At 66.5% G+C, this 107,366-nt stretch carries 123 protein-coding genes, 4 tRNA genes and 1 riboswitch (2 of these 128 only partly in view); of the genes, 91 read left to right on the forward strand and 36 right to left on the reverse strand.

Translation table 11 applies throughout. From position 1 onward, the window contains the following. On the forward strand, positions 1-235 hold the end of the coding sequence (locus tag JL11_RS09385) for a sensor histidine kinase (RefSeq protein WP_054765441.1). The gene continues 1,433 nt to the left of window position 1, outside the view; only the last 235 of its 1,668 coding nucleotides appear in the window; its start codon lies off the left edge, out of view; it ends in the stop codon at positions 233-235. A gap of 215 nt (positions 236-450) precedes the next feature. Here the strand turns inward: JL11_RS09385 and JL11_RS09390 are convergent, their stop codons facing one another. Further along, positions 451-762: a hypothetical protein gene (locus JL11_RS09390; RefSeq protein ID WP_152949935.1), complete on the reverse strand. Its 312-nt coding sequence runs from the start codon at positions 760-762 to the stop codon at positions 451-453. Here JL11_RS09390 and JL11_RS09395 point away from each other — a divergent pair. Beyond that, positions 752-1,087, forward strand: a complete 336-nt coding sequence (locus JL11_RS09395; protein ID WP_152949937.1) for a hypothetical protein — start codon at positions 752-754, stop codon at positions 1,085-1,087. The two genes, JL11_RS09390 and JL11_RS09395, sit on opposite strands and share 11 nt — an antisense overlap. 10 nt (positions 1,088-1,097) lie before the next feature. Here JL11_RS09395 and JL11_RS09400 read toward each other — a convergent pair whose 3' ends face one another. The 4 genes from JL11_RS09400 to JL11_RS09415 form a co-directional block, all read right to left on the reverse strand. Then, positions 1,098-1,439 carry a VOC family protein gene (locus JL11_RS09400; RefSeq protein ID WP_054765444.1) on the reverse strand — a complete coding sequence of 114 codons (342 nt, stop codon included), beginning with the start codon at positions 1,437-1,439 and terminating at the stop codon, positions 1,098-1,100. 188 nt (positions 1,440-1,627) lie between these two features. Continuing rightward, positions 1,628-2,044 (reverse strand): GNAT family acetyltransferase, encoded by a 417-nt coding sequence (locus JL11_RS09405; protein WP_054765445.1) that lies wholly within the window; start codon positions 2,042-2,044, stop codon positions 1,628-1,630. Beyond that, entirely contained in the window at positions 2,041-3,126 is a 1,086-nt protein-coding gene (gene aroC / locus JL11_RS09410) for a chorismate synthase (RefSeq protein ID WP_054765446.1), read from the reverse strand. The genes JL11_RS09405 and aroC overlap by 4 nt, the downstream gene beginning before the upstream one ends. A 70-nt stretch (positions 3,127-3,196) precedes the next feature. Then, complete coding sequence (locus JL11_RS09415; protein WP_054765447.1) at positions 3,197-3,928, reverse strand: DnaJ C-terminal domain-containing protein; 732 nt, start codon at positions 3,926-3,928, stop codon at positions 3,197-3,199. 119 nt (positions 3,929-4,047) lie between these two features. On the opposite strand from JL11_RS09415, the gene pdxH reads away from it, so the two are divergent. Together pdxH and JL11_RS09425 are read left to right on the forward strand one after the other, a co-directional pair. Continuing rightward, positions 4,048-4,722: a pyridoxamine 5'-phosphate oxidase gene (pdxH, locus tag JL11_RS09420; protein WP_054765448.1), complete on the forward strand. Its 675-nt coding sequence runs from the start codon at positions 4,048-4,050 to the stop codon at positions 4,720-4,722. A gap of 87 nt (positions 4,723-4,809) precedes the next feature. Beyond that, positions 4,810-6,405, forward strand: a complete 1,596-nt coding sequence (locus JL11_RS09425) for a carboxylesterase/lipase family protein (protein ID WP_054765449.1) — start codon at positions 4,810-4,812, stop codon at positions 6,403-6,405. Between the two features lie 9 nt (positions 6,406-6,414). On the opposite strand, the gene JL11_RS09430 is transcribed toward JL11_RS09425, so the two are convergent. Continuing rightward, positions 6,415-7,485 (reverse strand): L,D-transpeptidase family protein, encoded by a 1,071-nt coding sequence (locus tag JL11_RS09430; RefSeq protein WP_054765450.1) that lies wholly within the window; start codon positions 7,483-7,485, stop codon positions 6,415-6,417. A 38-nt stretch (positions 7,486-7,523) separates the two neighbouring features. Then, entirely contained in the window at positions 7,524-7,685 is a 162-nt protein-coding gene (locus tag JL11_RS17710; protein ID WP_191555498.1) for a hypothetical protein, read from the reverse strand. 180 nt (positions 7,686-7,865) lie between these two features. Between JL11_RS17710 and JL11_RS09435 the strand changes: the two genes are divergently transcribed. The 3 genes from JL11_RS09435 to JL11_RS09445 all read left to right on the forward strand — a co-directional run bounded on the left by JL11_RS09435 (position 7,866) and on the right by JL11_RS09445 (position 10,929). Continuing rightward, positions 7,866-9,026 (forward strand): GNAT family N-acetyltransferase, encoded by a 1,161-nt coding sequence (locus JL11_RS09435; RefSeq protein ID WP_054765451.1) that lies wholly within the window; start codon positions 7,866-7,868, stop codon positions 9,024-9,026. 19 nt (positions 9,027-9,045) lie between these two features. Continuing rightward, positions 9,046-9,954 carry a hypothetical protein gene (locus tag JL11_RS09440; protein WP_054765452.1) on the forward strand — a complete coding sequence of 303 codons (909 nt, stop codon included), beginning with the start codon at positions 9,046-9,048 and terminating at the stop codon, positions 9,952-9,954. A gap of 99 nt (positions 9,955-10,053) precedes the next feature. Beyond that, entirely contained in the window at positions 10,054-10,929 is an 876-nt protein-coding gene (locus JL11_RS09445; protein WP_054765453.1) for a GIN domain-containing protein, read from the forward strand. 130 nt (positions 10,930-11,059) lie between these two features. Here JL11_RS09445 and JL11_RS09450 read toward each other — a convergent pair whose 3' ends face one another. Then, positions 11,060-11,812: a porin gene (locus JL11_RS09450; protein ID WP_054765454.1), complete on the reverse strand. Its 753-nt coding sequence runs from the start codon at positions 11,810-11,812 to the stop codon at positions 11,060-11,062. Between the two features lie 251 nt (positions 11,813-12,063). After that, a riboswitch (cobalamin riboswitch) is annotated at positions 12,064-12,264 on the forward strand. Positions 12,265-12,374: 110 nt separating this feature from the next. Between JL11_RS09450 and metE the strand changes: the two genes are divergently transcribed. From metE to JL11_RS09600, 30 genes are all read left to right on the forward strand, one after another. Next, a complete protein-coding gene (gene metE, locus JL11_RS09455) occupies positions 12,375-14,717 on the forward strand; it encodes a 5-methyltetrahydropteroyltriglutamate--homocysteine S-methyltransferase (protein ID WP_054765455.1) in 2,343 nt (780 codons plus the stop codon). Between the two features lie 346 nt (positions 14,718-15,063). Then, on the forward strand, positions 15,064-15,369 hold the full coding sequence (rpsJ, locus tag JL11_RS09460; RefSeq protein WP_003164367.1) for a 30S ribosomal protein S10: 306 nt from the start codon (positions 15,064-15,066) through the stop codon (positions 15,367-15,369). Between the two features lie 20 nt (positions 15,370-15,389). Beyond that, complete coding sequence (rplC, locus tag JL11_RS09465) at positions 15,390-16,142, forward strand: 50S ribosomal protein L3 (RefSeq protein ID WP_054765456.1); 753 nt, start codon at positions 15,390-15,392, stop codon at positions 16,140-16,142. Further along, entirely contained in the window at positions 16,142-16,780 is a 639-nt protein-coding gene (gene rplD / locus JL11_RS09470; RefSeq protein WP_054765457.1) for a 50S ribosomal protein L4, read from the forward strand. The genes rplC and rplD overlap by 1 nt, the downstream gene beginning before the upstream one ends. After that, positions 16,780-17,082, forward strand: coding sequence for a 50S ribosomal protein L23 (locus JL11_RS09475; RefSeq protein ID WP_054765458.1), 303 nt, complete (start codon positions 16,780-16,782; stop codon positions 17,080-17,082). The genes rplD and JL11_RS09475 overlap by 1 nt, the downstream gene beginning before the upstream one ends. A gap of 4 nt (positions 17,083-17,086) precedes the next feature. After that, the gene (gene rplB, locus JL11_RS09480) at positions 17,087-17,923 is read left to right on the forward strand and encodes a 50S ribosomal protein L2 (protein ID WP_054765459.1); all 837 of its coding nucleotides are present in this window, start codon (positions 17,087-17,089) and stop codon (positions 17,921-17,923) included. Between the two features lie 2 nt (positions 17,924-17,925). Next, positions 17,926-18,204, forward strand: a complete 279-nt coding sequence (rpsS, locus tag JL11_RS09485) for a 30S ribosomal protein S19 (protein WP_007442184.1) — start codon at positions 17,926-17,928, stop codon at positions 18,202-18,204. A 3-nt stretch (positions 18,205-18,207) separates the two neighbouring features. Further along, positions 18,208-18,588, forward strand: a complete 381-nt coding sequence (rplV, locus tag JL11_RS09490; RefSeq protein WP_054765460.1) for a 50S ribosomal protein L22 — start codon at positions 18,208-18,210, stop codon at positions 18,586-18,588. Beyond that, the gene (gene rpsC / locus JL11_RS09495) at positions 18,588-19,343 is read left to right on the forward strand and encodes a 30S ribosomal protein S3 (RefSeq protein WP_054765461.1); all 756 of its coding nucleotides are present in this window, start codon (positions 18,588-18,590) and stop codon (positions 19,341-19,343) included. Before rplV ends, rpsC begins: the two co-directional genes overlap by 1 nt. Before the next feature lie 3 nt (positions 19,344-19,346). Next, the gene (rplP, locus tag JL11_RS09500) at positions 19,347-19,787 is read left to right on the forward strand and encodes a 50S ribosomal protein L16 (RefSeq protein WP_054765462.1); all 441 of its coding nucleotides are present in this window, start codon (positions 19,347-19,349) and stop codon (positions 19,785-19,787) included. Beyond that, positions 19,787-19,984: a 50S ribosomal protein L29 gene (gene rpmC, locus JL11_RS09505; RefSeq protein WP_054765463.1), complete on the forward strand. Its 198-nt coding sequence runs from the start codon at positions 19,787-19,789 to the stop codon at positions 19,982-19,984. Before rplP ends, rpmC begins: the two co-directional genes overlap by 1 nt. 10 nt (positions 19,985-19,994) lie before the next feature. Next, positions 19,995-20,237, forward strand: a complete 243-nt coding sequence (gene rpsQ, locus JL11_RS09510) for a 30S ribosomal protein S17 (protein WP_054765464.1) — start codon at positions 19,995-19,997, stop codon at positions 20,235-20,237. 18 nt (positions 20,238-20,255) lie between these two features. Next, entirely contained in the window at positions 20,256-20,624 is a 369-nt protein-coding gene (rplN, locus tag JL11_RS09515; RefSeq protein ID WP_003164378.1) for a 50S ribosomal protein L14, read from the forward strand. Between the two features lie 2 nt (positions 20,625-20,626). Then, positions 20,627-20,935: a 50S ribosomal protein L24 gene (gene rplX / locus JL11_RS09520; RefSeq protein ID WP_054765465.1), complete on the forward strand. Its 309-nt coding sequence runs from the start codon at positions 20,627-20,629 to the stop codon at positions 20,933-20,935. Next, on the forward strand, positions 20,935-21,495 hold the full coding sequence (rplE, locus tag JL11_RS09525) for a 50S ribosomal protein L5 (protein ID WP_054765466.1): 561 nt from the start codon (positions 20,935-20,937) through the stop codon (positions 21,493-21,495). The genes rplX and rplE overlap by 1 nt, the downstream gene beginning before the upstream one ends. Positions 21,496-21,514: 19 nt before the next feature. Continuing rightward, a complete protein-coding gene (gene rpsN / locus JL11_RS09530; protein ID WP_054765467.1) occupies positions 21,515-21,820 on the forward strand; it encodes a 30S ribosomal protein S14 in 306 nt (101 codons plus the stop codon). Positions 21,821-21,835: 15 nt separating this feature from the next. Then, on the forward strand, positions 21,836-22,234 hold the full coding sequence (gene rpsH, locus JL11_RS09535) for a 30S ribosomal protein S8 (protein ID WP_054765468.1): 399 nt from the start codon (positions 21,836-21,838) through the stop codon (positions 22,232-22,234). 1 nt (position 22,235) lies between these two features. Then, positions 22,236-22,769: a 50S ribosomal protein L6 gene (rplF, locus tag JL11_RS09540; RefSeq protein ID WP_054765469.1), complete on the forward strand. Its 534-nt coding sequence runs from the start codon at positions 22,236-22,238 to the stop codon at positions 22,767-22,769. Between the two features lie 3 nt (positions 22,770-22,772). Continuing rightward, entirely contained in the window at positions 22,773-23,129 is a 357-nt protein-coding gene (rplR, locus tag JL11_RS09545) for a 50S ribosomal protein L18 (RefSeq protein ID WP_054765470.1), read from the forward strand. Between the two features lie 12 nt (positions 23,130-23,141). Further along, entirely contained in the window at positions 23,142-23,744 is a 603-nt protein-coding gene (gene rpsE / locus JL11_RS09550) for a 30S ribosomal protein S5 (protein WP_054765471.1), read from the forward strand. Between the two features lie 3 nt (positions 23,745-23,747). Then, positions 23,748-23,936, forward strand: a complete 189-nt coding sequence (gene rpmD, locus JL11_RS09555) for a 50S ribosomal protein L30 (RefSeq protein WP_054765472.1) — start codon at positions 23,748-23,750, stop codon at positions 23,934-23,936. Between the two features lie 173 nt (positions 23,937-24,109). Further along, on the forward strand, positions 24,110-24,703 hold the full coding sequence (rplO, locus tag JL11_RS09560) for a 50S ribosomal protein L15 (protein ID WP_054765473.1): 594 nt from the start codon (positions 24,110-24,112) through the stop codon (positions 24,701-24,703). A 130-nt stretch (positions 24,704-24,833) separates the two neighbouring features. Further along, positions 24,834-26,213, forward strand: coding sequence for a preprotein translocase subunit SecY (gene secY, locus JL11_RS09565; protein WP_054765474.1), 1,380 nt, complete (start codon positions 24,834-24,836; stop codon positions 26,211-26,213). A 33-nt stretch (positions 26,214-26,246) separates the two neighbouring features. Next, on the forward strand, positions 26,247-26,807 hold the full coding sequence (locus tag JL11_RS09570; protein ID WP_054766908.1) for an adenylate kinase: 561 nt from the start codon (positions 26,247-26,249) through the stop codon (positions 26,805-26,807). Between the two features lie 30 nt (positions 26,808-26,837). After that, positions 26,838-27,578: an energy transducer TonB gene (locus JL11_RS09575; protein WP_054765475.1), complete on the forward strand. Its 741-nt coding sequence runs from the start codon at positions 26,838-26,840 to the stop codon at positions 27,576-27,578. A gap of 276 nt (positions 27,579-27,854) precedes the next feature. Then, entirely contained in the window at positions 27,855-28,223 is a 369-nt protein-coding gene (gene rpsM / locus JL11_RS09580; protein WP_054766909.1) for a 30S ribosomal protein S13, read from the forward strand. Between the two features lie 14 nt (positions 28,224-28,237). Beyond that, positions 28,238-28,627, forward strand: a complete 390-nt coding sequence (gene rpsK / locus JL11_RS09585) for a 30S ribosomal protein S11 (RefSeq protein WP_054765476.1) — start codon at positions 28,238-28,240, stop codon at positions 28,625-28,627. Between the two features lie 91 nt (positions 28,628-28,718). Next, entirely contained in the window at positions 28,719-29,738 is a 1,020-nt protein-coding gene (locus JL11_RS09590; RefSeq protein ID WP_054765477.1) for a DNA-directed RNA polymerase subunit alpha, read from the forward strand. Positions 29,739-29,845: 107 nt separating this feature from the next. Next, complete coding sequence (rplQ, locus tag JL11_RS09595; protein ID WP_054765478.1) at positions 29,846-30,265, forward strand: 50S ribosomal protein L17; 420 nt, start codon at positions 29,846-29,848, stop codon at positions 30,263-30,265. 94 nt (positions 30,266-30,359) lie between these two features. Continuing rightward, positions 30,360-30,818 (forward strand): GNAT family N-acetyltransferase, encoded by a 459-nt coding sequence (locus JL11_RS09600; RefSeq protein WP_054765479.1) that lies wholly within the window; start codon positions 30,360-30,362, stop codon positions 30,816-30,818. Positions 30,819-30,850: 32 nt separating this feature from the next. Here the strand turns inward: JL11_RS09600 and JL11_RS09605 are convergent, their stop codons facing one another. Both JL11_RS09605 and JL11_RS09610 read right to left on the reverse strand, forming a co-directional pair. Then, positions 30,851-31,708, reverse strand: a complete 858-nt coding sequence (locus JL11_RS09605; RefSeq protein WP_054765480.1) for a hypothetical protein — start codon at positions 31,706-31,708, stop codon at positions 30,851-30,853. Continuing rightward, positions 31,698-32,624, reverse strand: a complete 927-nt coding sequence (locus JL11_RS09610; protein ID WP_054765481.1) for an ABC transporter ATP-binding protein — start codon at positions 32,622-32,624, stop codon at positions 31,698-31,700. The genes JL11_RS09605 and JL11_RS09610 overlap by 11 nt, the downstream gene beginning before the upstream one ends. A gap of 163 nt (positions 32,625-32,787) precedes the next feature. On the opposite strand from JL11_RS09610, the gene JL11_RS09615 reads away from it, so the two are divergent. Then, positions 32,788-33,822, forward strand: coding sequence for an NAD(P)/FAD-dependent oxidoreductase (locus JL11_RS09615; protein ID WP_082382667.1), 1,035 nt, complete (start codon positions 32,788-32,790; stop codon positions 33,820-33,822). Here JL11_RS09615 and JL11_RS09620 read toward each other — a convergent pair. After that, entirely contained in the window at positions 33,819-34,553 is a 735-nt protein-coding gene (locus tag JL11_RS09620) for a TonB family protein (protein WP_054765483.1), read from the reverse strand. The two genes, JL11_RS09615 and JL11_RS09620, sit on opposite strands and share 4 nt — an antisense overlap. Before the next feature lie 180 nt (positions 34,554-34,733). Here JL11_RS09620 and JL11_RS09625 point away from each other — a divergent pair, with 180 nt between their 5' ends. Next, on the forward strand, positions 34,734-35,531 hold the full coding sequence (locus JL11_RS09625; RefSeq protein WP_054766910.1) for a transglycosylase SLT domain-containing protein: 798 nt from the start codon (positions 34,734-34,736) through the stop codon (positions 35,529-35,531). Between the two features lie 110 nt (positions 35,532-35,641). Next, on the forward strand, positions 35,642-36,784 hold the full coding sequence (locus JL11_RS09630) for a DUF2336 domain-containing protein (protein WP_054765484.1): 1,143 nt from the start codon (positions 35,642-35,644) through the stop codon (positions 36,782-36,784). A gap of 46 nt (positions 36,785-36,830) precedes the next feature. Here the strand turns inward: JL11_RS09630 and JL11_RS09635 are convergent, their stop codons facing one another. From JL11_RS09635 to JL11_RS09645, 3 genes are all read right to left on the reverse strand, one after another. Beyond that, on the reverse strand, positions 36,831-37,307 hold the full coding sequence (locus JL11_RS09635) for a hypothetical protein (protein ID WP_054765485.1): 477 nt from the start codon (positions 37,305-37,307) through the stop codon (positions 36,831-36,833). Between the two features lie 64 nt (positions 37,308-37,371). Continuing rightward, a complete protein-coding gene (locus JL11_RS09640) occupies positions 37,372-38,151 on the reverse strand; it encodes an NAD kinase (RefSeq protein ID WP_054765486.1) in 780 nt (259 codons plus the stop codon). A 32-nt stretch (positions 38,152-38,183) separates the two neighbouring features. Further along, entirely contained in the window at positions 38,184-39,308 is a 1,125-nt protein-coding gene (locus JL11_RS09645; protein WP_231681249.1) for a DUF2336 domain-containing protein, read from the reverse strand. Positions 39,309-39,495: 187 nt separating this feature from the next. Here JL11_RS09645 and JL11_RS09650 point away from each other — a divergent pair, with 187 nt between their 5' ends. The 4 genes from JL11_RS09650 to JL11_RS09665 all read left to right on the forward strand — a co-directional run bounded on the left by JL11_RS09650 (position 39,496) and on the right by JL11_RS09665 (position 45,437). Continuing rightward, a complete protein-coding gene (locus tag JL11_RS09650; protein ID WP_054765488.1) occupies positions 39,496-40,260 on the forward strand; it encodes a class II aldolase/adducin family protein in 765 nt (254 codons plus the stop codon). Positions 40,261-40,298: 38 nt separating this feature from the next. Continuing rightward, positions 40,299-41,021, forward strand: coding sequence for a hypothetical protein (locus JL11_RS09655; protein ID WP_231681251.1), 723 nt, complete (start codon positions 40,299-40,301; stop codon positions 41,019-41,021). Between the two features lie 109 nt (positions 41,022-41,130). After that, a complete protein-coding gene (locus JL11_RS09660) occupies positions 41,131-42,231 on the forward strand; it encodes an efflux RND transporter periplasmic adaptor subunit (protein WP_054766912.1) in 1,101 nt (366 codons plus the stop codon). Further along, positions 42,231-45,437: an efflux RND transporter permease subunit gene (locus JL11_RS09665; RefSeq protein ID WP_054766913.1), complete on the forward strand. Its 3,207-nt coding sequence runs from the start codon at positions 42,231-42,233 to the stop codon at positions 45,435-45,437. Before JL11_RS09660 ends, JL11_RS09665 begins: the two co-directional genes overlap by 1 nt. A 4-nt stretch (positions 45,438-45,441) precedes the next feature. Here JL11_RS09665 and JL11_RS09670 read toward each other — a convergent pair whose 3' ends face one another. Continuing rightward, on the reverse strand, positions 45,442-45,945 hold the full coding sequence (locus tag JL11_RS09670; RefSeq protein WP_054765489.1) for a c-type cytochrome: 504 nt from the start codon (positions 45,943-45,945) through the stop codon (positions 45,442-45,444). A 165-nt stretch (positions 45,946-46,110) separates the two neighbouring features. Here JL11_RS09670 and JL11_RS09675 point away from each other — a divergent pair, with 165 nt between their 5' ends. Genes JL11_RS09675 through JL11_RS09685 form a run of 3 tightly spaced genes read left to right on the forward strand, consistent with a single transcriptional unit; the run spans position 46,111 to position 49,058 of the window. Further along, positions 46,111-46,377 carry a FeoA family protein gene (locus JL11_RS09675; protein WP_054766914.1) on the forward strand — a complete coding sequence of 89 codons (267 nt, stop codon included), beginning with the start codon at positions 46,111-46,113 and terminating at the stop codon, positions 46,375-46,377. Further along, on the forward strand, positions 46,377-48,260 hold the full coding sequence (gene feoB, locus JL11_RS09680) for a ferrous iron transporter B (RefSeq protein WP_054765490.1): 1,884 nt from the start codon (positions 46,377-46,379) through the stop codon (positions 48,258-48,260). The genes JL11_RS09675 and feoB overlap by 1 nt, the downstream gene beginning before the upstream one ends. Positions 48,261-48,293: 33 nt before the next feature. Continuing rightward, positions 48,294-49,058 (forward strand): prepilin peptidase, encoded by a 765-nt coding sequence (locus tag JL11_RS09685; protein WP_054765491.1) that lies wholly within the window; start codon positions 48,294-48,296, stop codon positions 49,056-49,058. Here JL11_RS09685 and JL11_RS09690 read toward each other — a convergent pair. The 3 genes from JL11_RS09690 to JL11_RS09700 form a co-directional block, all read right to left on the reverse strand. Beyond that, a complete protein-coding gene (locus JL11_RS09690; RefSeq protein WP_054765492.1) occupies positions 49,055-49,681 on the reverse strand; it encodes a TetR/AcrR family transcriptional regulator in 627 nt (208 codons plus the stop codon). The genes JL11_RS09685 and JL11_RS09690 overlap by 4 nt on opposite strands. Before the next feature lie 139 nt (positions 49,682-49,820). Next, positions 49,821-50,039, reverse strand: coding sequence for a hypothetical protein (locus tag JL11_RS09695; protein ID WP_054765493.1), 219 nt, complete (start codon positions 50,037-50,039; stop codon positions 49,821-49,823). A 141-nt stretch (positions 50,040-50,180) separates the two neighbouring features. Further along, positions 50,181-50,423, reverse strand: coding sequence for a DUF378 domain-containing protein (locus JL11_RS09700; RefSeq protein WP_054765494.1), 243 nt, complete (start codon positions 50,421-50,423; stop codon positions 50,181-50,183). 203 nt (positions 50,424-50,626) lie between these two features. Here JL11_RS09700 and JL11_RS18090 point away from each other — a divergent pair, with 203 nt between their 5' ends. Beyond that, positions 50,627-50,755 (forward strand): hypothetical protein, encoded by a 129-nt coding sequence (locus tag JL11_RS18090; RefSeq protein WP_257720131.1) that lies wholly within the window; start codon positions 50,627-50,629, stop codon positions 50,753-50,755. Here the strand turns inward: JL11_RS18090 and JL11_RS09705 are convergent. Continuing rightward, a complete protein-coding gene (locus tag JL11_RS09705) occupies positions 50,752-51,000 on the reverse strand; it encodes a DUF6894 family protein (RefSeq protein WP_054765495.1) in 249 nt (82 codons plus the stop codon). The two genes, JL11_RS18090 and JL11_RS09705, sit on opposite strands and share 4 nt — an antisense overlap. Before the next feature lie 53 nt (positions 51,001-51,053). On the opposite strand from JL11_RS09705, the gene JL11_RS09710 reads away from it, so the two are divergent. Further along, positions 51,054-51,773: a Crp/Fnr family transcriptional regulator gene (locus JL11_RS09710; RefSeq protein ID WP_054765496.1), complete on the forward strand. Its 720-nt coding sequence runs from the start codon at positions 51,054-51,056 to the stop codon at positions 51,771-51,773. 3 nt (positions 51,774-51,776) lie between these two features. Here JL11_RS09710 and JL11_RS09715 read toward each other — a convergent pair whose 3' ends face one another. Beyond that, positions 51,777-52,583 (reverse strand): SDR family NAD(P)-dependent oxidoreductase, encoded by an 807-nt coding sequence (locus JL11_RS09715; RefSeq protein WP_054765497.1) that lies wholly within the window; start codon positions 52,581-52,583, stop codon positions 51,777-51,779. Between the two features lie 122 nt (positions 52,584-52,705). Between JL11_RS09715 and JL11_RS09720 the strand changes: the two genes are divergently transcribed. Both JL11_RS09720 and JL11_RS09725 read left to right on the forward strand, forming a co-directional pair. Further along, positions 52,706-53,275 carry an SRPBCC family protein gene (locus JL11_RS09720; protein ID WP_054765498.1) on the forward strand — a complete coding sequence of 190 codons (570 nt, stop codon included), beginning with the start codon at positions 52,706-52,708 and terminating at the stop codon, positions 53,273-53,275. 28 nt (positions 53,276-53,303) lie between these two features. After that, complete coding sequence (locus JL11_RS09725; RefSeq protein WP_054765499.1) at positions 53,304-54,479, forward strand: zinc-dependent alcohol dehydrogenase; 1,176 nt, start codon at positions 53,304-53,306, stop codon at positions 54,477-54,479. Positions 54,480-54,483: 4 nt separating this feature from the next. Here the strand turns inward: JL11_RS09725 and JL11_RS09730 are convergent, their stop codons facing one another. Then, positions 54,484-55,176, reverse strand: a complete 693-nt coding sequence (locus JL11_RS09730; RefSeq protein ID WP_082382669.1) for a Crp/Fnr family transcriptional regulator — start codon at positions 55,174-55,176, stop codon at positions 54,484-54,486. A gap of 287 nt (positions 55,177-55,463) precedes the next feature. On the opposite strand from JL11_RS09730, the gene JL11_RS09735 reads away from it, so the two are divergent. From JL11_RS09735 to JL11_RS09770, 7 genes are all read left to right on the forward strand, one after another. Beyond that, entirely contained in the window at positions 55,464-55,721 is a 258-nt protein-coding gene (locus JL11_RS09735; RefSeq protein ID WP_224762172.1) for a hypothetical protein, read from the forward strand. Between the two features lie 194 nt (positions 55,722-55,915). After that, complete coding sequence (locus JL11_RS17235; RefSeq protein WP_082382670.1) at positions 55,916-56,578, forward strand: helix-turn-helix domain-containing protein; 663 nt, start codon at positions 55,916-55,918, stop codon at positions 56,576-56,578. 63 nt (positions 56,579-56,641) lie between these two features. Next, complete coding sequence (locus JL11_RS09745; protein ID WP_054765502.1) at positions 56,642-56,983, forward strand: hypothetical protein; 342 nt, start codon at positions 56,642-56,644, stop codon at positions 56,981-56,983. Positions 56,984-57,031: 48 nt separating this feature from the next. Continuing rightward, positions 57,032-57,478, forward strand: coding sequence for a hypothetical protein (locus tag JL11_RS17505; protein ID WP_054765503.1), 447 nt, complete (start codon positions 57,032-57,034; stop codon positions 57,476-57,478). Further along, a complete protein-coding gene (locus tag JL11_RS09755) occupies positions 57,444-57,701 on the forward strand; it encodes a helix-turn-helix domain-containing protein (protein WP_054765504.1) in 258 nt (85 codons plus the stop codon). Before JL11_RS17505 ends, JL11_RS09755 begins: the two co-directional genes overlap by 35 nt. A gap of 202 nt (positions 57,702-57,903) precedes the next feature. Then, on the forward strand, positions 57,904-59,502 hold the full coding sequence (locus tag JL11_RS09760) for an integrase arm-type DNA-binding domain-containing protein (protein WP_197273294.1): 1,599 nt from the start codon (positions 57,904-57,906) through the stop codon (positions 59,500-59,502). A 208-nt stretch (positions 59,503-59,710) separates the two neighbouring features. Beyond that, positions 59,711-60,900, forward strand: a protein-coding gene (locus JL11_RS09770; protein ID WP_165906610.1) for an IS3 family transposase whose coding sequence is annotated in 2 segments (ribosomal slippage) — positions 59,711-59,963 and positions 59,963-60,900 — 1,191 coding nt in all. Because the reading frame shifts where the segments join, the coding sequence is not laid out codon by codon here. A gap of 54 nt (positions 60,901-60,954) precedes the next feature. On the opposite strand, the gene JL11_RS17965 is transcribed toward JL11_RS09770, so the two are convergent. The 5 genes from JL11_RS17965 to JL11_RS09790 all read right to left on the reverse strand — a co-directional run bounded on the left by JL11_RS17965 (position 60,955) and on the right by JL11_RS09790 (position 66,062). Beyond that, positions 60,955-61,209 (reverse strand): helix-turn-helix transcriptional regulator, encoded by a 255-nt coding sequence (locus tag JL11_RS17965; RefSeq protein WP_082382672.1) that lies wholly within the window; start codon positions 61,207-61,209, stop codon positions 60,955-60,957. A 203-nt stretch (positions 61,210-61,412) separates the two neighbouring features. Next, entirely contained in the window at positions 61,413-63,491 is a 2,079-nt protein-coding gene (locus JL11_RS09775; protein ID WP_054765505.1) for a TonB-dependent siderophore receptor, read from the reverse strand. A gap of 123 nt (positions 63,492-63,614) precedes the next feature. Further along, a complete protein-coding gene (locus JL11_RS09780) occupies positions 63,615-65,135 on the reverse strand; it encodes a PepSY-associated TM helix domain-containing protein (RefSeq protein WP_054765506.1) in 1,521 nt (506 codons plus the stop codon). A 1-nt stretch (position 65,136) separates the two neighbouring features. Next, positions 65,137-65,697 carry a hypothetical protein gene (locus JL11_RS09785; RefSeq protein ID WP_054765507.1) on the reverse strand — a complete coding sequence of 187 codons (561 nt, stop codon included), beginning with the start codon at positions 65,695-65,697 and terminating at the stop codon, positions 65,137-65,139. A gap of 289 nt (positions 65,698-65,986) precedes the next feature. Then, a tRNA-Lys gene (locus tag JL11_RS09790) sits at positions 65,987-66,062 on the reverse strand. A 156-nt stretch (positions 66,063-66,218) separates the two neighbouring features. Between JL11_RS09790 and JL11_RS09795 the strand changes: the two genes are divergently transcribed. Both JL11_RS09795 and JL11_RS09800 read left to right on the forward strand, forming a co-directional pair. Beyond that, the gene (locus JL11_RS09795) at positions 66,219-67,631 is read left to right on the forward strand and encodes an amino acid permease (protein ID WP_054766916.1); all 1,413 of its coding nucleotides are present in this window, start codon (positions 66,219-66,221) and stop codon (positions 67,629-67,631) included. Continuing rightward, positions 67,631-67,984 carry an Hpt domain-containing protein gene (locus JL11_RS09800; protein WP_054765508.1) on the forward strand — a complete coding sequence of 118 codons (354 nt, stop codon included), beginning with the start codon at positions 67,631-67,633 and terminating at the stop codon, positions 67,982-67,984. Before JL11_RS09795 ends, JL11_RS09800 begins: the two co-directional genes overlap by 1 nt. Here the strand turns inward: JL11_RS09800 and JL11_RS09805 are convergent. Then, positions 67,981-68,313 (reverse strand): chorismate mutase, encoded by a 333-nt coding sequence (locus JL11_RS09805; protein ID WP_054765509.1) that lies wholly within the window; start codon positions 68,311-68,313, stop codon positions 67,981-67,983. The genes JL11_RS09800 and JL11_RS09805 overlap by 4 nt on opposite strands. Before the next feature lie 149 nt (positions 68,314-68,462). Then, on the reverse strand, positions 68,463-69,278 hold the full coding sequence (locus tag JL11_RS09810) for a ferredoxin--NADP reductase (protein ID WP_054765510.1): 816 nt from the start codon (positions 69,276-69,278) through the stop codon (positions 68,463-68,465). Positions 69,279-69,387: 109 nt separating this feature from the next. Here JL11_RS09810 and JL11_RS09815 point away from each other — a divergent pair, with 109 nt between their 5' ends. From JL11_RS09815 to egtB, 6 genes are all read left to right on the forward strand, one after another. Beyond that, complete coding sequence (locus JL11_RS09815) at positions 69,388-71,634, forward strand: S9 family peptidase (RefSeq protein ID WP_054765511.1); 2,247 nt, start codon at positions 69,388-69,390, stop codon at positions 71,632-71,634. A 25-nt stretch (positions 71,635-71,659) separates the two neighbouring features. Continuing rightward, positions 71,660-73,303, forward strand: a complete 1,644-nt coding sequence (locus JL11_RS09820) for an amidase (protein ID WP_054765512.1) — start codon at positions 71,660-71,662, stop codon at positions 73,301-73,303. 47 nt (positions 73,304-73,350) lie between these two features. Beyond that, on the forward strand, positions 73,351-73,629 hold the full coding sequence (locus tag JL11_RS09825) for a SemiSWEET family sugar transporter (protein ID WP_054766917.1): 279 nt from the start codon (positions 73,351-73,353) through the stop codon (positions 73,627-73,629). A 274-nt stretch (positions 73,630-73,903) separates the two neighbouring features. Next, positions 73,904-74,209 (forward strand): SCP2 sterol-binding domain-containing protein, encoded by a 306-nt coding sequence (locus tag JL11_RS09830; RefSeq protein ID WP_054765513.1) that lies wholly within the window; start codon positions 73,904-73,906, stop codon positions 74,207-74,209. A gap of 106 nt (positions 74,210-74,315) precedes the next feature. Then, on the forward strand, positions 74,316-75,542 hold the full coding sequence (locus tag JL11_RS09835; protein ID WP_054765514.1) for an acyl-CoA dehydrogenase family protein: 1,227 nt from the start codon (positions 74,316-74,318) through the stop codon (positions 75,540-75,542). A gap of 114 nt (positions 75,543-75,656) precedes the next feature. Then, on the forward strand, positions 75,657-77,816 hold the full coding sequence (egtB, locus tag JL11_RS09840) for an ergothioneine biosynthesis protein EgtB (RefSeq protein ID WP_054765515.1): 2,160 nt from the start codon (positions 75,657-75,659) through the stop codon (positions 77,814-77,816). Between the two features lie 220 nt (positions 77,817-78,036). On the opposite strand, the gene JL11_RS09845 is transcribed toward egtB, so the two are convergent. Both JL11_RS09845 and JL11_RS17715 read right to left on the reverse strand, forming a co-directional pair. Next, positions 78,037-78,258, reverse strand: coding sequence for a general stress protein (locus JL11_RS09845; RefSeq protein WP_054765516.1), 222 nt, complete (start codon positions 78,256-78,258; stop codon positions 78,037-78,039). A 117-nt stretch (positions 78,259-78,375) separates the two neighbouring features. After that, a complete protein-coding gene (locus tag JL11_RS17715; protein WP_182713809.1) occupies positions 78,376-78,540 on the reverse strand; it encodes a hypothetical protein in 165 nt (54 codons plus the stop codon). A 121-nt stretch (positions 78,541-78,661) separates the two neighbouring features. Between JL11_RS17715 and JL11_RS09850 the strand changes: the two genes are divergently transcribed. After that, entirely contained in the window at positions 78,662-78,955 is a 294-nt protein-coding gene (locus JL11_RS09850; protein ID WP_231681254.1) for a hypothetical protein, read from the forward strand. A gap of 1 nt (position 78,956) precedes the next feature. Here JL11_RS09850 and JL11_RS09855 read toward each other — a convergent pair whose 3' ends face one another. After that, the gene (locus JL11_RS09855; RefSeq protein ID WP_054765518.1) at positions 78,957-79,658 is read right to left on the reverse strand and encodes an MBL fold metallo-hydrolase; all 702 of its coding nucleotides are present in this window, start codon (positions 79,656-79,658) and stop codon (positions 78,957-78,959) included. Positions 79,659-79,850: 192 nt separating this feature from the next. Here JL11_RS09855 and tig point away from each other — a divergent pair, with 192 nt between their 5' ends. From tig to JL11_RS09870, 3 genes are all read left to right on the forward strand, one after another. Then, entirely contained in the window at positions 79,851-81,194 is a 1,344-nt protein-coding gene (gene tig / locus JL11_RS09860) for a trigger factor (RefSeq protein ID WP_082382673.1), read from the forward strand. A gap of 160 nt (positions 81,195-81,354) precedes the next feature. Next, positions 81,355-82,002: an ATP-dependent Clp protease proteolytic subunit gene (locus JL11_RS09865; RefSeq protein WP_054765520.1), complete on the forward strand. Its 648-nt coding sequence runs from the start codon at positions 81,355-81,357 to the stop codon at positions 82,000-82,002. 73 nt (positions 82,003-82,075) lie between these two features. Next, positions 82,076-82,396, forward strand: a complete 321-nt coding sequence (locus JL11_RS09870) for a hypothetical protein (protein WP_054765521.1) — start codon at positions 82,076-82,078, stop codon at positions 82,394-82,396. Between the two features lie 6 nt (positions 82,397-82,402). Here JL11_RS09870 and JL11_RS09875 read toward each other — a convergent pair whose 3' ends face one another. Further along, the gene (locus JL11_RS09875) at positions 82,403-83,053 is read right to left on the reverse strand and encodes an HAD-IB family hydrolase (protein WP_054765522.1); all 651 of its coding nucleotides are present in this window, start codon (positions 83,051-83,053) and stop codon (positions 82,403-82,405) included. 194 nt (positions 83,054-83,247) lie between these two features. Between JL11_RS09875 and clpX the strand changes: the two genes are divergently transcribed. The 4 genes from clpX to JL11_RS09895 all read left to right on the forward strand — a co-directional run bounded on the left by clpX (position 83,248) and on the right by JL11_RS09895 (position 88,007). Beyond that, positions 83,248-84,516 carry an ATP-dependent Clp protease ATP-binding subunit ClpX gene (clpX, locus tag JL11_RS09880; protein WP_054765523.1) on the forward strand — a complete coding sequence of 423 codons (1,269 nt, stop codon included), beginning with the start codon at positions 83,248-83,250 and terminating at the stop codon, positions 84,514-84,516. A gap of 600 nt (positions 84,517-85,116) precedes the next feature. Beyond that, on the forward strand, positions 85,117-87,513 hold the full coding sequence (lon, locus tag JL11_RS09885) for an endopeptidase La (protein ID WP_054765524.1): 2,397 nt from the start codon (positions 85,117-85,119) through the stop codon (positions 87,511-87,513). Positions 87,514-87,621: 108 nt separating this feature from the next. Further along, the gene (locus JL11_RS09890; RefSeq protein ID WP_054766918.1) at positions 87,622-87,897 is read left to right on the forward strand and encodes an HU family DNA-binding protein; all 276 of its coding nucleotides are present in this window, start codon (positions 87,622-87,624) and stop codon (positions 87,895-87,897) included. Between the two features lie 34 nt (positions 87,898-87,931). Then, a tRNA-Val gene (locus tag JL11_RS09895) sits at positions 87,932-88,007 on the forward strand. A gap of 57 nt (positions 88,008-88,064) precedes the next feature. On the opposite strand, the gene JL11_RS09900 is transcribed toward JL11_RS09895, so the two are convergent. Next, the gene (locus JL11_RS09900; RefSeq protein ID WP_054765525.1) at positions 88,065-91,364 is read right to left on the reverse strand and encodes an autotransporter domain-containing protein; all 3,300 of its coding nucleotides are present in this window, start codon (positions 91,362-91,364) and stop codon (positions 88,065-88,067) included. A 326-nt stretch (positions 91,365-91,690) separates the two neighbouring features. On the opposite strand from JL11_RS09900, the gene JL11_RS09905 reads away from it, so the two are divergent. Continuing rightward, positions 91,691-92,941: a glycosyltransferase gene (locus JL11_RS09905; protein WP_082382674.1), complete on the forward strand. Its 1,251-nt coding sequence runs from the start codon at positions 91,691-91,693 to the stop codon at positions 92,939-92,941. Between the two features lie 146 nt (positions 92,942-93,087). Here JL11_RS09905 and JL11_RS09910 read toward each other — a convergent pair. The 3 genes from JL11_RS09910 to JL11_RS09920 form a co-directional block, all read right to left on the reverse strand. Then, positions 93,088-93,164: transfer RNA gene (locus tag JL11_RS09910), tRNA-Asp, on the reverse strand. Positions 93,165-93,246: 82 nt separating this feature from the next. Continuing rightward, a tRNA-Asp gene (locus JL11_RS09915) sits at positions 93,247-93,323 on the reverse strand. 95 nt (positions 93,324-93,418) lie between these two features. Beyond that, positions 93,419-95,050 carry an AbgT family transporter gene (locus tag JL11_RS09920; RefSeq protein ID WP_054765526.1) on the reverse strand — a complete coding sequence of 544 codons (1,632 nt, stop codon included), beginning with the start codon at positions 95,048-95,050 and terminating at the stop codon, positions 93,419-93,421. A 204-nt stretch (positions 95,051-95,254) separates the two neighbouring features. On the opposite strand from JL11_RS09920, the gene JL11_RS09925 reads away from it, so the two are divergent. The 16 genes from JL11_RS09925 to nuoL form a co-directional block, all read left to right on the forward strand. Further along, positions 95,255-95,632, forward strand: a complete 378-nt coding sequence (locus JL11_RS09925; RefSeq protein WP_054765527.1) for an NADH-quinone oxidoreductase subunit A — start codon at positions 95,255-95,257, stop codon at positions 95,630-95,632. Continuing rightward, a complete protein-coding gene (locus tag JL11_RS09930; protein WP_152950061.1) occupies positions 95,602-96,213 on the forward strand; it encodes a NuoB/complex I 20 kDa subunit family protein in 612 nt (203 codons plus the stop codon). Before JL11_RS09925 ends, JL11_RS09930 begins: the two co-directional genes overlap by 31 nt. Next, entirely contained in the window at positions 96,210-96,854 is a 645-nt protein-coding gene (locus tag JL11_RS09935; protein ID WP_054765529.1) for an NADH-quinone oxidoreductase subunit C, read from the forward strand. The genes JL11_RS09930 and JL11_RS09935 overlap by 4 nt, the downstream gene beginning before the upstream one ends. A gap of 65 nt (positions 96,855-96,919) precedes the next feature. Beyond that, positions 96,920-98,134: an NADH-quinone oxidoreductase subunit D gene (locus JL11_RS09940; protein WP_054766920.1), complete on the forward strand. Its 1,215-nt coding sequence runs from the start codon at positions 96,920-96,922 to the stop codon at positions 98,132-98,134. Continuing rightward, complete coding sequence (nuoE, locus tag JL11_RS09945; protein WP_054765530.1) at positions 98,131-98,808, forward strand: NADH-quinone oxidoreductase subunit NuoE; 678 nt, start codon at positions 98,131-98,133, stop codon at positions 98,806-98,808. The genes JL11_RS09940 and nuoE overlap by 4 nt, the downstream gene beginning before the upstream one ends. Continuing rightward, on the forward strand, positions 98,808-99,089 hold the full coding sequence (locus tag JL11_RS09950; RefSeq protein WP_054765531.1) for a hypothetical protein: 282 nt from the start codon (positions 98,808-98,810) through the stop codon (positions 99,087-99,089). Before nuoE ends, JL11_RS09950 begins: the two co-directional genes overlap by 1 nt. Positions 99,090-99,482: 393 nt before the next feature. After that, positions 99,483-100,796: an NADH-quinone oxidoreductase subunit NuoF gene (nuoF, locus tag JL11_RS09955; protein WP_054765532.1), complete on the forward strand. Its 1,314-nt coding sequence runs from the start codon at positions 99,483-99,485 to the stop codon at positions 100,794-100,796. A gap of 2 nt (positions 100,797-100,798) precedes the next feature. Then, positions 100,799-101,290 carry a hypothetical protein gene (locus JL11_RS09960; RefSeq protein ID WP_054765533.1) on the forward strand — a complete coding sequence of 164 codons (492 nt, stop codon included), beginning with the start codon at positions 100,799-100,801 and terminating at the stop codon, positions 101,288-101,290. Next, complete coding sequence (gene nuoG, locus JL11_RS09965) at positions 101,290-103,335, forward strand: NADH-quinone oxidoreductase subunit NuoG (RefSeq protein WP_054765534.1); 2,046 nt, start codon at positions 101,290-101,292, stop codon at positions 103,333-103,335. Before JL11_RS09960 ends, nuoG begins: the two co-directional genes overlap by 1 nt. A 3-nt stretch (positions 103,336-103,338) precedes the next feature. After that, on the forward strand, positions 103,339-104,418 hold the full coding sequence (nuoH, locus tag JL11_RS09970) for an NADH-quinone oxidoreductase subunit NuoH (protein ID WP_054765535.1): 1,080 nt from the start codon (positions 103,339-103,341) through the stop codon (positions 104,416-104,418). After that, positions 104,419-104,652 carry a hypothetical protein gene (locus JL11_RS09975; RefSeq protein WP_054765536.1) on the forward strand — a complete coding sequence of 78 codons (234 nt, stop codon included), beginning with the start codon at positions 104,419-104,421 and terminating at the stop codon, positions 104,650-104,652. Beyond that, positions 104,649-104,882, forward strand: a complete 234-nt coding sequence (locus JL11_RS09980) for a hypothetical protein (protein ID WP_054765537.1) — start codon at positions 104,649-104,651, stop codon at positions 104,880-104,882. The genes JL11_RS09975 and JL11_RS09980 overlap by 4 nt, the downstream gene beginning before the upstream one ends. Further along, a complete protein-coding gene (nuoI, locus tag JL11_RS09985; RefSeq protein ID WP_054765538.1) occupies positions 104,882-105,373 on the forward strand; it encodes an NADH-quinone oxidoreductase subunit NuoI in 492 nt (163 codons plus the stop codon). Before JL11_RS09980 ends, nuoI begins: the two co-directional genes overlap by 1 nt. A 71-nt stretch (positions 105,374-105,444) precedes the next feature. Next, complete coding sequence (locus JL11_RS09990) at positions 105,445-106,071, forward strand: NADH-quinone oxidoreductase subunit J (RefSeq protein WP_054765539.1); 627 nt, start codon at positions 105,445-105,447, stop codon at positions 106,069-106,071. Beyond that, entirely contained in the window at positions 106,071-106,379 is a 309-nt protein-coding gene (gene nuoK, locus JL11_RS09995; protein WP_054765540.1) for an NADH-quinone oxidoreductase subunit NuoK, read from the forward strand. The genes JL11_RS09990 and nuoK overlap by 1 nt, the downstream gene beginning before the upstream one ends. Positions 106,380-106,381: 2 nt before the next feature. Beyond that, positions 106,382-107,366, forward strand: partial view of an NADH-quinone oxidoreductase subunit L gene (gene nuoL / locus JL11_RS10000; RefSeq protein ID WP_054765541.1) — the 5' portion only. 1,118 nt of this gene lie beyond the right edge of the window; 985 of the gene's 2,103 nt are visible here — the first part of the coding sequence; its start codon is at positions 106,382-106,384; its stop codon lies off the right edge, out of view.

Genomic DNA, 107,366 nt, shown 5'->3' on the forward strand with positions numbered 1-107,366 from the left:
GGAGGATTGCGTTCGCATCGAGGTGTCCGACTTCGGCCCCGGCCTGTCCGAGGAGAAGCAGGCGCAGCTGTTTGAGCCCTTCAACCGTCTGGGGCTGGAACGATCCAGCGTGGAAGGCCACGGCGTCGGCCTGGCCCTGGCCAAGCGGCTGGTTGAGCTTCAAGGCGGCGCCATAGGCGTGGTGTCGGCGCCGGGCGAGGGCGCGACCTTCTGGATCGAGCTGCCGCGCGCCTGACGGGGCCTTGCGGTTCAGCCTGCGGCGCGTAAAGGTCGCGCCATGTTCGCTCTCGCTCTCGCCGCCACGCTTCTGTCCGGTCAAGAAGCGTCGTCCGCACCGCGCTCGCCGTCGGATCTGACGCGGGATTTGAACAGCGGTCCGCCCTTCAAACCGACGACCGCATCTCAACCCCAGCCGCCGGCGACCTCTTCTCAAACCGGGGCGGCGCCGATTCAGTCGGGGGCGTCGTCTGTGACGCGCGACCTCAACAGCCTGTCGGCGGGGCGTGCGCCGGCCGCCGCGCCCGCGCCCGCGACGCCCTCCGCAACGTCCGCTGCGATCGGGGCCGAGCCCTCGGCTGCGGCGCCGACCTCTCCGGCGGTGCGACCGGCGATCACGCCGCCACCACGGCCGACGCCCGCGACGACGCCCGCCGTCACGTCGCCGGCCGCGCCGACCTCTTCGGCGACCAGCGCTGCGCCGTCGGCGAACCCTGTCGGCTTGTCAGGCCTGGACGCCGCCGCTATCGCCGCCTTGCCCTTCACCCTTGAGCTGCCGCAGAGCCTGATCCTGACCCGCGCCCCGGCGGGCGCCGACGCCGCCGTCTATTCGGTTCGGGCCGCCGGGGGGCTTCCCCTCGTCATGATCTATGTGGGTCCGGCGTCGCAATTCCCCATTTACGACGGCGAGGTGGTGCGGGCCGGAGGGCGCGCCTCGGTCGTGGTCAGCGAAGGCGGGCGACGTCAGGCGCTGGAGCACCTGTTCCAGCGGCCGTCCGCGCCCCAGGAAATCCATATCTGGGTGGCGAGTGTGGACGACGCCGCCCGCGACTTGGCCGAGAGGATTGCGCAGTCGGTGGACGCCCGCTGACGTCCTGGGGTCAGTTTTCCGACCAGACCGCCATCTCCGTCCCGGCAGGATCGGCGAAGTGGAAGCGACGACCGCCCGGAAAGGCGTAGATTGGCTTCAGGATCACGCCGCCGGCCGTCTCGACCTTGGCCTGCATGGCCTCCAGGTCGTCCGCGTAAAGAACGGGTAGAGGCGTCCTGGTTCGTTCCGCCTCGTCGGCGTCGAAACCGCCGTCCAGCCCCTGGTCGAAGGCAGCGTAGGTCGGGCCGTAATCGACAAAGGTCCAGCCGAAGGCCTGACTGTAGAATCCCTTGGTCCTGGGCAGGTCTGCAGCGGGCAGTTCGAGGTAGTCCAGCTTTCCGTCTTCACGCACGGTTGATCTCCTGTAGTGCGGCGCCACCGACGAACCCGTCTTGCACACCGCTCAGATGCGCGCAAACCTGCAAACGGTTCGCAGTTGCAGGAGTCGGCGATGATCGTGATGACGACGGGTCTAACCGGCCTGATGGCGCTCATGCGGCAGGACGAGAAGCCGAAGGACAGAGCGAACGGCGACGCCTGTCAGCCGTCCAGCCTGCGGCCGAGTACGATCACCTCCTGCCGCTCCAGGCCCAGTCGCTGATAAAAGCCCATAGCCGCTTCGTTATCGCTGCGGACCATGAGCTGAAGTTTGGGGGCGCCTCTAACCATCAGCCAGTCTTCCGCCGCCGCCATCAGGCTGCGCCCCAAGCCGGTGCGGCGACGCCCAGGATCAACCGCCAAATAATAGACCCAGCCGCGATGGCCGTCGAAGCCCACCATGATGGTCCCGCCTATTCCCGCGTCGTCCGCCGCGACCAGAACGGCGGAGGTCGCGCCGCCCTTCGCCAGAGTCAGGTCCGCAACCGGGTCGTTCCATGGGCGCGTGAGGCCGCAGGCTGTCCAAAGTGCGATGACCGCCTCGTCTTCCCCTTTGCGGATGGGTCGGATGTCCGTCATCCGACCTGGGCGCGGTGCCGCAGGAGGGCGTCGGCCAGGACGCAAGCGGCCATGGCCTCGACCACCGGCACGGCGCGCAGGGCGACGCACGGGTCGTGCCGGCCCTTGGTGCGCAGGTCGGCCTCCTCGCCGTCACGGGTGATGGTCTGGCGCGGCGTCAGGATCGAGGAGGTGGGTTTGAACGCCACCCGCGCCGTGACCGGCTGTCCTGTGGAGATGCCGCCCAGCACTCCGCCCGCATGGTTCGACAGGAAGACCGGCTGCTTGTTCAGGTCCAGCCTCATCTGGTCGGCGTTGTCCTCTCCCGACAATTCCGCCGCTCCAAAGCCGGCGCCGATCTCCACGCCCTTGGCGGCGTTGATCGACATCAGGGCGGCGGCCAGTTCGGAATCCAGCTTGCCGTAGAGCGGCGCGCCCCAGCCGGCAGGCACGCCGGTCACCTCCAGGGCGACGACGGCGCCGATCGACGAGCCGGCCTTGCGGACCTCGTCCAGATAGGCCTCCCATTCCGCAACGACCGCGCTGGAGGCGGCGAACAGCGGGTTGCCATGCACGGCGTCGAAATCAATGGCTTCCGGTGCGATCCGGTGCGGGCCGATCTGCACCACGCCGGCGCGGATCTTGACGCCGTCGCCCAGCACCTTGCGCGCCACGGCTCCCGCCGCCACCCGGCTGGCTGTCTCGCGCGCCGACGAGCGCCCGCCGCCCCGCGGATCGCGAACGCCGTATTTGGTCTGATAGGTGAAGTCGGCATGGCCGGGACGATAGGCCCGCGCGATCTCGCCATAATCTTTGGATCTCTGGTCCTCGTTTTGGATCAGGATCGAGATGGGCGTGCCGGTCGTGACCGGGCCCCCGCCGTCGTCGAACACGCCCGACAGAATCTGCGCGGTGTCGCTTTCGCGCCTCTGGGTCACGAAGCGCGAATCGCCGGGCTTTCTCTGGTCAAGCCAAGGCTGAAGATCGGCCTCGGTCAGAGGGATCAGTGGCGGGCAGCCGTCCACGACGCAGCCGATGGCCGGGCCGTGGCTTTCGCCCCAGGTGGTCACGCGGAACAGATGGCCGAAGGTGTTGTGCGACATAGGGCGACGCTTAGAGCATGACGGCGCCCGGCGAAACCGTCACGCCGGGTTCGCGAAGTGCTTTGCGCCCTCAGGCCGCCAGCCGTTCCGGCGTCCAGGCTCGGGTGAACTGCGCCAGCAGGTCTTCGGCCGGGGACCGCGTTTCGGACGACGGGGTCAAGGTCACGAACAGATGGCCCGGAGGGCGGGATCCGCGCGCCGGCAGTCCCAGGTTTTTCAGCCGAATGCGGACCGGCGCCGCACGGTCGGGCGTGATCCAGGCGGAGCGTGTCCCGGCGTGGGTGTCGATCTCGACCCGGCCGCCTTCCTGCAACAGGCGCTGAGGCGTCGGCCAACTCATGAACAGATCGTCGCCCAGGACCGACAGGCCATCCTGGGGGCGGATCAGCACCGCCAGGAGAAGGTCCGCCCCGTCGGCCGCCCCGCCGCGCAGTCGCAACGTCTCTCCGGTTCGAAGGCCCGGCGGCGCCGCGACCCGGATCGTGCGTGCACCCAGCCGCAAATCAATCTTGGCGCCCGCGACCGCCTGCAAGGGGCTGAGGCTGAGCACAGGCGGGACGGCGGGCCGGTCCGGCGTCCCCGGCGCGACGTCGCCCGGCCTGTAGGCCTGGACCAGGCGATAGGCGGCGATGACTCTGCGAAACCGATCGGCGTCTCCGCCAGGCTGGTCGGGCCGCGCCGCCTTCACCGCCGCGCGGAAGGCCGCCTTCAGCGATTCAGCGTCGGCGGCGTCCTGAAGCCCCAAGGTGGAAAGGGCGTCACGAACCGCATCGGCGTCTGATCGGGAATGAGAAGGGCTCATTTCGCTACCGTTCGCGCCTTAGGGTCAACGCCGGGTTAACCAGCTTGATCTGGACGGCGGGGAGGGGGGATTTGATCCCGATCATTTTCATCGGCTCCTTCACAGTCTAAATCCTGCGCATGACCGCACCAGTGATCCCGCCCAGTCCGTCGCGAGAGGAATACGCTCGCGACTACGCCGCCGCCCTGGCCGCCAACGGCGACGAAAGCCTGTTCGACCGCACCGAACCGATCGGTCCCTTCATCGAGTGGCTCGCTGAGGCGCGCGCGCATGAGGTCAATGATTCCAACGCCATGACCCTGTCCACCGTGGACGCCGACGGCATGCCGGACGCGCGGATCGTGTTGTTGAAGGACGTCGATGCGCGCGGCTTCACCTTCTATTCGAACCGCGAAAGCGCCAAGGGCGTCGAACTGGCGGCGCGGCCGGTCGCCGCCTTGACCTTTCACTGGAAGTCGCTGCGCCGTCAGGTGCGGGTGCGAGGCTCAGTCGAACCGGTGACGCCTCAGGAGGCCGACGACTATTTCGCCAGCCGGGCCCGCGAGAGCCGCATCGGCGCCTGGGCCTCGGACCAGTCGCGACCGCTGGACGATCGCCAGACCCTGGAGGCGGCCGTCGCGCGCGAGACTGCGCGTTTTGAGGACCTGGATGTGCCGCGTCCTGAGCGGTGGAGCGGCTGGCGGGTGACGCCCCATGTCGTCGAATTCTGGCGCGACCGGCCGTTCCGCCTGCATGACCGGCTGCGCTTCACCCGCGACGGCGACGCCTGGCTGCGACAGCGCCTTTGGCCCTAGGTCGTTCTGCGGGACTGAATCGGTTCGCACAGGGATATTTGCACGGGCGCGCGCGTTAAAGTCGCTTCGTCACGGCCAAGGTTCTCTATGCGTCTGCTGTCGCTGCTGTTCGCGTCCCTCGTTCTGGCGGCCTGCGCCGTCCATCCGGGCAAGGTCCTCTCCATTAAGTTTGCGCCGGACGCTCGCCCGGTTCTCGCCGCCACCGAGGCCGGGACGGTTCGGGGCGTAGAGGGCGCGGGCGCGCGGGCGTTTCTGGGCGTGCCCTTCGCGCGCCCGCCCGTCGGCGAACTGCGCTGGCGGGCGCCTCAGCCCGTTGAAGGCTGGAGCGGGGTGCGCGACGCCACCCGCATAGGGTCCGACTGCACCCAGGCTATAGGGCGCAAGGCGATATTGGGCGGCGGGGGCGGTCTGGTGGTCGGGTCAGAGGATTGCCTCTACCTCAACATCTACGCCCCGGCCGGCGAACCGCAGCGGCGCCGGCCTGTCATGGTCTATATACCGGGCGGCGCCTTCACCGTGGGCTCGGGCGCCAACTACGATCCGTCGCGGCTGGCGGTGGATCAGGACCGGGTGGTCGTCACTTTGAACTACCGGCTGGGGGCCCTCGGCTGGCTGGCGCATCCTCAGTTCCAGGCTGAGGGTGAGGGGTTCGGCGGCAACTTCGGCCTGATGGATCAGTTGGCGGCGCTGAAATGGGTGAACCGCAACGTCGCCGCCTTCGGCGGAGACCCGGCCAATGTCACCCTGTTCACGGAAAGCGCCGGCGCCTGGGCCGCCTGTTATCTGATGACCTCGCCCCAGGCCGAGGGTCTCTATCAGAGGATGATCCTGCAAAGCGGCGGCTGTCTGGAGCCCTCGTCTCTGGTCAGCGCTGAAGAGGCCGCCGCCTCCGGCCCGCTCTTCGCCCGGCGTTTGGGCTGCACCGGCGCCGATCAGATCGCCTGCCTGAAGGCCTTGCCCGCCTGGCGTCTGTCGCGGGCGCCGTCAGTTCGGGCGGGCATCAACGGCCCAGGGTCGTGGGGACCGGTGCACACCGATGCGACCGTGCCTGAAAACCCCGCCCTGGCTATCGACCAGGGGCGGTTCACCCGCGTGCCCGTCATCGTCGGGACCAATCTGGACGAGGGGCGTCTGTTCGCCAATGAAGTCAAGGACATGGACCGCTACCAGAAGGAGACGCTGTGGATGTACGGCGATGTCGGTCCCCGCGTGCTGGACCGCTATCCGGTCGGCCCGGATGGCCCGGCCTATGCCATAGCCGCCAACTTCACCGACCAGAGGTTCGCCTGTCCGTCCCAGGCCCTGCGGCGTCAGCTGTCGCGCTATACGCCAGTCTGGGGATATGAGTTCGCCGATCGCGACGCCCCATTCGTCCTGCCCGACGGGATCGTGGGCCTGGACCTGGGCGCTTATCACGCCAGCGAACTGGCCTATGTCTTCGGGACCAGTTGGATCTTCGCCGACGTCGACCGGTTCACGCCAGAGCAGAAGGCGTTGTCGCACCGCATGCAGGGCCTGTGGGCCGGGTTCGGACAGCAGGATTTCGGCGCTGAATGGCCCCGTGTGGCGGGCGCGGGGCCGGTTCGGGTGTTTACGGCCCAGGGCGATCGACTGGATGACGCCTTCTTCGCTCGTCACAACTGCGACTTCTGGGACGGGACGCCCTTCGGCGCCGTCCACTAGGTCCAGCACCTAGACGAAGCGGACGGTCACGCCCGGCTTGACCTTGTCGGCCAGGGTCCAGGCGTCCCAATTGGTCAGGCGAACGCAGCCGTGCGACGCGGTCTTGCCGACCAGATGTGGATCCGGCGTGCCGTGGATGCCGTAGCTGGGCTTGTTCAGATCGATCCAGACCACGCCCACAGGATTGTTGGGCCCGGGGGCCACGACCACCTTGCGATCCAGATCGCCATAGCTGAGCTTTGACGGGTCGTAGACATAGTCGGGATTGCGGGCGACGCCGTTGACCTTGACCGTGCCCGTCGGGGTGGGATTGTCCCGACTGCCGATCGTCGCCGGGAAATAGGCGAGCAGCGTCCCGTCCGCGCCATAGGCCCGCACCGCGCCTTGGGCCTTGTCCACCTCAATTCTTTCGACATCCGCAGCCAAGGGCGTCGTATTGATCGCGGGAACCAGCAACTTCTGGCCTGGGCGGTTGAAGTCTGCCGTAGGGTTCAGGGCCCTCAGCAGGTCCTCGGTCACATGAAAGCGCTCGGCCAGTGCTTCGACGATATTGGCGTAGCCCATAGACGGCGCCCGGCCCTGGGCCTCCAGCTCGGTCGGGACTATGCCGAGATAGGAAGCCGAAACGTCCTGTTGGGTTATCTCATAGGTAGAGGTCACGGCGCCCTGGCTGGCGGCGCGCAACCGCCCCATGACCTCGGCGTCGAGGCGGCCGTTGACGGGCAGACCCTGGACCTTCTGAAAGGCGGAGACGGCCTGACGCATGTTGGACCCTTCCAAACCGTCGATGGCGCCTGGCGAGAAGCGGGCGCGTTGCAACAGCACTTGGGCGCGGATCAGGGCGGGGTCCGGTTGCGGTCGAGCCGCAGGGCTCGCACCTTCACCCTCGGTCGACGGCGGGGAATAGGCGGTGTTCTCGATGGCGTCGCGCGACAGACGGCCCTGCGCCCCGACTTGGGCGGTCTGCTCTGCGGGGGCGGCGGGCGGCCGGTCGTCGTTGGGATCGCAGGCGGCGACAGCCAGGCCCGCGACGGTCAGGGCGGCGACGGTTGGCGCCAGGACAATGAAACGAGGGGGCATGAATAATCCTGGAAGGTCGGGGGACGATGGCTGCGGGGTCAGTTCGCTTCCCCTGTCGCCGGGTCCGTCGCCGTCTTTCCTGAATTGCTGGAGCCTTCGGCGCCCTTTGGCTCCGTCGCCGGGCGCGGCGGCTCGCCGTCGGAGTCCGGGCGCAGGTTTTCATTCTCGACTTTGCGGTCATCGGGGCGGGTGTCGGTCATCGGCTTCATTTCCAAGGAGACGCGGGGCGTCCGAGACGGAGCCAACGCATCCGGAGCGCCACGGCTCCCTCCTCATGCGTCAACAGACGTTCACCATGCCGGTGAACCCTAACGAAACAGGAGATTGGTTAGGAGGCGTGATGGAACGGACCTCGCCTGTCGAGGTCGCACGAGGGCGTCATGGCGGAAACGCTGCAGGTCGAGATCATGAAGGCGGAGGCGATGGATCCCGCCGCGGTCGACCTGTGGCGGCGGTGGACCTTAACCAACCCCGCCCTGGCCAGCCCCTATTTCCGGTGGGAATTCACTGAGATCGCCGCCCGCGTCTGCCCGGGCGCCGCCGTCGCCGTGTTTCGGCGGGGCGAGCGGATTGTGGGTTTCTTTCCCCACCAGAGGCGCGGCGGCGCGGTGCAGCCGCTGGGCGCCCCGATGAACGACTACCACGGCGTCATCGCCGCCGAGGACGAGATGCTCAGTCTGGAGGCGGTCGCCGGCGTGCTGAACCCGCGAAGGCTTAATGTGCCGAGCTGGGTGGGGCCCGCCCAAGCGGGTCAGGCGCGCGGGACGGTCCAGGTCGCCATGTCGGAGCCCGGTTACGAGGCCTGGTACGCCGAGCGTCGATCGACCTACGGCAAGTATTTCAAGGACAAGGAGCGCGCCCGCCGCAGTCTTGAGGCCGAGCTTGGGCCGATCCGCGTCGAAGCGGGCCTGCGCGACCCGGTTCTCCTGGACCGTCTGATCGCCCTAAAGGCGGCCCAGTACCGTCGATCCGGTCTGCACGACATCTTCGCCTGCGGATGGACACGCGACCTGCTGCACGCCCTGATGCTGGCCCGGCACGAAGACTTCGGCGCCTCGATGGCCGTCATGCACGCCGGCGACAGCCTGGTGGCGCTGGAGTTCTCGCTCCACGCCGGCCGTCATTACCACTTCTGGTTCCCGGCCTATGAGCCGCGGCTGGCGCGGTGTTCGCCCGGCATTCTGTTGAGCATGGACACGATGCGGCTGGCGGCGACGGACGGCTTCCGCGTCTTCGACTTCGGTTTCGAAGGCGAGGGGTACAAGAAGTATTTCGTCAATGCGCGCCAGACGGTGCGGGAGGCGGTGGTGATCCGGCCCGGCCTGGGCCGGAGCCTAGGCGAGGCGGCCGTGGCCGCCCTGGGCGGAGCCGGAGGACGGGGGCAGGCCCTGCGCAACTCTCTGCGTCGCCGCTGGTCCACCATCGAGGCCTGCGAAGCCTCCTCCCTTGGCCAGTTGCGCGGCGCCGCCTTCGCCCTTCGGTCCGCCGTGAGCAAGGCGGCGGCCAAGCGCAAAGGCCCGGCCCGCGTGGCCCACGTCTAAGCGAAGCCGAGGAAGGCCGATGAACGAACGACGCACCCGCTACCCCGGTCCGATCTCAGAGGCGGCGGACCACCCGCACACACTGGTCGATCAGGGGTTCGCCGAGGATGCGGTCCTGGCGACGGTGCTGGATCGCTATCCCGCCGAACTGTTCGACATCAACCTGTATGACTATGACGAGGCGGGGCAGGTCAGTCTGCGGACCGGCGCGCGAGGGCGGCTGTCCGGCGAGGCCCTGCTGGAGGCCATCAAACAGGGCCGGCTGTGGGTCAATTTGCGGAGCTTGGAGACCGGCTGGCCAGAGCTTTGGGCCGCCGCCATGGACGAATTTCGCAAGATCCAGGCGACCTACCCCGGTCTTAGAGCCGTTCGGAACGCTGGTCAGCTGATTCTGTCGTCGCCCAAGGCGCGGGTGCCCTATCATTTCGACGCGGCAGGGGTGGTCCTGTTCCACATGCGGGGGCGCAAGCGGATCTACGTCTATCCCGGCGACGAACGGCGGTTGCCGGAACGGAACATGGAACAGGTGGTCGCCCGCCAGACGACCGAGGAACTGCCCTATGACCTGGCCTTCGAGCGAGAGGCGCAGATCATCGATCTGGAGCCGGGCCGGGCGCTGACCTGGCCTCTGTATGCGCCGCACAGGGTTGAGAATCTGGATCGGTTCTGCGTCAGCCTGTCGATGGACTTCCAGACCTGGCCGTCGCGTTTCCGAAACGGAGCCCTGTTCACCAACGCCGTCCTTCGCAGCCGCGGCGGACGCCCGCGTTGCACCGACGCCATGGGGACGCCCGAGCTGGCGGCCCGCTGGGCGGCCTCTCTGGCCCTTAAGCGCGCCGGATTGTTGAAGAGCCGGATCGCCCATTTCGAACGCGACTTCGAACCGCAGATCGGCGCCGCCGACGGAGCGGGAGAGATCCGGGCCTGAGGCGGGGCCAGGTTAATTCGGGTTCATGACCTGAAGTTAAAATGACTTCGGTCGCCCGGGCGATCACCCTTCTCCCATAGTCAGGGAAAGGGAGCTCTCATGAAGACCGTTCTGATCGCCGCCGCCGCATTGGCCGCCTGCGCCGCAGCCGCGCCGGCGTCGGCCGCCGAGGTCGAAATCCGCAACGCTGTCGCGCGCGTCGTCGTCATCGTCGAAGACCGCCAGGACGTCGCAGTGGAGGTGACGCAGGGACGCTCCCGGCTGCCCGCGCTTCAGGTCCGTCGTCAGGGACGGGACGTCCGCATCGACGGCGGCCTGCGTCGCACCGGGATGTGGGGCGGGGACATCCGCAACTGCAACGCCGGGCGTGCGGGCGCCGCCCAACCTGGCGAAGGCGCCAGTGTTGAGGTGCGCAACCTGGGCCGCGTCCGTCTGGAAGACGCGCCGCTGATCGTGTTGCGCACCCCGCGTGATGTGGACGTTAGCGCGGAGGGCGCTGTTTTCGGCGCCGTGGGACGCGGCGCGCGTTCGGTCGAACTGGACAGCGGCGGGTGCGGCTCGTGGACGGTGGCCAATGTCGACGGCGCCTTGGAACTGAGCGTCGGCGGCTCAGGCTCGATCCGAGCCGGCGCTTCACGCAGCTTGGAAGCCAATGTGGGCGGTTCAGGCTCCGTCGCGGCGGGCGCGACCGGAAATCTGAAGACCAGCGTCGGGGGCACGGGCCGGGTCGATGTGGCGGCCGTCTCGGGCCAGGGGGATATTTCGATCGGCGGGTCGGGCGGCGTGACCGTGCGCCAGGGCCGTCTGGACAAGCTGTCGGTGTCGATCGGCGGGTCAGGCGAGGTTCACTACGGAGGGACGACCCGCGACCTCAACGCGGCGATAGCGGGGTCCGGCAGCGTCTATGTCGCGGCGGTGACCGGCTCGATCTCCCGGTCAATCGTCGGCTCAGGCTCTGTCCGAATCGGACGCTGACATCCGCTTCTCGCCGCTGGAAGGCTCCGGTCGTGGAACCCTGGATCTTCCGCAATGGGACGGCGGCGATGAAAAAGCCCCGGCGGATCGCTCCGCCGGGGCCCTTTTTTTAGTCAGCAGACAGGCTGGTTTAGAAGACGCTCAGGAGGCTCGTGATCGACGAGACGCCCAGGCCGGCGCCGGCGCGGTCACGCGCTTGCAGGCCGCCGCCGAAGCTGTAGCGCAGACCCAGCGACCAGGTGTCGACGTCCAGCGAGTCGATGTCGGCGCGGGTGTAGGAAGCGCCGACCGAGAACGGGGTGTTCTCGATTTCGTACTCGGCGCCAACGCCGTAGGTCCAGGCGTCCACGTCGCCGCCGGCGACATCGACGTTGTTGTAGCTGACGCCGGCGTTCAGGCGCAGGTTCGGCATCACGTAGAAGGCGGCGTCGCCGCCGACGGTCCAGATGTCGGCGTCTGCGTCATCGGCCGTGGTGTAGGCCACCAGGCCGGTCAGGGTCGCGTTGGACAGGTACTTCTGGGCCTCGGCGCCGACGGTCCAGACCGGCTCATCGCCCGAGCCGATGCCGTTGGCGGCGACGAAGGCGCCCGCGCGGACGTCCGAGGTCCACATCTTGGTCAGGTGGGCGGCGGCGACGCCGGTGACGTCTTCTTCACCGAAGGCCTTGGTGTAGTCGACGGCGCCGTTCAGGGTCACGGTCCAGTCGGCGGCCGGCAGGGCGACCGTGCCGTCCACGGTCCAGACGTCGGCGTCGACATCGTTGCCGGCGACTTCGATCGAGGGGTTGGAATAGGTCACGCCGACCGAGCCGACGGCGTCTTGGGCGAAGGCCGGGGCGGCGAACAGGGCGGCGGCGGCCGTGGCGAGGAGGATCGTCTTCATTTTGTTTTGTCCTTAGCAGTCTCGACCCGGATGGGGGTCCGGGGAGGGCGGCTGCTATCAGGCGCGGACGAAGCTGAGCATTAAATCGTCGTTACGTAAGTGTCTTGAAACTGTCGTGTGGCCCATCTGCCACGCCTTGTGGTCACAATGTGTCAGGGGTGCGCGCATCTCGGGGCAAAGGGTTAAGATCAGCCAATCCTATAATCATATAAGCATGTCTTTATATGCATTGACGGCGACGAAAATGTGGGGTCATCTTGATGTGTCGTGGTCTCCGCGCGCCTTTCAGTGCGTGGAGCTAAGAGGGAAGCCGGTGTGAAACCGGCGCTGCCCCCGCAACTGTAAGCGGCGAGTCGAGGGTCCATCTAGTGTCACTGGCGTTCACGCCGGGAAGGCCGGACCCGAGGCGTCGACCCGTGAGCCAGGAGACCTGCCCCGACAGATAACGTCCTCCGGCGGGGTGTCCGGTCAGGCCGCATGCGCGCCGCCGGACCCTGCACGTCCGCGTCGGCGTCAGCGCGACCCTGTCCGAAGCCTGGCCACAACACAGGTTTCGAACGTCATGACCCGCCACACCGTCCAGGTCGCCATCCTCGGCTTTCCCCGCATCGGCCCCAAGAGAGAACTGAAGACCGCGCTTGAGGCCTATTGGGCCGGCAAGACCGACGCCGAGACCCTCCTGTCCACAGCCGCCGAGCTGCGCGCCCTGACCTGGGCGCGCCAGCGCGACCTGGGGGCCGACGTCGTGCCGTCCAACGACTTCTCTCTCTATGATCATGTGCTCGACCTGACGGCCATGGTGGGCGCCGTGCCGGCCGCCTACGGCTGGAGCGGGGAGCGCGTCGATCTGGCGACCTATTTCGCCATGGCCCGTGGATCGCGAGGCGACAGCCAGCCGTGTGCGCACGGCCATGTCCATGCGAGCGGCGAGGGGACGCCGGCCATGGAGATGACCAAATGGTTCGACACCAACTACCATTATCTCGCGCCGGAGTTCACCTTCGATCAGGTGTTCCGTCTCGGCTCGACCAAGGCGCTGGACGAATATCTGGAGGCGAAAGCGCTGGGGATCGAGACCCGGCCGGTGCTGCTGGGGCCTGTCTCTTATCTTCTGCTGGGCAAGGCACGGGGCGAGCCGTTTGACGTTCTCGGCCTGCTGCCGCGCCTGCTGCCCGTCTATGCCGAGGTGCTTCGGTCCTTGGCCCGCGCCGGCGCCACCTGGGTCCAGATGGACGAGCCTTGCCTGGTCACCGATCTGAGCGATGAGGCGAGGGCGGCTTATGATCACGCCTATCGGGTGCTGACCGATGTGACGCCGCCGATCAAGCTGATGCTGACCACCTATTTCGGCGGGCTCGGGGATAATCTGGAGACCGTGCTGCGTCTGCCGGTTCACGGACTGCACATCGACCTGATCCGAGCGCCGGAGCAGTTGGCCCAGGTCGCGTCTGCAGCGCGCGTGGATCAGGTGCTTTCGCTTGGCGTCATCGACGGCCGCAACGTCTGGAAGGCGGACCTCAACGCCGCGCTGGACAAGGTGGAGCCCCTGGTCGCGGCCGGGCGCAGGGTGGTGATCGCCCCGTCCTGCTCTTTGCTGCACACCCCGATTGATCTGGAGCGGGAGACCGGGCTAGACCCCGAGATCAAGGACTGGCTGGCCTTCGCCGTGCAGAAGGTGGCCGAGTTGGCCACCCTGGCGCGGGCGTTGAATGAAGGCCGCGCGGCGGTGAGGGCGGCGCTCGACGCCTCGACCGCCTCGGTCGCCTCACGTCGCACTTCGCCGCGCATCAACGACCCGAAGGTCCAGGCGCGAGCCGCCGACGCCGACCCCGCCCTGGCGCTCAGAAAATCCTGCTTTGAAATTCGTCGCCAGGTTCAGCGGGGGCGTCTGAATCTGCCCGCCTATCCGACCACCACCATAGGCTCTTTTCCTCAGACGACTGAGATCCGAAAGGCGCGCGCTGATCACGGGCGAGGCGTCATCGACGATGCGGCCTACGCCCGCTTGCTGCGCGACGAGACCGCGCGAACGGTCAAATGGCAGGAGGCGCTCGGCCTGGATGTCCTGGTCCACGGCGAGTTCGAGCGCAACGACATGGTCCAGTACTTCGGCGAGCACTTGTCCGGCTTCGTCTTCACAAAGGCCGCCTGGGTGCAGTCCTACGGTTCGCGCTGCGTGCGCCCGCCCATCCTCTATGGCGACGTCGCGCGGCCGAGGCCGATGACGGTCGAATGGTGGCGCTATGCGCAGGGGCTGACCAACAGACCGGTGAAAGGCATGCTGACAGGCCCCGTCACGATTCTGAACTGGTCCTTCGTGCGCGACGACCAGCCGCGCAGCACGACCTGCCGCCAGATCGCCTTCGCCATCCGCGATGAGGTGATCGACCTGGAGGCCGCCGGCGCCGCCGTCATCCAGATCGACGAGGCCGCCCTGCGCGAGGGCCTGCCCCTGCGGCGCGCCGACTGGGACGACTATCTGGAATGGGCGGTCGAAAGCTTCCGCATCACGGCCTCGGGGGTGCGAGACGAAACCCAGATCCACACCCATATGTGCTATTCGGAGTTCAACGACATCATTCAGGCGATCGGAGCCATGGACGCCGACGTCATCTCCATCGAGACCTCGCGGTCCAGGATGGAGCTGCTCGACGCCTTCTCCGACTACCGCTATCCGGCCGAGATCGGGCCGGGCGTCTATGACATCCACTCGCCGCGCGTCCCCACGGTCGAGGCGATGACCGCCCTGCTGAAGGCGGCGGCGCGCAGGCTGCCGCAGGACCGGCTTTGGGTGAATCCGGATTGCGGGCTGAAGACGCGGGCTTGGCCCGAGACTGAGGCGGCGCTCGCCAATATGGTGACGGCGGCGCGGCTCATGAGGGCGGGGGAGGCGGCGGCGGCCTGATCATTTGCGGCCGGCGGAGGCGGTGTTCGACCGTCCTCCGACCGGCGTGGAAAATCCTGTCGCCGCTCTCGGTTCCGCGCTTGACGAAATCGGAATCGCTAGGCATAAGCCGCCACTCTTGTTGGACCGGCTGTGCATCCCCGGATGCAGACGCGGTTCGCAGGAACGACCTGAGACCCTGTTCTTTGCAGTGACCCAGGACTTTAACGGCCTTCGCAGGCGACTGCGTGGGCCGATCGTTTTTGCGGATTTGCGTACCCTGAGGGCCTAGCGCCCGAAGGCCTTCGGTCTTTGAAATGGTTCACAGGGACGCGGTCCTCCGACCGCATTGGAAGTAAGCACCGATATGGATCAAAGCATCCGCATCAGGCTCAAGGCCTTTGATCACCGCGTCCTCGATTTTTCGACGCGCGAGATCGTCAATACCGCCAAGCGCACCGGCGCCACTGTCCGTGGTCCGATTCCGCTGCCGACCCTGATCGAAAAGTTCACCGTGAACCGCTCTCCGCACGTCGATAAGAAGTCGCGTGAGCAGTTTGAAATCCGCACGCACAAGCGCGTGCTCGACATCGTCGACCCCACCCCGCAGACCGTGGACGCGCTCATGAAGCTCGACCTGTCCGCCGGCGTGGACGTCGAGATCAAGATTTAAGTAGAAAGAGGCGGGATCCGATGCGCACGGGCGTGATCGCCAAGAAGCTGGGCATGACCCGCGTGTTCGCCGATGACGGCGCGCACGTTCCGGTCACTGTGCTGCAGCTCGACGGCTGCCAAGTCGTCGGCCAACGTACCCAGGAGCGTGACGGCTACGTCGCTCTCCAGCTGGGCGCTGGCGCGAAGAAGGCTAAGAACACCAACAAGGCTCAACGCGAGACCTTCGCCAAGGCGGAAGTCGAACCGAAGGCCTATGTGACCGAGTTCCGCGTCGATGCGGACGGTCTGCTGGACGTGGGCGCCGAACTGTCGGCCGACCACTTCGTGGCGGGCCAGAAGGTCGACATCCAGGGCGAGACCATCGGTAAGGGTTTCGCCGGCGCCATGAAGCGCTGGAACTTCGGCGGTCTGCGCGCCACGCACGGCGTGTCGCTGTCGCACCGTTCGCACGGTTCGACGGGTAACCGTCAGGATCCGGGCCGCACCTTCCCCGGCAAGAAGATGGCCGGTCACTACGGCGCCGAAACCGTCACCACCCAGAACCTGACCGTCGTCCGCGTGGACGCCGAGCGTGGCCTGATCCTGATCAAGGGCGCTGTGCCCGGTCATGACGGCGCCTACGTCAAGGTTCGCGACGCCATCAAGAAGGCCCGTCCGGCCGACGCCCCGTTCCCGGGCGCCGTCAAGTCGGCGAAGGCTGCTGCTCAACCCGCTGAGACCCCGGCTGAAGAAGCCCCGGCCGTTGAAGCGACCGAAGGCGGTGAAGCGTAATGAAACTCTCGGTCATCAAACTCGACGGCAAGGCTGCCGGCGACGTGGAGCTCTCGGACGCCGTCTTCGGCATCTCCGAAATCCGCGGCGACATCCTGGCCCGCACCGTCAGCTGGCAGCTGGCCAAGCGCCGCGCCGGCACGCACAAGGTTCAAACCCGCAACGAGAACTCTCGTACGGGTAAGAAGATGTACAAGCAGAAGGGCACCGGCGGCGCTCGTCACGGTTCGCGCCGTGCGCCGCAGTTCGTCGGCGGCTCGCGCGCCTTCGGTCCGGTCGTTCGCGATCACGGCTTCTCCCTGCCGAAGAAGATCCGCGCCCTGGCTCTGCGTCACGCCCTGTCGTCCAAGGTGAAGTCGGGCGACCTGGTCGTCGTCGACACCGTCTCGGTCAAGGAGGCCAAGACGGCCGCCCTGCGCGAGACGCTGGGCAAGCTGGGCTGGACCAAGGCTCTGATCATCGCGGGTCCGGAAGTCGACGCCAACTTCGGTCTGGCCGCCCGCAACATCCCGCACATCGACGTGCTGCCGAACGCCGGCCTGAACGTCTATGACATCCTGCGGGCCGACAAGCTGGTGCTGACCAAGGCCGCCGTCGAGGCGATCGAAGCCCGCTTCAGCGATAAGGAAGCCGCGTAATGGCCGCTCAACCTACCGCCAAGCACTATGACACCATCCTGGCCCCGGTGATCACCGAAAAGGCCACGATCCTGTCCGAGCAGAACAAGGTCGTCTTCCGCGTCGCCGACACGGCGACCAAGGACGAGATCGCCGCTGCGGTCGAAAGCCTGTTCAAAGTCAACGTCGTCAAGGTCAACACCCTGGTCCAAAAGGGCAAGACCAAGCGCTTCCGGGGCATCCTCGGCCGTCGCGTCGACATCAAAAAAGCGATCGTGACCCTGGCCGACGGCCAGTCGATCGACGTCACCACGGGGCTCTGATCAGATGGCCTTGAAACATTACAATCCGACTTCGCCGGGCCGTCGCGCCCTCGTGCTGGTCGACCGTTCGGAACTCCACAAGGGCCGTCCGGAAAAGTCGCTGACCGAAGGTCTGACCAAGTCGGGCGGTCGCGGGCAGGGCGGTCGCGTCGCGGTCCGCTTCCGCGGCGGCGGCGCCAAGACCCTGTACCGCAAGATCGACTTCAAGCGTCGCAAGTGGGACATGGTCGGCACGGTCGAGCGTCTGGAATACGATCCCAACCGCACGGCCTTCATCGCCCTCGTGACCTATGAGGACGGCGAGAAGACCTACATCATCGCGCCGCAACGCCTGAAGGCGGGCGACACGGTGGTCGCGGGCGAAAAGACCGACGTGAAGCCGGGCAACGCCATGCCGCTTCGTTCGATGCCGGTGGGTACGATCATCCACAACATCGAGATGAAGCCCGGCAAGGGCGCTCAGCTGGCCCGTTCGGCCGGCGCCTACGCCCAGCTGGTGGGTCGCGATCAGGGCTACGCCCAGATCCGTCTCGGCTCGGGCGAGCTGCGCATGGTCCTGGACAGCTGCATGGCCACGGTGGGCGCGGTTTCGAACCCCGACCACATGAACCAGAACCTGGGCAAGGCCGGCCGCAAGCGCCACATGGGCTGGCGTCCGCACGTCCGCGGCGTCGCCATGAACCCGATCGACCACCCGCACGGTGGTGGTGAAGGCCGGACCTCCGGCGGTCGTACCCCCGTCACGCCGTGGGGTAAGGACACCAAGGGCACCCGCACCCGTAAGAACAAGGCTACGGACAAGTTCATCATCCGTACCCGTCACGTGAAGAAGGCTCGCTAAGAATGGCCCGCTCCTCCTGGAAAGGCCCGTTTGTCGACGGGTATCTGCTCAAGAAGGCCGACGCCGTTCAATCGTCGGGCCGCAAGGACGTGATCAAGACCTGGTCGCGCCGCTCCACCATCCTGCCGCAGTTCGTCGGTCTGACGTTCGGCGTCCATAACGGTCAGAAGCACGTTCCCGTGTCGGTCTCGGAAGAGATGGTCGGCATGAAGTTCGGCGAGTTCGCCCCGACCCGGAACTTCCCGGGTCACGCGGCGGACAAGAAGGCCAAAAGGAAGTAACCGATGGCCCAGACCAAGAACATTCGTCGGGTCGGCCCGACCGAGGCCCGCGCCAAGCAGGTCAACATGCGCATCAGCCCTCAGAAGCTGAACCTGGTCGCCGCCTCGATCCGCGGCATGCCGGTTCAGAAGGCGCTGAACGAGCTGGAATTCAGCCGTAAGCGCATCGCCGGCGACGTCCGCAAGGTCCTGTATTCGGCGATCTCGAACGCCGAGAACAACCACAACCTCGACATCGACAACCTGGTCGTCGCCGAGGCCTTTGTGGGCAAGAACCTGGTGATGAAGCGTTTCGCGAGCCGCGCTCGTGGTCGCTCGTCGCGCATCCTGAAACCGTTCAGCGAGATCACCATCGTGGTTCGCGAAGCCGGCGAGGCCGCCTGATGGGACAGAAAATCAATCCGGTCGGTCTGCGCCTCGGCGTGAACCGCACGTGGGACAGCCGTTGGTTCGCCGCCGGCGCCGACTATTCCCGCCTGCTGCACCAGGACCTGAAGCTGCGCGAGTGGCTGCGGGAACGCCTGTCGGCCGCCGGCGTGTCGCGCATCATCATCGAGCGCCCGCACAAGAAGTGCCGCATCACCATCTATGCCGCCCGTCCAGGCGTCGTGATCGGCAAGAAGGGCGCTGACATCGAGAAGCTCCGCAAGGACATCTCGGCGCGCACCGAAGGTGAAGTTCACCTGAACATCATCGAAGTCCGCAAGCCGGAAACCGACGCCCAGCTGATCGCCGAGAACATCGCGCAGCAGCTGGAACGCCGCGTCGCCTTCCGTCGCGCCATGAAGCGCGCCATGCAATCGGCCATGCGTCTGGGCGCCAAGGGCATTCGGATGAATGTCTCGGGTCGTCTGGGCGGCGCTGAAATCGCGCGGATGGAATGGTATCGCGAAGGCCGCGTGCCGCTTCACACCCTGCGGGCCGACATCGACTACGGCTTCTACGAAGCCAAGACGACCTACGGCATCATCGGCGTGAAGGTCTGGGTGTTTAAGGGTGAAGTGCTCGAGCACGACCCGATGGCCCAGGACAAGCGTTGGGCCCAGGAAGCCTCGGGTCCGTCCTCGAACGAAGGCCGCGAACGCGGCGGCCCCCGTGGCGACCGCGGTCCGCGTCGCGATCGGGGACGTGAGAACTAAGTCATGTTGCAACCGAAGAAGACCAAGTACCGCAAGGCCTTCAAGGGCCGTATCCACGGCTCGGCCAAGGGCGGCTTCTCGCTGAACTTCGGGTCGTACGGCCTGAAGACGCTGGAACCGGAACGCATCACGGCGCGTCAGATCGAAGCGGCCCGCCGCGCGATCACCCGCCAGATGAAGCGTCAGGGCCGCGTCTGGATCCGCGTCTTCCCCGACCTGCCCGTCACGGGCAAGCCGGCCGAAGTCCGGATGGGTAAGGGCAAGGGCGCGGTGGACTATTGGGCGGCGCGCTGCCACCCCGGCCGCATCCTGTTCGAAATCGACGGCGTGTCGGACGAGGTCGCCCGCGAGGCGCTCCGTCTCGGCGCCGCCAAGCTGCCGGTCCGCACCAAGGTGGTGACCCGCATCGACGCCGGCATCGCCCAAGTTGAGGAAGCCGCCTAATGACCAAGATCGCCGATCTGCGGTCGCAAACGACCGACCAGCTGGCCGACGAGCTGCTGAAGCTCAAGAAGGAACAGTTCAACCTGCGTTTCCAGGCGGCCACCGGCCAGATGGAGAAAACCCACCGCGTGGGTGAAGTGCGCAAAGACATCGCCCGCATCTCGACGCTCCTGCGCGAGAAGCGTGCGGCCTCGTAAGGAAACGAATATGCCCAAGCGAATTCTTGAAGGCGTCGTCGTGTCCGACAAGGGCGACAAGACCGTCGTCGTGAAGGTGGAGCGCACCCTGCTGCACCCGCTTCTGAAGAAGACCGTCCGGTCGTCCAAGAAGTACCACGCCCACGACGAAGCCAACGCGCTCAAAGTCGGCGACGTCGCTCGCATCGTCGAGTGCGCCCCCAAGTCCAAGTTGAAGCGCTGGGAAGTCCTTTCCAACGCCTCCGCCTCGTAATCAGAAGGATCTGATCTTATGATCCAGATGCAAACTAACCTGGAAGTGGCCGATAATTCGGGCGCCCGCCGGGTCATGTGCATCAAGGTGTTGGGCGGCTCCAAGCGCCGCTACGCCTCGATCGGCGACACTATCGTCGCCTCCGTGAAGGAAGCCATTCCGCGCGGCCGCGTGAAGAAGGGCGACGTCGTGCGCGCCATCGTCGTGCGCACCGCCAAGGACATCCAACGCAAGGACGGCTCGGTCATTCGTTTTGACAAGTCGGCCGCCGTCATCGTCAACAAGCAGAACGAGCCCGTCGGCACGCGGATCTTCGGCCCGGTTCCCCGCGAACTGCGCGCCAAGAACCACATGAAGATCATCTCGCTGGCTCCGGAGGTCCTGTAACCATGGCCGCCAAGATCAAGAAGGGCGACCGCGTCGTCGTCCTCACCGGCAAGGACAAGGGCCGCACGGGCAATGTGCTGAAGGTCCTGCCCTCCGAAAACCGCGTCGTCGTGGAAGGCGTCAACATGGTTCAGCGCCACACGCGTCCGAGCCAGGCTGACCCGCAGGGCGGCATCAAGAACAAGGAAGCCTCGCTTCACCTGTCGAACGTCGCGATCGCCGACGCCAACGGCAAGGCGACCCGCGTCGGCTTCCGGATCGAAGGGGACAAGAAGGTCCGCTTCGCCAAGACGACGGGAGACGTCATCTGATGGCTACCGAGAAATACACCCCCCGGCTGAAGGCCGAGTATCAGAACCGCATCCGTGCGGAGATGAAGGCCAAGTTCGGCTATACGAACGAAATGCAGGTGCCCAAGCTGGACAAGATCGTCCTGAACATGGGCATCGGCGAAGCCGTCGCCGACTCCAAGAAGGCCAATGCGGCCCTCAAGGATCTGACGGCCATCGCCGGTCAGAAGGCCGTCGCCACCAAGGCCCGTAACTCCATCGCCGGCTTCAAGCTGCGCGAAGGCATGGTCATCGGCGGCAAGGTCACCCTGCGCGGCGACCAGATGTACGAGTTCCTGGACCGGTTCATCACGATCGCGCTGCCGCGCGTGAAGGACTTCCGCGGTCTGAAGGGCACGTCCTTCGACGGTCGCGGCAACTACGCCACCGGTCTGAAGGAGCACATCGTGTTCCCGGAAATCAATTACGACCAGATCGACCAGATGTGGGGCATGGACATTGTCGTCTGCACCACGGCCAAGACCGATGAGGAAGCCAAGGCTCTCCTCACCGAGTTCAAGTTCCCGTTCTTGAAGAACTGAGCGGGAAGGGAAGAGCACAATGGCTAAAAAGAGCGCCGTAAACCGCAACGAAGCCGTCAAGGCCCTGGTTGCGAAGTATGCCGCGAAGCGGGCCGCCCTGAAGGCGACCGCCAACGACGAAAACCTGCCGCTTGAGGAGCGCTTCGCCGCGCGCCTGAAGTTGGCTGAACTGCCGCGCAACTCCGCGCCGAGCCGCATTCGCAACCGTTGCGAAGTGACCGGTCGTCCGCGTGCGTTCTATCGCAAGCTCAAGATGAGCCGGATCGCGCTGCGTGAGCTTGGCAACCTGGGTCAGATCCCGGGCCTGACCAAGTCCAGCTGGTAAGGGGAGCGAAGAGACATGATGATCAACGATCCCCTGAGCGACATGATCGCTCGCATCAAGAACGCGGCGACCCGCAAGCGTTCCAAGGTGCTGACCCCCGCTTCCCGTCTGCGCCAGCGCGTCCTCGACGTGCTGCAGGACGAGGGCTACATCCGCGGCTACAACCTGGTTCAGAACCCGGGTGAGTTTCCGCAGTTCGAGATCGAGCTGAAGTATTTCGACGGTCAGCCCGTCATCGCCGAGATCGCGCGCGTGTCCAAGCCGGGCCGCCGCGTCTACTCCGCGATCGGCGATCTGAAGCCCGTCAAGAACGGCCTCGGCATCTCGATCCTCTCGACTTCGAAGGGCGTCATGTCCGACGCCGCCGCTCGCGACGCCAATGTCGGCGGCGAAGTCCTCTGCAGGGTCTACTGATATGTCCCGTATTGGCAAGAAAACCATCGCAGTGCCGAAGGGCGTGACGGTCACGCTCGACGGCCAAACCGTCTCGGTGAAGGGTCCGAAGGGCGAACGCTCCTGGACCGTCGCCGAAGAGATCGAAGTCAAGCACGAAGGCGACGAGCTGTCGCTGGGCCTGCGGACCGACACCCAGCGCGGTCGCGCCATGTGGGGTCTGTCGCGCACCCTGGTCGACAACATGGTCACCGGCGTCACCACCGGCTTCGAGAAGTCGCTGGAACTGGTCGGCGTGGGTTACCGCGCCGCGATGAAGGGCAACGCCCTGTCGCTGCAGCTCGGCTTCTCGCATGAAGTCGATATCGACCCGCCGGCCGGCGTCAGCTTCGCCGTTCCGAAGCAGACCGAGATCAAGATCCTGGGCGCGGACAAGCAGGCCGTCGGTCAGATCGCTGCGGTCATCCGCAAGCTGCGTCCGCCGGAGCCCTACAAGGGCAAGGGCGTCCGTTACGCCGGCGAGACCGTGCGTCGCAAGGAAGGCAAGAAGAAGTAAGTCATGGCTCTTTCTCTTCGACAACAAGCCAAGCGCCGCGCCGAGCGCACGCGCCGTCGCCTGAAGGCTGTCGCCAACGGTCGCCTGCGTCTGTCGGTCTATCGTTCGGACAAGAACATCTCGGCCCAGATCATCGACGACGCCCAGGGCGTGACGATCGCCTCGGCTTCGTCGCTGGAAGGCGGCAAGGGCTCCAAGGGTTCGGACATCGCCGCGGCCACCGCCATCGGCAAGCTGATCGCCGAGCGCGCCATCGAGAAGGGCGTCAAGGACGTCGTCTTCGACCGGGGCGAGTACATCTATCACGGACGGGTGAAGGCGCTGGCGGAAGCCGCGCGTGAAGCCGGCCTGAACTTCTAAGGGACGCGACAGATGGCGCAACAACCCCAACGCGGCGGCGGCGATCGTAATCGCCGCGACCGTAACGCTCCCGCCGCCGCTGAGGCTCCGGAAAGCGACATCATCGAGAAGCTGGTGCACATCAACCGCGTCGCCGCCACCGTTAAGGGCGGCCGTCGCTTCAGCTTCGCCGCCCTGATGGTCGTCGGCGACGGCAAGGGTCGCGTCGGCTTCGGTCACGGCAAGGCGCGCGAAGTGCCGGAAGCCATCCGCAAGGCGACCGAAGAAGCCAAGAAGACGATGATCCGCGTGCCTCTGCGCGAGAACCGCACCCTGCACCACGACGGCGCCGGCCGTTGGGGCGCCGGCAAGATCATGATGCGCGCGGCCCCTCCCGGCACCGGCGTCATCGCGGGCGGTCCGATGCGTGCGGTCCTCGAAACCCTCGGCGTCCAGGACGTCGTGGGCAAGTCGACCGGTTCGTCGAACCCCTACAACATGATCCGTGCGACGTTCGAAGCCCTGAAGGTTCAGTCGTCGCCCCGTCAGGTCGCGTCCAAGCGCGGCAAGAAGGTCGCGGATCTGATGGGTCGTCGCAACGACGGCGCCTCGGCGCCCGAAGCCGTGGAGTCCTAAGTCATGGCCGAGAAGAAGACCGTCACCATCAAGCAGATCGGCTCGCCGATCCGCCGCAAGAACGACCAGCGCGCCACCCTGGTGGGCCTGGGCCTGAACCGCATGGGTCGTGAAGCGACCCTGGAGGACACCCCTTCGGTTCGCGGCATGATCGCCAAGGTCCACCACCTGGTGGAAGTGGTCGAGAAGTAAGACTGTTCGCTACGCTAAGTGGCGAGTGATGAGTGGCGAGTGACGAGTAGTCCGGGTGTCGGTTCAACCGATTTCTCTTGACTCGCCACTCATCACTCGCCACTCGCCACTTTCTTTTTCCAAGCCGAGTCCGGACGAATGTCCGGGCGCTAGCACCCGAAAGGATCAGGCACATGAAACTGAACGAAATCCGCGATAACGAAGGCGCGCACAAGAAGCGCATGCGCGTGGGCCGCGGCCCCGGCTCCGGCAAGGGCAAGACCTCGGGCCGCGGCGTCAAGGGTCAGAAGTCGCGGACCGGCGTCAGCCTGCTGGGCTTCGAAGGCGGCCAGATGCCGCTGTACATGCGCATGCCCAAGCGCGGCTTCAACAACCCGAACGCCCTGAAGCTGGCCGAAGTGAACCTGTGGCGTCTGCAAGACGCCATCGACGCCGGCAAGCTGGACGCCTCGGCCGAGATCAAGGGTGAAGCCCTGGTCGCCGCCGGCGTGATCCGCCGCGTCAAGGACGGCGTCCGTCTGCTGGGCACCGGCGAAATCAAGGCCAAGCTGAACCTGGTCGTCTGGTCGGCCACGGCCGGCGCCAAGAAGGCCATCGAAGCCGCGGGCGGGTCGGTCGTCGAACAGCGTATCGAAGCCGAAGCCAAGGCTGCGGCCCGCGTCGAGAAGCGCAACGCCGCCAAGGGCAAGGCTCCGGCCCCCAAGGCGCCCAAGGGCGACGCCAACAAGGTCTCGGCCCGCGCCAAGCGCGCCGCTTCCAAGGCCTGAACAACGCGTCGTCGCGGCGCGTATAGGCCGTGGCCTGAATACACCTGCGACGACGAAACAACGGAAGCGGCCCTCGCATGAGGGCCGCTTTCCGCCTATCTGACGACTCAGTCAGTCGTGGGGACGCATAATGGCTTCGGCCGCAGAACAACTCGCCGCCAATATGAACATGGGCTCGTTCGCCAAAGCGACCGAGCTGCACAAGCGCCTGCTGTTCACGCTGGGCGCCTTGCTGGTTTATCGCATCGGCACCTATGTGCCGATCCCGGGCATCAACTCGCAGGCCTTCCTGCAGTTCTTCCAGGACCCTTCGGGTCAGCGCGGCATCCTGGACATGTTCAACATGTTCTCGGGCGGCGCGGTGGAGCGGATGGCCATCTTCGCGCTGAACGTCGCGCCCTATATCTCGGCGTCGATCATCGTGCAGCTGATGGGCACGGTGTATCCGCCCTGGGAGAAGCTGAAGAAGGAAGGCGGGGAGAGCGGCCGCAAGCAGCTGAACCAATACACCCGCTATCTGACGGTCTTCCTGGCCCTGGCCCAGTCGCTGGGCATCGCGGCGGGTCTGAACGCCCAGCCGGGTCTGGTCGATAATCCGGGGATCTTCTTCCTGGTCTCGACCGTCGTGACCCTGACGGGCGGCACCATGTTCCTGATGTGGCTGGGCGAGCAGGTGACGGCGCGCGGCGTCGGCAACGGCATCTCGCTGATCATCTTCGCGGGCATCGTGGCGGTTCTGCCCTCGACCATCGCCCGGATGCTGGGCCTGGCCCAGCAGGGTCAGATGTCGGCCTTCGCCCTGTTCTTCATCGCCGTTCTGGCGGTCGTGACCGTGGTCTTCATCGTCTTCATGGAACGGGCTCAGCGCCGTCTGCTGATCCAGTATCCGAAGCGCCAGGAAGGCAACCGGATGGCGGGAGGCGAGCGCTCGTTCCTGCCGCTGAAGGTCAACACCGCCGGCGTCATCCCGCCGATCTTCGCCTCGTCCCTGCTGATGCTGCCGACCACAGTGGCCAGCCTGACCGCCAATGCGGACCTGCCGTCCTATCTGGGCTGGCTGCCGCTGGTCACCTCGCAACTGACCCACGGCCAGCCTCTGTTCATGGCCCTGTACGCCGCCCTGATCATCTTCTTCTGCTTCTTCTACACCTCGATCACCTTCAACCCGGAGGACACGGCCGAGAACCTGCGGAAATACGGCGGCTTCCTGCCGGGGATCCGTCCGGGCAAGCGCACGGCCGAATATCTGGACTATGTCCTGACCCGCCTGACGGTGATCGGCGCGGCCTATATCACCGCCGTCTGCCTGCTGCCGGAGTTCATGGTCGCCCAGATGGGCAACAGCCTCTACTTCGGCGGAACGTCTATCTTGATCGTGGTGTCGGTGACGATGGACACTGTGGCCCAGATCCAGTCCCAACTGCTGGCGCACCAGTACGAGGGGCTGATCAAGAAGGCCAAGCTGCGCGGTCGCGGCGGTCGTGGCGCGCCCACGCCCGTCCGTCGCTGAGTTGACTAGAAGACGCCTGGGGAGGACTTGCGCGTGAACTTGATCCTGTTTGGACCGCCGGCGGCGGGCAAGGGGACCCAGGCCAAGCGGCTGGTGGAAGAGAAGGGCATGATCCAGCTCTCCACCGGCGACATGCTTCGGGCCGCCATCGCCTCGGGCTCGGAGCTGGGCCTCAAGGTCAAGGACGTGCTGGCGCGCGGCGATCTGGTGACGGACGAAATCGTCATCGCCCTGATCGAGGATCGTCTGCCGGAGGCCGAGGCCGCCGGGGGCGCCATCTTCGACGGCTTCCCCCGCACCGTAGCCCAGGCCGAAGCCCTGGACGCCATGCTGGCCAAGCGCGGCGCCCAGATCGACGCCGTGGTCCGGCTGAAGGTCGACGACGCCGCCCTGCTGGAGCGGATCGCCAAACGCTACGCCGAACAGGGCCGCCCGGATGACAATCCGGAGACCTTCGCGGTCCGTCTGGACGCCTACAACCGCAACACCGCCCCGCTGCTTCCCTATTATGAAGCCCAGGGCAAGTTGACCGAGGCGGACGGCATGGGCTCGATCGAGTCCGTCGCCAAGGCGATCGACGAAGCCCTGGCGTGACCCAAGTCGTTTTCGGGCGTTTGGGAACGGATGCCTGAAACCGAGATCCAGTCTGACAGAAGGCGCGCCCGCAGACGCTGGCGCGCCTTCGCCGTCTTCGGCGGGGTCGCCGCCGCCGAAATCGCCCTGATCCTGATGCTGGGACAGGTGAAGGGCCGGCCCCCCCGGACCCCCATGGCGGACGGCCCCCCGCCGTTCGAGGTGCTGCTCTATGATACGCCGCCGCCGATCCTGGAGCGCCCCTCTGCGCCCAAGGCGGGGGGAGGGGCGCCGGCCGCGCCCTCGCGCATTCACACGCCGCCCAAGCCGCAGCCAGATCGCCCGCGCGAACTGCCGTCGCCGTCGAAGCCGGCGCCCCAGCCCGCCCCAGTCGTGGGCGTCGCGCCTTCCCCCTCGCCGGAACCCGGGTTGGGTCAGGGCGGCCAGGGGACCGGCGCGGGTTCCGGCGTCGGCGCGGGGTCCGGGCCGGGCAGCGGCTCGACGGGGCCGCGCCTGATCACGGGGCCGTCCATGGCCCAGGTCCGCGCCAACCACCCGCGCCAGGCCCGCAGCCGCTACGGCCGAGTCGAACTGTCTTGCCGCATCCGGTTAGACAGCCGGCTGGAAGCCTGTCGCGTGGTGGAGGAGACCCCTGTCGGCCTGGGCTTCGGGGCGGCGGGACTGGCTGTGGCCGACTATTTCCGTTTCCAGCCGCCGACCGAGAACGGGCGTCCCCTCGAGGGGCAGCAGGTGACGGTGGGCGTCGACTTCGGCATTCCCCCGCGTCGCTGATCCACCGCTTCGCAGGGTGGCGGCCTAAGCCCCTTGACCGGAACCCGGTTGCGGCGTTCAACATTGATGCACAGAGGCTGATCGCCGCCGTTCGAGGCGGGTCTGAGTGACGGTTTAGGCGGTGGACCGAAAAAGTCTGGCCGGCAGGGTTGCGCGCAGCCGTTGACGCCCGGTGAATCATCTGTATAAGGGCGCCTTCCCGCGAAGGGCGCCACGCTCCTGGTTTGTTAACCGGAGCGTTTGTTGCGTCTGAATAACGCGTATCTGGAGAATTTCGTGGCCCGTATCGCTGGCGTCAATATCCCGACCAACAAGCGCGTTGAAATCGCGCTTCAGTACATCCACGGCATCGGCCCGGCCGCCGCCAAGGACATCACCGAAAAGGTCGGCATCGAAGCCGCCCGCCGGGTGAACCAGCTGACGGACGCCGAAGTCCTGTCGATCCGCGAGACCATCGACCGCGACTATACGGTCGAGGGCGACCTGCGCCGCGAAACCTCGATGAACATCAAGCGTCTGATGGACCTGGCCTGCTATCGCGGCCTGCGTCACCGCAAGGGCCTGCCGGTCCGCGGTCAGCGCACCCACACCAATGCTCGCACCCGCAAGGGTCCGGCCAAGCCGATCGCCGGCAAGAAGAAGTAAGAGAGAGCTGACCGATGGCCAAGGAACCGGGTCGCGTAAAGCGCCGCGAACGCAAGAACATCACCTCGGGCGTCGCCCACGTGAACGCCAGCTTCAACAACACCATGGTGACCATCACCGACGCGCAAGGGAATGCGATTTCCTGGTCGTCGGCCGGCCACATGGGCTTCAAGGGCTCGCGTAAGTCCACCCCGTACGCCGCCCAGATGGCGGCCGAGGACGCCGGCAAGAAGGCCCAGGAACACGGCCTGAAGACGCTGGAAGTCAACGTCTCGGGTCCGGGCTCCGGCCGTGAGTCGGCTCTGCGCGCCCTGCAGGCCGTGGGTCTGACGATCACCACCATTCGCGACGTCACCCCGATGCCGCACAACGGCTGCCGTCCGCCCAAGCGTCGTCGCGTCTAAGCGACACCGCCCAAAGCACCCCCATCTCCGTCGGCTCCACCATGGCCTCGTCGACAAGGCCGGAGCCGACGAAACCCGTTCGAGGGACAAAATGATCGAAAGAAACTGGCAAGAGCTGATCCGTCCCGAGAAGCCGCAGATCGAGATCGGTTCCGACGCCCAGCGTAAGGCGCGTCTGGTGGCTGAGCCTCTGGAGCGCGGCTTCGGTGTGACGCTCGGCAACGCCCTTCGTCGCGTTCTGCTGTCCTCGCTGCAAGGCGCGGCGGTGACCGCCATTCAGATCGACGGCGTGGTTCACGAATTCTCGTCGCTGGAAGGCGTGCGCGAGGACGTGGTCGACATCGTTCTGAACATCAAGCAACTGGCGCTGCGCATGCACGCCGAAGGCCCCAAGCGCATGACCCTGCGCGCCACGGGCCCCGGCGTGGTGACGGCCGGCCAGATCGACGTGCCGGCGGACATCGAGGTTCTGAACCCCGATCACGTCATCTGCACCCTGGACGACGGCGCCTCGATCCGCATGGAGCTGACCGTCCAGAACGGCAAGGGCTATGTGGCGGCCGAGTTCAACCGTCCGGAAGACGCGCCGATCGGCCTGATCGCCGTCGACGCCCTGTACTCGCCGGTCAAGAAGGTGGCCTATCGCGTCGAGCCGACCCGTCAGGGCCAGTCGCTGGACTACGACAAGCTGCTGCTGGAAGTCGAAACCAACGGCGCGGTCACGCCGGTTGACGCTGTGGCTTACGCCGCGCGCATCCTACAAGACCAGCTCCAGATCTTCATCACCTTCGAAGAGCCCAAGAAGGCTGTCGAGCAGTCGGACGGCAAGCCCGACCTGCCCTTCAACCCGGCCCTGCTGAAGAAGGTGGACGAGCTGGAGCTGTCGGTCCGTTCGGCCAACTGCCTGAAGAACGACAACATCGTCTACATCGGCGACCTGATCCAGAAGACCGAGGGCGAAATGCTTCGCACCCCGAACTTCGGCCGCAAGTCGCTGAACGAGATCAAGGAAGTTCTCGCGACCATGGGGCTCAGCCTCGGCATGGACGTGCCGAACTGGCCGCCCGAAAACATCGAAGATCTGGCCAAGAAGTTCGACGACCAGATCTAAGTTCAACCCTCCGCCCGTCTCCTCTCGGGGAGAATGTCGGGGCGGTTAGAAGATTACGAGCCTAGGTCTCCCCAGGAGATACCGGGTTCGGAGTAGGAGAGACCCTGATGCGCCACGGCGCCGCCCATCGTAAACTCGGTCGCACGACCAGCCACCGCACCGCCATGTTCGCCAACATGGCCGCCTCGCTGATCAAGCACGAGCAAATCACCACGACCCTGCCCAAGGCGAAGGAACTGCGTCCCTTCGTCGAGAAGCTGGTCACCCTGGCCAAGAAGGGCGACCTGCACGCGCGTCGTCAGGCCATCAGCCAGGTCCGCGACGTGCCGCAGGTCGGCAAGCTGTTCGAAACGATCGGCCCGCGCTACGCCGAACGCAACGGCGGCTATATTCGGATCATGAAGGCCGGTTTCCGCCACGGCGACAACGCCCCGATGGCCGTGATCGAGTTCGTCGATCGCGACGTCGAAGCCAAGGGCAAGGACTCCGGTCCGGTCCTGGCCTACGAAGGCGACGACGAGGCTTAAGCCTTTCGTCTCTGACGCGACTGAACACCGAAAGGGCGGCCGGAGCGATCCGGCCGCCCTTTTGCTTTGAGCGGCGATCGGGCAAGAGGCGGCCATGTCCGTCGCCATCGTCCAATTCCGCCCCGACCACGCCGCCGCCTGGGCCCGCTTGAACGAGGCCTGGCTGGCCGAGGGCGGTTTCGCCGTCGAGGCCAAGGATCGGCGCTCCATCGACGATCCGCACGGGGTGTTCATCGCCGGCGGAGGGCGGATCTTCATCGCCGAGCGGGACGGGGAGGCGGTCGGCTGCTGCGCCCTGATCCGTATGCCCGACGGGTTCGAGGTGTCGAAGATGACGGTGACGCCCGCCGCGCGCGGCTTGGGCTTGGCGCGGCGTCTGCTGGAGGCCTGCGAGGCGGCGGCCCGGGCCGAGGGCGCGACCCTGCTGTATCTCGAGACCAACAGCGCCCTGAAGCCGGCCATCGCCCTGTACGAGAGCTTCGGCTTCGTCCACCTGCCGCCCCGCCCGACCCCCTACGCCCGCGCCGACGTCTTCATGGAGAAGCGGCTCTAACGGCTGTCAGGGGGGCTTCAGCCCGCCTCCGCCTATTCCTTCGACAGATCCTGACGCTGGAACCAGGCGATAGAGGCTGCGACCGGCGCGACGCACCACAGGACCAGGCTGACCACCGCCTTCATGACCACGCCCTCGGGCAAGGGCATGGGGCCGGGAGCGAGGGCGGCTTTCAAAGTGTCATAGGCCAAGCCGGGCAGCATCAATTGCGCGGCCCAGTCACTCGGCTCCCAGCCGAGAATGGGCAGCAGCGGTCCCCCGAGGATGGTCTGGGCGAAACCCAGGGCCCAGGGGGCGAACAGGGTCGCCAGCAGGGACCGGCTGACGACCGCCGCCAGTAGGGCGATGAGGCCGTATTGAACGATCCGGATGTAGGACAGAAGCCAGGTCAGAAGGAACTGAACCAGGTCGAAGTCGGACAGGTCGAAGCTCATCGGCCGTCCGGCCACCAGGGCCTGTGTGACGAAGAAGATGAAGGCGGCGATCAGCATGGCCAGCATGGCGATCATGGCCAAGACTTTCATCACCCCGATCTTGCCCAGGATCAGCCAGGGTCGGCCGTTGCGAGCGCTGATCAGTCGCCAGGTCTCCCAGCGGTAGTCGCCGGCGTAGACCGCCGCCGCCGCCAGCAACATGAAGACCAGCAACACGCCGTTGGCGCCGTTGCCGGCCGCAAAGCCGAAGGCCTCGGCCAGATTGACGGGCTGATTGCCCAAGGTCGCGGGCAGATTGGCCTTGGCAGCCAGTGCGTCGCCCTTGGCCTTGGTCATGATCTGGTAGGCCAGCCCGCCGAAGACGAACAGCAGCGGCGTCAGCAGGATGCTGAAGAAGAGCGTCGTCCGGTTCCGCGAGACGCGATAGGCCTCGGATTTCAGCGCATCAACCAGCATGATCGGTCCCCTTGTCGGGCGCGCCCTGTACGCCGGTCCAGCCGGTTTCGCTCATGAAGACGTCTTCCAGGTCGGCGCCGATCCAGCGGGCCTCTTCGATATCGACCCCGGCCTCGACCAGGGCGCGGATGGCCGCCGGCGTCTCGGCGCGGGTCAGGGCGGCGACCAGGGCGTCGCCGTCCAGCGTCGCCTTGTCGCCCAGCACCCCCATGGCCTTGGCGAGCGGGGTGGCCGAAAGGCGCAGACGTTCGCCTGAGGCCGTCAGGTCCGAAACCCGGCCTTCGGTGATCACCTTGCCCTTGTTGAAGATGGCGACGCGGTCGCAGACGCGCTGGACCTCCTGAAGCTGGTGGCTGGCCAGGATGACGGTCACGCCGTCGTCGTCGGCCAGGCTGCGGATCAGGGCGCGCATCTCCTGGATGCCGGGCGGGTCCATGCCGCTGGTCGGTTCGTCAAGAATGACCAGGTCCGGCTTGGTCATCAGGGCGGCGGCGACGCCCAGGCGTTGCAGCATGCCGACCGAGAAGCCGCGCACCCGTCGATCCGCCGCCTCGGCCAAGCCCACTCGCTTCAGCCAGGCCTCGATATCCGAAGACGCGACGCCGCCGTGGGCGTAGCCCAGCCAGACCAGGACCTGACGCGCCGTCATGAAGGGAGGGAAGCGCGGCGTCTCGATCATCGAGCCCATCCGCCGCGTCGCCGCCGGATCGCCGATCCGGCCGCCCATGACCGTCGCCTCGCCCGCAGTCGGGCGGATCAGGCCGAGCAGGGTGCGAAACAGCGTCGACTTGCCGGCGCCGTTGGGGCCGAGGATGCCGTAGACGCCGCCCCGCGGGATCGACAGGGTCAGGCCGTCCAAGGCCTTCACCGTCCCATAGGTCTTGGTCAGGCCGCGGATCTCGATGACGGTTTGCATAGGATGAGCTTGGCGCGAGAACGGCGTTCCCACAAGGCGTCGTGCGGCTGTCGTCCATTAAGATTAGGCAATGGTTCGGCGGGGCGCCGGCGCACGGCTAGGACCAAAGGTCCAAGGGCGGCGGCTTGCATTCTGAGCGGCCTGGGCCGATCTGGGGCGCGTGATGTCATCCCCTGCCATAGTGATCGTGGGCGCCGGCGTGCTGGGCCTGAGCACCGCCTTCAGCCTGACCCGGCGGGGGCATGCGGTGACGGTCATCGACCCGGGTGGTGCGAATGCGTCGAGCGTGGCGGCCGGCATGGTGGCGCCGGCGATGGAATCTGTCCTGGACGACGTTACGCCCGAGACGGCGGCCCTGTTCCGCGCCGGACGCGACCTGTGGCCCGACTTCGCCAAGGCGGCTGGCGTCGCCTTGGCGCGCCGACCGGCTGAATGGCGCGGCGGGGACGTCGCCGACCTAGCGGCGCGATTCGAAGCCCTGGGTTTTGAGGCGCGTCGGACCGGCGACCGGCTGATCACGGATGAGGATTATCAGATCGACCCCGGCCAGGCCTTGGGCGCCTTGGCCCAGGCGGTGGCGCAGGCTGAAGGCGGCGCTGTGGTGCAGGACCGCGTCTCGGCGCTGGTTGAGACGGCCGACGGCTGGTCGATCGAACTGGGCCGTCGCAGCCTGCACGCCGCCGCAGTCGTGCTGGCGACGGGGGTCGAGGCGGCGATAGAGGGGGCCCCGGAGGCGACACGGCGGCTGATCGACGGCGTTCAGCCCATTCGCGGCCAGATCGGCGTGACCGGCGAGACTCTGGCGGATCATGTGGTGCGCGGTCCCGGCGCCTATGTGGCGCCGATGGCCGGCGGAACTGTGATCGGCGCGACGATGGAGCCGGGGCGTCGCGACGCCGCGCCGGACTGGACCATGGGCGAAAGGCTGAGCCAGGCCGCCTGGCGCGTTCTGGGTCGGACGCCTGGGCCGCTGGACATCGACTGGCGTGTCGGGGTGCGAGGCGCTTCGGCAGACGGCCTGCCGATGGCGGGCCCTGCGCCGGACGGCAGGGCCCTGTTTTTGGCCCTGGCCCCCCGCCGAAACGGCTGGCTGCTGGGGCCGATGGTGGGGGCCGTCGTCGCCGATGCGATCGAGGGGCGAACGCCGCAAGCCTACGCCCACGCCCTCGATCCTCGGCGATTTCAGGCCGAAACCTAGTCCTCCATTGCGAAGCGGACGGTGAAGTTCACCGTCGCCCCATCCACCGGACGGCCGTCGACCGTGCGAGGGTTCATCCGGAAGGCGCGCGTCAGGCTGAGAGCCGCCCGACCGAAGCCTTGGCCGTTCGGAGTCTCGCCGGCGACGCGGCAGGCGGTCAGGCCGCCGTCGATGCGAACCAGGCAGGACAGGGTGGCCGCGCCCGAAACGCCGTCTTCGGCGGCCCGGCTGGGATAGGCCCGCGCCATCTGGGCGGACGAGGGACGGCTGGCCCAACTGGGGTTGTTGATGACGGAGACGGCGCGGACGGGGGTTTCGACCGTCGCGGTTCCGCCCTCGACCCCGCTGGGCGCCGTGCTGATGACAGGCAGGCCCGGTGAAGCCGTGACCGCCGACGGCTCGGGCGGGGTCAAGGCCACGGTCTCGACATCGGCCGGCGCAGGGTTGCGGGGCGGGTGGAGGGGCGTCGGCGGCGCTGCGACCTTCTGGACCGGTTCTGGCTCAGGCTTGCGCTCCGGCGGCGCCAGGCTGACGGTCACATGCGGCAGTTCGTCGATCACCGGCTCCGGCTTCAATTCGAACCGCTGGGTGTAGAGCGCCACGCCTATGCCGACATGGACCAGGATCGAAACCCCGATGGCGGCCGGCATCCAGCGCGGCATCGGTTTCTTGCGTTCCCCATAGTCGATGGGGTTGACGGCGCCGGGGCCTCCGGCGGCGCGGATCATCATATCGACACTCCCTCGTTCACCGCCCCCGCAGCGCCCGTAACCGAAAGTGAGCGCCCAGGTTGTGGCGGGATTGCGGCGGTAATTCAGTGGCCGACGAAGGTCGAAAGCTTGACCTTACGGTTAAAGCCGGCCTTAACGATTAAGGGTTGGTTAACCATGTTCGACGAGGCTCCGCCTGTTATGGGCATCCGGGCGATTCCATCTTCGGGCGGCGTTGAGGCGGCGATTCAGCGCGCGTCTCAGGCGGTTGGCGTCGATTACGACTTCCTGGTCAAGACCGCCCGACGCGAGAGCGCGCTCAATCCTTCGGCCAAGGCGCCGACCTCATCGGCGGCCGGTCTCTTCCAATTCATCGAACAGACCTGGTTGGCCACCGTCAAACAGCACGGCGCCCAGCATGGGTACGGCCAGTACGCCGATCTGATCCACCGCGGCGCCGACGGGCGCTGGCGGGTCGAGGGTTCGGCCCGCAATGTGGTTCTGGACCTGCGGTTCGATCCGCATGCGGCCTCGACCATGGCGGCGGAGCTGACGGCGTCGAACGCCGCCTATCTGCGGGGCCGCACCGGCAAGGAGCCCGGCGCGGGCGACCTCTATGCGGCCCATTTTCTGGGACCGGCGGGTGCGGCCAGTCTGATGACGGCCATGGACCGCAACCCGGGCGGCAGCGCGGCGGCCCTGTTTCCCGAAGCGGCCCGCGCCAACCGCAGCATCTTCTACAAGGACGGGCGGCCGGCCACCGTGGCCGAGGTCTACGCCAATCTGCAACGCACGGCCGGGACCGGGGCGCCGGCGGCGGGCGTCGGCGATGAGCGGCCCGTGGCGCCGGAACTCAGCGACCGGGACCAGATGCTGGCGGCCCGCCTGGATCGCTTGAAGCAGGATCAGGGGCTCTTGGCCCTGTTGCTGGGGCAGGACGGATCGGCCGGCGGCGGCTTCGGCGGCGCCTTCTCGCCGGACGACGCCCAGGGCGCCTAAACAGGTTTTGCGCGGGCGGAAATTCTGCCGAAACGCCCCGATGGTAAACTGGGCGTTAAGCATGGCAGGATGATCGTATCGGGGACGCCCGATTCCCGAACGAGCCATCCATGACCGCCTATCGCGCCCGACTGACCGAGACGGATATCCAGCGCCTGATCAAGGCGACGGAGGACGACGACCGGGCGGAGGCGGCCTATAAGCTGTGCCGCAGCATGGATCGCGCCGATCTGGACGAACGGGACCGCGAAGCCGCCCAGAAGATTCTGCGCCTCCTGGCCAATGATGCAGCCGAACTGGTCCGGCGGGCCATGGCTGTGACCTTGAAGGCGTCGGATCTGCTTCCGATCGACGTGGCGCGTCGGCTGGCGGCCGATGTTGACAGCATCGCCCTGCCGGTGATCAGCGCCTCTCCGGTCTTCAGCGACGAGGATCTGATCGAGATCGTCCGCGCCGGTTCGGCGGTCCGTCAGGTCGCGGTCGCGGGTCGGCCGCGCGTGTCGCGCGACGTGGCCGGCGTGCTGGCGGACGTCGGTTGCGAACAGGCCGTGCGAATGCTGGCGGCCAATGACAACGCCGATCTGTCGGAACAGGCCCTGGGCGTGATCGTGGACCGGTTCGCCGCCTCGCCCGAGGTGGTTACGGCTGTGGCCTATCGCCAGGTTCTGCCGCTGCATGTGACCGAGCGGCTGATCGCCCTGGCCAGCGAGACGGTGCGGGAGCATCTGGTCGCCCGGCATGCGGTGGCGCCCGAGACGGCGATCCGTCTGGCCCAGTATGCGCGCGAACGGGCGACCGTCGATCTGGTCGATCAGGCGGCCTCCAGCGCGGACATCGGCGCCTTCATGGCCCAGTTGAACCTTCGCAAGTCGTTGAATGCGTCTCTGCTGCTGCGCGCCCTGGCGCGCGGCCAAATGGCGATGTTCGAACATGGCCTGGCCGAACTGGCCAATACGCCGCACCAGCGCGCCTGGCTGATGATCCATGACGCGGGCCCCCTGGGCTTGAAGGCGATCTACGACCGGGCCGGTCTGCCGCCGCGCCTGTTTCAGGCGTTCCGCGCCGGGGTGGACACCTGGCGGGCCCTGTCCGCCGAAGGGGCGGACACCTCCAGCGACCTGTTCCGCCAGCGCATGCTGGAGCGTTTCCTGACGCAGCGACCGAACGTGCTGCGTGAGGATCTGGCCTATCTCATGGAAAGGTTGGACCAGCCCCAGAGCCGCGGGTCGGCGGCGGCCGCCAGCGCCGCCTGACCAGGGGCGGCCGGCTCAGGCCCACTCGGTTCAGGCCCCACTCGATTCAGGCCGCGCGGTATTCGGCGACCTTGGCTTCCAAGGTCTCGGCCAGGGTGCGGCCCACAGGATGTTCGTCTGTCTTGATCTGGTCGCGCACCACGGCGCGGATGGCGTCGACATGGGCGTCCAGAAGCGTCATCGGCGCCTGCATCCGCTTGCCGGCGTCGTCCAGCAGCTTGCACAGCGACCCGGCGATGCGCGTGACCAGCGGATATTCATAGGTCGTGCCCAAACCCTTCAGGTCGTGGGCGCGGAAATAGAGGTTTTCGGCCGTCTCGGGCGTATAGCCCTCTTCGCGAATTCGGCCCTGGGCGGCGTCCAGCTTGACGATCTCGTCCTTCAGCCACTGATCGAACTGAGCCGCCATGGCCTTCAGGGCTTCTTCGGCTCGCGCAACGGCGTCGGCGTTGATGCCGAAACCGCCGCCGACCTTCATGCGGAGGGCGTTGGGCGGACGAATGACGTGCGAAGGATCGCTCATGACGGGCTCCCAGAAATTTACGCGAACCCTAACGGGCCGCTCTTAAGAAGCCGTGTAGGGGGGGTCAGTTGGTGAACTGTTCCGTCATCACCCGTTCGTCGAAGGATCGACCGGCGTCGAACAACATGGTCAGGGCGACGTCGCGCCGCTCGCGCACCTCGACGCTGGCGACGCGCCGAACCTCGAAATTGTCGGCCGTGGCCGAAACGGGCCTCTTGTCCGGTTCCAGCACGTCGAAGCGCACCCGAGCCTCGTGGGACAAAAGAGCGCCCCGCCAACGCCGGGGCCGGAAGGCGCTGATCGGCGTCAGCGCCAGGATGCGCGCGTCCAGCGGAATGATCGGCCCGTGGGCGGACAGATTATAGGCGGTCGATCCGGCCGGCGTCGCCACCAGACAGCCGTCGCAGGACAGCTCTTCCAACCGAACCTTGCCGTCCACCGTGATCTTCAGCTTGGCGCTCTGTCGCGTCTGACGCAGCAGGGACACCTCATTGATGGCCAGGCCCGTATGCACCTCGCCCGCCTCGGTCCAGGCGTCCATCTGCAGCGGATGGATGACCGTGCGTTCGGCGGCGACGATTCGGGCGATCAGATCGTCCTCATCATAGTCGTTCATCAGAAAGCCGACCGAGCCCCGGTTCATGCCGTAGACGGGCGTCCGGCGGCGCAGATTGCCGTGCAGGGTCTCCAGCATCTGGCCGTCGCCGCCCAAGGCGACGATGACGTCCGCCTGTTCTTGCGGCACGGCGCCGTAGCGGGCGATCAGAGCCTGACGCGCGGCCTGGGCCTCTGGACGGTCGCTGGCGGCGAAGGCCAGGGCGGGAGCGGGCGGGATCTGGGTCACGGCCGAACGAGAGCCCTAGCTTGACCGCGAAGTCAAACGATCGCGGTGCGCTCCATGATCTGGCGAAAGGCGCGGGCGGCCGAACGGCTGTTCATCGGCGTCGCGCTCCATGCGCCCCCGCCGGGCCGTCCGTCGGTCAGTTTGCGGACTTCCGACAGCACATTGGCGAAGACCGCTCGATCCAGTCCGACTGCGGTGCAGGCCAGATAAAGCGGCTCCGCAGTAGACGAGTGGATGGCGGAGCGCACCTGAGCCGGCGTGAATCCTCCCAGTTGCACCAGGGCCTGTTCGAACAGGCTCAGACGCTGTTCGCGCAAGGCTCGGATCAATATGCCGGGCCGAAGTTGCCCGGCCGCCTGAAGCTTGTCGACCAGACGTTTTTCCATCTCTTGCCGCTCGCGATCGGCGTTGCGGCCGGTGGGTTGCAACGGCCGCCAAGTGGGGGAATGCACCGCCTTGGCCGCCGCCTCCCGCACCGCCGCGTTCAGGCGGGCGTCGTCGATCTTGAACCGCTCGCCGATGGACTGCCGCAGGGCCTGTCCGACCCATTGGTACAGATCATGGGCGAGATCTGCGTTCAGGCGGGGGTGACGGGTCAGGGGCGCGCGAAGACCGGCGATACGGCGGGAATGTTCGATCAGACGACGCATGGCCGCATCGCTGATGTCGGCGGTCCGGTTCGACGCCAGGGCCGTCATGGTCACGGGATCGGCCTGATCCACGATCGCCTCTACGACCCCATGAGACAGGTGCGGCCGCCGCGCCACGGCGATCTGATGCTCCAGCGTGGTCTCCAGCAGGATCCGGATCAGGTCCGCGTCCTGCAACAGGGGGCTGGCGGCGATCACAGGGGCGGCGATCTCGATCTCGTCCAGCGCCAGCATGTTGATCAGGGCCGGCGGGGCCCAGTCCGCTGCGGCGAGGCGTTCGGACAGCAGGCGGCGAATATCCCGCTCGGCCTGGGCGGCCAGGGCCAGGAAGATTTCCGCCAGCGCGGGCGCCAGGGCGGTGTCCGGCGGCGCGGCTTCGCACAGGGCGACCACGCCCAGCAATAGTCGCCGGCGGTCGTCCGGCGCCTTGCTGCGCGCCAGGTCGATCAAATCCAAAGCGGGTTCGCGCGCGGGCGACGGCGATCTGAGCTGGGCGACAGCGGACAAGGCGGCGGCTCCGACGCGGGAAGGTACCGCTTGCAACTGTGACGCCTGGTCATGAAGACGCGGTTAATGAAATCTGAAGTGCGGCGGTTAATGCGCGTGTCGTTCGGGCTCGACTTGACGGACGCAGGCTGCGGAGGGACGGTTGGGCAAGGCCCGTCAGAGGCCCGCCCTAGGATAGGAGACCCCCATGGCCGACGACGCCGTCCTCAGTCTGAAATCCCGCGTCTCCGAGGCGGAATGGCGCACCCGGGTGGAGTTGGCCGCCCTCTATCGGCTGGTCGCCCTCCACGGTTGGGACGACATGATCTTCACCCACATTTCGGCGCGCGTTCCGGGGGCGGAGCATCATTTCCTGATCAATCCCTACGGCTACTATTTCGACGAGATCACCGCCTCATCCCTGGTGAAGGTCGATCTGGACGGCAACATCGTTCAGGACACCACCGACTTCATCAATCCGGCGGGCTTCACCATCCATTCCGCAGTCCATGCGGCGCGGGAAGACGCAAAGTTCGTGATCCATCTCCACACGGTGAACGGGGTCGGGGTGGCGGCTCAGCAAGGCGGTTTGTTGCCGATCAGCCAGAACGCCTGTTTACTACAGCATCAGGTTGCGTATCATGGATATGAGGGGCTGGCTCTGAACCATGACGAGCGCGAACGTCTGGTCGCCGATCTGGGGGACAAGCCGCTGATGCTGTTGAGAAATCACGGCACGCTTGCGGTCGGGGAAACGGCGGCTCAGGCATGGATCGGCATCTTCTTCCTGGAAAGAGCCTGCGCCCAGCAGGTTGCCGCCCTGTCGGCGGGGCCGGATCAGGTCTTGATCGCGCCCGATCAGGCCCAGGCGGAGACCAAGGCGCAGGGCCGGGGGATCGGCTTCGTCGCCGCCCTGGCCTGGCCGGGGGCGCTGCGGCAGCTGGATCGCAAGTCGCCCGGCTACGACGCCTGACCGCAGCGGCGGCGGGTCTGGCGCTCGCCTGGCCTGCCTTGGCGCAGGCGGGGGCCTGGAACCCGCCGAGGGGCCAGGGGCAGGCGATCATCAAATATGAAAACCAGCGGGGCGATACGGGCTTCGATCCTTCGGGTGAGGAGGTTCCCCTGCCGGCCCAGCGCCGTGATGCGGCCCTCGGCCTGTTCGCCGAATATGGAGTAGGCGACGCCCTGGCGATTCGGTTGAAGGCGGATTGGCAGGACGGAGAAGACGCCTTCGTCGATTATCAGGGGCGCGGCCCGGTGGAAATCGGCGCTTCTTGGCAGGTTTGGCGAGACGACGGCGGCGCCGTCTCCGTCTACGGCGGCTACGCCTGGGCGGGGGAGGGGCGCAATGCGGGCTATGCGGCGCCGGGAGTCGGCGAACATGATTGGGAGGCGCGGGTGTCGGCGGCGCGGTCCCTGGGCGAAATGGGCGGGCGATGGGGGATGGACCAGTCCTTCGTCGAACTTCAGGTCGCGCGTCGCCTCCGCGACGATCTGCCCAATGAGACCCGGATCGACGCCACCATCGGGGCGCGGTTCGACGCACGATGGCTGATCCTGGGCCAAGCCTTCGCAGGCGCGGCGGACGGCGGCGCGCGCTGGCTGTCGCTCGAAGGTTCCCTCGTCAGGGATATTGGCGACTGGAGCCTTCAGGCGGGCTGGCGCCAGACTGTCACGGGGCGCGAGGCGGCCGTGGTTCATGGACCGGTTGTGGCGATCTGGCGCAGGTTTTGACGAAAACCGCGCGACGGAATTCGCCGTAAGTCACGTTACGGATAGGTAAGGTTGCGCGCCCGAGAGAAGACGCTAAGCGTGCACGTCCTCTGAATTGAAAGTCTGTTGCGTGATCAAACGCCACTTCTTCCTCGTCGCCGCAGCGATCCTGCTGGGGCTGATGGTTCTCGCCGCCGTGCTGAAGCTGGCCTTCGCTGAAGACGAGGGGGCGGGCGGCCCCGGCGGCGGCGGTCGTCGCGGCGGCCAGCAGGTGTCCGAGGCGGTCGTCGCGCAGAAGCCCTTCTCCGACCAGATCCGCGTCCTGGGCGTGGCGCGCGGCCAGAGGTCGGTGAACATCACCTCCTCCACGACCGAACTGATCACGCGGGTCCTGTTCACGGACGGCCAGAGAGTCTCGGCCGGGGCGCCCCTGGTCGAACTTCAGGCCCGCGAAGAGGATGCAGCCATCATCGAGGCGCGCGCCAATGTCGCCCAGGCGCAACGCGAATACGACCGCTATAAGGCCCTGGCGGACCGCGGGGTCGCCCCTCAGGTCTTGCTGGAACAGGCCGAAACCGCCCTGGAGACGGCGCAGGCGTCCCTGCAGGCGGCTCAGGCCCGACGCGGCGACCGGGTGATCCGCGCCCCCTTCGCCGGGACCCTGGGCCTGACCACGGTGACGCCCGGCACCCTGGTCAATCCGGGCGCCGTGATTGCGACCCTGGACGATGTCTCGACCATTCGCGTCGATTTTCCTCTGCCCGAACGGTACCTGAACCTGCTGCGGCCGGGGACGCCGATCACCGCGACCGCTGACGCCTATGGCGACGCGCCGTTCCAGGGCCGGATCGCCCTGATCGACACCCGCGTCAATGAGACGACCCGCGCGGCCACTGCCCGGGCCGAATTCCCCAATCCCGGCGGCCGCATTCGCCCAGGCATGCTGCTGAGGGTCTCGGTCCAACAGGGACAGCGGCAGTCCGCCGCAGTTCCCGAGGCCGCCGTTCAATATGAGGGCTCGGGCGCCTTCGTCTATCGGATTGCCCCCGGCGCCGAAGGTTCGACCGCCCAGAGGGTCGAGGTCGAGACTGGGGCCGTCGAGAACGGTTTTGTCGAAATCCTGTCCGGCCTGGAGGTCGGCGATCGGATCATCGGTTCGGGTCTGAACCGCATTCAGCCGGGCGCCGCCGTCAGCGTCGCCGGCGCGCGTCGTCAGGCCGCCGCCAAATGATGCTCTCTGATGTCTCGGTGCGGCGGCCCGTATTCGCGGCCGTCGCAGCCATCGTCCTGTGCGTGATCGGCCTTGCGGCCTTCTTCTTCCTGCCGGTTCGCGAACTGCCGGACGTGGATCCCCCGATCGTCTCGATCAACACCAGCTACGCCGGGGCTTCGGCCGAGGTGATCGAGAGCCGGATCACCGAGCCGATCGAACAGCAGATCGCCGGGATCCAGGGTGTCGAACGGATCAACTCGACCAGTCGGGACGGCCGGTCGAACGTCAACATCGAGTTCTCCCTGGACCGCAATATCGACGATGCGGCCAATGACGTGCGCGACCGGGTCAGCCGGGTGGTCGGCGCCCTGCCGGATCAGGCGGATCCGCCGGAGGTGGCCAAGGCCGATTCCGACAGCCAGCCGATCATCATCGTCTTCCTGCGCTCGACCACGATGAATCGGCTGCAGCTGACCGACTACGCCGACCGCTATCTGGTGGACCGGATGGCGACCGTGCCCGGCGTGGCCCAGGTCAACATCTATGGCGAGCAGCGCTATTCGATGCGGATATGGCTGGACCCCGCCGCCCTGGCCGCGCGCGGTCTCACCGTCACCGACGTCGAGACCGCCCTGACCAGCCAGAACGTCGAACTGCCCGCCGGGTCGCTGGAGTCGACCGCCAAGAACTACACCGTGCGCGTGGCCCGCAACTACGCCCTGCCGGAAGACTTCCGCCAGCTGCCGATCGGAACGCGCGGCTCGGCCTCCACCTCGGCCTCGGTCGCCACGGGAACCGGCAGCGGCTCGTCGGCCATCATTCAGGGCCAGCCGACCTATGTCACCCGCCTGGGCGACGTCGCGCGTGTGGAAGAGGCGCCGGAAGAAGACCGGCGCCTTTTCCGCGGCAACAGCATGGATCAGATCGGCCTGGCCGTGACCCGTCAGGCCCAGTCGAACGACCTGGCCATTTCCGACGGCGTGCGCAAGATGATCGACGAGATCCGACCCAGCCTGCCGCCCGGCGTAACGCTGGAGATCGGTTCGGACAATTCGGTCTTCACCTCTCACGCCATTGACGAGGTCTGGATCACCATCGGCATCTCCATGGCCCTGGTGGCCCTGGTCAACTTCATCTTCCTGGGCAGTCTGCGTGCGGCCCTGATCCCGTCCATCGTGGCCCCCATCTGTCTGCTGGCGACCTTCATCGTCTTGGCGCCCCTGGGCTTCTCGCTGAACCTTCTGACCCTGCTGGCCCTGGTGCTGGCGATCGGCTTGGTCGTGGACGACGCCATTGTGGTGGTCGAGAACATCCAGCGGCGGCTGGATCATGGGGAGCCGCCTCTGGTCGCGGCCGAACGCGGCGCGCGCCAGGTCTTCTTCGCCGTTGTGGCGACGACGGTGGTGCTGCTGTCCGTCTTCGCCCCCCTGCTGTTCCTGCCCGGCTATGTCGGGCGGCTGTTCGTCGAACTGGCGGCGGCGATTGCGGCCGCCGTGGCCTTCTCGGCCTTCCTGGCCTTGAGCCTGTCGCCGATGCTGGCCTCCAAGATCCTCAAGCCGGCCGAAGGCGGCGGCTGGCTGGCGCGCCGGGTCGACTGGGGCATGGACCGGCTGAAGACCTCCTACGGCCGTTCGCTGGAGATGCTGCTGGGGCGGCGCGCGGCGGTGATCGGCGTCGGCGTCCTGATCGCCCTGGTCGCGGCCGGGGCGGCCGGCATCTTTCTGGCCCTGCCCAACGAACTGGTGCCGGATGAAGACCGGGGCCGCGTCTCGGTCCGCGTCGCCGGGCCGGAAGGGGCGGGCTTCGACTACACGCGAAAGATCATGATGGGTCTGGAGCCCCTGCTGGCCGACTATAAGGCCAGCGGCGAGGCCGATTCCTATCTGATCTCGGCGCCGGGGTTCGGCGGCGGCAGTTTCAACTCCGGCAATGGGGTGCTGGTCCTGTCGGACTGGTCCAAGCGCGAGCGGTCGGCGGCCGAGATCGCCCAGGAGTTGAACCGCAAGCTGCGCGGCCAGACGGACGCTCAGGTCAACGCCTCGACGCCGGGCGCCTTCCAGCGCGGCGGCGGCAATTCCAACTCCATCGAATTGATCGCCACCGGCACCGACTATCAGCAGATCTACAACTGGCTTCAGCCCCTGTTGGCTGCGGCTCAGAACAATCCGGGCTTCTCGCGGCCGCGCCTGAACTATGAGCCCAACTCGCCGCGCCTGCTGGTGGATGTCGATCCGCAGAAGGCGGCGGCCCTGGGCGTATCCTCGCAATCGATCGGCCGCACCCTGGAGACCATGTTCGGCTCACGCCGGGCCACCACCTATATCAAGGGCGGCCAGGAGTATGACGTCATCCTGCAAACGGAACGTCAGAACCGGCGTGAAGTCTCTGACCTGGAAGCGCTTTATGTGCCGACCGGTTCTGGGCAGCTGGTGCCGCTGGCGGCGGTGGTGACCACCCAGACCTCGGGCGACACGCCCGATCGCCGCCGGCTGGATCGCCAGCGGGCCATCACCCTCCAGGCCGATCTGAACCCCGGCACGACGATCGACGATGCGGTTCAGTTCCTGCGCGCCGAAGCCGCCAAACAGCCCCAGGGCGGGGTGGTGGTCCAGTGGGGCGGGGCCGCGCGCGATCAGCAGGAGGCGGGCGGCGCCGTCCTGGCCGCCTTCGGCCTGGCGCTTCTGCTGGTCTTCCTGGTTCTGGCGGCCCAGTTCGAAAGCTGGATCACCCCGGCGGTGATCATGCTGACCGTGCCCCTGGCGGCGGCGGGCGGTCTGTTCGGCCTGTTGATGGCCGGGTCCAGTCTGAACATCTACAGCCAGATCGGCCTGATCATCCTGATCGGGGTGGCGGCCAAGAACGGCATTCTGATCGTGGAATTCGCCAATCAGCTGCGCGATCAGGGCCGGTCGATCCGGGAGGCGATCATCGAATCCTCCTCCCTGCGCCTGCGCCCCATCATCATGACCTCCATCGCCACCGCCTTCGGCGCCCTGCCCTTGGTGCTGTGGCAGGGGGCGGGGGCCGGCAGCCGTCAGACGATCGGCGTCGTCATCTTCACCGGCGCCATCTTCGCCACCGTCCTGACCCTGTTCGTCGTGCCGGTGATCTACGGCCTCCTGGCTCGCTTCACCAAGTCGCCCGAATGGACCGCTCGCAAGATCGAGGAGTGGGAGGCCCAGGAACTGCGTGAGGGCGGACCCAAGCCGATCATCGAAGGCTGACGCCTCAGGAGGCGGGCGGCGTCGAGGCCGCAGGGCGGTATCCCGTCTCCACCTTCAGGAAGGCGATCACGTCGCGCCGGTCCTTGGCGTCGGGCAGACCGGCGAAGGTCATCTTGTTGCCGGGCAGGAAGCCGCGCGGATTCTGCAGCCAGCGGTCCAGCGCCTGGGCGTCCCAGACGAAATCGGCCGTCCGCAGGGTGTTGGAATAGTTGTAGCGCGGCCGCTCGCCCGCCTTGCGCCCGAACACGCCGTACAGATTCGGCCCCGCCATGTCCGGCCCGTCCCGGCCGATGGTGTGACAGGCGCGGCAACGCGCGAAGACGCGACGTCCATTGTCCAGATCTCCCGTATTGTAAGGGGCGGGAAGGGCGGCGAGCAGATCGGCCCTCTCCGTCTCCGTCAGGGCGGACGGGGCCTTGGATTGAGGCGCGCCGCCCTGATCTCCGTTCGGACCGCAGGCCGTGAGCGTCAAAACAAGGGGGACGGCGGCGAGGGTGAGGTGACGCATCGCAGGCTCCGATTTTGCAGCAGGTTAGGCCGCCCGATAGGGCAAATGTCCAGCGCGGCAATTGGTCAAGGTGTCCCGCTGGACGGACGGGGGGCGCACCTGATAATCACTGTCAAAGAAGATGCGCGACCCCTGGTGCGGTCGCCCGCCCGTGTGAGCCTAGATTTGACCGATACGATAAAGCTGAGCCAGGCCCGACGCGGCGACCGCGGCGTCATTGTCCAGGTGGGCGGCCATTGTCACCATAAGGAGCATGAGGTCGAGTTGGAGCGCCGCCTGCTCGAACTGGGCTTCGTCGAGGGCGCCGAGGTCGAGCTGCTGCACGAAGGCCTGTTCGGGCGCGACCCGATCGCGCTGAAGGTGGACGACATGCGCGTGGCCCTACGTCGGCGTGAGGCCGCCAGCCTGATCATCCGTCGGGTCGCCGCCTGATGGACATGGCCCTGAAGACCGCCCGTGTCGCCCTGGTCGGCAATCCGAACAGCGGCAAGACCGCCTTGTTCAACGCCCTCACCGGCGCGCACCAGAAGGTCGCCAACTACGCCGGCGTCACGGTTGAGCGGAAGGAGGGGCTGATCCGAGCCGCCTCCGGCCGGACGATGTCGGTGCTGGACCTGCCGGGCACCTACTCGCTGCGGGCCCGCAGCCCCGATGAGGAAGTGACCCGCGACGCCGTCCTTGGCCGTCTTGCCGGAGAGACCCCGCCGGATGTGGTGGTCTGCGTCGCCGACGCCACCAATCTGCGTCTGGTTCTGCGCCTGATCCTGGAGTTGAGGGCCGTCGGCCGGCCCATGGTCCTGGCGCTGAACATGTACGACATCGCCCAGCGCCAGGGGCTGCGCATCGACCTGGAGGCCCTGTCCGCCGAGCTGGGCGTGCCGATCATCACCACGGTGGCCACCCGCAAGCGCGGGATCGAAGACCTGATCGCGGCTGTCGAGGCGAAGGTCGAGGCGGCGGCGGTCGAGGATGAAAACCGGTGGAGCAGCCCGGATTCCGCCGCCCTGCGCCATGCGGCCCGCGAGGCCGAGCGGATCATGAAGGCTTGCGTGCGCCCGCCCGAGCGGCCCGACACCCTGACCGGGAAGATCGACTCGGTTCTGCTGCACCCGGTCGCGGGGATGGCGATCCTGTTCGTCCTCCTCTTTGTGATGTTCCAGGCCGTCTTCAGCTGGGCGGCGCCCCTGATGGACGGCATCGAGGGCGGAATCGGCTGGATCGGCGGCCTGGTTGCGGCCCTCATCCCTGACCAGGGCGCGGGCGGACTGATCCAGAGCCTGATCGTCGATGGGATCATATCCGGCGTCGGCAGCGTGCTGGTCTTCCTGCCGCAGATCCTGATCCTGTTCCTGTTCATCATCGCCCTGGAAGACTTCGGCTATATGGCCCGCGCGGCCTTTTTGATGGACAAGATCATGGGCGGCGCCGGCCTGCACGGGCGGGCCTTTATCCCCCTCTTGAGCAGTTTCGCCTGCGCCATACCCGGCATCATGGCCGCGCGGGTGATCGACTCGCGCCGCGACCGGCTGACCACCATCCTGGTCGCGCCCCTGATGACCTGCTCGGCCCGGATCCCCGTCTATACGCTGATCATCGCGGCCTTCATTCCCAGCCGGACCGTCTGGGGCGTCGTCAATCTGCAGGGACTGGTGATGTTCGGCCTCTACGCCGCCGGGATTCTCAGCGCCCTGTTCGTGTCGCTTCTGATCCGCAAGGTGTTCTGGCGCGGCGCGGTGGAGCCCTTCATGATGGAGCTGCCCACCTATCGGCTGCCGGACCCCAAGAGCGTCGCCTTCAACCTTTGGCTTCGCGCCAAGATCTTCATCAATCGCGCCGGCCGGATCATCCTGCCGCTGGTCATTCTGCTGTGGGTTCTGGCGACCTTCCCCTATCCGCCCGAGAACGCGACCCTGCCGGATATTGACTATTCGTTCGCCGGCATGATCGGCCGGGCGCTGGAGCCGATCTTCGCCCCCATCGGCTTCAACTGGCAGATGGTCATCGCCCTGATCCCCGGCATGGCGGCGCGTGAAGTGGCGGTCGCGGCGCTCGGCACCACCTACGCCATCGCCGATGCGGAGAATGCGACCGGCCTTCTGGCCTCGACCCTGTCGGCCCAGTGGTCCCTGGCGACGGCCCTGTCCTTCCTGGCCTGGTACATCTTCGCGCCCCAGTGCGTCGCCACCCTGGGTGTGGTCAAGCGCGAAACCAACTCGACCAAATGGACCTGGATCATGATCGGCTACATGTTCGGACTGGCCTATCTGGCGTCCTTCGTGACCTATCATGTGGCGGTGGCCCTCGGAGGCGGCTAAGCGGGGGTGGTTCTTCACCGTCCGGACCCAGAGATGAGCCCTGTCCTCGCCGCCGTCGTCCTGGGCCTTCTGGGTCTGATCATCGGCAGTTTCCTGGCGGCCGTGAGTGTCCGCCTGCCGCGTGACGAGGACATCGTACTCGCCCGGTCGCGGTGCATGGGGTGCGACCAGATTCTGAGGCCGTGGGAACTCGTCCCCCTGTTCAGTTGGGTCGTGTTGCGCGCCCGCTGCGCCCGGTGCGCCGCGCCCATTTCTCCACGGTATCCTTTGATCGAGCTGGCGGCGGCCGCAATCGGCGTCTGGACGGGTCTCTGGGCCGGCCTCAACGGCGGATCGATCCTGATGACGGCGGCGACCGCGATCCTGGGATGGCAGCTGCTGCTGATCGCGATCGTCGACGGCGAGAATTTCTGGCTTCCCGACGTCCTGACCGGACCGCTGGCGGCGACGGGACTGATCGCGGCGGCGCTGTCGGGATGGGACCAGGCGATCGCCCATCTGATCGGCGCGATCGTCGGGTTCGGCGGGCTGTGGCTGGTCGCCTGGCTGTACAAGCGGGTCCGGGGCCGAGACGGGCTGGGGGGCGGCGATCCCTTCCTCTTTGCGGGCGCCGGGGCCTGGGTCGGATGGATCGGCCTGCCCAGCGTTCTTCTCTGGGCCTCGGCGGCGGGCCTCAGCCTGGTGTTCGGCCTGCTGGTGGTGCGCCGCTCGGTCAGCGCGACGGACAAGCTGCCGTTCGGCGTCTTTCTGGCCGTTGGCATCTGGCTGACCTGGCTTTACGGGCCGCTTGGGCTTTAGCGCCCGGTGGTCAGTTTGACGATGATGATCGCCGCCGTGTCCAGAATGGCCTCGGGCGTGTCGGCGCGGCGCAGCAGGTCGAAGCTGGCGGCGGTGGATTCGGCGATGGAGGCGATCTGGTAGGAGGCCAGTCGGGGATTGTAGTCCTTGGGATGGAGGCCCGCCGCATGGGCCTGGGCCACCCGCCGTTCGATCGCCAGATGCAGGCGGCGCAGGCGGCGCACGCGGCTTTCGACAAAGGCCGCCTCGCCGTTGTCGGCCAACATGTGCTCGACCCGCAAAACCTGTCCGTGATCGCGCCAGACCGCCATCACGTCCAGAATGAAGGCGCGGCCGATGGCGAAGGCCCTGTCGCCGGGCCAGTCCGTCTGGAAATGCGCGGCCAAGCCCTGGAAATCGGCCGCCGCCGCTTCACACAGGGCTAGAACCGGTTCCTCGACCGACTTGAAATAGGTGTAGAAGTTCGAGGGCGAGACGCCGGCGGCCGAGGCCACGTCCGCCACGCGAATCTCGCCGTAGTGCCGCGCGTTGAGCAGCGTCCGCGTGGCGTCCAACAGGGCCTGACGGGTCCGGCCGCCCCGCGCGCCGATCTTGTGCCCCAGCTTGTTGGTCGTGTCGCCCATATCCCCAATGGTCGAAAAGAGGTGCTATGCGGCGGCGGCCCCGAGGGCGGCGCCGACCGTGACGACACGGCCCGCATAATCGATACGGCGCAGCCTAGCCGACCGACTCGCAAAAGGCCAATGCCGGGAAGGTTCGACCTCAGTCGAACGGCAGGATGAAGACGCCGTCGTATCCGGCGCCGGCGTCCTGGCGCGGCAGGGCCACAAATTCCCGCCCGGCGCTGGACAGCACCTCCCGCACCAGTTGGTCGAAGGCGGCGGCGTCATCCCGTTCAGACTTCAAGATGGCGAAGCCCTCTTCCGTCGGTTCGACCCGGTACCCCGCGCCCTGCTTCAACTCTGTGAGCGACAAACCCATCGAACGCGCGGCTCCTCTATCCAGGATGCCTTCGCACAACCCTGATGTGTCGTAAACAACATGGGTTGGTTCGATACGGAAGAAGGGCCGTCCGACGGACGGCCCTTCGATGATCCCGAACAGAGATCCTTGAAAGGTGGATCAGCTGCGGACGGGCGCGCGCACGCCGGCTTCCGCTCGGGCCTCATCGGTCTTCAAGGCGGCGAGGAAGGGCATGATCTGCCAAAGGGCGGACAGGCCGACCAGCACATAGACGATGCGGGACAGGGCCGAGCCGTCGCCGAAGAGGGCGGCGACCAGATCGAAGTCGAAGGCGCCGACCAGACCCCAGTTGAGGCCGCCGACGATGACGAGGAGGAGGGTGACGAGGTTCAGGATTTTCATGAGCTTTCTCCGTGATTGTAAGGAAAGAAGCTTCGACCGGTCAGGCCGTTCCATCCTCGCCTTGTCCGCGTCGCCTCTGGCGGAAACCGGACAGACCGCAACCCTTGCGGTCGTCATTGTCCATTTGCCGACACGGAGCAACGCGGCCGCGCGGCGCCCATTGAGGCGGGGACGCCGACATTGGCGGTCCGGGATTCTCGCGCTTGCCGCCCTTCGACCCCACACCCCTCGTTCAGAACATAGAGAGCCTGTTTCGCCGGCTCCGCCTCGTGGGCGTTCTCGGCGGAGCGGCCGTTCTGGCGACCCTGTCCGCCCTGGCGATCCTGCGCTAATCGAGCGGCGGCAGAGGATCGTCCGGCGGGCCGGCCGCCACCCGGACTTCATAGATCGGCGGTCCCGCGTCGTGGAACAGGACGAGCGTGAACGCCGTCTGGTGTACCCCTTTCAGCGCATGGTCGCGGATCAGGTCGCCCACAGCCAGCAACGCTTCGCATCGGGCCGCGTTGTCATCCCCAGCCATAAGCTGAAGACGCTCCTCCATGCCGGCGACGCCGATTTTCAGGCGGTATTTCCTCATGGAGCCTATACGTGAGAGGCGGGGCTTGGATGTCGCTTAGCTCAATTTGTTCAATGCTGGACGTTCTCGTCCAGAAGTTCGAACGTCGTGACGATCTGTCGCCGGCTCAGAGGCGGGCCATTCTTCGACTGCCCGTCGAGCGTCTCCAGGCGAGCGCTGGGGAAACGATCGTGCGCGAGGAGCGGCGTCAAACCTCGAGCCTGCTGCTGCTGTCCGGTTACGCCGGACGGGTCGCCTTTGTTGGAGACGGCGGGCGGCAGTTCACCCAGATCGGGCTGCCCGGCGACTTTCTGGACCTGCACAGCCTGGTTATGAAGCGGATGGAAAACGGCGTCATGGCCATTTCCGACTGCGAATTAGCGACCATCCCCCATTCCGCTCTTCGCCGACTGGCCTCGCGCGATCCCCATCTGGCGCGAATGTTCTGGCTGGAAACGGTGGTGGATGCGGCCATCCACCGGGTCTGGCTGGTCGGCATGGGACGTCAGGACGCCCAGGCGCGCATGGCCCACTTCTTCTGCGAGATATTCACCCGGCTGGAGCCGGTGGGGCGAACCGCCGAAGGGAGCTTCGACTTTCCCCTTAACCAGAATGATCTGGCCGATGTTCTGGGCCTGTCGTCCGTTCATGTGAACCGAACCCTGATGGCGCTGAGGGCGGCCGATCTCCTCGACGTGCGCGACGGCCGCGCCGTTATCAAGGATTGGGACGGTCTGAGCCGCGTCGCAGAGTTCGACCCCCAGTATCTGCGTCTCTGGAAAGAGGCGGTTTGAGCCTCAGGCGCCCGAGCCCGGCTCCGCCATCTTGCGGTGCCTTTCGGCCAGGACGGTCTGGGGGGTGATCGCCGCCATCGCCGCCTGGACCTTGTTGCCGAGACCCGCCACCACGTCGCCATCGCCCCGCTTCATCGCCGCATAGCCCGCTTTTGCGACATCCTCCGGGTTCGCCTTGTCGCCCTGGGCGACCTTGGTGTCCATCATGTCGGCGCGCTCGAAGAATCGGGTGTCGGTCGGGCCGGGCATCAGGACGGTGACCGACACCCCTGAGTCCTTCAGCTCATTGCGAAGGGCCAGCGAGAAGCTGTCCACGAAGGCCTTCGAACCATTGTAAACGGCCTGGAAACTGCCCGGCATCAGGCCGGCGATCGAGCCGGTGAACAGGATGCGGCCTTGGCCGCGCGCCCGCATGGTTCTGCCGATCAGATGGACCAGACGCACCGTCCCGGTGATGTTGGTGTTGATTACATGAAGGATCTCATCGAACGGCTGGTCCAGAAAGGCCCGGCCCAACCCGTGACCGGCGTTGGCGGCCAGGGCGTCGATCGGGCGCTCGCCGATCAGCTCTCTCAAGGACTGCACCCCCTCTTCAGAGGCCAGGTCGACCTGAAGGGCCTCGACATGGGCGCCCAATCCCTCAAGCGCCTGCATCGCCTCAGCCAATGGGGTGTCGGCGGCGATGACCAGGTCGTAGCCGTCCTGGGCGAACAGCTTGGCCAAGGCGTAGCCGATGCCCGATGAGGCCCCGGTGACCACGGCCAGCGGCCGAACGGTTTCTGCAGCGGTTTGATCCAGGGCGTCGGTCATTGATGAACTCCGGCTTTTCAGCCTGACCAACTCACGCCTGGGCCCTGTGTTCCGTCCAAGACTCGACGGAACGAAGCCGGCGCCGCTCGGTTCACCACGTTCAGCCGATCGGAGCTAAGTCCATGTCTTATAGTGACGTTTCAACCGACGCCGACGTCGGATCGACCGCCTTCCTTGAAGAGGATCGGCAAGAGGGCGACCATGACTCTTCAAGTCTGCGTGCGGCCCTGATCAACCGGCCGAGGCAGGAACTCTATGACTACTGGCGGGAGTTTCGAAACCTGCCCAGCTTCATGGAGAATGTGAAGGCCGTCGAAATTCTGGACGGGCGTCGCTCGCAATGGACCATAGCCGGCCCCGCCGGCGCCGACTTCGACCTGGTCTGCGAAATCACCGAGGATCGCCCTGGCGAGCGGATCGCCTGGACCTCTTCCGAGGGCTCCGACGTCGATCACGAGGGCTGGGTCGATTTCAAGGACAACCCCTTCGGCCGCGGCACGGAGGTCCGGGTCTTCATCAGCTATGATCCGCCTGCGGGGGTGGTGGGCAAGGTGGTCGCCAAGGTGATGCAGCGCGAGCCGCGGGTTCAGGCCCGGCGCGAGCTTCGCCGCTTCAAACAGCTGATGGAGACGGGGGAGGTTTCGACCTCCAAGGCGCCCGAGGCGGCGCCCCGCGCCTCGCGCCACCTCTGATCCTTTTCCCTCGAACCAAGGAGCCCCAATGCGCGCCCTCACATGGCACGGAAAACACAATGTCCAGGTGGATACGGTCCCTGACCCCCAGATCGTCAATCCCAGGGACGCCATCATCAAGATCACGGCGACCGCCATCTGCGGCTCGGACCTGCACCTCTACGACAGCATGATCCCCGGCATGTCCAACGGAGACATCCTGGGACATGAGTTCATGGGGGAGGTGGTGGAGGTCGGCCGAGGCAACACCAGCCTGAAGAAGGGCGATCGCGTCGTTGTTCCCTTCGTCATCGCCTGCGGCCAGTGCTTCTTCTGCGAACGGTCGATGCCGGCCGCCTGCGACAATTCCAATCCCGCCGACAAGGCCGACGCCACCGAGATCGCCTACGGCCATTCCGTCGCGGGCCTGTTCGGCTATTCGCACCTGACCGGCGGCTTCGCCGGGGGACAGGCCGAATATGCGCGCGTGCCCTATTCCGACTACGGCCCGATCAAGATTCCCGACGGGATCGAAGACGAGAGTGTTTTGTTTCTGTCAGACATCTATCCCACCGGCTGGATGGCGGCGGAGAACGCCCAGATCCAGCCCGGCGACACCGTCGCGGTCTGGGGCTGTGGACCGGTCGGTCTGTTCGCCATCAAGAGCGCGATCCTTCAGGGCGCCGGCCGGGTGATCGCCATCGACCGTCACCCGAACCGATTGGCCCTCGCCAAGGCCAATGGCGCGGAGGTGCTGAACTATCACGAGGTCAAGGTGCGCGAGGCCCTGATGGAGATGACGGCCGGCCTGGGCCCCGACAGCTGCATCGACGCCGTCGGCATGGAAAGCCACGGCTTCTCGCCAGACAATATCGTCGATGCGATCAAACAGGAGACCAGGCTGGGGACAGACCGACCCCACGTACTGCGAGAAACCATCATGGCGGTGCGCAAGGGCGGAACGGTGTCGGTCCCAGGCGTTTACGGCGGGGTGGCGGACAAATGGCCTGTGGGCGCCTTCATGGAGAAGGGGCTGACGCTGAAGACCGGCCAGACCCATGTTCAGCGCTATCTGCCGCAACTGCTGCAACTGGTGCTGGACGGCAAGATCGACACCACCGACCTGATCAGCCACCGTCTGCCGCTGGAACAGGCCCCCGAGGGCTACAAGAACTTCAAGGAAAACCAGAACGAATGGACCAAGGTGGTCCTGAAGCCGCACTGAGGCTTCAGCAGCCGCAGGCGAAGCGATGAAGGCGCGCGGGGTCGGTGACGATCATCCGACCCCGCGACAGCTTCAGCGCGCCGTCCCGCTCCAGGGCCTTGACGGCCGCATTGACGCTGGTGCGTTGAACGCCCATGGCCTGGGCCAGGATGGACTGGGTGGTGCGCAGTTCAGGGCCGGAAGTCTCGTACAGACGGCGAATCCAATTGGCCGTGCGGTGGGGCACCTGGTGGACGGCGTTGCAAGCCGCCTCGGCCTGCACCCGCGACAGACGGTCCAAGGCATGGCGGGCGAAAACGTGTTCGACGCAGGCCTGCCCCATCAGATCCGACAGATCGGCGGCCGGCGCCTCGATCCAGTGGGTGTCGATCAGAGGCAGAAAACGCACGGGATAGAAGGCGGAGGCCAACGAGGCTTCCCAACCGAACATCGCGCCTCGGCCATGAAGGCCGACGCAGGCCATGTTCTTGCGGTCGAAGGCCGCCAAGGCGCCGTCCAGCACAAAGCCCACCGCCGCACGCCCTTCCAGGCTTTCCCCGGCGCGGCCGCTCCGCATCTGACCCTTCTGTCGGACCAGATCCTGGACCTCGTCCGGCATCAGCCGCAGCACCGGGTGATCTCTCACACCTTGCGGACGATGGTCTTCCGAAATCGGATCCCGCGAGGAGACCGCGAGGGCTGAAGCGGCGTCATACATGCACCCACCCTGCACGGCGCGTAAGGCCAAGGCATTCACATGGGTTAAGCAAGGGCGGCGATCACCGCGCCTTGTGCGTTTCTTTTTCCCGTTCGGACCGGACCGCCCGGCAAGGAGGTAGGGCGAACGCCGCCCAGCCTCGGATACGGGGGTCGAGGGGCGCGCGTTTCTTTCATTGGATCATCCGGCCGCCGTGTCTGAACCGAGCGGGGCATGGACGTCCCCGTGATCCGGCCGCGGAACCCGCCGCAGCGGCTGGCCTTTCCTTAGGAACAAGGAGCCGCACGATGACGATGAAGTTTTACCAGATAGACCTGGAGCAAGGCGGGGTGACGCGAACCGTGCGCGTTCCGTCCAAGACCGATGTCCAGGCGGCCGACGCGGCCGCGCCTCTGATGAAGGCGGGCGAGCGGATCATCGCCATTCGCCAGGTCGTCGATGACGGATTGCAGAAGGCTGACGCCCTGCCGCCGGTCTCCCAGGCGGAGTCGTTCGCCGAGATCACGCCGGGCGCGGCGGCAAAGGGGCCGCCTCCCACCAGCTGACGCCGCAGCCGGCGCCGGGTCGCGCTGAAGACTGACCTGGGTAAGCTGAGGCGTTGCGCTGAAGGAGGGTTGACGGCATTGTCGGGCGGCAGACGAGTGAACCATGGCCGACCAAACAACAAACATCGACGACGCCTCTCCGCAGTTGGGGCGAGACGATTTAGTGACGATGGTTCAGGCGGTTGTCGGCTAAGGTGTCCGAGACGACGACATCGGTGAACGTCGCCCAGCGCCTGACGCCTATGGAGGCGGCCTGTCTGCGCCGTGTGCGCGACGGTCTTCAGTCGAAGGAAATCGCGCTCGAATTGGGCCGCTCCGCCAAGACCATAGACAAGCATATCGAGAACGCCTGTCGCAAACTGGGCGTCAGCAGCCGCCGGCAAGCGGCGCGCCTCTATTTCGAACCTCTACGGGACGATTCCGTAGGGGCGTCATTCCCCCTGCCCACCGCTCCCGACGCCGTCTCTGATGACGGTCGGAAAGGAGGCTTGGATGCCGCACTCGGGATGTCATCTGCCGCCCGTCACATGGGAGGAGCTGGAGGCGATCTTCGAGGATTTGGCGGCGACGAACGAGGAACGCGAGACGGCTCTGCGGTTGCTGGATCTGACACGGACCCTTCAGCCCTATCTCTCGCCGCTCGATTTGATGCGCGAGATACTCTGCATCGCGCTCGTTCTCCCCAGCGAGAACGATCGGCCGCCAAGACGGCCCGCGTTGCCGAGCGAGTTCGTGAACTGGCGATGATCCCGATCTTCGCCGCCGTCGCACTCGCCGTTCTCGCCGCCATCCTCGGAGGCAGCGTGCAGCTTCAGCTCGCTGTGCAAGCGCTCGATCGTCTGCTGTCCGGCCGCTAGGTCTCTCTTTCCGCTGATCAACAGTTGATGCGGCGCCGACAGCTCGGCGTCGGGGAGCGGACAATGCAAAGACTTGAAATCGCGCAAACGATCGCGAACGCCCTGTTTCGGGCGGAGGACCAGGCCGACCAAGGTCTGATGGCGGCGAGCGCCCTCGTCAGCCTGATGGCGGAGACGCGGCTGGATCATCGCCTTTCGGCCGTCTTGGCCGCTCAGGCCGTTTCGGAGACCACCGAGGCCATTCGGGCTTTCGGCGAAGCGCGAGCCCGTCTGGTGGCGGCCCATGCGGCGCTGGAACAGGCCGCGCCGGCGCTCATTGGGCGCGAGACGCGACTGATGGGGCCGCTGACAGGCAAGCCCGAAACCGACCAGCCCAGGACCGCTCGTCTTCGGGCCGCCGCCTGATGGTGACGCTGGACTTGCAAGGTCGGACGGCGCGCGCCACGAAGACCTATGCAATCGCTACACACGCCGCTGCAAATCGGTCTGACCGTCGCCATGGCGGTCTGCCTTCTCGTCGCCCTCTGGAAGGGCGACGGGTCGGCGCGGCTGGCGGCCTTGGGCATGGTGGCGGGGTCGGTGCTCAGCGCCTTGGTGCAGGATCGCGCCAACCCCGACGCCGCCCAGTGGCTGATCATGGGGGTGGACGCGGCCTATCTGGGGCTGTTGGCGGCGATCGCTTGGCGCAGGCCCGCGCGCTGGCTGGTCTGGGCGGCGGCGTTCCAACTCGCCCAGGCGGTGACGCATCTCAGCTTCGCGCTCAATCCGGAGATTCTCGGCCGGGCCTATATCAGCACCTCCTATGTGCTGTTCGCGGGTCTGCTCGCCGCCCTGTTCGCAGGGCTTCTGCGATCGGAGGCCGCCCATGAGCATGACGGCCGAACCGATCGACGCGACTGACCGCTATGTCGGGGACCGGTTGTCGGAGCTTCGCAAGGGCATGGGGCTGAACCTCGCCGAGCTGGCGCGGACCAGTGCGATTTCGATTGCGGAGCTGTCGGCCATCGAGGCGGGCAGGGGGAAGGTTTACAGCGCCACCCTCTGGCGTCTTTGCCGCGCCCTCCACGCCGACCTGGAAGACGTCCTTCCGCCCCGCGACCTCACGGTCAGCGGTCGCGCCTGAAGGCGTCGGACAAGTCCTGATGGAGCAGGGCGACGATGGTGGGTGATCACAGGTTCGAACTGTGCACCCGCTGATTAAGAGATGCCGATGTACGGCGCTCCGAACACCGCCAAATCAGCGAAAGTGTGCGATCCAGTTTATTGATATAATTGAGTGTTTTCGCGTTACGGCGTGGGCTATCGTAGATTTGCGGGTTGAAACGGTGCTGACCAGGCCGGTCAATTTCGCCGTTTTTCTCACCGTTTTTCCGGCCCCGATCTCACCGTTTTTCACGCGAAAAAGTCAGCAAATGTCGAACCTGCGTTTGACCCTCACAGACAAGAATCTGATCGGCCTGCCCCTCGCCCGCGATCGCCCCTACATCGCTCGCGACACCGACCTCGGCGGCTTCTTCGTGGTCGTGGGCAAGACCTCCAAGACCTTCACCATCCAAGCCGATCTTCACGGCGAGGACGGCGCCCGGACCACTATCCGGATGGCGGTCGGCGAGGTCGGGACTATCAACTCGCGCGAAGCGCGCAGTCGGGCCAAGGCGCTGATCGGCCGGATCGGCAAAGGCGAGGATCCTCGGCCGCCCAGGGTCAAGAAGGTCAAGCCGATCCCCGCCGATGTAGACGGGGCGCCGATCACCTCGTCCGACGGCGTGCCGACCCTCGGCGAGGCCTGGCGTCGCTTCAAGGCTTCGCATCTGCTGCGCAAGAAGCGAGCGGAAGGCACGCTTCGCAGCTATACGGATCATATGGAGCGGCTGTTCGCCGACTGGCTCGACCGGCCGCTGTCGGAGTTCGGCGACGCGCCCCGTCTGGTCGCCGATCGGCACGACCTCATCACCCAGAACAACGGCCCGGCGATCGCCAATGGCGCGATGCGAAGTTTCCGATCCGTCTATAACCACGCCCGCAAGACCTGTCGCAAACTCCCGCCTGAGAATCCGGTGAGCGCGGTGGACTGGAATCCTGAGCACCGCAAGGACACCGCCATGGGGGGCACCGACCTTCCGGCCTGGTTCGAACAACTCGCCAAGATCCAGAACCCGGTCCGCAGGGAGTTTCACCTCTTTCTGTTGCTCTCCGGATCGCGCCCCGAGGTGATGAAGAATGTCCGCATCGCCGACCTCGACCTGCGTGAACGCGTCTTGCGCCTGACCAAGCCCAAGGGCGGAGAGGCCAAGGCCTTCGACATTCCCCTGTCTCGCGCCATGATGGAATGCGTCTTCCGTCTGCGCCGCATCGGGCCGATCATCTATCCGGACAACGGGCGGACATGGCTCTTTCCAAGCGACGCGCCGAGCGGCCATCTGCAGGAGCATAAGGAGAAGCGCGGGGTCCTCAGCCACTGGGGCAATGATCTGCGCCAGACCTATCGCACCCTGGGTCAGGCTGCGGAGGTCTCGGAGGTGGACATGCACCTCCTGATGAACCACTCGCTGCCCGGCGTAAACGCCGGCTACATCACCCGCTCCAAGCTGATGCGCGATCATCTGCGCGCCCAGCAGGAAAAACTGTCCCGGTTTATCCTAGGCGCCGCCGTCGGACGCGGCAGGCGCCCCAGCGACGATCTCAGCCGTTGGCTGAACAGCACAAGCCGCGCCTTGTTGGAAGACTTGATGGCCGAGAACCCTGATGTGGCCCGGTTGAAGGGCGGCTCTCGCGCCGCGCTGCGCAAGCTCGAAGTTCAGGCCGCCCGGCTTGCGGTTCACGCTCTGCCGTCAGTACTGATCGACGCTCCCTCGCGGCGCAGCCGGGCCGGGCGAGCGCGCCTGGAAAGGGCCAAGGCGGAGACCGGGCCCGTCACGCGCTGACGCGAACCTGTTAAGGCGGGCGCCCCGAAATCTTGACCGTGGAGGCCTGAGCAGTTGGGGCACGGGCCAGATCAATGGCTTGATGGAAAGGAGCCGCCGATTGAAACAGCGATGATCGTTTTCCGGCCAGAGATCGTACGATATCTGACGTGACCCCCTGAAACTCCTCCAGGAATAGCTAGAGTCCGCCCAACGAAGGACGGACAGAATGAAGCGATCGAGGTTCACGGAAGAGCAGATCATCGGGATCCTGCGGGAGCAGGAGGCCGGTGTAGCGACGGCGGAGGTGTGCCGACGCCACGGGGTCAGCTCGGCGACCTTTTACAAATGGAAGGCCAAGTTTGGCGGGCTCGACGTGTCGGAGGCTCGGCGGCTCAAGGCGCTCGAGGATGAGAACGCCCGGCTGAAGCGGATGCTGGCGGACGCGATGCTGGACAACGTGGCCCTGAAGGACCTGCTGGGAAAAAAGTGGTGACGCCCGCCGGCTATCGCGAGGCGGCTGGCCATCTGCAGGCCGCCTACGAGATGAGCGAAAGGCGGGCGTGCCGTGTTCTGGGCGTCGATCGGACGAGCGTGCGCTATCAGGCGACGCGCCCGGACGACGGCGCTCTGCGCGACCGGCTGAAGGCCCTGGCCCAGGAACGTCGACGGTTCGGCTATCGTCGCCTGCACGTGCTGCTGCGGCGCGAGGGCCATGCGGTCAACAGGAAACGGGTCCAGCGGATCTATCGCGACGAGCAACTGACGGTGCGCCGGCGCGGCGGCCGGAAGCGAGCGATGGGCACGCGGCGACCGCTGGACCTGCCGCTGGCGCCCAACCAGCGCTGGTCGCTGGACTTCGTCGCAGACCAGCTGACGGACGGGCGGCGCTTCCGCATCCTGACGGTGATCGATAACTGTACGCGCGAGTGCCTGGCGCTGGTGGCCGACACCTCGCTGTCGGGCGCGCGGGTCGTGCGGGAGTTGGACGCCGTCATCCGGCAGCGAGGGCGGCCCGACACCATCGTCAGCGACAACGGCACGGAGTACACCTCGAACGCGGTCCTGGCCTGGGCCGACGACACCGGCGTCGGCTGGCACTACATCGCGCCGGGCAAGCCCCAGCAGAACGGCTTCAACGAAAGCTTCAACGGGCGGCTGCGTGACGAGCTGCTGAACGAGACGCTGTTCCGCTCGCTGCCGCACGCTCGCGCCGTGCTGGAGGCGTGGCGACGCGATTACAACGAGCAGCGTCCGCACTCGAAGCTCGGGTGGCTGACGCCGCAGGCTTATGCAGAAGCGCTCACCGGACACATCGGCCGGCCTGCTGCGCTGGTTGATGGCTGCGCAGACCGGCCTCTTGCCAACCCAGCCGATCACAGCTCAGATCAACCTAGGACTCTCGTTATGGCTGGATGAGAAACGGGGGTCACGTCATCCTGTCTTCCGCTGAAGCCGAGCCCGCTATTGCCTTTAGCGGATCGGACGTCCGGAATCAGGCGGCGTCATGGGGAGGACGGCGGGATCGGTGGTGGACAGCCTCAGCCCGGCGTCGGCCCAAGCCAGAAGCTCATTTTCCGCATAGACCACTCGCCCGCCCAGTTTCCGGTATCGGGGGCCCGTTCCACATGTCCGATGCTTTTCCAGCGTTCTGCTGGACAAGCCGAGCAAGCGGCCGGCTTCCGGCGTTCTTAGAAATCGGCCAGGAACGCGTGTCACTTCTTCCATGACTCAGATCCTCGATCGTGTTTGGACCTGCGAGTCTCCAAACACGATCGGGAAGATCATATACGGAAGCCTACGGTCGGAGGTCTTCGGTCCAGACGAACTCCGGTCGCGGCCATGAGACAAGCCAACCCAAGGGGCCCGCGTCCTCCACGATCGAACTGCGGCTCAGGCTTTGGCTGGTCCTCGGATACGGCGAGGCCCGATCAGAAGCGATAATCCAAAGTGACCATGACGCTGCGCGGCGGGGCGTAGAAGGCCTGGCTCCACATCAGGCTGCCGAAATAGGTCTCGTCGAACAGGTTCTTGGCGTTGACCGTGGCCCGGACATGGTCGGTCAGATCGACCGCGGCGAGCAGATCGACCACGGCATAGGCGTCCTGGGTCACCGTCGTGCCCAGGTCGACCGTGGAAATCTCGCTCTGCCACCGGACGGCGCCGCCCAGGGTCAGGTTGTTGTACTGGGGCAGAGTGTAGGTGGTGTTCAGTTTCAGCGACTGGCGCGGCAGATACAGGCGCGTGTCGGCCCCCGCGCCATCCTCGACGGACAGGTCGGTGAAGCCGCCGCCCACGGTCCACTGCGGGGTGATCCGGCCGGCCACCTCAAACTCATAGCCTTCAGCGACGGTGTCGACGCCGATGTAATAGCTGTCGAAGGTGCCTGGAATGTAGCCCGCATACTCCGCGAGGCCATCCTGTTCCGACTTGAAGATCGAGGCGGTGGCGTAAAGACGGCCGTCGAGCCATTCGCTCTTCACGCCCGCCTCATAGCTGCGGCCCTCGGCGGCGGCCAGGCGGTTGTGGTCGATATCGTTTTCCGACTGCGGCGTGAACAGATCCGAATAGCTGGCGTAGAGCGAGACATTGGCGTTCAGGTCATAGACCACGCCGACATAGGGGCTGACCTTGTTCTCGTCGCGGTCCTGAGACGTGCCGTAGGAGGAGCCGGTGGTCTTCACCTCGATGGCGTTGACGCCGAGCACGGCGGTCAGACTGTCGGTCAGGTTGAGATGGACGGCGCCATAGGCGCGGGTCAGCCGGTCCTCGACGTCTTCGGCCAAATAGGCGTCCGGATAGGTCGGCTCCGCCGGCGCGACGACATGGGCGCCCTGGTAGGCCGGATAGTCGAAATAGTCGGCGAAGGCCTCCCATTTCAGGCTGTCGTTGGTCGCGGTGTTGAAGCCCAGCACCACCTGGTGGCGCCGTCCGAACAGGCCGAAGTCCCCGTTGGCGATCACGTCGAACATGTTCTGCTCGAGCTCTGACGGATATTTGCCGCTCATGGCGGTTACGCCCAGGCCGGTGGTCGGGTCCGGATTGCCGTAGGCGTACAGTAGCTTGGCGTCTTCCTCGGATTCGCGATGGGTGTAGACGCCCTTGATCGTCCAGCCGTTGTCGAAGGCGTAGGACAGTTCGCCGAAACCGATGTCGTGGTGGGTGTCCCAGTAGGTCCAGGGCGCCCCGGTGGTTTCGGAAGGGTCGTAATCGATCGGCGTTCCGTCCGAATAGACCAGGGGCAGGGCGCCCCAGTTCACGCCCGTCGCCAGATTGTCTTGACGCGAGAAGCCGGCCGTGGCGTTCAGCTTGGGCGTCACGTCCCAGGTCAGGATGCCGTAGTAGAGGTTCCGGTTGACCCCGTAATAGTTGAGGTAGGAGTCGCTGTCGGTGTTGGCGTAGACTATCCGGCCACGCACCGTCCCCGACTCGTTGATCGGGCCGGAGACGTCTGCTGTCAGGCGCGTCTCGTCCCAGGTCCCGTATCCGGCAGAGGCCGAGGCCTGGAAGTCTTCGGTCGGACGCTTGCGAATATAGTTGATCGTGGCCGAGGGATTGCCCGTGCCGGTCATCAGTCCGTTGGCGCCGCGCACGGCTTCGACCCGTTCATATTGAGCGACGTCCAGCGCACCGGCCTGCAGGCCCCAGTCCAGCGGCTGGCCTACGCCGTCCACCTGGAAGTTCACGATGTCGAAGCCGCGGGACGTGTAATAGGTTCGGTCCGTCTCGACCGCCTCGACGTTGACGCCGGGCAGGGTCGCCAGAAGCTGGTTCACGTCGGTCAAGTTGAACTGTTTGATCTGGGCGGCGCTGACGACGGTGACCGACTGCGGCGTTTCACGCAGCGACAGGTCCAGACCCGTCGCGCCGGCCGACTCGCGGATCACGCGCTTGCCCATGACGACGATTTCGCCGACCTCGTCCGACGCTGTCGTTTGAGCCAGGGCGGGACCAGCGGCCAGGCCGAGAAGCGAGACCGAAGCCGAAGCGAGCAGGGCGGAGCGAAGCATGGGGGGAGGCCTCAAGAGGAGCGGGAAGTTCACGTTTGCGACTGCATCGCATTATGAACTTCTCCGGGTCAAGGCGTCTTCTTAGGGCGCGGGGGAAAAGCCGCGACTGTGGCTTGAAGAGCGCTACTCGGCCGGGACAGTCTGGCGGACCCCGGCCGCCGCCCGGAAGGGAAGGGCCGTCGTCGCCACTACCAGGCCGATCAGGGCCAGGGGTAGGCTGACCTGGAGGGCCGCCTGGGTCATGGACCCATGCACCAGCAGGTGGCTCGCCGGCATGGCCAGGACGGATACGCCGAGCACAAACCGCATCCACCGCGACGTCTCGGCCGCCGGTGCGTCGGTCAACCGCATGCTGACCAGCAATCCGACGCCGAGAATGACCATCTGGCTCCAGAAGAGGGCGACGGGGTTAAGTCCGGTGGGCATGGAGGTCGCGAAGGTCAGGGCGATGGCCGTCGGCGCGCCATAGACCAGCACGATCCAGAGCCGGTGTAGCGCCGGGCGCGGACGTCCCTTGCTCGCCGACTTGACCAGCCAGATGTCCATGCCGGCGGCAATCATCACCGTCAGGCCTAGGCCCAGAAGCGCATAAATCAGTTTCACGGGCTGGCCGCCGAAATCGCCGAAATGCAGGCTGTAGACGCTGGCCGCGACCTGTCGGCCGGCGGGACCGTCCGACATATTGTGGCTGCCGACCAGGTTCCCATCGGCGTCGAACCGCCAGGTTTCGCCATAGACCAGCCGATGGGGCGGCTTGGTGGTGATCTCGATCGATTCCTGCGGCGTGCCGACCATATGGACGGCGATGAAACTGATCGGCTGATCCGGCTCCGCTGCGCGGATCTGCTGAATCGCCTTCAGGATCGCGGGATCCCCCTGAAGAACCCGCCCTCCGGTCGCGGCCTCGATTTCGGACTGGGCGCCGAAGATCGGCTCATAGGGCTTCAGCACGTTGCCGTCGTAGGCGAAGGTTCCAAGCGCCAGGGCCATCAGTTGCGCCAGACCGATCATCGTCCCGGTCAGGGTGATGGCCAGTGCGAAGGGCAGGGTCCAGGTCCCCAGACGGTTGTGAACATCGACCCGCGCCAGTTGGCCCTCCTTGCGGGGCCGCAGCGAGAAGGCGTCGCGGAACATCCGGGGATGGGCCAGGGCGCCGCCGATCAGCAGCGCCATCATGCCCACGCCGAACAGGCAAACCACGATCATGCCGAAGGTCTCCGGCAGATGCAGATAATAGTGAAGCTCGGTCAGGAAATGGGTCAGGTCATGACGGGCGTCGCCGGCATAGGCGCCGTGGGCGTCATAGGCCCGCGCCTCGTGGCCCCAGCCGCCCACCATGCGCGGCATGGCCTCCGTCGGCAGGCCGACGAACAGATCGGTGTCCAGCGGGCCCCGGTGCGTGTCGGCCAGCATGGCGCGGCGGCTGTCCGAGATCGCCACAGCCGCGGCCTCCGGCGACACGGTGGTGAACTCCGGCAGATTGGGACGCTCCCACCGCTCGACCTCGACATAATAGACCCCGATCCAGCCGGTGAGGCAGATCAGATAGAGGATGCCGCTCAGGGCCAGGCCCAGGACCTTGTGACCCGCCAGCAGGCGCCGGACGAAGCCGGGCGGCGACTTGGGCCAGATCGAACGGGCCATCTTAAAGCGCCGCCGCGACGGGAACGGCGGCCGCTGCGCCGAGCAGGGTGATCAGGCCCAGTGCGCGCCAAGGCCGCACCGCGCTCAGGCCCCAGACCAGAAGGGCGGCGAAGGCGAGAAGGAAGCTGAAGACGGCGAGCACGAAGCGCGTGGACTCATGCGCCGGGGTCACCACCCAGACCAGCAGGCCCAGGCTCATGCTCACGGCGGGGGCGGCCGCAACGACCGCGAGCGTGCGCGCGGCGACGCCGGTCCAGGAGGGCTTGCCGCCGGGTTCAGGGTTGGGAATGCGCCGTACGCTCGGAAACCGCCCCAGAGCGGGCAAATCGACGCCTCGACCGACCAGGCCCAGGGCGACGACTGTCATAGCCAGGACGGCGAAGGCCGCGCCCACGTCCGGTTCGAACGCGATCGCCCACAGGCCGATCGACACGGCCACAGCCGCCCAGCCTCCCGCCACAAAGGCCCGGCTCCGGACGTCGCCGCGCCATTTCAGGTGCAACAAGGCCACGGCGCCGACGCCGACGATGGAGCCGAATAGGGCGAGCAGGATGGATGTCATCCCCGAGTCCTAGCAAACCCAGCGCCTCAATCAAGGAATTTGAGACGCATTCGCATTGAAGGCGCGCGGTTTGCTCATCGCGTTGTGGTTTCGGGCCCGATGTCGCGACTGACGGATGGTCAGGAGGCGTGGCGATAGATTTTATCTATGGACGTGGTCTCAGGAGGCCTCGGCGACGCGGGCAACCGACAGCCCCCAAAGTCGACCGTTTTTTTCACCGTTTTTCTCTATCCGAGAAACGGTGGCCCAGGAGGTTAGGTAAAAATGTTCAATGAAATCAATAAGACGATGGTGGGTGATCACAGGTTCGAACTGTGGACCCGCTGATTAAGAGTCAGCTGCTCTACCGACTGAGCTAATCACCCACACCGATCGTCGCGACTTCGGCGAAGACGAGCGCCTCGCCGAAGGGCGCTCCTACTACCCACCCGTTCCGGGCTTGGCAAGCGCTTTCGCAAACTTTCTTTGACGGGCATGGTCTCGGCCGAATCAGCCGCAAAGACGGTGGGGGAGTGAGCATCATGGCCTTTTGGAACCGGCGTCGTTCGATCGATGTCATGACGGCGCCGCACGACGGGCCGCGGCTGAAACCGACGCTCAGCTGGCCGCATCTGCTGGCCCTGGGCGTGGGCGCCATCGTCGGCACCGGCATTCTGACCCTGATCGGGGTCGGGGCGGGTCTGGCGGGGCCGGCGGTATTGATCAGCTTTGGCCTGGCGGGCCTGGTCTGCGTCTGCGCCGCCCTGGCCTATGCCGAACTGTCGACCATGATGCCGACGGCGGGCAGCGCCTACACCTATTCCTACGCCGTTCTGGGCGAGATGATCGCCTGGGTCGTCGGTTGGAGCCTGATCCTGGAATATTCGCTGGTGGTCTCGGCCGTGGCGGTGGGCTGGTCGGGCTATGCGGTTGGGTTTTTGACCGGCCTGGGTGTCGATCTGCCGGCGGTCCTGACGGCGGGGCCGCACGCCGGGGGAATCATCAACCTGCCGGCCGTCGCCATCATCGGGGTGGTGACCGGCCTGCTGCTGCTGGGCACCAAGGAGAGCGCAACCCTGAACGCGGTCCTGGTGGTCATCAAGATCGCCGCCTTGGTCGTCTTCGTCGCCATCGCCCTGCCGGCCTTCAAGCCCGAGAACTTCACCCCCTTCATGCCCAACGGCTTCGGCGCCCCCTTCGTCCAGACGGGGGTCATGGCGGCGGCGGCCATCATCTTCTTCGCCTTCTACGGCTTCGACGCCATCTCCACGGCGGCGGAGGAGACCAAGAAGCCTGAGCGGGACCTGGCCATCGGCATCATCGGCTCCATGCTGGTCTGCACGGCCCTGTATCTGGTGGTCGCCGCCGCCGCCATCGGCGCCCGGCCAGTCTCCGACTTCGCCGACAGCCCCGAGCCCCTGGCCCTGATCCTGCGCCAAATGGGGCAGGGCACGGCGGCCCAGTGGATCGCGGCGGCGGCGGTGATCGCCCTTCCGACCGTGCTGCTGGCCTTCCTGTTCGGCCAGAGCCGCATCTTCCTGGGCATGGCGCGCGACGGCCTGTTGCCGCGTCGGCTGGCCAAGGTCTCGGCGCGCGGCGTTCCGGCGGTGGTGACGGTCTTTACGGCTGTGGTGGTGGCGATCCTGGCTGGGCTGTTGCCGCTGGACGAATTGGCTTCCCTGGCCAACGCCGGCACTCTGGCCGCCTTCTGCGCCGTGGGCGTCTGCCTGATCGTGCTGCGGATTCGCGAGCCGGGCCGACGCCGCGTGTTCAAGGCGCCCCTGTGGCCCCTGGTGGGCGCCGTCACCGTGATCGGCTGCGTCGTCTTCTTCCTCAGCCTGAAGCCGGTGACCCAGATCGGCTTCGTCGTCTGGAACCTGATCGGCGTGCTCATCTATCTGGCCTGGTCGTCCAGGAACTCCCGCCTGGCCAAGGGCGAGGAAGAGGCCGCCTGATGGCCCGACGCGACCTGACCGGCGCCGTCGATTTCGGCGTGCTGGAGGACATGACCGGCGATGATGCGGCGATTTCGGAAGAGGTGCTGGGCCTCTTCGTCGAACAGGCCGCCCTCTGGTCCGTGCTGCTGAACCCCAGGGCCGACGGCTGGCGCGACGGGGTCCACACCATCCGGGGCGCCGCGGCGGGGATCGGCGCCGGCGATCTGGCGGCGATCTGCGCCGAGGCGGAAACGGTCGAACAGGCTCTTGCGGCGCCGGCGCTGGAGCGGGTGCGCGACGCCCTCGAGGCGGCGCTGGCCGACGTGGCGGCCTATCGCCACGAGCTGATGCTGCGGGGTCTTAAGGCCTAGCTTCGAGTCCGGTCGTACACCGCGAACTCATGGGCGATGCACCGGTCGATCAGCAGGCGCCAGACCGGTTCGGCGATCTCGGGCGACAGGTGGTGCGCTTGCGCGGCCGTCAGCACCTTGGCTACCACGTCGTCGATGCGGGCCTGGTCGAAGACGGCGTCGCGGTCGGGCTTGATGCGGGCGGCCGCCTCCATATAGCGCTGGCGTTCGGCCAGCAGGGCGACCAGGGCGCGGTCCAGGGCGTCGACGCCCTGGCGGACCTCGGCCATCGACTGGCATTCGGCGGGATCGACGCGGGCGTCGACGGCGACAAGGGCAGGGTGGTGCATCAAAACTTTCCGCTCATCCCGGCGAAAGCCGGGACCCAGTGCTTTCGCCACACTGGTGTCTGGGATCAAGGGCGCAGATCGTCGAGAGACAGGGATCGCCCAAAGATCTGGGTCCCGGCTTTCGCCGGGATGAGCGGATTATTCAAGTGTCAGCCGACGAAGGCCCGCTCCAGCACATAGTCGGCCGGTTCAGCGTTGGAGCCTTCCTTCAGCCCATAGGTCTCCAGCAGTTCCCCGGCCTCCTTGATCATGGCCATGGAGCCGCACAGCATGACGCGGTCCTTGGCCGGATCGAAGCCTTCGGGGAGGCCCAGGTCGCGGAAGAAGTCGCCCGCCTTGATCCGGTCGGTGATGCGGCCGGGGGTCTGGAATTCCTCGCGCGTGACCGTGGGATAATAGGTCAGCTGCGCCCTGGCCTCGTCGCCGATCAGGGGGTCGTCGTGGATCTCGCGGGTGAAGAAGTCACGGTAAGCCAGGTCGGCGACGTTCCGCACCGTATGGATCACATAGACATGGCCGAAGCGGGAATAGGTCTCCGGATCGCGCGCCACGCTCAGCCAGGGCGCCAGACCCGTGCCCGTGCCGATCAGGAACAGCCGCTCGCCGCCGGTCAGGGCGTCCAGCACCAGGGTGCCGGTCGGCTTCTTTCCCATCAGCACCGTGTCCCCGGCCACGATCTTTTGCAGCCGCGAGGTCAGGGGGCCGTCGGCGACCTTGATCGAGAAGAACTCCAGCTCCTCGGCCCAGCAGGGGCTGGCGATGGAATAGGCGCGCAGGATCGGCTTTCCGCCGTCTTCGCCGGGCAGGCCGATCATCACGAACTCGCCCGAGCGGAATCGGAAGTCCTCCGGCCGCTTCACGCCGAAGCTGAACAGGCTGTCGGTCCAGTGGCGAACCCACAGGACCTCAAGTTCGTTGAACGGACTGGCTTTCGCAGGGGCGGGGGAGAGGGCGGCGTCGGTCATGGTGCGGCCTCTCTAGTCTGAGAACCGGTCGCAGGGAAGAAAAAGCGCTCCGGGCGGCGACCACTTTTCCTAGTGACGGCTTGCAGAAGCGTCGCTAGCGTCGCCGACCATGCGCACCCTTCTTCTCGCCTCGACCATCCTCCTCTCGGCCGGTTCAGCGGTCGCCCAGGAGACCCCCTCCAACATCCTGACGCCTGAACGGGTCTTCTCCAGCCCCAGCCTGAACGGCCCGGTGGCCAAGGGGGTCAGCCTGTCGCCCGACGGCCAGTTGGTGGCCTTCCTGCGCTCGCGCGAGGACAATGTGGACGTCCAGGACCTGTGGGCCGCGCCCACCGGCGAGGGCGAGCCCTACAAGCTGATCGACGCCCGCGCCCTGGTTCCCGACGCCGGCGAACTGTCCGAGGCCGAAAAGGCGCGGCGCGAGCGGATGCGGATCAGCGCCCGCGGCGTGGTCGAATACGCCTGGGACCAGCAGGGCCGCTACATCCTTGCGCCGCTGGAGGGCGACATCTTCCTGGCCAGCCGCGCCGACGGCAAGGTGCGCCGCCTGACCGAGACCGAGGCCGACGAGATCGACGCCAAGGTCTCGCCCAAGGGCAATTTCGTTTCCTGGGTCCGCGACCAGAACCTGGTCATCTATGATCTGGCCACGGGCAAGGAGACGCCGATCACCGACGACGGCGCCGGCCTGATCACCTGGGCCACGGCCGAGTTCATCGCCCAGGAGGAGATGGATCGCGACACCGGCTACTGGTGGAGCCCGGACGAACGCTACATCGCCCTGACCCGCGTCGACGAAAGCCCGGTAGACGTCGTGCCGCGCTTCGAGATCACCGGCGGAGGCGCCACCATGGTCGAGCAGCGCTATCCCCGCGCCGGCCGTCCCAACGCCTTGGTCGAACTCTATGTCCGCGATCTTCAGAGCGGCGCGCGGGTGAAGGTGGATCTGGGCTCCAACACCGACATCTATCTGGCGCGGGTCGACTGGTCCGGCGACGGCAAGACCCTGTATGTCCAGCGTCAGTCGCGCGACCAGAAGACGCTCGACCTGCTCAGCGTCGATCCGGCCACCGGCGCCTCGCGCGTGATCCTCAGTCAGAAGGCCCAGGCCTGGGTCGATCTGAACAACGATTTCCATGTCCTGCCGGACGGCCGTTTCATCTGGTCGAACGAGGACAGCGGCTGGCGGCACCTCTATCTGTACGACCGCAACGGCCGCCGCATCCGGGCGATCACGCACGGCGACTATCCGGTCAAACATCTGGACGGCGTCAACGAGCGGACCGGCGAGGTCTATTTCACCGCCTCCATGCGCGACGGCAAGGAACTGCCCATCGAACAGCAGATGTTCCGCGCCAGCCTGAACCGCACGGTCGATCCGGTGGCGGTGACCCCCGCCGGCGGCTGGTGGAACGTCTCGGTCAACGGGCCGGCGACCGCCTATGTCGGCAACTATTCCGATCCCGCCACCCCGCCCCAGTCGGCCCTGTACCGGATCGACGGCACGCGGATCCGCTGGATCGAGGAAAACCGGCTCGACGCCGACCATCCGTTCGCCCCCTATGTCTCGCGTCTGCGCACGCCCGAGTTCGGGACCATGCAGAGCCACGGCGAAACCCTGGTCTGGCGCATGACCACCCCGCCCGACTTCGATCCGTCGAAGAAGTACCCGGTGGTGATGCAGGTCTACGGCGGCCCCGGCACCGGCGCGGGCGTGCAGAAGAGCTGGCAGCCCCTGACCAACCAACTGCTGACCGAGGCCGGCTATATCGTCTTCCGCGTGGACAACCGCGGCGAGGGCGACCGGTCCCAGGCGTTTGAGACCAGCATCTATCGCCGCCTGGGCATCCCTGCGGTCGAGGATCAGGCTTTGGCCGCCAAATGGCTGAAAACCCTGCCTTATGTCGATGGCGACCATATCGCGGTCATGGGCTGGAGCTTCGGCGGTTTCCTCAGCCTGCTGACCCTGACCGATCCGGACGCTGGACTGGCCTCGGCGCTTGCCGGCGCCGCCCCGACCGAGTGGAGCCTCTACGACACCCACTACACCGAACGCTACATGTCCACGCCCCAGGACAATCCGGACGGCTACGCCGCCACCGACATCCTGCCGCGCCTGGACGACCTGACCGGCCGTCTGCTGATCCTTCACGGCATGGCCGACGACAATGTCATCTTCGGCAACGCCACCCGCGTGATCGACGCCCTCCAGGCCAAGAGCACGCCGTTCGAGATGATGCTCTATCCGGGCCAAAGGCATGGCGTCCGCGGCGAACCGCGGCAGCTTCAGCAATGGCGGATCTATCTCGACTTCCTGGACCGCACGATCGGCAAGAGGGCTGAGACGGCGGACTGACGGCTTAATCAGGAACGGGGCGAACATGTTGAAGACCAAGCTTTTGGCCGGCGTGTTCGCCGTCGTCCTGGCCGGCGTCGCGGCGCCGTTCGCCTCGGCGCAGACGCCGCCGCCCCCGCCGCCGCCGCCGAACGCCGACATCGCCTGGGTTCAGCGCGAGCGGACGCCCTACGGCTCCTGGGAGCAGATGGCGCGCTTCTTCCTCAGCCAGATTCGCACCTATGACGTCGAAGGCCGGTTCGGCGAGCCCGGTCCCGCGATCAACAGCCTGATCGCGATCAACCCCGATGCGCTCGAGGACGCCCGCGCCTCCGACGCCCGCCGCCTCGCCGGACAGGCCCTGCCGCTGGACGGCGTGCCCCTGGTCATCAAGGACAATGTCGAGGCGCGCGGCATGCCGACCACGGCGGGCTCCCTGGCCCTGGCCGCGAACCAGCCGGACCGCGACGCGCCGATCACGGCCCGGCTGCGCGCGGCGGGGGCGGTGCTGATCGGCAAGTCCAATCTGTCGGAGTGGGCCAATATCCGCTCGTCCCACTCCATCAGCGGCTGGAGCGCCGTGGGCGGCCTGACCCGAAACCCCTACGCCCGCGACCGCAACACCTGCGGCTCGTCCTCGGGATCGGGCGCGGCGGTGGCGGCGGGTTTCGCCATCGTGGCCATAGGCACCGAGACGGACGGATCGATCACCTGTCCGGCGGCGATGAACGGTCTGGTCGGGTTCAAGCCCACTGTGGGCCTGGTGTCGCGCACGGGGATCGTGCCGATCAGCCACAGCCAGGATACGGCCGGGCCGATGACCCGCACGGTCAGGGACGCGGCCCTGGTGCTCAATGTCATCGCCGGTTCCGACCCCGCCGATCCGGCGACGGCTGAGGCTGACGCCCGCAAGACCGACTATGCGGCGGCTCTGGAGGCGGCCAGTCTCCGCGGGGTTCGCATCGGCGTCGCTCGGTTCCTCACCGGCTATTCCGACGGCACGGACGCCGTCTTTGAAGCCAATCTGGAGCGGTTGCGCCAGGCGGGCGCCGTCCTGATCGAGATCAAGGACGGACCGGATATGGACGCTGTCGGCGGCGCGGAATTCACCGTCCTGCTGACGGAGTTGAAGGCGGATCTGAACGCCTATCTCGCCACCACCGATCGGGCCCAGGTCAAGACCCGCACTCTGGCGGACGTCATCGCCTTTAACCGCGCGACCCCGCGCGAGCTGGCCCTGTTCGACCAGGACCTGTTCGAGGCCGCCGAGGCGACCGGGGGCCTGTCCGACCCCGCCTATGTGGCGGCGCGCGAGACCTCGCTGCGTCTGGCCGGGGCCGAGGGGATCGATCGGCTGCTGAAGGACAATGACGTCGCCGTCCTGATCGCGCCGACGACCGGCCCGGCCTGGATGACCGACGTCGTCAACGGCGACCACTATCTGGGCTCGGCCTCGACGCTGCCGGCTGTGGCGGGCTATCCCCATCTGACCGTGCCCATGGGGCAGGTGGGCGGGCTTCCGGTGGGGCTCAGCTTTATCGGCGGCCAGTGGCAGGACGCGCGGGTGCTCGCGCTCGGCTACGCCTTTGAACAGTTGGAACCGCAGCGGGTCGCGCCGGCCTTTCCCGCCTCGTTGAACAGCACGCGCGCCGTCGCGCCTGTGCTCGCGCCCGTCCTTCAGGAACCTTGATCGGCGGTCCGCTGTTGGGCCTTCATGACAAAGCCGACCCTCCCCGAATGAGCGACCTGATCGCCAATATCGTCGGCTCGGCCGCAGCGGTCTGTTCCGTCACCAGTTTCGCACCCCAGGCGCTCAAGATCTGGAAGGAGAGGGACGCCTCCTCGGTCAGTCTGAGGACCTATTCCCTGACCGTGACCTGTTTCGCCCTGTGGGTGGTCTATGGGGTGATGACCCAGGCCTGGCCCGTCACCGTGGCCAATTCCTGCGCCCTGGTCATGGCGTCCTGGGTTCTGGTGATGAAATGGCGGTTCCGCGACGGTGATCCCGCAGCCTGACGGCCCGATTCTGCAGGTTTGATCCGGATCAAGGCGAGGCGGCGGAGGCGGCGCGAGGGTGGGGTCGAGGAGATTTCCCATGCCCCATGACGCCGTCCCCTTCGTCGCCGCCATCGTCGCGGCCTTCGTCTTCTTCATGGCCGCCCTTGGTCTGGCCAGTCTCTATTCGGGCTCTTCACCGGACAAGTGACGACAGCTTTACCCGACGTGATCTTGGCGCCCCGCGCGATGCGGGCTACGGCAGGAGCCTCAACGTCCAAGGGAGACGCCCCCAATGCCTGATCTCGTCCAAGTCACCGAACACATCCGCGCCGCCGTCGGCGACAACTCCGGCCTCGGCAAGACCGTGAAGCTCGACCTCGGCGACGAGGGCAAGATCTTCATCGACGGCGCCTCCGTGCCGAACACCGTCACCAACGAAGACAAGCCCGCCGACGCCACCGTCTCGATGAAGTGGGACGACTTCATGGCCCTGTCGGAAGGCAAGCTGGACCCGATGATGGCCTTCATGCAGGGCAAGCTGAAGATCGCCGGCGACATGATGATCGCGCAGAAGCTGGCTCCGCTGCTGAAGCGCTGATGGCTTGCTGATCAATACTTGACTGCGGCGCGGCGCCCCTCGGGGGCCGCGCCGTTTTCGTCTTCAGCGTCCGTCAGAGGCGCGACCGAAAAAACGAGGAAACGACATGGATTTCAGACATTCCGACCGCGCCCTGGACTGGCACGCCCGCGTGCGCCGTTTCCTCGACGAACAAGTGATCCCGCGCGAGGCCGACTATTTCGCCCAGGTGCGCGAGAATCCGAACCGCCAGGCCCCGGTCATGGAGGCCATGAAGGCCGCCGCGCGCGAGGCGGGCCTGTGGAACATGTTCCTGCCGGGCGGCCATGACGGTGAGAACGGGGGCGCCGGCCTGACGAACCTCGAATACGCCCCCTTGGCCGAAATGATGGGCCGCCACCTGTGGACGGCCGAGGTGTTCAACTGCAACGCCCCCGACACCGGCAATATGGAGGTGCTCCATATGTACGGGAACGCGGCCCAGCAGGACCGCTGGCTGAAGCCGCTGATGGCCGGGGATATCCGCTCCGCCTTTCTGATGACCGAGCCCGAGGTCGCCTCGTCCGACGCCACCAATATCCAGACCCGGATCGAGCGCGACGGCGATCACTATGTCATCAACGGCCGCAAATGGTGGTCGACCAACATGGCCCATCCGAACGTCGCCGTGACCATCGTCATGGGCAAGACCGATCCGGACGCCGCTGCGCACGCCCAGCAGTCCCAGATCATCGTCCCCGTCGACACGCCCGGCTTCCGGGTCGAGCGGATGCTGTCGGTCTTCGGCTATGACGAAAAGCCCATCGGCCACGCCGAGGTGGTGCTGGAGAACGTCCGCGTGCCGGTCGAGAACCTGATCGCGGGCGAGGGCCGGGGATTCGAGATCGCTCAGGGGCGCCTCGGCCCGGGCCGTATCCACCACTGTATGCGCGTGATCGGCGCGGCCGAGCGGGCGCTGGAGCTGATGGTGACCCGCCTTCTGAACCGCACCGCCTTCAGAAAACAGCTGGCCGAACATTCGGTCTGGGAGCAGCGGGTCGCCGAGGCCCGCACCAATATCGAGATGTGTCGCCTGCTGGTGCTGAAGGCCGCCTGGATGATGGACGAGGCGGGGGCCAAGAACGCCCGCTCCGAGATCGCCCAGATCAAGGTCGCCGCCCCGCGCATGGCGCTTCAGGTCATCGACGACGCCATCCAGGCCTTCGGCGGCGCCGGCGTCTCGGCCGACACCCCCCTGGCCGAACTTTACGCCACGGTGCGCACCCTGCGGATCGCCGACGGCCCGGACGAGGTGCACAACCGCGCCATCGCCCGGCTGGAGTACGCCAAACACGGCGGCAGACCCTCGGCCTGAGAAACGGCGTCACGCCGTCCGCTTCCGAGGGAACCCCTGGCGGCGCCTGACGTTTTCCGGACAGGACGACGCGAGGCCAGCCGGGGCGTCGCAAGCGGGGACGGAACGGCTGAGATGAATGCGCGCTTGGAGTCCGATACGCGGGCGGCGTCCGACGTGACCCGTTTCAGGGCGATCCGGGGCGCCATGCCCGCCCTGGCGGAAGGCCTGTCGCCCGAGGATCTGGCGGCCCAGTCCATGCCGGACTGCAGCCCCGGCAAATGGCACCTGGCCCACACCAGCTGGTTCTTCGAGGCGATGATCCTGTCGGCCGACCCGGCCTACGCTCCGGTCGATCCGCGCTTCCAACAGCTGTTCAACTCCTACTATGAGGCCCTGGGCGAGCGGGTGCCCCGGCCCCAGCGCGGCCTGATGACCCGGCCCTCGGTGAACGAGGTCTTGTCCTATCGGCGCGAGATCGACCGCCGCATGGCCGCCTGGCTGGCCTCGGGGCCGTTCAGCGGCCATCAGCGCTATCTGTTCGAACTGGGCCTGCACCACGACCAGCAGCATCAGGAGCTGTTCCTGATGGACCTGCTGAACCTGATGGCCTGTTCGCCGCTGGACCCGGCCGCCTATGCGGTTGAGCCGCGGCAGGCCCCGCCTGAGGCCCCGCGAGGCGGCGCCGTCGTCTTCGACGGCGGCCTGGTCTCGATCGGTCATGGCGGCGCCGGCTTCGCCTTCGACAATGAGGGGCCGTCGCACCGGGTCTGGCTGGAACCCTTCGCCCTGGCCGCCGACCTGGTGACCAACGGCGACTGGCTGGGCTTCATCGCCGACGGCGGCTACGCCCGGCCCGAGCTGTGGCTGTCCGACGGCTGGGCCACAGTCAAGGCCGAGGCCTGGACCGCGCCCCTCTACTGGCGCCGCGACGGCGACGACTGGACGGTCCTGAGCCTGATCGGCCGCGCCCCGGTCGATCCGACCGCCCCGGTGCGGCATGTCAGCTTCTATGAGGCTGACGCCTACGCCCGCTGGGCCGGCAAGCGCCTGCCGTCCGAGGCGGAGTGGGAGCATGCCGCGACCACGGCGCCCGACGCCTTCTCAAACCTGTCGGGCGAGGTCTGGCAGTGGACGTCCAGCGCCTACGCCCCTTACCCCGGCTTCCAGCCGACGCCTGGCACGGCGGCTGAGTACAACGGCAAGTTCATGGCCAATCAGATGGTCTTGCGCGGCGGCGCCTTCGCCACGCCGCCCGGCCACGCCCGCGTCACCTATCGCAACTTCTTCTATCCCCAACAGAGGTGGGCCTTCATGGGTCTGAGACTGGCCGAAGACGCCCCGCGCGGGCGCACGAGTTTCATTGAGGACGCCCAGACGGCCGCCTTCCGGCGCGACCTGGTCCAGGGCCTGTCCCGCGACCAGAAGGCCGTGCCGCCCAAGTGGTTCTATGACGCCGAGGGCTCGCGCCTGTTCGAAGAGATCACGGCCCTGCCGGAATATTATCCGACCCGTCAGGAGACGGCCCTGCTGCGCGACCGGGCCGCCGCCCTGACCGCCGACTTCGGCCCCGAGGCCGTCCTGGTCGAGTTCGGTTCGGGCGCCAGCGAAAAGACCCGCATCCTGCTGGACGCCGCGCCCGACCTCGGCGCCTATGTGCCGCTGGACATCAGCGAGACGGCCCTGCTGGACGCCGTCGCCCGCCTGTCCGCCGACTATCCGGCCCTGCGGGTCCAGCCGGTTCTGGGCGATTTCGAACATCTGTCGCCCTTGCCGGACGATTTGCCGCAGGGCCGGCGCATCGGTTTCTTCCCCGGCTCGACCATCGGCAATCTGGAGCCCGAGGAGGCGGTGCGGTTCCTGGCCTCGGCGCGTCGGATGCTGGGGGAGGGGGCGCTGTTCATCCTCGGCGTCGATCTGGTCAAAGACCCTGCGACCCTGGTCGCCGCCTATGACGACGGCCGGGGCGTCACCGCGGCCTTCAACCTGAACCTCCTGGTCCGCGCCAACGCCGAACTGGACGCCGATTTCGACCTGGACGCCTTCGCCCACCGCGCCGTCTGGAACCCGGATCACTCGCGCATGGAAATGCACCTTCAGGCGCTGCGTCAAACCGCCGCCCGCGTCGGCGACAGGGCCTTCACCTTCATGGCCGGAGAGACCCTCCACACCGAAAGCTCGCGCAAGTTCACGCCGGATTCGGTCGAGGCCCTGGCCAAGGAGTCCGGCTGGTCCATGGCCGGTTTCGAGGTTTCGCCCGAACCCCGCGTGGCCCTGGCCCTGCTGCGGGGGTGAGGGGGCCACTTCCTTTCTGTCTATACAGATAAGATCGTCATCCTCGGCCTTGTGCCGAGGATCCATAATCCCGGCGCCGGGCGTCGTGCCCCCTGCAAGACCGAGCCTATGGATCCTCGGCACAAGGCCGAGGATGACGGCCATGGGGGCGAGTGCATGGAAAAGAAAAAGGGCGGCGCATCCTCGACGCGCCGCCCTGCAGACTCTCACTGAAGCCGTGTCACTCGGCTCCGTTCGAAGCCGCGTCCTTCTTCGGCCCGTGCGAGGCCTCGCCGCCCTTGCGTCCGGCCTGGGCGGCCAGGCTGCGGTCTTGGGAGAAGCTTCGTTTTTCGCTGGGGACGCTTGCGCCCCCCTTGCGTGCGATTTCGCGCTGACGTTCGGGATCCATGGAGGCGAAGCCTCGCTTGGAAACGCCGGAGGGTCGCGAGGTCTGGCCGTCCATCGGTGTTCCTTTCAGTGCTGCCGTTGCGCTTGCCGAAATGAACCCTGTGACTCCGTGACGGTTCCGTAGGTAACTTCGTTTTACCAGCCGTGATCTGAACGTCTTTGTGGTTTGACTTCAAACGGCTGCATAGGGGCGGGAATCGCCTTCGCCGCCGCCGCCGGGCTCCATCGGCGGCATTTCGTCCGGAGCGTCGGCCGGATCGATCTCGGGTTGTGGCGTCGGCTCGGGCTGGATTTCCGGTTGCGGCGTTCCGGGGGGCGTGGGTTCGACATAGGTCATGGTCTTCTCCTCTGAATGGAGAACGCGGCCCGCACCCCAATGTTCACCCCCGGCTTTGGGCGCGGACATGGGGAACTGGATCCGGTCGGGCCGGTTCAGTGTCCGAACCCCGGAGATTCCCATGACCCAGACCCCCATCGCCCCTTCCTCGCCCGATGACATCGTCACGGAAGACGACGGCCCGACCCAGCGCCTCGACCGACAGGCGGACGCCATCCTGGCCGAGGGCGAAGCCCGCAGCTTCGAGGACACCACCTCGCTGCGTCAGGCTCTGCGCGAAGACGCCGCCATGATCCGCAGCAAGGTGGCCGGCCGGGTCGAGACCGCCCGCGACGGCATCCGCGACGAGCCGATGCGGACCACCCTCTACGCCCTGGGCATAGGGGTGATCATCGGCATGCTGATGCGCCGCTGATCTACGCCGGCCCCACCGGCTCCCGCTGCATCGGCGCCCTCTGCAACGCCGCATCCGACACGAACGGATTGGTCCGCCGCTCCTCGCCGAAGGTCGAGATCGGCCCGTGGCCCGGCACGAAGGTGACGTCGTCGCCGAGCGGCCACAGCTTCTCCACCACGCTGCGGATCAGGGCCGGCGGGTCGCTCATCGGGAAGTCGGTCCGGCCGACCGAGCCCTTGAACAGCACGTCGCCCACCTGGGCGAACCGGGCCGCCGGGTTGAAGAAGATCACATGGCCGGGCGTATGGCCGGGGCAGTGGCGGACCTCCCAAGTCGTTTCGCCCAGGCTGACGGTGTCCCCGTCCTCCAGCCAGCGGTCAGGCGTAAAGGGTCGGGCCTCGGGCAGGCCGTACATCCGGCCGGTCTCCACGATCCGGTCGATCCAGAACTGGTCGGCCTTCTGGGGGCCGGTGATCCGGACCCCGGTCTTCTCCTGCATCTCGGCCGCGCCGCCGGCGTGGTCCAGATGACCGTGGGTGATCCAGATCTGATCCAGGGTCAGGCCGCGCCGCGCCACCTCGGCCAGAATCGCATCCACCGATCCGCCCGGATCGATCACGGCGGCCTTGTTGGTGGCCGTGCACCACACCGTGGTGCAGTTCTGCTGAAGCGGGGTGACGGGCGTCACAAAGACGCCAATGGGGGAGGCGGGCTGGGTCATGGCGTCTTCTTACCTGCCCCTGTGACGCGAAACCACCGCGACGGGCCACGCTCGCGTTGACCTTTGGAGCCCTTCTCGACATAAGGGCGGGCTTCGAGGCGCCGCTCCAAACGGGGCGGCCTTCTTGCTTTATCCATTCCGCGCCGACCGTCCCGACGGTTCATGCGCCCCAGAGCGTCAGAAATCCCGACCATGCAAGTCGTCGAAAAGTCGAACGAAGGCCTCAGCCGCGTGATCGCGGTCACCATTCCCGTCGCGGAGCTGAACGAGAAGCTCGAAGCCCGCGTCAAGGAAGTCGCCCCGCAGATGAAGCTGAAGGGCTTCCGTCCGGGCAAGGTGCCGGTCGCCCACGTCAAGAAGACTTTCGGCCGCGACTTCATGGGCGAGATCATCAACGCCCAGCTGAACGAGACCAGCCAGAAGGCTCTGGACGAGGCCAAGATCCGTCCGGCCGCCCCGGCCGAGATGAAGCTGACCTCCGACATGGACAAGGTCATCGCCGGTCAGGAAGACCTGGCCTATGAGATGTCGCTGGAGATCATGCCGGACTTCACCCCGGTCGATCCCAAGACCCTGAAGCTGGAACGCCCCACCTATGAGGCGTCTGACGCCGATCTGGACGAGGCCCTGACCGAACTGGCCGGCCAGGCCAAGTCCTACGAGGACAAGAAGGGCAAGACCGTCAAGGCCGCCGAGGGCGACCAACTGACCATCGACTTCCTGGGCAAGCTGGACGGCGAGCCCTTCGACGGCGGCGCCGCCGAGGACGCGGACCTGGTGATCGGCTCGGGCCGCTTCATCCCCGGCTTCGAAGAGCAGCTGAAGGGCGCCAAGGTCGGCGAGGAAAAGACCATCGAGGTCACCTTCCCGGAAAACTACCAGGCCGCCCATCTGGCCGGCAAACTGGCCACCTTCGACATCAAGGTGAAGGCCATCAAGGCCGAGGTCGAAGCCAAGGTGGACGACGAGTTCGCCAAGCGTATCGGTCTGGAATCGCTGGATCGCCTGAAAGAGCTTCTGAGCCAGAACCTGAACCAGCAGTACGCCGGCGCCGCCCGCTTCAAGCTGAAGCGGGCCCTGCTGGACCAGCTGGACGCCGCCCATGACTTCCCCCTGCCGCCCAAGATGGTCGAAGCCGAGTTCGACGGCATCTGGCAACAGGTCGAGGCCGACAAGGCCGCCGGCCGCCTGCCGGAAGAAGACGCCGCCAAGTCCGAAGAGGACCTGAAGGCCGAATACAAGAAGATCGCCGAGCGTCGCGTGCGCCTGGGCCTGGTCCTGGCCGAAATCGGCCGCGCCCACAATGTCCAGGTCACCGACCAGGAGCTGAACGCCGCCCTGCTGCAGGAAGCCCGCAACTATCCGGGCCAGGAGCAGGCCGTCCTGAACTTCTACCGTCAGAACCCCAACGCCGCCGCCCAAATGCGCGCCCCGATCTATGAGGAAAAGGTCGTCGACCTGATCGTCGGCCTGGCCGAAGTCACCGACAAGCCCATCAGCAAGGAAGAGCTGCTGAAGGAAGACGAAGAGGGCTGATCGCCTCCTTCATCGGATCGTGAAGAGGCGGGGGTCGGCGATCCCCGCCTTTTTCGTATGCGGGCCCCACCTTGTAAGGCGGCCTTCATAACGCGATATGCAGAACAACAAGGCGAGCGACCGCGAGTCGCGCGCTCCCCCGCATTCTTGAGAAGGCTCCATGCGCGATCCGATCGAACTGATGAACATGAACCTCGTCCCCATGGTGGTCGAGCAGTCCAGCCGGGGCGAGCGCTCCTTCGACATCTTCTCGCGCCTGCTGCGCGAGCGGATCATCTTCCTGACGGGGCCGTTCGAGGACGGCATGGCGTCGCTGATCTGCGCCCAGCTGCTGTTCCTGGAGTCGGAGAACCCCAAGAAGGAAATCTCCATGTACATCAACAGCCCCGGCGGTCAGGTGACCTCGGCGCTCGCGATCTACGACACCATGCAATACATCAAGAGCCCGGTCTCGACCGTGGTCATGGGCATGGCGGCCTCGGCCGGCTCCCTGATCCTGACGGCCGGCGAGGCGGGCCAGCGGATCGCCCTGCCGAACGCCCGGGTCATGGTGCACCAGCCTTCGGGCGGTTTCCGCGGCCAGGCCTCGGACATCGAGCGCCACGCCGAGGACATCCGCTACACCAAGAAGCGGCTGAACGAGATCTACGTCCACCACACCGGCCGCACCTATGAAGAGGTGGAGCGCACCCTGGACCGCGACCACTTCATGTCGGCCGAAGAGGCCAAGGCCTGGGGCATCGTCGATCACGTCTATGACCGGCGCGAACAGGCCGACGCCGACGGCATAAAGACGCCCGGCGCCTGAGCCCCGTTTTCAGCTAGAATGAGGGGGCGCGTCCTGGCGGCGCGCCCCTTTCTTTTCGTCCATCGGAACCGAGATGCAGTTCACAAGAGACCCCTCAGGCACGATCGAGGTGGAGGGCGAGACCTACGCCTGGGAAATCCGTCGTCAGCCGCGCCCCGTCGGCGGTGCGGTGTGGGAGGGGATGGCCGTCTCCCTGCGCCATGTGGATTTCAAGCGCGAGGCCATCATCCAGTTTCCGCCGCCCTTGCGTCCCAACGGCCGGCCCGACGTGGAGAAGCAGCGGGTCAATGTCGATGCGGTGCGCAACGCCGTCACCGCCGCCATCGAGGCGGGCTGGGACCCGACCTCGCGGGGCAAGGCCATGGTTTTCGACGTGGACGCCGACGGCCGCTGACGCCGTTCAGGGCCGCTGGGTGAAGACCCGGAACCCCGGCGACTGGGCGATGGCCAGCATTTCCGCGTCGCCGGAGGTGTCGCCATAGGCGGCCGTCAGGACCAGATCCTCGCCATAGGCGGCCTTCAGACGCCGCACCTTCTCCTCGCCCCGGCAGTTGGCGCCGTCGAAGGCGCCGGTCACCCGGCCTTCGGCGTCGAAGGTCAGGGGCGTTCCCAAGAGGGCCTCGGCGCCCAGCCGGCGGGCGAAGGGCTCAACCGTCGTCTCGGGCGAGGCGGTCACGATCACGCGATGGGCGCCGCGCTCGCCCCAGTCGTTCCAGACCTTCAGCGCGTCCGGCCGCATGAAGCGGTCCCAGACCAGGTCGGCGAACCGTTCCGCCTCGGCCTCCAGACTTTCGCGGTCCATGCCGGCCAGGAATTCCTTGACCGAGGCGGCCTTGATCCGGCCCCGATCACGATCCCGCCCATAGGCCGCCAAGGCCGGCGCCAGCTTGACCAGACCCAGGGCCCAGCCGCCCGGACCGGCCTTCCAGCGCAGAAACTGCGTGAAACTGTCGCGAATCGTCAGGGTGCCGTCGAAGTCGAAGGCGACGAGCGGCTGTTCCGAATTGATCCGGGACTGGCGTAATTCCTGCAGGCTTCCCATGTCAGACATTCGCCGTGATCCCCAACGACACTGATCCATCCCCTTTCCGTGACCTCGCCCCTCCGCCTTCGGGGTTGTCGTGGAACGTGGGATGGGTGATTGTCATTTTTTGAAGACCTTTGCGTCCAGAATGCTGGAATCAACGCGGAGGAAGCGCGTAGCTGGCCATTTCGGTCCGCTCCGCGGGAGTGAGATAAGGGTCTATGACCAAAGCAGCCGGCTCTGACGCCAAAAGCACCCTGTACTGCTCGTTCTGCGGAAAGAGCCAGCACGAAGTCCGCAAACTGATTGCGGGCCCGACCGTCTTCATCTGCGATGAATGTGTCGAACTGTGCATGGACATCATCCGTGAAGAGCACAAGATCGGCTTCAAGAAGACGAGCGACGGCGTCCCCACGCCCAAGGAGATTCGCGACGTCCTGGACGATTACGTCATCGGCCAGTCGCACGCCAAGAAGGTGCTCTCGGTCGCCGTCCACAACCATTACAAGCGTCTGAACCACGCGACGAAGAACAACGATGTCGAACTGGCCAAGTCGAACATCATGCTGATCGGGCCGACCGGTTCGGGCAAGACGCTGTTGGCCCAGACCCTGGCCCGCATCATCGACGTGCCCTTCACCATGGCCGACGCCACGACGCTGACCGAGGCCGGCTATGTGGGCGAGGACGTCGAGAACATCATCCTGAAGCTGCTCCAGGCGTCGGATTACAATGTCGAACGGGCCCAGCGCGGCATCGTCTACATCGACGAAATCGACAAGATCAGCCGCAAGTCGGACAATCCCTCGATCACCCGCGACGTCTCGGGCGAGGGCGTGCAGCAGGCGCTGCTGAAGATCATGGAAGGCACCGTCGCCTCCGTGCCTCCGCAAGGCGGCCGCAAACATCCGCAGCAGGAGTTCTTGCAGGTCGATACCGCCAACATCCTCTTCATCGTGGGCGGCGCCTTCGCCGGGCTGGAGAAGGTGATTTCGGCGCGCGGCGAGGGGGCCTCGATCGGCTTCGGCGCCAAGGTCAAGGAAATCGACGAGCGCCGCACCGGCGACATCCTCAAGGGGGTGGAGCCTGACGACCTGATGCGTTTCGGCCTGATCCCCGAGTTCATCGGCCGTCTGCCTGTCCTGGCGACGCTGGAGGATCTGGACGAAACGGCCCTGGTCACCATCCTGACCGAGCCCAAGAACGCCCTGGTCAAACAGTACAAGCGTCTGTTCGAGATGGAGAATGTCGAACTGACCTTCACCGACGACGCCCTGATCGCCGTCGCCAAAAAGGCCATTACCCGCAAGACCGGCGCGCGCGGCCTGCGTTCGATCCTGGAAGGCATTCTGCTGGAAACCATGTTCGAACTGCCGACCTTCGAAGGCGTCGAGGAGGTGGTGGTCAATGCTGAAGTCATCGACGGCAAGGCCCAGCCCCTGCTGATCTATTCCGAAGCCTCCAAGAAGAAGGCCGACGGCGCCGCCTGAACGGGCTGCGGCTGAACGTCACAAGGGCCGGAGCGACGCCGCTCCGGCCCTTTTCTTTTAAGACCCTCCCTCGCAAGCGGGGGAAGATGTCCCATTCCGAGCCCGCGTCGGCCGCGCATTTCTGCAACTCGCCCCGTTGAAAATCAGAGCTTTGTCGGTCCCAGGCGCTGATCGACCCGTCGCGGCGCCGGGGCGCCTTATGCTGGCGGGATCAGCCGAGGCGGCGCAGAGGCGTGACGGAGGTGACTTTCAAATCGGACACATCGGACACATCGGACACTGTTTTTCTGTGTCCGGCAGGGGCCGAACGGTTCTTCCGCTCCGCCGAGGGCTTCACCTCCGGACAGATCGGACACATCGGACACTGTTTTTCAGCCGTCCGAAAACCGCGCGCCGACCGGCCGCAGACGCCGGCGGCGTGGGCTGAAAGACACGTGCATGTGGGCGGATGGGCGGCCACGCTTGAACCGCAGGTCTTTCAAACCACATACTCATTCGAACGCCGTCGGAATCGACGGGTCGTCACGCGCTGGTCGGGCCTCTTGCCCGGGCGACCGTGGCGGCGGGCCGGCGATCACCAATGGCCCAGGAGTACGCATCATGACTGACACCAAGATCCTGCCCGTCCTGCCGTTGAGAGACATCGTGGTCTTTCCGCACATGGTCGTGCCGCTCTTCGTGGGCCGCGAAAAATCGGTGAAGGCCCTCGACGAGATCATGAAGGGCGAAAAGCAGATCCTTCTGGCGACCCAGAAGAACAGCGTTGACGACGACCCGTCGCCCGACGCCATCTACCCCATCGGCGTCCTGGCCAGCGTCCTGCAGCTGCTGAAGCTGCCGGACGGCACGGTCAAGGTCCTGGTCGAGGGCAAGGGCCGCGCCCGCCTGACCCGCTTCACCGACCGCACCGACTATTTCGAAGCCGAGGCCGTCGAGATCGAGGACGAGCCGGGTGAGACCTCTCAGGCCGAGGCCATGCTGCGCGCCGTGGTCGAGCAGTTCGAAAACTATGTGAAGCTGAACAAGAAGGTGCCGCCCGAGGCCCTCAGCTCCATCCCCCAGATCACCGACGCCTCCAAACTGGCGGACTCGGTCGCGGCCCATCTGTCGGTCAAGATCATCGACAAACAGGGTCTGCTGGAAACCATCGACGTGCCCAAGCGGCTGGAGAAGGTCTATGGCCTGATGGAGGGGGAAATCTCCGTCCTGCAGGTCGAGAAGAAGATCCGCTCGCGCGTGAAGCGTCAGATGGAGAAGACCCAGCGCGAATATTATCTGAACGAGCAGATGAAGGCGATCCAGCGCGAGCTGGGCGAGACCGACGACGCGCGCGACGAGATCATGGATCTGGAGAAGCGCATCCGGAAGACGCGCCTGTCCAAGGAGGCCCGCACCAAGGCCGAGGCCGAGGTCAAGAAGCTGCGCAACATGTCGCCGATGTCGGCCGAATCGACGGTGGTGCGCAACTACCTCGACTGGCTGCTGTCCGTGCCGTGGGGCAAGGCCAAGCAGAAGCCGATCGACCTGGTGCGGGCGGAAGAGATCCTCGAGGAGGACCACTTCGGCCTGGAGAAGGTCAAGGAACGGATCATCGAATATCTGGCCGTCCAGGCCCGCACCGGCAGCCTGAAGGGGCCGATCCTGTGCCTCGTCGGCCCTCCCGGCGTCGGCAAGACCTCTCTGGCCAAGTCGATCGCCAAGGCCACCGGGCGTGAATATGTCCGCATGTCCCTGGGCGGGGTGCGCGACGAGAGCGAGATCCGCGGCCACCGCCGGACCTATATCGGCTCCATGCCCGGCAAGATCATCCAGTCGATGAAGAAGGCCAAGACCACCAACGCCTTCGTCCTGCTGGACGAGATCGACAAACTGGGCGCCGACTGGCGCGGCGATCCGTCCTCGGCCCTGCTGGAGGTGCTGGACCCGGCCCAGAACTCGACCTTCGGCGACCACTATCTGGAGGTGGACTACGACCTGTCCCAGGTGATGTTCGTGACCACCGCGAACAGCCTGAACATGCCGCAGCCGCTAATGGACCGGATGGAGATCATCCGGGTCTCCGGCTACACCGAAGACGAGAAGGTCGAGATCGCCAAGCGTCACGTCCTGCCCAAACAGATGAAGGATCACGGCCTGAAGGACGGCGAGCTGGTCGTTCCGGAAGAGACCATCCGCGACCTGATCCGCTACTATACCCGTGAGGCCGGGGTGCGGTCGCTGGAGCGGGCCCTGGGCGGTCTGGCCCGCAAGGCCGTTCGCGAAATGGCCAAGACTGGGGCCGCCTCGATCACCGTCGATGCGGAAAAACTGGCCGAATACGCCGGGGTGAAGAAGTTCCGCTACGGCGAGACGGATGAGGAGGATCAGGTCGGCATCGTCACCGGCCTGGCCTGGACCGAGTTCGGCGGCGACATCCTGACCATCGAGGCGATCAAGATGCCCGGTCGCGGCCGCATGACCGTGACCGGCAACCTCAAGGACGTGATGAAGGAGTCGATCTCGGCGGCGGCCTCCTATGTCCGTTCGCGGGCTCTGGACTTCGGCGTCAAGCCGCCGGTGTTCGAGAAAACCGACATCCACGTCCACGTGCCGGACGGCGCCACGCCCAAGGACGGTCCGTCCGCCGGCGTCGCCATGACCGTGGCCATGGTCTCGGTCCTGACGGGCGTGCCGATCCGCAAGGATATCGCCATGACCGGCGAGATCACCCTGCGCGGCCGCGTCACCGCCATCGGCGGCCTGAAGGAGAAGCTGCTCGCGGCCCTGCGTTCCGGGGTCAAGACGGTGCTGATCCCCCAGGAGAACGAAAAGGACCTCGCCGACGTGCCGGACAATGTGAAGTCGGCGCTGGAGATCGTGCCGATCTCCACGGCGGACGAGGCCCTGAAATGGGCCCTGGTCGGCGCCCTGACCCCGGTCGAATGGGACGAGACGGCTGAACCCCTGCCGACGCCCGTTCCCCCCGCGGAGGGCGCCACGGCGGCTGTCAGCCACTGAACGCGACTTAAGTCGCACGCCGGAACGCCGCCGACAGCCCGTCGGCGGCGTTTTCGCTTTTGACGCGAGCGCCTATCGGACGTTTACTGACCGTTTGGAGGGATGACGATGACGAAAGCGGAACTCATCGGTCGCATGGCGACGGCGGCGAACATCAGTCGGGACCAGGCCAAGGCGGCGCTGGAGGCCTTCACCGACGGTGTTGTCGAGGCCCTGTCTCACGGTCACGACGTCAAGCTGATCGGCTTCGGCAGCTTCACCACGATCGAGCGCAAGGCGGGGGTGGCGCGCAATCCTCAAACCGGCCAGGCCATAGCGCGGGCCGCCTCCCGCACCGCCCGCTTCCGCGCCGGCGAAGGCCTGAAAAGCGCCTTGAACGCCTGACGCCCAGAGGGCATAAGCCCCGCTCTGGTTTCAAGGGCGGCTAGCTCAGCTGGAAGAGCATCTCGTTTACACCGAGAGGGTCGGCGGTTCGAGCCCGTCGCCGCCTACCAATCAAAAAGGCCGCCGGATCGCTCCGGCGGCCTTTTCCGTTTGATCTCAGGCTCCGATCAGAACCGGAAGCTGGCCCGCAGCAGCAGCGAATAGCGGACATAGTCCTCCAGCAGCTCGGCGTCGCCCGTCAGGGACAGCATGCCCAGCTCGTTGCCCAGGTTCATGCGGAAGCCCAGCAGCAGGCCGCCGCCCTCGACGGCGTCCGGCGACAGGATGAAGTCCGGCCCGCCGCTGGCGAAGCGGGCGATGGTCTCGCCGGCGTCGACCGACAGATTCTGGCGATAGCCGATCCGCAGTTCGGGACGGATCCAGCCGTCGCGACCGAAGCCGTAGCCGACGTTCATCGCCGCCACCGCCGAGAAGATGTGGCTGTCGCGGGAATCGATGTCCAGATCGAAGCCGTCGCCGCCGCCCTTTTCGGATCGGGCGTCTTCCGACAGGCGGAAGTATTCAGCGTAGATTTCGGGACGGACGTTCAGCCGGCCGTAGTTGCGCTCATAGGAGGCGCCCCCGGCGGCGGCGGCGGTCCAGCCGTGCCAGTCGGAGGTGTTGTTCAGATAGACGCCGCCGGCGACCAGCGAGCGGTCGGCGCTGAAGCTGGCGTAGCCGCCGGCCGCCCGAGCCCAGGTGGTCCAGTACTGGCCCTGGGCGCGCCAATAGAGGCCGAGCTCCAGAAGATTGGCGGACAGGACCTCTTCGGCCTCCGCTTCCGGATCCTTGATGTCCGAGGAGGTGAAGGCCGCCGTCACGCCGAAGGCGCCCAGGCTGGAGCCCTTCTCGACGCCGCCGGCCACGCCGAAGCCTTCGGACCGGAAGCCGTAGGAGTCGGTCTTGTCCTTGTCGGCGTAGAAGTTGATCTCCTGCAGCCAGGCGCTGGTTTCTCCGGGCGCAGCCGAGGCGTTGCGCCCGGTCAGGGCGCGGGTCACGGCGTCCACCCCGGCCGACAACGACATCAGAGGGCCGCCCGAGTGGTCCGGCAGCATCTGCTCGTAGGCGTCGATGAAGCCGTCGCGGCCCGTCTGGGACAGGAACAGGTTACGAACCGTCTCATTGGCGCCCAGGGCGGCGTAGACGGCGTCATAGGCCGAGGCCTCGACCGGGATCAGCCCGGCCTCCTGGGCGGTGCGCCGGCGCGCGTCGATATAGAGGCTGTTGGCGCCCTGATCGACGCCCGCTTCGACGACATAGAGATAGGGCGAGTTTTCGGCGAGCAGCTGCTTGTCGATCTGGCCGACGTTCAGCGTGCCGGCCTTGATGATGTCGAACCGCTCCGGTCCCTCCAGCAGGGAGGAGAAGCGCACGCCCAGCTGCGCGCCCGTCGCCAGGGTGGCGGCGCCGCTGACGTTGAAGCCGCCGGCGCGATCGGCCTTGGGGTCCAGGGTCGTGATCAGGACGCCGTCGGCCCCCACGTTCAGGCTGGAGATGTTGGTGGCGGTCGTCTGGGTCGCGTTCAGCGTGCCCTTGGAAACGTTGATGTCCAAGGCGCCGTCGCTGTCGGTTATCGCGCCCTGCACCACGGCGCCGCCGCTGATCGCCAGCCGGTCGGCGCCGGCGCCGAAGGCGATGTCGCCGACGACCGTGCCGTTCTCGACATTGAAGGTGTCGGCGCCCGAGCCCAGCTTGATCGCGCCCACGATCTGGGGCTCGCTGGCATCCGGCACTCCGTCCTTGTCAGTGTCGGTCGCAGTGCTGTCGGCTGCGGCGGGAACACCGTACTGGCGCAGGGTCACGCCGCTGGTGTTGGCCGACAGGTCGATGGCCGTGACCGTGCCGGAGACGTCCGCCAGACTGCTGGAGCTGGCGGTCAGGGAGCCGGCGATCACGCCGGCGTTGTTCAGCTGGGTCAGCGAGCCCGACTGATCGCGGATCACGGTCGCCGAACCGTCGTCGCCGCCGTAGGAGGCGATCATCGTGCCGGTGTTGGTCAGACTGCCGACGTTCGCGCCGACGCCGATCAGAACACCCGTGGCGGCCTCGGTTCCCTTGCCGGCCACGACGGCCTGGATAGTCCCGGTGTTGACCAGGGCGGGGGCAGAGACGCCGGCGCCGACCTGGATGGCGGTGGCGTTGGCGTCGACAGCCGAGGCGGCGATCGAGCCTTCGTTGCGCACGCCGCCCGCAATCGTCACGGCCTGTCCGCCGTCCACGCCGAGTTGAAGCCCGCGTCCCTGAACGCCGGAATAGACGCCCGATCCGGTGATGGCGCCCCGGTTGATCAGGCCATAGGCGGCGTCGCCCGTCCCGACCGCGCCCAAGGTCACAGTGTTTGCGGTGGAGCCGATCAGCAGGGCCGGCGCGGCGCCCAGAGAGGTGAGGGCGGCCGTTGTCTCGCTGGCGTCGGGCACGCCGTCGCCGTCGCGGTCCAGATCATCGCGGTTCTTGACGCCGTCGCCGTCGTCGTCCTCGTCGCCGTTCTTGACGCCGTCCTTGTCGTCGTCGCCGTCGATGCCGGCGGCCGAATAGGCCAGGGCCTTGTCCAGCAGGACGCCGCCCGCGACATTGGCGCCGACGCGCACGGCCGGTCCGCCCTGAAGCAGGTCATCGGCGTCCAACTCATCCAGGAACAGGGTGGTGGCGTTGTCGAACGTTCCGGTGGAGGGGCGCGCCGGAGGCGGGGTGGTGTAGCGATAGCCGGTGGTGGCGATGGTGGAATGGATCTTCAGAGCGCCGCCCACGGCGCCTTCGACCGAGACCCCGGTCGCGCCCGCGCCGGTGGCCGAGATGGAGCCCGCTAGATCCACATTGCCCGAGACCGGAGCCGTGGTGCGGACGCCCGCCGTGTTGTCGCCGACGACCCGGATGGTGCCCAGGCTCTGAACCTTGCCGTTCACCGCCGATTCGACGCCGAGCCCGTAGGAATTATTGCCTTCGACCGTAATGGAGCCGCTGGATTCGACCAGGACGTTGCCGGTGAAGGGCGATGCCCCGGTCACCCGCACGCCATAGCGGCCGGTTCCCGTGGCGAAGGGGCCGTCCAGATCGCCGTCGCCGTCTGTGTCCTTGATGTCAGCCGTTTCCTGGCTGTCGGTGATGTTAATCGCCCCGCCGACCGTGACCGACCCGGTGTTGCCGCCGTTGACCAGGATGCCGGTGGCGCCGTCGGCGGCCTTGTCCATGGTGATGGAACTACCGCTGTCCAGATCGACGGTGTTGCTGGAATCCAGCGTCACGGCCGCGCCCGAGTTGACGGCGACCGAGCCGCCGCTGGCCAGACGGACGTTATCCGCCGCCGTTCCGGTGGCGTTCGCCGTGCGGATCGGGGTGGTCCGGGCGGTCGAGACGACGACCTCGGCCTGAGCGCCGCTTACGGCCATCAAGGGGGCGATCGCCACGGCGGTCGCGAGCAGAATACGCATTCGGAAGAAAACCCCTGGTGGTCACGCGATCACGATGCAGGCGACCCTTTAGCAGGGTCCGGGCCAGCCTTCCCCAACTTTATCGAATTTGAGGCGAATGCAAGGCCGCGCTCCATCTGCTGCGGCGCCGAAAGGGCGGGGTGGTCGGGCCAAGGTCCTGATTTTCAGTCGTGATGGGCGGGGTTCGGAGGGTTTTTCTCGCTCCCTATTGAGCTTTGCCGCAGCCGGGTCTAGGGGCGAAGATCATGGTCAACCGCCTCTGAGGATGAGGCATCCATTCCGCGCCTTTCGGCGTTTGCGAGCGCAGACCTGACGAGAACCCCCGAATGACCCTGACTGATCTCGACGTCCACGAAAGCGAACTTCGTCTGATTCCCGGACTGGACGTGGAGGTGGCGGACACCTTGAGGGCGTTGAAACAGGCGTCGCAGGACGAGCGGCCGCGGCTGTTGGACACCACCATGCTGTACGCGCCCCGGTCCGGCGGCGTGAAGCGATACCTGCTGTCGAAGAAGGCGTGGATCGAGGCCAATCGGCCGGGGGTCAGCCATTCCCTCATCGTGCCGGGCGCCCGACACAGGGCGCGGGCGGACGGGATCGTTCAGCTGCGCGCCACGCGACTGCCGTTCGGAGACGGCTATCGTTGGCCCAGTTCGGTCAAGCGCTGGAGCGCCTGGGTCGCGGCCATGAAGCCGTCGATCATTGAGGCGGGCGACCCCTATACGCCGGGACAGGGCGCCCTGGAGGCCGGCCAGAGGGTCGGCTGTCCCGTCGTCGGCTTCTGCCATTCGGACCCAGCCGGCCTGGCGGCGCTTCATTTCGGCGAATGGGCCAAGAAGCCCGTCGAAAAGCGCTGGGCCCGTCTGTTCTCCCAGTTTGACCGCGTCGTTTCGCCCAGCCGCTTCATCGCGCGGCGGCTTGAGGAGGCGGGGGTGGACAATATCGTCATTCGTCCGCTGGGCGTCGAGGTCGACACCTTCCGGCCCGACCGCCGCGATCGGTCCTGGCTGCTGAAGGAACTGGGCCTCGGCCCAGACGCACGCCTTCTGTGTTTTGCCGGCCGTCCCGCCAAGGAGAAGAACGTCGATGTTCTGATCGAGGCGGTCCAAAAGCTGGGCGCCCCTTATTATCTGGTCCTGGTCGGCGCTGGTTCGGGCATGCCCGCCGAGGACCGGGTGATCTCCCTGCCTTATGAGAAGGACCCGCGGGCGGTGGCCAAGATCATCGCCAGCTGCGACGCCTTCGTTCACGCCAATGACAAGGAGCCCTTCGGTCTGATCGTGCTGGAGGCCATGGCCTGCGGTCGGCCCGTGGTGGGCGTAAACGCCGGGGGCGTGGCCGAGACGGTCGATTCGACCGTGGGCCAGTTGGCCGCCAGCGCCGAGGCCGACGACTACGCCCAGGCGATCGAGGCCTTGTTCGCCCGCGACATCGAGGCCATCGGCCGCGCCGCCCGCGAAAAGGCGGTCAGCCGGTTCGCCTGGAACCGCGTCTTTGAAGACCTGTGCATGGTCTATGGAGAGCTGACCGGAGAGGCCGCCTTCGTTCAGCCCGAGGCGGCGTTCGCCGTCCACTGATCCGAAGCGGGCCCGCCCGTCTCTGGGGACGGGCGCTGGACTGCGGTCAGCGCCGATCATACCCCGGACGGGGATGATGTTTTTCTAAGAAATAGGGGATTTGCGCGCTTGCGGGGCGGCGCGCCGCTTCTTCGTTACAGAAGAAGTGGCGCGAGTGACGGGGCTCGAACCCGCGACCTCCGGCGTGACAGGCCGGCACTCTAACCAACTGAGCTACACCCGCGTACCTGGGTCGAAACTTTAGAGTTGTTTCGAAAACTGTGTGGGAAGGCGGTGTGCGCCACTCCATCTATTTCTAGAGAGAGTGGCGCGAGTGACGGGGCTCGAACCCGCGACCTCCGGCGTGACAGGCCGGCACTCTAACCAACTGAGCTACACCCGCGTTTCCCGACCGAAGCGGCTGTGCGCCCCGGCGAGGGGCGTCGTTTAGGCGGGCTTACACAGCGCGTCAAGCGACCTTTTTCGATAAGACGGGCCTCAGCGCGACGGGGCTGTGGGCGAAGGGACCGCCGCCGGTTGGGGCGGGGTGTGCGGACCCGCCAGACCGCCTGCAGCAGGCTCCTGGGCGGCGACGGCGGGGGCGGGCGGTTCGTAATAGACGCCGACGCCCGGCCCAAGCGGCAGGTCCAGCGTGACCCAGGCCGCCACCATGATCAGGCCGGCGACCAGGAAGGCCCCTGCATAGGGCAGCATGGTCGCCATCAGAGACCCCAGGCCGAAGCGCGGATCCCAGCGCTGGGCGAAGGTCAGGATCAGGGGGAAGTAGCTCATCAGCGGCGTGGCGATGTTGGTGACCGAATCGCCCATCCGATAGGCGGCGGTCGTCATCTCGGGCGAAATCCCCAACAGCATGAACATCGGCACCACGATCGGAGCCAGGGCGGACCATTTGGCCGAGGCCGAACCGATGAACAGGTCGAAGAAGCAGGAGACGAAGACCACGCAGATCAGCAGCAGGGGGGCGGGCAGGGCCAGGCTCTTCAGCTCGGCGGCGGCGTTGACCGCCAGGATCGGCCCCAGCCCCGACCAGTTGAACATGGCTACGAAATGGGCGGCGAAGAAGGCCAGCACGATATAGGGCGCCAACTGGGCTATGCCGTCGCGCATCATGCGGACCAGGTCCCGATGCGACTGGATTGACCGCGAACCGGCGCCATAGGCGGCGCCGGTCAGGAAGAAGGTCACGGCGAAGAAGGCCACCAGCGAACGGTACAGGGGATTGAACCTCTGTTCGGGCTCGGCCGTCGGATCGACGAAGGGCGAGCCGGGCAGGAGGGTGATCAGGGCCCAGAGGGCGATCATCCCCATCAGGGCCAGTCCGGCCCAGGCCAGGCCGCGCTTCTCATCGGCGGTCAGGGGCTGTTTCTCGGAGGCGGCGGGAGCGGCGGCGTCCGCCGACGGCGCCCACGGCCCCAGGCGCGGCTCGATCACCCGGTCCGTCAGGAACCAGACGATGGGGGTGAAGACCAGGACGACCCCGATGATGAAGAACCAGTTGCCGGCGATGTTCACCGAATAGGAGGGGTCGATCAGGTGGGCCGCCGGCTCAGTGATCCCCAGGATCAAGGCGTCGCTGGCGCCGGGAAACAGATTTCCGGCATAGCCGCCCGACACGGCCGCAAACCCGGCGGCCAGACCCGCCAGGGGGTGCCGACCCGCCGCAGCGAAGATGACCGCCGCCAGGGGGATGACCACGACATAGGAGGCGTCCGACGCATGGTGGGAGACCATGCCCGTCACAACCACGATCGGGGTCAGGATCGCCCGCGGCGCATTCAGCAGGGCGCCGCGAATCGCCGTGGCGAACAGGCCCGCCCTTTCCGCCACCGAAGCCCCGTAGATTATGGTGACGACGATCCCCAACGGCGGGAAGTCCGCCAGGGTGCGCGGCATGCCGATGATCAGCCGCTCAAGGTTTTCGGGCGACAGCAGGCTCTGGGCCGCCAGCCGATCGCCCGTCACCGGATTCACCGCAGACCAGCCCAGGGCCGCGCCGATCATGCTAAGCAGAATCAGGCCGCCGACCAGCCAGAGGAAGAGAAAGACCGGATCGGGCAGACGATTTCCGATCCTCTCGACCGTGTTCAGAAGGCGCGCGGCTGGATTCATCGTCGGACTTTCGGGTGCGAAATCAGGCCGTCAGTAGGGCCGCGCGCCGCCGAAGACGGCAAGCGCCCCACCTGCGACATATAGCCCGAAAACCTGCGACCGATTCGCAACAAAAAACCCGTCGTCACAGGGGTTTGAACCGCGCCGACGTTGGGTCTAAGAAGCCCCGAATCCCGCCTCTCCCCGGCGGCCGAGGTTCTTTGAATGAACGCATTTCTGCTCGAATATCTGCCGGTGCTGATCTTCGCCGGCGTGGCCGCCTTCATCGGCGTGCTTTTCATCGCCCTGCCGCTGCTGCTGGCGCCGAAAAATCCGGACGCCGAGAAGCTGTCCGCCTATGAGTGCGGGTTCAACGCCTTTGACGACGCGCGGATGAAGTTCGACGTCCGCTTCTATCTGGTGTCCATCCTGTTCATCATCTTCGACCTGGAAGTGGCCTTCCTCTTCCCCTGGGCCGTGTCGATGTTCGACCTGTCGCAGGCGGGCATGATCTTCGCCTTCTGGTCGATGATGGTCTTCCTGGGCGTCCTGACCATCGGCTTCATCTATGAATGGAAGAAGGGAGCCCTGGAATGGGAGTGATCGCGCCTTCGTCGCCGCTTCCCGGCGCAATGGTTCCCGCCAATTCGGCCGCCCGGTCGACGGTCGAGGGCTATGACCCCAAGGTCCATGACAAGTTCTTCGAGGCGGTGAACACCGAACTGGGCGAGCGCGGCTTCCTGACCGCCTCGCTGGACGACGTCATCACCTGGGCCCGCACCGGCTCGCTGATGTGGATGACCTTCGGCCTGGCCTGCTGCGCCGTCGAGATGATCCAGATGTCGATGCCGCGCTTCGACGTCGAACGCTTCGGCATGGCCCCGCGCGGCAGCCCGCGTCACTCGGACCTGATGATCGTCGCCGGCACCCTGACCAACAAGATGGCCCCGGCCATCCGCAAGGTCTATGACCAGATGCCCGATCCCCGCTACGTCGTGTCGATGGGCAGCTGCGCCAACGGCGGCGGCTATTATCACTACAGCTACAGCGTCGTGCGCGGCTGCGACCGCGTGGTGCCGGTGGACGTCTATGTGCCCGGCTGCCCGCCGACGGCCGAGGCCCTGCTGTACGGCCTGCTGCAGCTGCAGAAGAAGATTCGCCGCACGGGGACCATCGACCGATGAGCTCGCTGGCCGTTCAAGCCCAGTTCGAGGCCGCCTTGACGCCGATGGGCGCCGAGCTGGTCGGGGCGCTCGCCGGCGACGGCTGGGGCGTCGAGGCCCAGGTCGCCTTTGGCGAACTGACCCTGGTCGCGCCGCGCGAACACATCGTCGAGGTGATGACCGCCCTGCGCGACCGGTTCGGGTTCCAGCAACTGCTGGACGTCTGCGGCGCCGACTATCCGGATCGCGAAGAGCGGTTCGAGGTGGTCTATCACCTGCTGTCCCTGACGCGGAACGCCCGCATCCGGGTCAAGGTCGCCACCGACGAGGTCCAGCCGGTCCCGACCGTCTGCCACGTCTATCCGTCCGCCGGCTGGTTCGAGCGTGAAGCCTACGACATGTACGGCGTGATCTTCGCAGGCCATCCCGATATGCGGCGCCTGCTGACCGACTATGGGTTCGAAGGGCATCCGCTGCGCAAGGACTTCCCCATGACGGGCTATGTCGAGGTCCGTTACGACGAAGAGCAGAAGCGGGTCGTCTATGAACCCGTCAAGCTGACGCAGGAATTCCGCACGTTCGACTTCCTGTCGCCGTGGGAAGGCGCCGATTATCCGGCGCCCGTCCTGCCCGGCGACGAAAAGGCTGGAGTGAAGGGCTGATGGCTGACGGCGCCCGTATCCCTGCGTCCGCGAACAGCGGCGGCGGCGGAGATCCCTTCGAAGACATGCCGATGGATCACCGGACCGACCATGCCCGCGACATGGACGACCGCAAGTTCACCATCAACTTCGGCCCGCAACACCCGGCCGCGCACGGCGTGCTGCGTCTGGTGCTGGAGCTGGACGGCGAGATCGTCGAGCGTGTCGATCCGCACATCGGCCTGCTGCACCGCGGCACCGAAAAGCTGATGGAGGCCCGCACCTATCTGCAGAACGTGCCCTATCTGGACCGGCTCGACTATGTGGCGCCGATGAACCAGGAGCACGCCTTCTGCCTGGCCATCGAGAAGCTGCTGGGCATCGAGGTTCCGTACCGGGCTCAGCTGATCCGCGTCCTCTATTCGGAGATCGGCCGGATCGGGAACCACCTGCTGAACGCGACCATGCAGGCCATGGACGTCGGCGCCCTGACGCCCCCGCTCTGGGGTCACGAAGAGCGCGAGAAGCTGATGGTCTTCTACGAGCGCGCCAGCGGGGCGCGTCTCCACGCCAACTACTTCCGCCCCGGCGGCGTCCATCAGGACCTGCCGATGGACCTGATCGACGACATCGGTCGCTGGTGCCTGGAGTTCCCCAAGGCCCTGGCCGACATCGAGAGCCTGGTCACCGAAAACCGCATCTTCAAGCAGCGCAACGTCGACATCGGCGTGGTGTCCAAGGAACAGGCCCTGGCCTGGGGCTTCTCGGGCGTGATGCTGCGCGGCTCGGACATCGCCTGGGACCTGCGCAAGTCGCAGCCCTACGAGTGCTACGCCGAGATGGAGTTCGACATTCCGGTCGGCAAGAACGGCGACTGCTGGGACCGCTACCTCTGCCGCATCGAGGAGATGAAGCAGTCGGTGCGCATCATGGAGCAGTGCATCCATAAGCTGCGCAACTGCCCCGGCGAGCCGGTGATGGTCGAGGACAACAAGATCGTGCCGCCGCGTCGCGGCGAGATGAAGCGGTCGATGGAATCCCTGATCCATCACTTCAAGCTGTACACCGAAGGCTTCAAGACGCCGGAAGGCGAGGTCTATGCGGCCGTCGAGGCGCCCAAGGGGGAGTTCGGCATCTATCTGGTGTCGGACGGCACCAACAAACCCTATCGCGTCAAGATCTCGGCGCCGGGCTTCCGTCACCTGCAGGCGATGGACTGGATGAACCGCGGCCACCAGCTGGCCGACGTCTCCGCCATCCTGGGCTCGCTCGACATCGTTTTCGGAGAAGTGGACCGATGAGCGTTCGTCGTCTCGCCAAGGAACAGCCGGCCTCGTTCGCCTTTTCGAAGGACACCCAGGCCAAGGCCGAATGGTGGATCAAGAAGTATCCGGAAAACCGTCGCCAGTCGGCGGTGATCCCGATCCTGTGGCTGGTGCAGAAGCAGGAAGGCTGGGTCTCAGAACCCGCCATTCGCGCGGTCGGCGAACTGCTGGGCATGCCCTTCATCCGGGTGATGGAGGTCGCGACCTTCTACACCATGTTCATGCTGGAGCCGGTCGGCAAGACCGCCCTGATCCAGGTGTGCGGCACCACGCCCTGCATGCTGCGCGGCGCCAATGAGCTGATGAAGGTCTGCAAGGAGAAGATCGGTCCCAAGGACCATCTGTCCGCCGACGGCCGCTTCACCTGGCAGGAGGTCGAATGCCTGGGCGCCTGTTCCAACGCGCCCATGGCACAGATCAACGACTACTATTACGAAGACCTGACGCCCGAGACCATGGCCCAGGTCATCGACGACTTCGCGGCGGGCAAGGCGCCCAAGCCGGGCTCCTACATCGGTCGCCACAATGCAGCGCCGGCCGGCGGGGCCAAGACCCTGCTGGACCCGAAGCTGTATGACGGCTCGGCCGCCAAGCCGATCAAGAAACTGCCCAACAGCGATCCTGCTCCGGTCGAGAAGGCTCCGGCCTGATGCCTGCCCCTGACCTCGACAGCGACGAAGGCCGCGCCGCATACCGCAAGGAGCTGCGCCAGGTCGCGCGCCCCCTGCGCGCGGGCGGACTCGCGCTCGTGGTCGGCGCCGCCATGCTGATCCTGTTCACCCGGCAGGGCACGCCCGGCCTGGGCGACTGGGCCTATACGGCCTCCTACGTCATGCTGGGCCTGGGCTGGGCCTGCGTCATCGGCGCCGTCTACACCCGCACCCAACATCACCGACGCCGTATGCGCGAGCTGGAAGGCGCTTCGTCATGAGCGCGTCGATCTACTGTGGTTTCTTGAACTCGATGCAGCGTGCCGGGGGGCGCCATGTCGACGGATCAGAAGCGGGCAGGGCGCCGCGCGCCCAAGCGCGGCCGAGGCGGGTGGAGCCCCGCCGGGACAGGTCGATTGCTGGTCAATCTGGCCGGCGCGGCCAGTCTGTCGCTGAGCGCCGGGCCCGTATCGGCGCAAACCCCGCCCACATCCCCTTCGGTCGCACCCGCGACCGCTCCCTCTACGCCTTCACCCGGTCCTGCTGATGCTTCCGAACCGCGTAACAAACCCAGCCCTGAACCGCGTCAGCCGCCGCCCGGCCAACGCGATCTCGGCCTCGAACGCCAGTCCGCTCTCGGTCCCCCCCGTCGGCGTAGACGGAGGAGCAGCCTGATGGTCGGCATTCTCGAAGACAAGGACCGCATCTTCACCAACCTGTACGGCTTCCATGATTGGACGCTGGACGGAGCCAAGAGCCGCGGCGCCTGGAACGCCACCAAGGACATGCTGGACCTTGGCCGCGACTGGATCATCAATAACGTCAAGGCGTCCGGCCTGCGCGGCCGTGGCGGCGCCGGCTTCTCGACCGGGCTGAAGTGGTCCTTCATGCCCAAGGAAGTGAAGGATCGCCCTCACTACCTGGTCGTCAACGCCGACGAATCCGAGCCCGCGACCTGCAAGGACCGCGAGATCATGCGCCACGATCCGCATCTGCTGATCGAAGGCTGCCTGATCGCCAGCTTCGCCATGCAGGCCCACGCCTGCTACATCTATCTGCGCGGCGAATATGTGCTCGAGCGCGAGCGGATGGAGGCGGCGGTCAAACAGGCCTATGAGGCCCGGCTGATCGGCAAGGACAATGTCCATGGCTGGGACTTCGACGTCTATATCCACCACGGCGGCGGCGCCTATATCTGCGGCGAAGAGACCGCCCTGCTGGAATCCCTGGAAGGCAAGAAGGGCCAGCCGCGCCTGAAGCCGCCGTTCCCGGCCGGCGCGGGCCTGTACGGCTGCCCGACCACGGTGAACAACGTCGAGTCGATCGCCGTCGTCGGCACCATCCTGCGCCGCGGCGCGGACTGGTTCGCCAGCTTCGGCCGTCCGAACAACACCGGCACCAAGCTGATGTCGCTGTCGGGCCATGTGAACACGCCCTGCGTCGTCGAAGAGACCATGTCGATCCCGCTACGCCAGCTGATCGAAGAGCACGGCGGCGGCGTTCGCGGCGGCTGGGGCAATCTGAAGGCCATCATCCCCGGCGGCGCCTCCTGCCCGGTCATCACGCGCGAACAGGCGGAAACCGTGCTGATGGACTTCGATTCCATGCGCGAGGTTCGCTCGTCGCTGGGCACCGCCGGCGTCACCGTGATGGACGAGTCCACAGACATCGTGAAGGCGATCGCCCGCATCAGCTATTTCTTCAAGCACGAGAGCTGCGGCCAGTGCACGCCGTGCCGCGAGGGCACCGGCTGGATGTGGCGCGTGCTGGAGCGTATGGCCGTGGGCGAGGCCGATCCGTCGGAAATCGACCTGCTGCTGGACGTCGCCGGTCAGGTCGAGGGCCACACCATCTGCGCCCTGGGCGACGCGGCCGCCTGGCCGGTTCAGGGCTTGATCCGTCACTTCCGTCACGAGATTGAAGAGCGTATCGCCAACTACCGCAGCCGCCGCGCGAACTTCGCCGGCCACGCGATCGCTGCGGAGTAGGGATGCGCCGCTTGTCCGCCCTCGTGATCGGAGCCTTGGCTCTCGCCGCTTGCGGCGAGCGCGAGGCTGCGCCCACGCCTGCGGAAAAGGTCGCGGCCGCGGCCAAGCCGTCCGACGCCGTGAAGACGGCGCCGGCGGTCCTGACCCCGGCCGATCTGCGCCGGGTCTGTCGCGCGGGCCTCGCCGCCATTCACGGGCAGCAGCCCGGCGCCGTCGCCATCGACGGCGTGGAGGGCGAGGTGGTCCACGCCTCTTGGCGCGCCCCGGTCGACGGCGGCCGGATGCGCGCCGATTGCCGCGTCGAGAAAGACCTGATCGTGTGGAAGCCGCTCGATCTGCCCGATCCAACCTTCGTGCGCTGGATGAACCAGTCGGACGATCCGGTGGTCCGCTACGTCATGGACGGCGAGACGATCACCATCACCCAGACCCTCCCGGATGGGACGACGGAACAGGCCGAATTGGCCGTTCCTGCTGAAGAAGAGGCCCGCTGATGCCAGTCGCCAAGGTCAACGGCGTCGAAGTTGAGTTCGAGCCCGGCATGACCGTGCTCCAGGTCGCCGAGCGCGCGGGGCAGGAAATCCCGCGCTTCTGCTACCATGAACGCCTGTCCATCGCCGGCAACTGCCGCATGTGCCTGGTCGAGGTGAAGCCCGGACCGCCCAAGCCCCAGGCTTCGTGCGCGCTTCCGGCCGCCGACGGCCAGGAGATCTTCACCGACACCCCGATGGTGAAGAAGGCCCGCGAAGGCGTGATGGAGTTCCTGCTCATCAACCACCCGCTGGACTGCCCGATCTGCGACCAGGGCGGCGAGTGCGACCTGCAGGACCAGTCCATGGCCTATGGCCGCGATGGTTCTCGCTACGCCGAGAACAAGCGCGCGGTCGAAGAAAAGAACATGGGGCCGACGATCAAGACCTTCATGACGCGGTGCATCCAGTGCACCCGTTGCGTTCGCTTCATCACCGAGGTAGCGGGCGTGCCGGACATCGGCATGATCTCGCGCGGCGAGGACGCCGAGATCACCACCTATCTCGAGAAGTCGGTCGCCTCGGAGCTGTCGGGCAATGTCAACGACCTGTGCCCGGTCGGCGCCCTGACCCACCGGCCCTGGCAGTACCACTATCGCCCGTGGGAACTGAAGAAGACCGAGACCATCGACGTCATGGACGGCCTGGGCTCGAACATCCGCGCCGATTACCGCGGCTCCGAGGTCATGCGGGTCCTGCCGCGCGTCAACGAGGGGATCAACGAGGAGTGGCTGTCGGACAAGAGCCGCTATGTCGTCGACGGCCTGACCGCGCGCCGCCTGGACCGGCCGTGGATCCGCGAGAACGGCAAGCTGCGCGCCGCCACCTGGAACGAGGCGCTGGACGCCGTCGCCGCCAGGCTGAAGGCCGCCTCGGCCGACCGCATCGGCGTGATCGCCGGCGATCTGCAGGACGCCGAGTCGATGAAGGCGACCCTGGATCTGTTCCGCGCCCTGGGCTCTAAGAACACCGACTGCCGCCAGGACGGCGCCGCCCTGGGCTATGGCCCGCGCGAGGGCTGGTTGTTCAATACCGGCCTGGAAGGCATTGAAAAGGCGGACGCCATCCTGATCGTGGGCGCCAATCCGCGTGTCGAGGCGCCGCTGCTGAACGCCCGCCTGCGCAAGAGCTGGATCAAGGGCGGGGTCGAGATCGGCGTCATCGGCGAACAGGCCGACCTGACCTTCGACTACGCCTATCTGGGCGCCGGGTCCAAGACCCTGGCCAAGCTGCCCAAGTCGGCGATGGACTTCCTGACCAAGGCCGAGCGGCCGGCGATCATCGTCGGCTCCGGCGCGCTGGGCGGGGAGGGCGGCGCCGCCGTCCTGAACGCCCTGGGCGCCCTGGCCAAGAAGGTCGGGGTCGTGACCGACGGCTGGAACGGCTTCAACGTCCTGCACCACGCCGCCGCGCGCGTCGCCGGTCTGGACATGGGCTTCGTGCCGGCGGACGGAGGTCTGACGGCGGCGGACATGTTGAAGCCGGGCGCGCTGGACGTTCTGTTCCTGCTGGGCGCCGACGAGGTCGATCCGACCGGTTCGAACGCCTTCCGCGTCTATCTGGGCAGCCACGGCGACCGCGGCGCCCACGGCGCCGACGTCATCCTGCCGGGCGCGGCCTATACCGAGAAGTCGGGCCTGTATGTGAACACCGAGGGCCGGGTGCAGATGGCCGAACGCGTCGTCTTCCCCAAGGGCGAGGCCAAGGAAGACTGGGCCATCATCCGCGCCCTGTCCGCCCGCGTCGACCAGACCCTGCCTTACGACACCCTGGACCAGGTGCGCGCCAAGCTGATGGCCGATCATCCGACCTTCGGCCGGATCGACTATCTGCCGACGCCGGCCGCCTTTGACCCGTCGAAGCTGGGCGTCAAGGGCGACCTGGGCGACCGGGCCTTCACCTCGATCGTCGCCGATCCCTATCTTTCCAACCCGATCGCGCGCGCCAGTGCGACCATGGCCGAACTGTCCGCCCTGCGGATCGCCCCGGTCGCGATGGCGGCGGAGTAAGTCATGGACGCTGCTACCTCCTTTTGGGCCACGCCCGGCGGCTGGACGCTGATCACCCTCGGTCAGATCCTGCTGATCACCGTCGGCGTCCTGGTCGCCGTCGCCTTCCTGCTGCTGGCCGACCGCAAGGTCTGGGCCTCGGTGCAGATGCGCAAAGGGCCGAACGTCGTCGGTCCCTTCGGCCTGCTCCAGTCCTTCGCGGACATGATCAAATTCGTGCTGAAGGAGGTGGTCATCCCCTCCGGCGCGGACAAGGCGGTCTTCATCCTGGCGCCGATCATCACCGTCGTCCTGGCCTTCATGGCCTGGGCGGTGATCCCCTTTGCGCCGGGCTGGGTGGTGTCGGACCTGAACGTCGGCATCCTGTACATCTTCGCCGTGTCGTCGCTGGGCGTGTACGGCATCATCATGGGCGGCTGGGCTTCGAACTCGAAGTATCCGTTCCTGGGTTCGCTGCGTTCTGCGGCCCAGATGGTGTCCTATGAGGTCTCGCTGGGCCTGATCATCATCAATGTGATCCTGCTGGCCGGCACCATGAACCTGTCGCAGATCGTCGAAGGTCAAAGCGGCTATTTCTGGAACTGGTACGCCTTCGGCGGCGGGCAGGGCACCTGGCCCCTGATCGTCATCCTGTTCCCGATGTCGATCGTCTTCTTCGTCTCGGCCCTGGCGGAAACCAACCGCCCGCCGTTCGACCTGCCCGAAGCGGAGTCGGAACTGGTGGCCGGCTATCAGGTCGAATACAGTTCGACCACCTATCTGCTGTTCATGATGGGCGAGTACGTCAACATCGTCTTCATGTCGGCGATGATGACCATCCTGTTCTTCGGCGGCTGGAACCCCGGCTTCCTGTCGCAGGAGACGCTGGACGACCTGCCGGCCTGGATCGCCTATACGATCTATCTGCTGACCTTCGTCACCAAGACGGTCTTCTGGTTCCTGGCGATCGCCCTGGTGAAGGCCTTCGTGCCTCGCTTCCGCTATGACCAGCTGATGCGGCTGGGCTGGAAGATCTTCCTGCCTGCCTCTCTGGTCGCCGTGGTGGTCACCGCCGCCTGGCGCGTCTTCGCGGTGGGGGCCTAGATGGTCTCGCGCGCCGTCATCCTGGGCATGGCCGCGTCGGGGGGGCTCGCCGCCTGCACATTCGCGCCCATTCCCGCACCGGCGCCGACCGATCCCGCCGCGTCGCTGGAGCGGCGCGAGGACGGAGCGCGCCGTGACGGCGAGACGGTCAATCTGTGCCGGATGATGAACCGCGACGATCCCCGCTATAAGACGATGGACTGCAAGGACGTGCTGCGGAGGGCCGGAGCATGACCCGTCTGATCCTCCCGCTGCTGGTCCTCGCGCCTGTGATGACGGCCTGCGCCCCCGACACCCGCATGCCTGAATCCGGCTATCAGTGGCAGCAACGCCAGGAGCGGATCGAGCGCGAATGGCGCGCCGCCCAAAGCCAGGTTCCAGCCCAGACCCCGACCAAGACCCAGGCCGTCGCCCCGGCCCAGACTTCAACCAACGGCGCCCCGGCGCCAGAGGATCGCCTCTGATGTTCACCCGTATCGCCCAGGCCGCCAAGGGCGCGATGATGCTCGACGCCATCGGCGCCATCGGCCTGACCCTCAAATACATGGCCCGCCCCAAGGCGACCGTGAACTATCCGTTCGAGCGGAACCCGCAATCGCCCCGCTTCCGCGGCGAGCACGCTCTGCGCCGCTATCCGAACGGTGAAGAGCGCTGCATCGCCTGCAAACTGTGCGAGGCCATCTGCCCGGCCCAGGCCATCACCATCGAGGCCGAGCCCCGCGCCGACGGCAGCCGCCGCACGACCCGCTACGACATCGACATGGTCAAATGCATCTACTGCGGCCTGTGCCAGGAGGCCTGCCCGGTGGACGCCATCGTCGAGGGCCCGAACTCGGAGTTCACCGTCGAAACGCGCGAGGAGCTGCTGTACGACAAGGCCCGGCTGCTGGACAACGGCGACCGCTGGGAACGCCATATCGCTAAGAATCTGGAACTCGACGCGCCTTACCGCTAAGGCGCTCACGCTAACGGGTCGGCGATTCCCAAACGGGGTCACGACCGAGACGAAAGGGGCCTCGTCCCGACATGCTGCAAGGCATAGCCTTCTATCTGCTGGCGGCGACCGCCGTGGTGTCCGGCCTTCTGGTCGTGACCGCGCGCAATCCCGTGCACAGCGTTCTCTTCCTGATCCTGGCCTTCTTCTCCTCTGCGGGTCTGTTCGTCCTCCTCGGCGCCGAGTTCCTGGCGATGCTGCTGGTCGTCGTCTACGTCGGGGCAGTGGCGGTGCTGTTCCTGTTCGTCGTCATGATGCTGGACGTCGACTTCCTGAAGCTTCGGGGCGGCTACGCCCGCTATCTGCCGATCGGGGCCATCGTCGCGGCCGTGCTGCTGTTCGAGATGATCCTGGTGTCCATCGCCGTCATCCAGGGCGGCGCGACCGCCGGCCTGACGGCGCCGGGCGCGCCGAGCGCCGACATGACCAATGTCGAGGCCATCGGCCGGGTGCTCTATACCGACTATGTCTACTTCTTCCAGGCGGCCGGGATCGTGCTGCTGATCGCCATGATCGGCGCCATCACCCTGACCCTGCGCCACAAGCCGCATATCAAGCGCCAGAACATTTCGGACCAGGTCAACCGCTCCGCCGCCAAGGCGATGGAGGTCAAGTCGGTGCAGACCGGGCAGGGCGTCTCGCCCGAGGAGCTTCTCTGATGGAAATCGGTCTGATCCACTATCTCAGCACGGCCGCCGCCCTGTTCACCATCGGGGTCTTCGGCATCTTCGTGAACCGCAAGAACGTCATCATCATCCTGATGTCGATCGAGCTGATCCTGCTGGCCGTGAACATCAACTTCGTCGCCTTCTCGGCCTATCTCAATGAGGTGTCGGGGCAGATCATGGCCATGTTCGTCCTGACCGTGGCTGCGGCCGAGGCCGCCGTCGGCCTGGCCATTCTGGTGACCTTCTTCCGCAACCGCGGCGACATCGCCGTCGACGACGCCTCCGTGATGAAGGGCTGAGCGTGAACCTCCACACCCTGATCATTCTCGGGATCTTCGCCCCGCTGCTGGGCGCGACCGTCGCCGGCCTGTTCGGCCGCCGGATCGGCAACATCCCGTCGCAGACCGTCACGACCGGCCTGCTGTTCTTCTCGTGCGCCGTCGCCTGGACGGTCTTCGGCCAGTGGACCTGGGGCCATCTGGAGCCCTTCACTATCCGCCTGGCGCCCTTCATCAATGTGGGGGACTTCCAGTCGGCCTGGTCGATCCGCATCGACGCCCTGTCGGCGACCATGCTGATCGTGGTCACCAGCGTCTCTTCGCTGGTTCACCTCTACTCCTGGGGCTATATGGCCGAGGACGACAGCCGGCCGCGCTTCTTCGCCTATCTGTCCCTGTTCACCTTCATGATGCTGGCGCTGGTGACGGCCGCCGACTTCATGCAGATCTTCTTCGGCTGGGAAGGCGTGGGTCTGGCCTCCTATCTGCTGATCGGCTTCTGGTACAAGAAGCCGACCGCCAGCGCCGCCGCCATCAAGGCCTTCGTGGTCAACCGGGTCGGCGACTTCGGCTTCGTGCTGGGGATCATGACCGTCTTCTGGATGTACGGCACGATCGAGTTCGCCGAACTGTTCCCGCTGGTCGCCTCCAAGGCGGGGACGACCTGGGAGTTCCTGGGCGTCCAGTGGTCCGCGCTGGATCTGGCCGGCTTCCTGCTGTTCATCGGCGCCATGGGCAAGTCGGCCCAGTTCTTCCTGCACACCTGGCTGCCGGACGCGATGGAAGGCCCGACGCCGGTGTCCGCCCTGATTCACGCGGCCACCATGGTGACCGCCGGCGTCTATATGGTCTGCCTGCTGTCGCCGATCTATGAGCACGCCCCCGGCGCCGCCCAGATCATCGCCATCATCGGCGCGATCACGGCCCTGTTCGCCGCTACGGTCGGCCTGACCCAGAACGACATCAAGCGGGTCATCGCCTATTCGACCTGTTCGCAGCTGGGCTATA

It is taken from the genome of Brevundimonas sp. DS20, from assembly GCF_001310255.1.
Taxonomy (GTDB): Bacteria; Pseudomonadota; Alphaproteobacteria; order Caulobacterales; family Caulobacteraceae; genus Brevundimonas; species Brevundimonas aurantiaca.

What these genes read in the sequence shown, in the direction of transcription:
- rplC (WP_054765456.1), top strand. Translation starts at nt 15,390, where the DNA reads ATGCGCACGGGCGTGATCGCCAAGAAGCTGGGCATGACCCGCGTGTTC.
- JL11_RS09810 (WP_054765510.1), bottom strand. Translation starts at nt 69,278, where the DNA reads ATGACCGACGCCGCCCTCTCCCCCGCCCCTGCGAAAGCCAGTCCGTTC.
- JL11_RS09780 (WP_054765506.1), bottom strand. Translation starts at nt 65,135, where the DNA reads ATGGCCCGTTCGATCTGGCCCAAGTCGCCGCCCGGCTTCGTCCGGCGC.
- JL11_RS09450 (WP_054765454.1), bottom strand. Translation starts at nt 11,812, where the DNA reads ATGAAGACGATCCTCCTCGCCACGGCCGCCGCCGCCCTGTTCGCCGCC.
- JL11_RS09605 (WP_054765480.1), bottom strand. Translation starts at nt 31,708, where the DNA reads ATGCTGGTTGATGCGCTGAAATCCGAGGCCTATCGCGTCTCGCGGAAC.
- JL11_RS09620 (WP_054765483.1), bottom strand. Translation starts at nt 34,553, where the DNA reads ATGATGATCCGCGCCGCCGGAGGCCCCGGCGCCGTCAACCCCATCGAC.
- JL11_RS09720 (WP_054765498.1), top strand. Translation starts at nt 52,706, where the DNA reads ATGTCTTATAGTGACGTTTCAACCGACGCCGACGTCGGATCGACCGCC.
- rpsS (WP_007442184.1), top strand. Translation starts at nt 17,926, where the DNA reads ATGGCCCGCTCCTCCTGGAAAGGCCCGTTTGTCGACGGGTATCTGCTC.
- rpsK (WP_054765476.1), top strand. Translation starts at nt 28,238, where the DNA reads ATGGCCAAGGAACCGGGTCGCGTAAAGCGCCGCGAACGCAAGAACATC.
- JL11_RS09715 (WP_054765497.1), bottom strand. Translation starts at nt 52,583, where the DNA reads ATGACCGACGCCCTGGATCAAACCGCTGCAGAAACCGTTCGGCCGCTG.
- JL11_RS09805 (WP_054765509.1), bottom strand. Translation starts at nt 68,313, where the DNA reads ATGCACCACCCTGCCCTTGTCGCCGTCGACGCCCGCGTCGATCCCGCC.
- JL11_RS09865 (WP_054765520.1), top strand. Translation starts at nt 81,355, where the DNA reads ATGCGCGATCCGATCGAACTGATGAACATGAACCTCGTCCCCATGGTG.
- JL11_RS09875 (WP_054765522.1), bottom strand. Translation starts at nt 83,053, where the DNA reads ATGTCTGACATGGGAAGCCTGCAGGAATTACGCCAGTCCCGGATCAAT.
- metE (WP_054765455.1), top strand. Translation starts at nt 12,375, where the DNA reads ATGACCCGCCACACCGTCCAGGTCGCCATCCTCGGCTTTCCCCGCATC.
- JL11_RS17965 (WP_082382672.1), bottom strand. Translation starts at nt 61,209, where the DNA reads ATGGAAGAAGTGACACGCGTTCCTGGCCGATTTCTAAGAACGCCGGAA.
- JL11_RS09635 (WP_054765485.1), bottom strand. Translation starts at nt 37,307, where the DNA reads ATGAGCGATCCTTCGCACGTCATTCGTCCGCCCAACGCCCTCCGCATG.
- JL11_RS09935 (WP_054765529.1), top strand. Translation starts at nt 96,210, where the DNA reads ATGAGCTCGCTGGCCGTTCAAGCCCAGTTCGAGGCCGCCTTGACGCCG.
- JL11_RS09940 (WP_054766920.1), top strand. Translation starts at nt 96,920, where the DNA reads ATGCCGATGGATCACCGGACCGACCATGCCCGCGACATGGACGACCGC.
- rplP (WP_054765462.1), top strand. Translation starts at nt 19,347, where the DNA reads ATGTTGCAACCGAAGAAGACCAAGTACCGCAAGGCCTTCAAGGGCCGT.
- nuoK (WP_054765540.1), top strand. Translation starts at nt 106,071, where the DNA reads ATGGAAATCGGTCTGATCCACTATCTCAGCACGGCCGCCGCCCTGTTC.
- JL11_RS09700 (WP_054765494.1), bottom strand. Translation starts at nt 50,423, where the DNA reads ATGAAAATCCTGAACCTCGTCACCCTCCTCCTCGTCATCGTCGGCGGC.
- JL11_RS09705 (WP_054765495.1), bottom strand. Translation starts at nt 51,000, where the DNA reads ATGAGGAAATACCGCCTGAAAATCGGCGTCGCCGGCATGGAGGAGCGT.
- rpmD (WP_054765472.1), top strand. Translation starts at nt 23,748, where the DNA reads ATGGCCGAGAAGAAGACCGTCACCATCAAGCAGATCGGCTCGCCGATC.
- feoB (WP_054765490.1), top strand. Translation starts at nt 46,377, where the DNA reads ATGGACATGGCCCTGAAGACCGCCCGTGTCGCCCTGGTCGGCAATCCG.
- JL11_RS09745 (WP_054765502.1), top strand. Translation starts at nt 56,642, where the DNA reads ATGCAAAGACTTGAAATCGCGCAAACGATCGCGAACGCCCTGTTTCGG.
- JL11_RS09415 (WP_054765447.1), bottom strand. Translation starts at nt 3,928, where the DNA reads ATGAGCCCTTCTCATTCCCGATCAGACGCCGATGCGGTTCGTGACGCC.
- rpsN (WP_054765467.1), top strand. Translation starts at nt 21,515, where the DNA reads ATGGCTAAAAAGAGCGCCGTAAACCGCAACGAAGCCGTCAAGGCCCTG.
- JL11_RS09670 (WP_054765489.1), bottom strand. Translation starts at nt 45,945, where the DNA reads ATGCGTCACCTCACCCTCGCCGCCGTCCCCCTTGTTTTGACGCTCACG.
- JL11_RS09755 (WP_054765504.1), top strand. Translation starts at nt 57,444, where the DNA reads ATGAGCATGACGGCCGAACCGATCGACGCGACTGACCGCTATGTCGGG.
- rplX (WP_054765465.1), top strand. Translation starts at nt 20,627, where the DNA reads ATGGCCGCCAAGATCAAGAAGGGCGACCGCGTCGTCGTCCTCACCGGC.
- JL11_RS09960 (WP_054765533.1), top strand. Translation starts at nt 100,799, where the DNA reads ATGCGCCGCTTGTCCGCCCTCGTGATCGGAGCCTTGGCTCTCGCCGCT.
- aroC (WP_054765446.1), bottom strand. Translation starts at nt 3,126, where the DNA reads ATGTCGCACAACACCTTCGGCCATCTGTTCCGCGTGACCACCTGGGGC.
- JL11_RS17710 (WP_191555498.1), bottom strand. Translation starts at nt 7,685, where the DNA reads ATGACCGACACCCGCCCCGATGACCGCAAAGTCGAGAATGAAAACCTG.
- JL11_RS09900 (WP_054765525.1), bottom strand. Translation starts at nt 91,364, where the DNA reads ATGCGTATTCTGCTCGCGACCGCCGTGGCGATCGCCCCCTTGATGGCC.
- JL11_RS09625 (WP_054766910.1), top strand. Translation starts at nt 34,734, where the DNA reads ATGGGCATCCGGGCGATTCCATCTTCGGGCGGCGTTGAGGCGGCGATT.
- JL11_RS09950 (WP_054765531.1), top strand. Translation starts at nt 98,808, where the DNA reads ATGCCTGCCCCTGACCTCGACAGCGACGAAGGCCGCGCCGCATACCGC.
- JL11_RS09870 (WP_054765521.1), top strand. Translation starts at nt 82,076, where the DNA reads ATGCAGTTCACAAGAGACCCCTCAGGCACGATCGAGGTGGAGGGCGAG.
- JL11_RS09440 (WP_054765452.1), top strand. Translation starts at nt 9,046, where the DNA reads ATGAACGAACGACGCACCCGCTACCCCGGTCCGATCTCAGAGGCGGCG.
- JL11_RS09825 (WP_054766917.1), top strand. Translation starts at nt 73,351, where the DNA reads ATGAGCGACCTGATCGCCAATATCGTCGGCTCGGCCGCAGCGGTCTGT.
- rpsC (WP_054765461.1), top strand. Translation starts at nt 18,588, where the DNA reads ATGGGACAGAAAATCAATCCGGTCGGTCTGCGCCTCGGCGTGAACCGC.
- JL11_RS17505 (WP_054765503.1), top strand. Translation starts at nt 57,032, where the DNA reads ATGCAATCGCTACACACGCCGCTGCAAATCGGTCTGACCGTCGCCATG.
- nuoH (WP_054765535.1), top strand. Translation starts at nt 103,339, where the DNA reads ATGGACGCTGCTACCTCCTTTTGGGCCACGCCCGGCGGCTGGACGCTG.
- JL11_RS09615 (WP_082382667.1), top strand. Translation starts at nt 32,788, where the DNA reads ATGTCATCCCCTGCCATAGTGATCGTGGGCGCCGGCGTGCTGGGCCTG.
- JL11_RS09890 (WP_054766918.1), top strand. Translation starts at nt 87,622, where the DNA reads ATGACGAAAGCGGAACTCATCGGTCGCATGGCGACGGCGGCGAACATC.
- lon (WP_054765524.1), top strand. Translation starts at nt 85,117, where the DNA reads ATGACTGACACCAAGATCCTGCCCGTCCTGCCGTTGAGAGACATCGTG.
- JL11_RS09590 (WP_054765477.1), top strand. Translation starts at nt 28,719, where the DNA reads ATGATCGAAAGAAACTGGCAAGAGCTGATCCGTCCCGAGAAGCCGCAG.
- JL11_RS09445 (WP_054765453.1), top strand. Translation starts at nt 10,054, where the DNA reads ATGAAGACCGTTCTGATCGCCGCCGCCGCATTGGCCGCCTGCGCCGCA.
- tig (WP_082382673.1), top strand. Translation starts at nt 79,851, where the DNA reads ATGCAAGTCGTCGAAAAGTCGAACGAAGGCCTCAGCCGCGTGATCGCG.
- JL11_RS09905 (WP_082382674.1), top strand. Translation starts at nt 91,691, where the DNA reads ATGACCCTGACTGATCTCGACGTCCACGAAAGCGAACTTCGTCTGATT.
- JL11_RS09695 (WP_054765493.1), bottom strand. Translation starts at nt 50,039, where the DNA reads ATGGGTTTGTCGCTCACAGAGTTGAAGCAGGGCGCGGGGTACCGGGTC.
- JL11_RS09665 (WP_054766913.1), top strand. Translation starts at nt 42,231, where the DNA reads ATGCTCTCTGATGTCTCGGTGCGGCGGCCCGTATTCGCGGCCGTCGCA.
- JL11_RS09845 (WP_054765516.1), bottom strand. Translation starts at nt 78,258, where the DNA reads ATGGACGGCCAGACCTCGCGACCCTCCGGCGTTTCCAAGCGAGGCTTC.
- rplF (WP_054765469.1), top strand. Translation starts at nt 22,236, where the DNA reads ATGTCCCGTATTGGCAAGAAAACCATCGCAGTGCCGAAGGGCGTGACG.
- JL11_RS09975 (WP_054765536.1), top strand. Translation starts at nt 104,419, where the DNA reads ATGGTCTCGCGCGCCGTCATCCTGGGCATGGCCGCGTCGGGGGGGCTC.
- JL11_RS09800 (WP_054765508.1), top strand. Translation starts at nt 67,631, where the DNA reads ATGGCCCGACGCGACCTGACCGGCGCCGTCGATTTCGGCGTGCTGGAG.
- JL11_RS09735 (WP_224762172.1), top strand. Translation starts at nt 55,464, where the DNA reads ATGACGATGAAGTTTTACCAGATAGACCTGGAGCAAGGCGGGGTGACG.
- JL11_RS09650 (WP_054765488.1), top strand. Translation starts at nt 39,496, where the DNA reads ATGGCCGACGACGCCGTCCTCAGTCTGAAATCCCGCGTCTCCGAGGCG.
- JL11_RS09430 (WP_054765450.1), bottom strand. Translation starts at nt 7,485, where the DNA reads ATGCCCCCTCGTTTCATTGTCCTGGCGCCAACCGTCGCCGCCCTGACC.
- JL11_RS09575 (WP_054765475.1), top strand. Translation starts at nt 26,838, where the DNA reads ATGCCTGAAACCGAGATCCAGTCTGACAGAAGGCGCGCCCGCAGACGC.
- JL11_RS09925 (WP_054765527.1), top strand. Translation starts at nt 95,255, where the DNA reads ATGAACGCATTTCTGCTCGAATATCTGCCGGTGCTGATCTTCGCCGGC.
- JL11_RS09685 (WP_054765491.1), top strand. Translation starts at nt 48,294, where the DNA reads ATGAGCCCTGTCCTCGCCGCCGTCGTCCTGGGCCTTCTGGGTCTGATC.
- JL11_RS09725 (WP_054765499.1), top strand. Translation starts at nt 53,304, where the DNA reads ATGCGCGCCCTCACATGGCACGGAAAACACAATGTCCAGGTGGATACG.
- JL11_RS09690 (WP_054765492.1), bottom strand. Translation starts at nt 49,681, where the DNA reads ATGGGCGACACGACCAACAAGCTGGGGCACAAGATCGGCGCGCGGGGC.
- JL11_RS09425 (WP_054765449.1), top strand. Translation starts at nt 4,810, where the DNA reads ATGCGTCTGCTGTCGCTGCTGTTCGCGTCCCTCGTTCTGGCGGCCTGC.
- secY (WP_054765474.1), top strand. Translation starts at nt 24,834, where the DNA reads ATGGCTTCGGCCGCAGAACAACTCGCCGCCAATATGAACATGGGCTCG.
- rpmC (WP_054765463.1), top strand. Translation starts at nt 19,787, where the DNA reads ATGACCAAGATCGCCGATCTGCGGTCGCAAACGACCGACCAGCTGGCC.
- pdxH (WP_054765448.1), top strand. Translation starts at nt 4,048, where the DNA reads ATGACCGCACCAGTGATCCCGCCCAGTCCGTCGCGAGAGGAATACGCT.
- JL11_RS09920 (WP_054765526.1), bottom strand. Translation starts at nt 95,050, where the DNA reads ATGAATCCAGCCGCGCGCCTTCTGAACACGGTCGAGAGGATCGGAAAT.
- rplN (WP_003164378.1), top strand. Translation starts at nt 20,256, where the DNA reads ATGATCCAGATGCAAACTAACCTGGAAGTGGCCGATAATTCGGGCGCC.
- rpsJ (WP_003164367.1), top strand. Translation starts at nt 15,064, where the DNA reads ATGGATCAAAGCATCCGCATCAGGCTCAAGGCCTTTGATCACCGCGTC.
- nuoF (WP_054765532.1), top strand. Translation starts at nt 99,483, where the DNA reads ATGGTCGGCATTCTCGAAGACAAGGACCGCATCTTCACCAACCTGTAC.
- rpsH (WP_054765468.1), top strand. Translation starts at nt 21,836, where the DNA reads ATGATGATCAACGATCCCCTGAGCGACATGATCGCTCGCATCAAGAAC.
- JL11_RS09710 (WP_054765496.1), top strand. Translation starts at nt 51,054, where the DNA reads ATGCTGGACGTTCTCGTCCAGAAGTTCGAACGTCGTGACGATCTGTCG.
- rplR (WP_054765470.1), top strand. Translation starts at nt 22,773, where the DNA reads ATGGCTCTTTCTCTTCGACAACAAGCCAAGCGCCGCGCCGAGCGCACG.
- JL11_RS09610 (WP_054765481.1), bottom strand. Translation starts at nt 32,624, where the DNA reads ATGCAAACCGTCATCGAGATCCGCGGCCTGACCAAGACCTATGGGACG.
- rplV (WP_054765460.1), top strand. Translation starts at nt 18,208, where the DNA reads ATGGCCCAGACCAAGAACATTCGTCGGGTCGGCCCGACCGAGGCCCGC.
- JL11_RS09835 (WP_054765514.1), top strand. Translation starts at nt 74,316, where the DNA reads ATGGATTTCAGACATTCCGACCGCGCCCTGGACTGGCACGCCCGCGTG.
- JL11_RS09855 (WP_054765518.1), bottom strand. Translation starts at nt 79,658, where the DNA reads ATGACCCAGCCCGCCTCCCCCATTGGCGTCTTTGTGACGCCCGTCACC.
- egtB (WP_054765515.1), top strand. Translation starts at nt 75,657, where the DNA reads ATGAATGCGCGCTTGGAGTCCGATACGCGGGCGGCGTCCGACGTGACC.
- JL11_RS09830 (WP_054765513.1), top strand. Translation starts at nt 73,904, where the DNA reads ATGCCTGATCTCGTCCAAGTCACCGAACACATCCGCGCCGCCGTCGGC.
- clpX (WP_054765523.1), top strand. Translation starts at nt 83,248, where the DNA reads ATGACCAAAGCAGCCGGCTCTGACGCCAAAAGCACCCTGTACTGCTCG.
- rpsQ (WP_054765464.1), top strand. Translation starts at nt 19,995, where the DNA reads ATGCCCAAGCGAATTCTTGAAGGCGTCGTCGTGTCCGACAAGGGCGAC.
- rplD (WP_054765457.1), top strand. Translation starts at nt 16,142, where the DNA reads ATGAAACTCTCGGTCATCAAACTCGACGGCAAGGCTGCCGGCGACGTG.
- JL11_RS09930 (WP_152950061.1), top strand. Translation starts at nt 95,602, where the DNA reads ATGGAAGAAGGGAGCCCTGGAATGGGAGTGATCGCGCCTTCGTCGCCG.
- JL11_RS09820 (WP_054765512.1), top strand. Translation starts at nt 71,660, where the DNA reads ATGTTGAAGACCAAGCTTTTGGCCGGCGTGTTCGCCGTCGTCCTGGCC.
- JL11_RS09475 (WP_054765458.1), top strand. Translation starts at nt 16,780, where the DNA reads ATGGCCGCTCAACCTACCGCCAAGCACTATGACACCATCCTGGCCCCG.
- JL11_RS09990 (WP_054765539.1), top strand. Translation starts at nt 105,445, where the DNA reads ATGCTGCAAGGCATAGCCTTCTATCTGCTGGCGGCGACCGCCGTGGTG.
- rplB (WP_054765459.1), top strand. Translation starts at nt 17,087, where the DNA reads ATGGCCTTGAAACATTACAATCCGACTTCGCCGGGCCGTCGCGCCCTC.
- rplE (WP_054765466.1), top strand. Translation starts at nt 20,935, where the DNA reads ATGGCTACCGAGAAATACACCCCCCGGCTGAAGGCCGAGTATCAGAAC.
- JL11_RS09405 (WP_054765445.1), bottom strand. Translation starts at nt 2,044, where the DNA reads ATGACGGACATCCGACCCATCCGCAAAGGGGAAGACGAGGCGGTCATC.
- rplO (WP_054765473.1), top strand. Translation starts at nt 24,110, where the DNA reads ATGAAACTGAACGAAATCCGCGATAACGAAGGCGCGCACAAGAAGCGC.
- nuoG (WP_054765534.1), top strand. Translation starts at nt 101,290, where the DNA reads ATGCCAGTCGCCAAGGTCAACGGCGTCGAAGTTGAGTTCGAGCCCGGC.
- JL11_RS09815 (WP_054765511.1), top strand. Translation starts at nt 69,388, where the DNA reads ATGCGCACCCTTCTTCTCGCCTCGACCATCCTCCTCTCGGCCGGTTCA.
- JL11_RS09600 (WP_054765479.1), top strand. Translation starts at nt 30,360, where the DNA reads ATGTCCGTCGCCATCGTCCAATTCCGCCCCGACCACGCCGCCGCCTGG.
- rplQ (WP_054765478.1), top strand. Translation starts at nt 29,846, where the DNA reads ATGCGCCACGGCGCCGCCCATCGTAAACTCGGTCGCACGACCAGCCAC.
- JL11_RS09775 (WP_054765505.1), bottom strand. Translation starts at nt 63,491, where the DNA reads ATGCTTCGCTCCGCCCTGCTCGCTTCGGCTTCGGTCTCGCTTCTCGGC.
- JL11_RS09795 (WP_054766916.1), top strand. Translation starts at nt 66,219, where the DNA reads ATGGCCTTTTGGAACCGGCGTCGTTCGATCGATGTCATGACGGCGCCG.
- JL11_RS09630 (WP_054765484.1), top strand. Translation starts at nt 35,642, where the DNA reads ATGACCGCCTATCGCGCCCGACTGACCGAGACGGATATCCAGCGCCTG.
- nuoI (WP_054765538.1), top strand. Translation starts at nt 104,882, where the DNA reads ATGTTCACCCGTATCGCCCAGGCCGCCAAGGGCGCGATGATGCTCGAC.
- nuoE (WP_054765530.1), top strand. Translation starts at nt 98,131, where the DNA reads ATGAGCGTTCGTCGTCTCGCCAAGGAACAGCCGGCCTCGTTCGCCTTT.
- JL11_RS09850 (WP_231681254.1), top strand. Translation starts at nt 78,662, where the DNA reads ATGACCCAGACCCCCATCGCCCCTTCCTCGCCCGATGACATCGTCACG.
- rpsE (WP_054765471.1), top strand. Translation starts at nt 23,142, where the DNA reads ATGGCGCAACAACCCCAACGCGGCGGCGGCGATCGTAATCGCCGCGAC.
- JL11_RS17715 (WP_182713809.1), bottom strand. Translation starts at nt 78,540, where the DNA reads ATGACCTATGTCGAACCCACGCCCCCCGGAACGCCGCAACCGGAAATC.
- JL11_RS09785 (WP_054765507.1), bottom strand. Translation starts at nt 65,697, where the DNA reads ATGACATCCATCCTGCTCGCCCTATTCGGCTCCATCGTCGGCGTCGGC.
- JL11_RS09435 (WP_054765451.1), top strand. Translation starts at nt 7,866, where the DNA reads ATGGCGGAAACGCTGCAGGTCGAGATCATGAAGGCGGAGGCGATGGAT.
- JL11_RS09980 (WP_054765537.1), top strand. Translation starts at nt 104,649, where the DNA reads ATGACCCGTCTGATCCTCCCGCTGCTGGTCCTCGCGCCTGTGATGACG.
- JL11_RS09730 (WP_082382669.1), bottom strand. Translation starts at nt 55,176, where the DNA reads ATGTATGACGCCGCTTCAGCCCTCGCGGTCTCCTCGCGGGATCCGATT.